This window comes from Cellulomonas sp. P22 (assembly GCF_044392165.1).
In genome coordinates, this window is sequence record NZ_JBISBW010000006.1 from 221,806 (window position 1) to 337,148 (window position 115,343).

General features: G+C 74.1%; 93 protein-coding genes, 2 tRNA genes and 1 pseudogene (2 of these 96 only partly in view). 57 read left to right on the forward strand and 39 right to left on the reverse strand.

The genetic code is table 11. From position 1 onward, the window contains the following. From ACGIF2_RS07680 to ACGIF2_RS07705, 6 genes are all read left to right on the forward strand, one after another. Positions 1-81, forward strand: partial view of an ABC transporter permease gene (locus ACGIF2_RS07680; RefSeq protein ID WP_396045186.1) — the 3' portion only. Its footprint begins 1,572 nt before the window's first position; 81 of the gene's 1,653 nt are visible here — the last part of the coding sequence; its start codon lies off the left edge, out of view; it ends in the stop codon at positions 79-81. A 502-nt stretch (positions 82-583) separates the two neighbouring features. Continuing rightward, on the forward strand, positions 584-721 hold the full coding sequence (locus tag ACGIF2_RS07685; protein ID WP_396045188.1) for a hypothetical protein: 138 nt from the start codon (positions 584-586) through the stop codon (positions 719-721). Next, positions 721-1,836: a peptidoglycan-binding protein gene (locus tag ACGIF2_RS07690; protein ID WP_396045190.1), complete on the forward strand. Its 1,116-nt coding sequence runs from the start codon at positions 721-723 to the stop codon at positions 1,834-1,836. The genes ACGIF2_RS07685 and ACGIF2_RS07690 overlap by 1 nt, the downstream gene beginning before the upstream one ends. Next, positions 1,833-3,068, forward strand: a complete 1,236-nt coding sequence (locus ACGIF2_RS07695; RefSeq protein WP_396045192.1) for an FtsX-like permease family protein — start codon at positions 1,833-1,835, stop codon at positions 3,066-3,068. Before ACGIF2_RS07690 ends, ACGIF2_RS07695 begins: the two co-directional genes overlap by 4 nt. A gap of 287 nt (positions 3,069-3,355) precedes the next feature. Further along, entirely contained in the window at positions 3,356-3,877 is a 522-nt protein-coding gene (locus ACGIF2_RS07700) for a PAS domain-containing protein (RefSeq protein WP_396045194.1), read from the forward strand. Continuing rightward, positions 3,874-4,788: a methyl-accepting chemotaxis protein gene (locus tag ACGIF2_RS07705; RefSeq protein WP_396045196.1), complete on the forward strand. Its 915-nt coding sequence runs from the start codon at positions 3,874-3,876 to the stop codon at positions 4,786-4,788. The genes ACGIF2_RS07700 and ACGIF2_RS07705 overlap by 4 nt, the downstream gene beginning before the upstream one ends. A 22-nt stretch (positions 4,789-4,810) precedes the next feature. Here the strand turns inward: ACGIF2_RS07705 and ACGIF2_RS07710 are convergent, their stop codons facing one another. Further along, positions 4,811-6,454, reverse strand: coding sequence for an aspartate:alanine exchanger family transporter (locus tag ACGIF2_RS07710; RefSeq protein ID WP_396045198.1), 1,644 nt, complete (start codon positions 6,452-6,454; stop codon positions 4,811-4,813). A gap of 518 nt (positions 6,455-6,972) precedes the next feature. On the opposite strand from ACGIF2_RS07710, the gene ACGIF2_RS07715 reads away from it, so the two are divergent. Beyond that, positions 6,973-11,580: a hypothetical protein gene (locus tag ACGIF2_RS07715; RefSeq protein WP_396045200.1), complete on the forward strand. Its 4,608-nt coding sequence runs from the start codon at positions 6,973-6,975 to the stop codon at positions 11,578-11,580. A gap of 46 nt (positions 11,581-11,626) precedes the next feature. Continuing rightward, a complete protein-coding gene (locus tag ACGIF2_RS07720; protein WP_396045202.1) occupies positions 11,627-11,869 on the forward strand; it encodes a hypothetical protein in 243 nt (80 codons plus the stop codon). Positions 11,870-11,917: 48 nt separating this feature from the next. Here the strand turns inward: ACGIF2_RS07720 and mscL are convergent, their stop codons facing one another. Together mscL and ACGIF2_RS07730 are read right to left on the reverse strand one after the other, a co-directional pair. After that, complete coding sequence (mscL, locus tag ACGIF2_RS07725) at positions 11,918-12,343, reverse strand: large conductance mechanosensitive channel protein MscL (RefSeq protein ID WP_396045204.1); 426 nt, start codon at positions 12,341-12,343, stop codon at positions 11,918-11,920. Between the two features lie 52 nt (positions 12,344-12,395). Beyond that, on the reverse strand, positions 12,396-13,070 hold the full coding sequence (locus tag ACGIF2_RS07730; protein ID WP_396045206.1) for an RcpC/CpaB family pilus assembly protein: 675 nt from the start codon (positions 13,068-13,070) through the stop codon (positions 12,396-12,398). 137 nt (positions 13,071-13,207) lie between these two features. On the opposite strand from ACGIF2_RS07730, the gene ACGIF2_RS07735 reads away from it, so the two are divergent. Beyond that, positions 13,208-13,441 (forward strand): hypothetical protein, encoded by a 234-nt coding sequence (locus ACGIF2_RS07735; protein ID WP_396045726.1) that lies wholly within the window; start codon positions 13,208-13,210, stop codon positions 13,439-13,441. A gap of 62 nt (positions 13,442-13,503) precedes the next feature. Here ACGIF2_RS07735 and ACGIF2_RS07740 read toward each other — a convergent pair. Next, a pseudogene (locus ACGIF2_RS07740) lies at positions 13,504-13,794 on the reverse strand (FmdB family zinc ribbon protein); the annotation flags it as partial. Here ACGIF2_RS07740 and ACGIF2_RS07745 point away from each other — a divergent pair. Continuing rightward, a complete protein-coding gene (locus ACGIF2_RS07745) occupies positions 13,721-16,300 on the forward strand; it encodes a penicillin acylase family protein (RefSeq protein ID WP_396045208.1) in 2,580 nt (859 codons plus the stop codon). The pseudogene ACGIF2_RS07740 and the gene ACGIF2_RS07745 overlap by 74 nt on opposite strands. Before the next feature lie 26 nt (positions 16,301-16,326). Here the strand turns inward: ACGIF2_RS07745 and ACGIF2_RS07750 are convergent, their stop codons facing one another. Beyond that, complete coding sequence (locus tag ACGIF2_RS07750) at positions 16,327-16,983, reverse strand: 5-formyltetrahydrofolate cyclo-ligase (protein WP_396045210.1); 657 nt, start codon at positions 16,981-16,983, stop codon at positions 16,327-16,329. Between the two features lie 134 nt (positions 16,984-17,117). On the opposite strand from ACGIF2_RS07750, the gene galU reads away from it, so the two are divergent. From galU to ACGIF2_RS07775, 5 genes are all read left to right on the forward strand, one after another. After that, positions 17,118-18,017, forward strand: coding sequence for a UTP--glucose-1-phosphate uridylyltransferase GalU (gene galU, locus ACGIF2_RS07755; RefSeq protein WP_396045212.1), 900 nt, complete (start codon positions 17,118-17,120; stop codon positions 18,015-18,017). Between the two features lie 59 nt (positions 18,018-18,076). After that, positions 18,077-19,306 carry a gephyrin-like molybdotransferase Glp gene (gene glp / locus ACGIF2_RS07760; protein WP_396045214.1) on the forward strand — a complete coding sequence of 410 codons (1,230 nt, stop codon included), beginning with the start codon at positions 18,077-18,079 and terminating at the stop codon, positions 19,304-19,306. Then, positions 19,307-19,903: a GNAT family N-acetyltransferase gene (locus tag ACGIF2_RS07765; RefSeq protein WP_396045216.1), complete on the forward strand. Its 597-nt coding sequence runs from the start codon at positions 19,307-19,309 to the stop codon at positions 19,901-19,903. It begins immediately after the preceding gene. 104 nt (positions 19,904-20,007) lie between these two features. Next, on the forward strand, positions 20,008-21,132 hold the full coding sequence (locus ACGIF2_RS07770) for a hypothetical protein (RefSeq protein WP_396045218.1): 1,125 nt from the start codon (positions 20,008-20,010) through the stop codon (positions 21,130-21,132). Between the two features lie 63 nt (positions 21,133-21,195). Continuing rightward, positions 21,196-21,268, forward strand: a tRNA-Ala gene (locus tag ACGIF2_RS07775). 245 nt (positions 21,269-21,513) lie between these two features. On the opposite strand, the gene ACGIF2_RS07780 is transcribed toward ACGIF2_RS07775, so the two are convergent. Both ACGIF2_RS07780 and ACGIF2_RS07785 read right to left on the reverse strand, forming a co-directional pair. Next, positions 21,514-23,160, reverse strand: coding sequence for a hypothetical protein (locus tag ACGIF2_RS07780; protein ID WP_396045220.1), 1,647 nt, complete (start codon positions 23,158-23,160; stop codon positions 21,514-21,516). A gap of 186 nt (positions 23,161-23,346) precedes the next feature. Continuing rightward, positions 23,347-23,583: a hypothetical protein gene (locus ACGIF2_RS07785; protein WP_396045222.1), complete on the reverse strand. Its 237-nt coding sequence runs from the start codon at positions 23,581-23,583 to the stop codon at positions 23,347-23,349. 471 nt (positions 23,584-24,054) lie between these two features. On the opposite strand from ACGIF2_RS07785, the gene ACGIF2_RS07790 reads away from it, so the two are divergent. From ACGIF2_RS07790 to ACGIF2_RS07800, 3 genes are all read left to right on the forward strand, one after another. After that, on the forward strand, positions 24,055-24,672 hold the full coding sequence (locus ACGIF2_RS07790) for a suppressor of fused domain protein (protein WP_396045224.1): 618 nt from the start codon (positions 24,055-24,057) through the stop codon (positions 24,670-24,672). 1 nt (position 24,673) lies between these two features. Beyond that, positions 24,674-25,372, forward strand: coding sequence for a hypothetical protein (locus ACGIF2_RS07795; protein ID WP_396045226.1), 699 nt, complete (start codon positions 24,674-24,676; stop codon positions 25,370-25,372). Positions 25,373-25,674: 302 nt separating this feature from the next. Then, positions 25,675-27,255, forward strand: a complete 1,581-nt coding sequence (locus tag ACGIF2_RS07800) for a family 20 glycosylhydrolase (RefSeq protein WP_396045228.1) — start codon at positions 25,675-25,677, stop codon at positions 27,253-27,255. Between the two features lie 4 nt (positions 27,256-27,259). On the opposite strand, the gene ACGIF2_RS07805 is transcribed toward ACGIF2_RS07800, so the two are convergent. After that, positions 27,260-28,984 carry a dolichyl-phosphate-mannose--protein mannosyltransferase gene (locus tag ACGIF2_RS07805; RefSeq protein WP_396045230.1) on the reverse strand — a complete coding sequence of 575 codons (1,725 nt, stop codon included), beginning with the start codon at positions 28,982-28,984 and terminating at the stop codon, positions 27,260-27,262. A 116-nt stretch (positions 28,985-29,100) separates the two neighbouring features. Here ACGIF2_RS07805 and rsmI point away from each other — a divergent pair, with 116 nt between their 5' ends. After that, positions 29,101-29,958 carry a 16S rRNA (cytidine(1402)-2'-O)-methyltransferase gene (rsmI, locus tag ACGIF2_RS07810; protein ID WP_396045232.1) on the forward strand — a complete coding sequence of 286 codons (858 nt, stop codon included), beginning with the start codon at positions 29,101-29,103 and terminating at the stop codon, positions 29,956-29,958. A 28-nt stretch (positions 29,959-29,986) separates the two neighbouring features. On the opposite strand, the gene ACGIF2_RS07815 is transcribed toward rsmI, so the two are convergent. Beyond that, complete coding sequence (locus ACGIF2_RS07815) at positions 29,987-30,586, reverse strand: isochorismatase family protein (RefSeq protein ID WP_396045234.1); 600 nt, start codon at positions 30,584-30,586, stop codon at positions 29,987-29,989. Positions 30,587-30,728: 142 nt separating this feature from the next. Between ACGIF2_RS07815 and ACGIF2_RS07820 the strand changes: the two genes are divergently transcribed. The 10 genes from ACGIF2_RS07820 to ACGIF2_RS07865 all read left to right on the forward strand — a co-directional run bounded on the left by ACGIF2_RS07820 (position 30,729) and on the right by ACGIF2_RS07865 (position 44,160). Continuing rightward, the gene (locus tag ACGIF2_RS07820) at positions 30,729-31,910 is read left to right on the forward strand and encodes an aminotransferase class I/II-fold pyridoxal phosphate-dependent enzyme (protein ID WP_396045236.1); all 1,182 of its coding nucleotides are present in this window, start codon (positions 30,729-30,731) and stop codon (positions 31,908-31,910) included. 89 nt (positions 31,911-31,999) lie between these two features. Then, on the forward strand, positions 32,000-33,172 hold the full coding sequence (locus ACGIF2_RS07825) for a PQQ-dependent sugar dehydrogenase (protein WP_396045238.1): 1,173 nt from the start codon (positions 32,000-32,002) through the stop codon (positions 33,170-33,172). Positions 33,173-33,233: 61 nt separating this feature from the next. Further along, a complete protein-coding gene (gene metG / locus ACGIF2_RS07830) occupies positions 33,234-34,862 on the forward strand; it encodes a methionine--tRNA ligase (protein WP_396045240.1) in 1,629 nt (542 codons plus the stop codon). Next, complete coding sequence (locus ACGIF2_RS07835; protein ID WP_396045242.1) at positions 34,859-35,788, forward strand: TatD family hydrolase; 930 nt, start codon at positions 34,859-34,861, stop codon at positions 35,786-35,788. The genes metG and ACGIF2_RS07835 overlap by 4 nt, the downstream gene beginning before the upstream one ends. A 173-nt stretch (positions 35,789-35,961) precedes the next feature. Beyond that, positions 35,962-37,200 (forward strand): ubiquitin-like domain-containing protein, encoded by a 1,239-nt coding sequence (locus tag ACGIF2_RS07840; RefSeq protein ID WP_396045244.1) that lies wholly within the window; start codon positions 35,962-35,964, stop codon positions 37,198-37,200. 246 nt (positions 37,201-37,446) lie between these two features. Then, a complete protein-coding gene (locus tag ACGIF2_RS07845) occupies positions 37,447-38,694 on the forward strand; it encodes a transglycosylase family protein (protein WP_396045246.1) in 1,248 nt (415 codons plus the stop codon). 127 nt (positions 38,695-38,821) lie between these two features. Further along, complete coding sequence (gene rsmA, locus ACGIF2_RS07850) at positions 38,822-39,733, forward strand: 16S rRNA (adenine(1518)-N(6)/adenine(1519)-N(6))-dimethyltransferase RsmA (RefSeq protein ID WP_396045248.1); 912 nt, start codon at positions 38,822-38,824, stop codon at positions 39,731-39,733. Beyond that, on the forward strand, positions 39,730-40,662 hold the full coding sequence (locus tag ACGIF2_RS07855) for a 4-(cytidine 5'-diphospho)-2-C-methyl-D-erythritol kinase (protein ID WP_396045250.1): 933 nt from the start codon (positions 39,730-39,732) through the stop codon (positions 40,660-40,662). Before rsmA ends, ACGIF2_RS07855 begins: the two co-directional genes overlap by 4 nt. A gap of 52 nt (positions 40,663-40,714) precedes the next feature. Beyond that, positions 40,715-42,556 (forward strand): ABC-F family ATP-binding cassette domain-containing protein, encoded by a 1,842-nt coding sequence (locus ACGIF2_RS07860; RefSeq protein ID WP_396045252.1) that lies wholly within the window; start codon positions 40,715-40,717, stop codon positions 42,554-42,556. Beyond that, positions 42,526-44,160 carry a hypothetical protein gene (locus ACGIF2_RS07865; protein ID WP_396045254.1) on the forward strand — a complete coding sequence of 545 codons (1,635 nt, stop codon included), beginning with the start codon at positions 42,526-42,528 and terminating at the stop codon, positions 44,158-44,160. Before ACGIF2_RS07860 ends, ACGIF2_RS07865 begins: the two co-directional genes overlap by 31 nt. Positions 44,161-44,180: 20 nt before the next feature. Here the strand turns inward: ACGIF2_RS07865 and ACGIF2_RS07870 are convergent, their stop codons facing one another. Further along, positions 44,181-44,792, reverse strand: coding sequence for a MarR family winged helix-turn-helix transcriptional regulator (locus ACGIF2_RS07870; RefSeq protein ID WP_396045256.1), 612 nt, complete (start codon positions 44,790-44,792; stop codon positions 44,181-44,183). A 41-nt stretch (positions 44,793-44,833) separates the two neighbouring features. After that, positions 44,834-45,439, reverse strand: coding sequence for a TetR family transcriptional regulator (locus tag ACGIF2_RS07875; RefSeq protein WP_396045257.1), 606 nt, complete (start codon positions 45,437-45,439; stop codon positions 44,834-44,836). A 118-nt stretch (positions 45,440-45,557) separates the two neighbouring features. Between ACGIF2_RS07875 and ACGIF2_RS07880 the strand changes: the two genes are divergently transcribed. Then, positions 45,558-45,629, forward strand: a tRNA-Gln gene (locus ACGIF2_RS07880). A gap of 67 nt (positions 45,630-45,696) precedes the next feature. Here the strand turns inward: ACGIF2_RS07880 and ACGIF2_RS07885 are convergent. Then, positions 45,697-49,074 (reverse strand): glycoside hydrolase family 3 protein, encoded by a 3,378-nt coding sequence (locus tag ACGIF2_RS07885; RefSeq protein ID WP_396045259.1) that lies wholly within the window; start codon positions 49,072-49,074, stop codon positions 45,697-45,699. Between the two features lie 391 nt (positions 49,075-49,465). Here ACGIF2_RS07885 and glmU point away from each other — a divergent pair, with 391 nt between their 5' ends. From glmU to ACGIF2_RS07925, 8 genes are all read left to right on the forward strand, one after another. Next, a complete protein-coding gene (gene glmU / locus ACGIF2_RS07890) occupies positions 49,466-51,115 on the forward strand; it encodes a bifunctional UDP-N-acetylglucosamine diphosphorylase/glucosamine-1-phosphate N-acetyltransferase GlmU (protein ID WP_396045261.1) in 1,650 nt (549 codons plus the stop codon). After that, the gene (locus tag ACGIF2_RS07895) at positions 51,112-52,095 is read left to right on the forward strand and encodes a ribose-phosphate diphosphokinase (RefSeq protein WP_396045263.1); all 984 of its coding nucleotides are present in this window, start codon (positions 51,112-51,114) and stop codon (positions 52,093-52,095) included. The genes glmU and ACGIF2_RS07895 overlap by 4 nt, the downstream gene beginning before the upstream one ends. 272 nt (positions 52,096-52,367) lie before the next feature. Continuing rightward, positions 52,368-52,988 (forward strand): 50S ribosomal protein L25/general stress protein Ctc, encoded by a 621-nt coding sequence (locus ACGIF2_RS07900; RefSeq protein ID WP_396045265.1) that lies wholly within the window; start codon positions 52,368-52,370, stop codon positions 52,986-52,988. A 130-nt stretch (positions 52,989-53,118) separates the two neighbouring features. Beyond that, positions 53,119-53,736, forward strand: coding sequence for an aminoacyl-tRNA hydrolase (gene pth, locus ACGIF2_RS07905; protein WP_396045267.1), 618 nt, complete (start codon positions 53,119-53,121; stop codon positions 53,734-53,736). 129 nt (positions 53,737-53,865) lie between these two features. Further along, complete coding sequence (locus tag ACGIF2_RS07910) at positions 53,866-55,407, forward strand: sugar transferase (protein ID WP_396045269.1); 1,542 nt, start codon at positions 53,866-53,868, stop codon at positions 55,405-55,407. Further along, a complete protein-coding gene (locus ACGIF2_RS07915; protein ID WP_396045271.1) occupies positions 55,397-56,524 on the forward strand; it encodes a glycosyltransferase in 1,128 nt (375 codons plus the stop codon). The genes ACGIF2_RS07910 and ACGIF2_RS07915 overlap by 11 nt, the downstream gene beginning before the upstream one ends. Before the next feature lie 37 nt (positions 56,525-56,561). Further along, on the forward strand, positions 56,562-58,142 hold the full coding sequence (locus ACGIF2_RS07920) for a hypothetical protein (protein WP_396045273.1): 1,581 nt from the start codon (positions 56,562-56,564) through the stop codon (positions 58,140-58,142). Continuing rightward, positions 58,139-59,323 carry a glycosyltransferase gene (locus tag ACGIF2_RS07925; RefSeq protein WP_396045275.1) on the forward strand — a complete coding sequence of 395 codons (1,185 nt, stop codon included), beginning with the start codon at positions 58,139-58,141 and terminating at the stop codon, positions 59,321-59,323. Before ACGIF2_RS07920 ends, ACGIF2_RS07925 begins: the two co-directional genes overlap by 4 nt. Here ACGIF2_RS07925 and ACGIF2_RS07930 read toward each other — a convergent pair. From ACGIF2_RS07930 to ACGIF2_RS08000, 15 genes are all read right to left on the reverse strand, one after another. Next, positions 59,280-60,461, reverse strand: a complete 1,182-nt coding sequence (locus tag ACGIF2_RS07930; RefSeq protein WP_396045277.1) for a glycosyltransferase — start codon at positions 60,459-60,461, stop codon at positions 59,280-59,282. The genes ACGIF2_RS07925 and ACGIF2_RS07930 overlap by 44 nt on opposite strands. Further along, positions 60,458-61,516, reverse strand: a complete 1,059-nt coding sequence (locus ACGIF2_RS07935) for a glycosyltransferase family 4 protein (RefSeq protein WP_396045279.1) — start codon at positions 61,514-61,516, stop codon at positions 60,458-60,460. The genes ACGIF2_RS07930 and ACGIF2_RS07935 overlap by 4 nt, the downstream gene beginning before the upstream one ends. Beyond that, complete coding sequence (locus ACGIF2_RS07940; RefSeq protein WP_396045281.1) at positions 61,513-62,895, reverse strand: O-antigen ligase family protein; 1,383 nt, start codon at positions 62,893-62,895, stop codon at positions 61,513-61,515. Before ACGIF2_RS07940 ends, ACGIF2_RS07935 begins: the two co-directional genes overlap by 4 nt. Continuing rightward, on the reverse strand, positions 62,892-64,988 hold the full coding sequence (locus tag ACGIF2_RS07945) for a glycosyltransferase (protein WP_396045283.1): 2,097 nt from the start codon (positions 64,986-64,988) through the stop codon (positions 62,892-62,894). Before ACGIF2_RS07945 ends, ACGIF2_RS07940 begins: the two co-directional genes overlap by 4 nt. Before the next feature lie 80 nt (positions 64,989-65,068). Continuing rightward, positions 65,069-66,250 carry a glycosyltransferase family 4 protein gene (locus tag ACGIF2_RS07950; RefSeq protein WP_396045285.1) on the reverse strand — a complete coding sequence of 394 codons (1,182 nt, stop codon included), beginning with the start codon at positions 66,248-66,250 and terminating at the stop codon, positions 65,069-65,071. Continuing rightward, complete coding sequence (locus tag ACGIF2_RS07955) at positions 66,247-67,146, reverse strand: glycosyltransferase family 2 protein (protein ID WP_396045287.1); 900 nt, start codon at positions 67,144-67,146, stop codon at positions 66,247-66,249. Before ACGIF2_RS07955 ends, ACGIF2_RS07950 begins: the two co-directional genes overlap by 4 nt. A gap of 46 nt (positions 67,147-67,192) precedes the next feature. Then, positions 67,193-70,507 (reverse strand): discoidin domain-containing protein, encoded by a 3,315-nt coding sequence (locus ACGIF2_RS07960; RefSeq protein ID WP_396045289.1) that lies wholly within the window; start codon positions 70,505-70,507, stop codon positions 67,193-67,195. Between the two features lies 1 nt (position 70,508). Continuing rightward, positions 70,509-71,330, reverse strand: coding sequence for an ABC transporter permease (locus ACGIF2_RS07965; protein ID WP_396045291.1), 822 nt, complete (start codon positions 71,328-71,330; stop codon positions 70,509-70,511). A gap of 4 nt (positions 71,331-71,334) precedes the next feature. After that, complete coding sequence (locus ACGIF2_RS07970; RefSeq protein WP_396045293.1) at positions 71,335-72,543, reverse strand: polysaccharide ABC transporter ATP-binding protein; 1,209 nt, start codon at positions 72,541-72,543, stop codon at positions 71,335-71,337. Next, entirely contained in the window at positions 72,540-73,622 is a 1,083-nt protein-coding gene (locus tag ACGIF2_RS07975) for a glycosyltransferase family 4 protein (RefSeq protein ID WP_396045295.1), read from the reverse strand. The genes ACGIF2_RS07970 and ACGIF2_RS07975 overlap by 4 nt, the downstream gene beginning before the upstream one ends. Then, entirely contained in the window at positions 73,615-74,727 is a 1,113-nt protein-coding gene (locus ACGIF2_RS07980; protein WP_396045297.1) for a glycoside hydrolase family 99-like domain-containing protein, read from the reverse strand. Before ACGIF2_RS07980 ends, ACGIF2_RS07975 begins: the two co-directional genes overlap by 8 nt. Beyond that, on the reverse strand, positions 74,724-76,019 hold the full coding sequence (locus ACGIF2_RS07985; RefSeq protein ID WP_396045299.1) for an NAD(P)H-dependent oxidoreductase: 1,296 nt from the start codon (positions 76,017-76,019) through the stop codon (positions 74,724-74,726). Before ACGIF2_RS07985 ends, ACGIF2_RS07980 begins: the two co-directional genes overlap by 4 nt. Continuing rightward, positions 76,016-76,558 carry a dTDP-4-dehydrorhamnose 3,5-epimerase gene (gene rfbC / locus ACGIF2_RS07990; RefSeq protein ID WP_396045301.1) on the reverse strand — a complete coding sequence of 181 codons (543 nt, stop codon included), beginning with the start codon at positions 76,556-76,558 and terminating at the stop codon, positions 76,016-76,018. Before rfbC ends, ACGIF2_RS07985 begins: the two co-directional genes overlap by 4 nt. Further along, positions 76,555-77,583 carry an NAD-dependent epimerase/dehydratase family protein gene (locus ACGIF2_RS07995; protein ID WP_396045303.1) on the reverse strand — a complete coding sequence of 343 codons (1,029 nt, stop codon included), beginning with the start codon at positions 77,581-77,583 and terminating at the stop codon, positions 76,555-76,557. Before ACGIF2_RS07995 ends, rfbC begins: the two co-directional genes overlap by 4 nt. Continuing rightward, a complete protein-coding gene (locus tag ACGIF2_RS08000; RefSeq protein WP_396045305.1) occupies positions 77,583-78,389 on the reverse strand; it encodes a glucose-1-phosphate cytidylyltransferase in 807 nt (268 codons plus the stop codon). Before ACGIF2_RS08000 ends, ACGIF2_RS07995 begins: the two co-directional genes overlap by 1 nt. A gap of 266 nt (positions 78,390-78,655) precedes the next feature. On the opposite strand from ACGIF2_RS08000, the gene ACGIF2_RS08005 reads away from it, so the two are divergent. After that, a complete protein-coding gene (locus tag ACGIF2_RS08005) occupies positions 78,656-79,618 on the forward strand; it encodes a glycosyltransferase (RefSeq protein ID WP_396045307.1) in 963 nt (320 codons plus the stop codon). Between the two features lie 53 nt (positions 79,619-79,671). Next, positions 79,672-80,529 carry a polysaccharide deacetylase family protein gene (locus tag ACGIF2_RS08010; RefSeq protein ID WP_396045309.1) on the forward strand — a complete coding sequence of 286 codons (858 nt, stop codon included), beginning with the start codon at positions 79,672-79,674 and terminating at the stop codon, positions 80,527-80,529. A 12-nt stretch (positions 80,530-80,541) separates the two neighbouring features. Here the strand turns inward: ACGIF2_RS08010 and lhgO are convergent, their stop codons facing one another. After that, complete coding sequence (lhgO, locus tag ACGIF2_RS08015) at positions 80,542-81,729, reverse strand: L-2-hydroxyglutarate oxidase (RefSeq protein ID WP_396045311.1); 1,188 nt, start codon at positions 81,727-81,729, stop codon at positions 80,542-80,544. 149 nt (positions 81,730-81,878) lie between these two features. On the opposite strand from lhgO, the gene ACGIF2_RS08020 reads away from it, so the two are divergent. The 3 genes from ACGIF2_RS08020 to ACGIF2_RS08030 are packed head-to-tail and all read left to right on the forward strand — an operon-like array spanning position 81,879 to position 84,450. Next, positions 81,879-82,736 (forward strand): glycosyltransferase, encoded by an 858-nt coding sequence (locus ACGIF2_RS08020; protein ID WP_396045313.1) that lies wholly within the window; start codon positions 81,879-81,881, stop codon positions 82,734-82,736. After that, positions 82,733-83,926 carry a glycosyltransferase gene (locus tag ACGIF2_RS08025; protein WP_396045314.1) on the forward strand — a complete coding sequence of 398 codons (1,194 nt, stop codon included), beginning with the start codon at positions 82,733-82,735 and terminating at the stop codon, positions 83,924-83,926. The genes ACGIF2_RS08020 and ACGIF2_RS08025 overlap by 4 nt, the downstream gene beginning before the upstream one ends. Positions 83,927-83,928: 2 nt before the next feature. Then, positions 83,929-84,450: an acyltransferase gene (locus ACGIF2_RS08030; RefSeq protein WP_396045316.1), complete on the forward strand. Its 522-nt coding sequence runs from the start codon at positions 83,929-83,931 to the stop codon at positions 84,448-84,450. Positions 84,451-84,601: 151 nt separating this feature from the next. Here ACGIF2_RS08030 and ACGIF2_RS08035 read toward each other — a convergent pair whose 3' ends face one another. Further along, positions 84,602-85,231, reverse strand: a complete 630-nt coding sequence (locus ACGIF2_RS08035; RefSeq protein ID WP_396045702.1) for an acyltransferase — start codon at positions 85,229-85,231, stop codon at positions 84,602-84,604. A gap of 194 nt (positions 85,232-85,425) precedes the next feature. Here ACGIF2_RS08035 and ACGIF2_RS08040 point away from each other — a divergent pair, with 194 nt between their 5' ends. The 8 genes from ACGIF2_RS08040 (at position 85,426) to ACGIF2_RS08075 (ending at position 97,946) form a co-directional block, all read left to right on the forward strand. Continuing rightward, a complete protein-coding gene (locus ACGIF2_RS08040) occupies positions 85,426-90,141 on the forward strand; it encodes a DUF4082 domain-containing protein (protein ID WP_396045318.1) in 4,716 nt (1,571 codons plus the stop codon). Positions 90,142-90,242: 101 nt separating this feature from the next. Further along, the gene (locus ACGIF2_RS08045; RefSeq protein ID WP_396045320.1) at positions 90,243-91,316 is read left to right on the forward strand and encodes a Gfo/Idh/MocA family protein; all 1,074 of its coding nucleotides are present in this window, start codon (positions 90,243-90,245) and stop codon (positions 91,314-91,316) included. Continuing rightward, complete coding sequence (locus tag ACGIF2_RS08050; protein WP_396045322.1) at positions 91,313-92,311, forward strand: NAD-dependent epimerase/dehydratase family protein; 999 nt, start codon at positions 91,313-91,315, stop codon at positions 92,309-92,311. The genes ACGIF2_RS08045 and ACGIF2_RS08050 overlap by 4 nt, the downstream gene beginning before the upstream one ends. 35 nt (positions 92,312-92,346) lie before the next feature. Further along, entirely contained in the window at positions 92,347-93,462 is a 1,116-nt protein-coding gene (locus tag ACGIF2_RS08055; RefSeq protein WP_396045704.1) for a DegT/DnrJ/EryC1/StrS family aminotransferase, read from the forward strand. Positions 93,463-93,466: 4 nt separating this feature from the next. Then, positions 93,467-94,183, forward strand: coding sequence for a NeuD/PglB/VioB family sugar acetyltransferase (locus ACGIF2_RS08060; protein WP_396045324.1), 717 nt, complete (start codon positions 93,467-93,469; stop codon positions 94,181-94,183). Beyond that, positions 94,180-95,301, forward strand: a complete 1,122-nt coding sequence (locus ACGIF2_RS08065; protein WP_396045326.1) for a DegT/DnrJ/EryC1/StrS family aminotransferase — start codon at positions 94,180-94,182, stop codon at positions 95,299-95,301. The genes ACGIF2_RS08060 and ACGIF2_RS08065 overlap by 4 nt, the downstream gene beginning before the upstream one ends. A gap of 45 nt (positions 95,302-95,346) precedes the next feature. Continuing rightward, positions 95,347-96,384: a glycosyltransferase gene (locus ACGIF2_RS08070; protein WP_396045328.1), complete on the forward strand. Its 1,038-nt coding sequence runs from the start codon at positions 95,347-95,349 to the stop codon at positions 96,382-96,384. Positions 96,385-96,398: 14 nt separating this feature from the next. Further along, positions 96,399-97,946 carry a lipopolysaccharide biosynthesis protein gene (locus ACGIF2_RS08075; RefSeq protein ID WP_396045330.1) on the forward strand — a complete coding sequence of 516 codons (1,548 nt, stop codon included), beginning with the start codon at positions 96,399-96,401 and terminating at the stop codon, positions 97,944-97,946. 48 nt (positions 97,947-97,994) lie between these two features. On the opposite strand, the gene ACGIF2_RS08080 is transcribed toward ACGIF2_RS08075, so the two are convergent. Together ACGIF2_RS08080 and ACGIF2_RS08085 are read right to left on the reverse strand one after the other, a co-directional pair. Next, positions 97,995-99,356 (reverse strand): glycosyltransferase family 4 protein, encoded by a 1,362-nt coding sequence (locus tag ACGIF2_RS08080; RefSeq protein ID WP_396045332.1) that lies wholly within the window; start codon positions 99,354-99,356, stop codon positions 97,995-97,997. An 83-nt stretch (positions 99,357-99,439) separates the two neighbouring features. Further along, the gene (locus ACGIF2_RS08085; protein WP_396045334.1) at positions 99,440-100,747 is read right to left on the reverse strand and encodes a glycosyltransferase; all 1,308 of its coding nucleotides are present in this window, start codon (positions 100,745-100,747) and stop codon (positions 99,440-99,442) included. Positions 100,748-100,853: 106 nt separating this feature from the next. On the opposite strand from ACGIF2_RS08085, the gene ACGIF2_RS08090 reads away from it, so the two are divergent. Then, complete coding sequence (locus ACGIF2_RS08090) at positions 100,854-101,816, forward strand: glycosyltransferase family 2 protein (RefSeq protein ID WP_396045336.1); 963 nt, start codon at positions 100,854-100,856, stop codon at positions 101,814-101,816. Here the strand turns inward: ACGIF2_RS08090 and ACGIF2_RS08095 are convergent. From ACGIF2_RS08095 to ACGIF2_RS08105, 3 genes are read right to left on the reverse strand one after another with little or no spacing between them, the layout of a single operon-like run. Beyond that, positions 101,800-102,468 carry a polysaccharide deacetylase family protein gene (locus ACGIF2_RS08095; RefSeq protein WP_396045338.1) on the reverse strand — a complete coding sequence of 223 codons (669 nt, stop codon included), beginning with the start codon at positions 102,466-102,468 and terminating at the stop codon, positions 101,800-101,802. The genes ACGIF2_RS08090 and ACGIF2_RS08095 overlap by 17 nt on opposite strands. Then, positions 102,468-103,334: a glycosyltransferase gene (locus ACGIF2_RS08100; protein ID WP_396045340.1), complete on the reverse strand. Its 867-nt coding sequence runs from the start codon at positions 103,332-103,334 to the stop codon at positions 102,468-102,470. Before ACGIF2_RS08100 ends, ACGIF2_RS08095 begins: the two co-directional genes overlap by 1 nt. A 54-nt stretch (positions 103,335-103,388) precedes the next feature. Continuing rightward, positions 103,389-105,017 carry a DUF4082 domain-containing protein gene (locus ACGIF2_RS08105; protein ID WP_396045342.1) on the reverse strand — a complete coding sequence of 543 codons (1,629 nt, stop codon included), beginning with the start codon at positions 105,015-105,017 and terminating at the stop codon, positions 103,389-103,391. A gap of 283 nt (positions 105,018-105,300) precedes the next feature. On the opposite strand from ACGIF2_RS08105, the gene ACGIF2_RS08110 reads away from it, so the two are divergent. From ACGIF2_RS08110 to ACGIF2_RS08125, 4 genes are all read left to right on the forward strand, one after another. After that, positions 105,301-106,161, forward strand: coding sequence for a GNAT family N-acetyltransferase (locus ACGIF2_RS08110; protein WP_396045344.1), 861 nt, complete (start codon positions 105,301-105,303; stop codon positions 106,159-106,161). A gap of 80 nt (positions 106,162-106,241) precedes the next feature. After that, the gene (locus ACGIF2_RS08115) at positions 106,242-107,807 is read left to right on the forward strand and encodes an acyl-CoA ligase (AMP-forming), exosortase A system-associated (protein ID WP_396045346.1); all 1,566 of its coding nucleotides are present in this window, start codon (positions 106,242-106,244) and stop codon (positions 107,805-107,807) included. Next, positions 107,804-109,030: a pyridoxal-dependent decarboxylase, exosortase A system-associated gene (locus tag ACGIF2_RS08120; RefSeq protein WP_396045348.1), complete on the forward strand. Its 1,227-nt coding sequence runs from the start codon at positions 107,804-107,806 to the stop codon at positions 109,028-109,030. The genes ACGIF2_RS08115 and ACGIF2_RS08120 overlap by 4 nt, the downstream gene beginning before the upstream one ends. Before the next feature lie 37 nt (positions 109,031-109,067). Further along, positions 109,068-109,340 (forward strand): acyl carrier protein, encoded by a 273-nt coding sequence (locus ACGIF2_RS08125; RefSeq protein ID WP_396045350.1) that lies wholly within the window; start codon positions 109,068-109,070, stop codon positions 109,338-109,340. A gap of 4 nt (positions 109,341-109,344) precedes the next feature. Here ACGIF2_RS08125 and ACGIF2_RS08130 read toward each other — a convergent pair whose 3' ends face one another. Both ACGIF2_RS08130 and ACGIF2_RS08135 read right to left on the reverse strand, forming a co-directional pair. Continuing rightward, entirely contained in the window at positions 109,345-110,715 is a 1,371-nt protein-coding gene (locus ACGIF2_RS08130) for an O-antigen ligase family protein (RefSeq protein WP_396045352.1), read from the reverse strand. A 10-nt stretch (positions 110,716-110,725) separates the two neighbouring features. Further along, positions 110,726-111,466, reverse strand: coding sequence for a hypothetical protein (locus tag ACGIF2_RS08135; RefSeq protein WP_396045354.1), 741 nt, complete (start codon positions 111,464-111,466; stop codon positions 110,726-110,728). Between the two features lie 195 nt (positions 111,467-111,661). Between ACGIF2_RS08135 and ACGIF2_RS08140 the strand changes: the two genes are divergently transcribed. Beyond that, positions 111,662-112,324: a hypothetical protein gene (locus tag ACGIF2_RS08140; protein WP_396045356.1), complete on the forward strand. Its 663-nt coding sequence runs from the start codon at positions 111,662-111,664 to the stop codon at positions 112,322-112,324. Positions 112,325-112,342: 18 nt separating this feature from the next. On the opposite strand, the gene ACGIF2_RS08145 is transcribed toward ACGIF2_RS08140, so the two are convergent. The 3 genes in view from ACGIF2_RS08145 to ACGIF2_RS08155 are tightly spaced (each overlapping or abutting the next) and all read right to left on the reverse strand, a layout consistent with a single transcriptional unit that may run on beyond the window. Continuing rightward, positions 112,343-113,515: a glycosyltransferase family 4 protein gene (locus ACGIF2_RS08145; protein ID WP_396045358.1), complete on the reverse strand. Its 1,173-nt coding sequence runs from the start codon at positions 113,513-113,515 to the stop codon at positions 112,343-112,345. After that, positions 113,512-114,537: a hypothetical protein gene (locus ACGIF2_RS08150; protein WP_396045360.1), complete on the reverse strand. Its 1,026-nt coding sequence runs from the start codon at positions 114,535-114,537 to the stop codon at positions 113,512-113,514. The genes ACGIF2_RS08145 and ACGIF2_RS08150 overlap by 4 nt, the downstream gene beginning before the upstream one ends. Further along, on the reverse strand, positions 114,534-115,343 hold the 3' portion of the coding sequence (locus tag ACGIF2_RS08155; RefSeq protein ID WP_396045362.1) for an MFS transporter. The gene runs 477 nt beyond the window's last position; 810 of the gene's 1,287 nt are visible here — the last part of the coding sequence; its start codon lies beyond the right edge, outside the window; it ends in the stop codon at positions 114,534-114,536. Before ACGIF2_RS08155 ends, ACGIF2_RS08150 begins: the two co-directional genes overlap by 4 nt.

Genomic DNA, 115,343 nt, shown 5'->3' on the forward strand with positions numbered 1-115,343 from the left:
GTCGCGATGACCGCCGTCGCGGGCCTGCTCACCTGGGCGGGTCTGGGCCGCTTCGCTCGGCGTGACATCCAGGTGGGGTGAACGGGCAGGGCGCGCGCAGCAGTCTCCCGTGTCGCGCCCATTCTGCGAATGAGCACGTCGAGGGCGCCGGGAGGTGCTCGGTCGATCGCCGCGGGAGATTCCACAAGAATGCCGAGAAATTGTGCAGGCGGCGCGTCTTCTCGGATTCGGGGAGTCGCACCAGCACTCCCGCCACCACCCTCGCTCGGGACTCGCTGACAGTCATCGGCCCGTGACGTGCCTGTGCGTCGACCCGTCCTCACCAGGGTGTGGACCCTCCGTAGGTCGCGCGTCGAGGCCGTTGCTCGTGGGGCCCGGACGCCGATCCGGGCGTGCGGCCCCGTGCGTTCCTCACGAATGTCTGGCGACCGGGCCATGCGCCTCGGAACCCGTTGACAGGGTTCGTCCCGGGTCGTTACGTTCTGGGTGCGCCGACAGGTGGAGAGCAAAGGGGCTTTCTCTCAGCGGCGCCGAGAATGAGGCGGGAATGACGCGAAGAAGAGACATCACCTCGCCTCTTGCGGTGGTGCGCGATTTCCCGTCGTCGCTGTCCCGCTGGCTTCACTCGCGGCCCCAGCGCACCGAGAGCGAGGCCACGGTGCGGCGCTCCGCGGGCGACGAGTCCGCCGAGGCCGCCTGCCCGCAGTACTGGATCCACTGATGCGCAGGTGGTCGGCGGTGGCGTGGGTCGTCGCGCTCGTCGTGGCGGGGGCTGCCGGCTGGACGGCAGGTCGGGCGACGTTCGTGCCGCCGCAGGCCGAGGAGGCCGTGGCTGCCGTGCAGCTGTTCACCGTGGCCGAGGACACCGTCGGGTCGTCGATCGGGCTGACGGCGGTGGCGCAGTGGGTCTCTGCCCCGCTCGTCGGCGGGGACGTCGCCGGCAAGGTCACGAGCCTGGTCGCGGCGCCCGGGGCCGTGGTCGACCAGGGTGACGTGCTGCTCACCGTCGACCTTCGCCCGGTGGTCGTCGCGGCGGGTGAGGTGCCCGCGTTCCGCTCGCTCGACCCGTCAATCGAGGGTCCCGACGTCGCGCAGCTGCAACAGATGCTCATCGCACGGGGGCACCTGACCGGCACCGCCGACGGCAGGTTCGGGTCGTCGACGACGCAGGCCGTGCGGGCGTGGCAGAAGGCGCTCGGGGTGCCGGTCACCGGTGTGGTCACGCTCGGCGACGTGGTCTTCGTGCCCGAGCTCCCGGTGCGGGTCACGTTCGAGGACGAGGTCGTGGTCGGTGCGACGCTCGCGCCGGGGGACGCCGTGCTCCGTGCCGTCGAGCCGACCCCCACGTTCACCCTCCGGGTGAGCCCCGACCAGCGATCGGTCGTCCCCGAGGTCGGGGCCCTGGTGCGGCTCATGCTGGGGGACGCGATGGTGGATGCCGTCATCGGCTCCGCGCGGACGGCTGACGACGGCTCGTTGGTGCTCACGCTGAGCGCCCCTGACGGTGGTCCGGTGTGCCCGGGGCCGTGCGACGCGATCCCGTTCGACGCGCAGGAGCACCGGGTGCCCGCGACGGTGCTGATCACACCCGAGGTCACCGGCCCCGCGGTGCCGCTGTCGGCGCTGGCCACCGCGGCCGGGGGAGCGGCGTACGTGACGCTGGCGGACGGTTCACGCACGGCCGTGACCGTGCGCGCGCAGGACGGCTCACGCGCTGTGGTCGACGGGATCGCGGCGGGCACCTCGGTGCGGCTCTTCTCCGAGGGGACGGGCGCTGACGTCGACGCGCCCTCGCCGGACGAGGCGGGTCCGGCCACGACCGAGCCGACGCCGTGACGGCTCTCGGCGCTCACCGCCTCACGTTCGGCTACCGCGCCGGGCAGCCCGTCTTCGAAAACCCCGACCTCGAGGTGCCGCCGGTCGTCCACGCCCCGCCACGCCGCCCCGGGCGACCCCGCCCGCACCTGGTCCTGCGCGACGGACTCCTCGGCGCGCTCGCGCAGCCGGTCGCGACCCTCACTGTCGCGCTGGTCGTCGCGTCGGTGTGCCTCGTCGTGCTGCTCACCACCGGCCGCTCGGCGGCGACCGAACGTGAGGTCGTCTCGTCGCTCGACTCGGTCGGCACCCGGCTCGTCACCGTGACCGACACCCGGGGCACCGCGGGCATCGAACCTTCCGCGGTGGCGGACGTCGCGGCGCTCGTCGGCGTCGAGTGGGCCTTCGGGCTGGGCCCCGCGACCGACACCCACAACGCCGACCTGCCCGTCGCCGGGGTCGGCACCCCCATGCGTGCCCTCGTCGGCGACCTCCCGCCCACCGTCGAGCTCCTGACCGGACGCGACGCGACGGGGCCGGGAGAGGCCGTCGTGGGGTCCGGGGCGTTCGCCCGGCTCCGCATGGGCGACTCGGTCGGCACGGCGACGGACGGCACCACCCGGGTGGGTGTCGTCGGGCAGGTGCACGCCGAGGGTGCCCTCGCGTTCCTCGACGACCTCGTCCTCTACCGTCCGATGGTCGATGTCGCCACCACCGCGCAGGACCTGCCCGTGCGCTACCTCTACGTGCTGGTCGAGGACGCCGCGGCCGCCTCCGGGGTCGCCGACGCGATCACCGCGGTGCTGCGCGCGCAGGACCCGGCCGGGGTCGAGGTCAGCACCTCCGACGGCGTGCTGCGGCTGCGCGAGGTCGTCGCCGGCAGCCTCGGCGCCGGGTCGCGCCAGCTCATGGCCGGGGTGCTGGGCGGCGGGCTCGTCCTCGTCACCACCACGGTGCTGGGGGCCGTCGCGGGGCGCCGCCGGGACTTCGGGCGGCGCCGGGCGCTCGGTGCGAGCCGGAGCGCCATCGTCGTGCTCGTCCTGGTGCAGACGGGCGTCGCGGCGAGCGTGGGGGCCGTCCTGGGGACCGGCGCGGGCCTGGTGGCCGTCGACGTGCTGACCGGGAGCCTGCCCGCCCCGGCCTTCACGGCAGGCGTCGCGGCGCTCGCGCTGCTCGTCGCGCTCGTCGGGTCGGTGCCGCCGGCGCTCGCGGCGGCCTCCCGCGACCCGGTGCGCATCCTCCGGGTGCCGTGAGCGTCCTGGTTCCCCCGCTGACGCTCGGGGGCGCAAACGCGGAAGGTATCTGACGCGGCGTCGTACGACAATTGTCCGAATGATCTGCCGGCCCGAACCCAGACAAGACGAATACCGGCGGCGAGCCGCGGGGAATGGGAACGTGGGACACCGCGGCGCGCGTATATGGTATGTCGAGACAAAGACGCATCGGGCGCATCCTCGTGAGGACATTCATGCCGGTCACACCCCAGTCCTCCTCGGGCGCAACGGCGCCACGCGGTCGTCCGCACGTGCGTCCTACGGGCGTGGAACGGCCGTACGGGCGCGAGGAGATCATCGTCTCCAAGACCGACACCAAGGGCGTCATCCGGTACGCCAACGACGTGTTCCTGCGAGTGGCGGGATACGACGAGTCCGACATCGTCGGAAAGCCCCACAACGTGATCCGCCACCCGGACATGCCCCGCGCGGTCTTCCAGGTCATGTGGGACACGATCGGTGCCGGCGACGAGCTGTTCGCGTACGTCCTGAACCTCGCCGCCGACGGCGGGCACTACTGGGTCCTCGCGCACGTCACCCCCACGTTCGGCCCGACCGGGGCGATCGTCGGGTACCACTCGAACCGCCGCTGGGTCGAGCCGGAGATCCGCGAGGAGGTCGCCGCGGTGTACGCGCGCATCCGCAAGGTCGAAACAGCGCACCAGCGCACCCCCGACGCGATCGCGGCCGGGGTCGAGGCGCTCACCGACGAGCTGACCGCCGCCGGTCACACCCTCGACACGTGGGTGTGGGCGCTGGCCGGACGAGAGATGGCAGGACCCCGATGAAGCGTCGTCCGCGGACCGAGCCCACGCCCGCGACCGAGCAGGTGCCCGTGGGCACCCTCGAGTCGCTCGCCACGATCGCCGCCTTCCTCGACGGGGTCGCCGAGGGCAACCTCGAGGACCGGCTGCCGGCCCTCACCGGCGCCCCGCAGGCCGTGGCGCTGCGCACGTCGATCAACCGCACGGTCGACGTCATGGACGCGTACGTGCGTGAGGCCACGGGTGTCCTGGCGGCGGCCGAGCAGCGGCGCTTCCACCGTCGGTTCCTCGTGCGCGGGATGCCCGGGCGGCTGCGTGGCGACGCCGGACGGATCGACGCCGCCCGGGAGGCGCTGGCGGCCTCTGCGGCGCGCGTCGCCCAGGAGCAGACCGCCCGCGAGTCGCTCGGGGACCGGATCACGGAGGTGGCGACGAACGTCGCGAGCGAGTCAGGCGGCCTCGCCGACGCCGCCGGTGCGCTCACTGCGGCGTCCCGCGAGACGGCGTCGGCCGCGCAGAGCTCCATGGAGATCGTCGCGTCGCTCGAACGCTCGTCGGTCGAGATCCAGCAGGCGGTCGAGGTCATCACGCGGATCGCGTCGCAGACCCGGCTGCTCGCGCTCAACGCGACGATCGAGGCGGCGCGCGCCGGTGCGGCCGGCAAGGGTTTCGGCGTCGTGGCGAACGAGGTCAAGACCCTCGCGGACGAGTCGGCGGCCAGCTCGGACCTCATCAGCGTCCAGGTCGAGGCCGTGCAGGCCGCCGCGGCGCAGTCCGTGGCCGCGCTCGAGCAGATCAGGGCGCGCACGTCGGACATGGACGAGCAGGTCGCCCGGATCTACGCGGCGGCCGGGGGGAACGGCATGCAGGACGGAGGGCTGGCCGCGCTCGCGGGTGAGCTCCGCCACGAGATCGAGGCGTTCGTACGCGTCTGAGCCCTGCCGGCCCGACCGGCGGCTATCCCAACCCGCCCAGCACGAGCAGCAGCACCTGCGCGAGCAGGATCTTGGTGATCATCGCGACGGGGTAGACCATCGCGTACCCGACGTTGGGGGCCTCGTCGCCCGAGTCCTCGAGCGCGTAGCCGAGCACAGCGGGCTGGGTCTGCTGGGCCGAGACCATCCCGGTGAGCTGGCCGAACGGGATGCGCAGCAGCCGGTAGCCGATCAGCAGCGTGAGCATCGGGACCACGATCGAGATGACCGCGCCGACCAGCAGCAGGGTCACCCCGGAGTTGGCCGCGAACATCGTGCGGAACGTGTAGCCCGAACCCAGACCCACGGCCGCCAGGAACAGCATCAGGCCGAGCTGGCGCAGCGTGAGGTTGGCGCTGTACGGGATGTTCCACACGATCGGTCCGGTGCGGCGCAACGCCCCGAGCACCAGGCCGACGATGAGCGGCCCCGCGGCCGAGCCCAGCTCGAACGTCAGGCCGCCGGGCAGCGGCACCTGGATCGACCCCAGCAGCAGGCCGAGCGACATGCCCACGCCGAACGTGAGCAGGTCGATCTCGGAGAGGTGCTTGTACGAGTCGCCGAGCCGGTCGGTCACGGCCTTCATGCGCGTGCGACCGGCGACGACGCGCACCCGGTCGCCCAGCTCGAGCACGGTGTCTCCCGTGGCGGTCACGTCGACGTCGCCACGCCGCACGCGGGTCACGATCGCGTCGAAGTCCTCGGGCAGGCGCAGGTCGCGCAGCCGGCGCCCGACGACGTCGGTGCGGGAGACGAAGATGCGGCGGAAGTCGTAGCGGCTGCGGTCGAGCTCGGGGTGGCGCGGGTCGCGCTCGCCGATCGCGGCGACGGCCGCCTCGACGTGAGCGGGTGCACCCACGACCGAGACGAGGTCGCCCTCGTGCAGCCGCACGTCGCCCTCGGCGAGCATCGTCTCGGTGCCGCGCTGGATGCGGCTCAGCACCACGGGGACCTGGAGGCTGCGCTGCAGCTCCCGCACCGACCGGCCGATCGCGGCGGGCACCGTCACCCGGGCCGTGGCCGAGGCGATCTCCTCCTGCACGAGGTGCAGCGACGCGAGGCGGCCGGCCTCCTTGCGGTAGTCGATCCGGAAGAGGCGACGCGCGAGCGCGATCGCGATGATCGGGCCGAGCACCCCCATGGGGTAGGCGATCGAGTAGCCGACGGTGGGTTCGTTCGCGGCGGCCTCGCCGGCCTCGCCCGCGCCGCGCACCGCCTCGATGACCCCTGCCAGCGCGGGCGTGTTGGTCGTCGCCCCGGCGAAGAACCCGGCCGCGACGGTGGGCTTGAGGTCGAAGATCCCCGCGGCGAGCAGGACGAGCAGCGCGGCGAACGAGAGGACCAGGATCACCAGCGCGTTGTCCCGCAGCCCCTTGCGGTTGAACGACGCGAAGAAGCTCGCGCCGCTGGAGAGCCCGATCGTGTACACGAAGATCGCCAGGCCGAGGGTGCGGGCGAACTCCGGGATCACCAGGTCGGGGTTCTGCGCCCCGATCACGAGCCCGACGAACAGCACGGCGGCCACGCCGAGGCTCGCGCCGCGCACGTGCACGCGGCCCACCGCGAAGCCGATCGCGGCGGTGACGAAGAGGAGGAGCACGGGGTTCTCAGCCAGGAGCGCGACCATGAGCAGGTCCTCTTTTCGCGAGTCGTCCCCACGACGCTGCGGGGAGGTGTTCCAGCCGGGGACCAGCGTGCCGTCCCGAGGGTCGCCCTGTCCCGGGCCTTGAGTCCTGTCGGGTGGGGGGAATGCGACGGGGATCACCCGTCCGGCGGGCACCGAGCATCTCGAAACCCTCGACGCGGAAGCTCGTCGGATTTCGTCGTGTCGGCCCGGTTCCTGCCCCATCTCGGGGGTCGCGTTCACCCGAATGCGTCGCCCTGGACATTTGACCAGGGGGCCAGGGACCCGGCACACTCGTCTTCGACAGTGCGCATCGCCTGCCCCCTGCGCGGTGCGCACTGTTCTCACGTCCGGGGTCGGGCGGGTGGCTGAGAAGCCCCCGCCCGACGACCCGCGACAGCTCCCCGGAACCCGGGTCGAGCACCACGAATCCCCTGTCGGACCACCCATCGCACCCCCATCCTGCGGGGTGTCGGCGCGCCAGTGGGCCATCGTCGCGCCCGGCCGTTAGCGTTCGACGGGTGAACGTCCCTGCGCGCACCCCCGGCTCGGGACCTGAGATGGATCCCGCCGTCGGCACCCCCACGACCAGCGGCCCGGCCGCGCCCCGCACCGACCCCGTGGTCGTCGAACCGCCGTCGCCGGCCGAGCTGCTCGCGGACGCCGTCGCGACCTGGCGCGCCTCGCTCGTCGAGGCGGCGGGGGGCTCGACCCTCGCCGACGTCGACCTCTTGGGGGACGCGGCGCTCGACCTCTCGGCGGCGCACCCGTCGGGCATCGCCCAGCTCTTCGCGGGCCGCGAGACGCGCCTGTCGAACCTCGTGCGCGAGGGCGGCGCGCTCGCGACCGCCAAGCGCCGCGCCCGCGCCGTGAGCGCCCGCGCGGAGCGCTACGCGCAGCGCTACGGCATCGCCCCGACCTACCTGGCCATCGGCGTCGCGACGTGGACCGAGCGCACCACGCCCGACGTCGCGGCCGACGACGTCGCGGCCCTCGCAGCCGTGACCCGGGCACGTGTCCCGCAGCCCCGCACCGGGGCCGGGACCGACGAGCGCGAGGGCGACGCGTCGAGCGTGCGCACGGTGCGCGCCCCCGTGCTGCTGCGCCCCGTCTCGCTGCGGGCCCGGGGCAGCGGCGAGAGCGACTACGAGCTGACCCTCGAACCGTCCCTCGAGGTCAACCCCGTCATCGCGCGCGCCCTGCGCAGCCGCGGTGCGCTGCTCGACCCGGGTGCGGTGGCCCGGGGTGCCTTCACCGGGACGGGCTTCGAGCCGCGACCCGCGCTGCAGCGGCTCATGGCGCTCGGGGAGGCCGTGCTCGAGGGGTTCCGGCTCGACGAGAACCTCGTGGTCGGCACCTTCGTGCACCCGGGCCAGGTGCTCGTGGACGACCTGGACAACCTGTCCGGCACGCTCGACCGGCACGAGGTCGTCGCGGCGCTCGCGGGGGTCCCCGAGGCACGCAGCCGCCTGGCCCGCCCGTTGCCCGAGCCGGTGCGCGGCGACCGCGACCCCGACCTGGAACGTGGCGTGGGCGACCTGGACCCCGCGCAGCAGCACGTGCTCGACGTGCTCGCGACCGGCGAGCACCTGTTCATCGACGCGCCGACCGGCTGCGACGTCACGGGCACCCTCGCGGCCGTCGTGGCCGACGCGGCCGCGTCGGGACGCACAGTCCTCTACGTGCCGGGTCACCGGCGGGCCGCTGTCGCCCTGAGCGACCGCCTCGACGCGCTGGGGCTGTCCGACCTGCTGCTCGACGTGGCCCCCGACGCGGGCTGGCGCACCGCCGCCGGCCGACGGCTGCTGGGCGCCATGACCCTCGAGGCCGAGCCCATCGACCAGAAGCGGCTCGCCGGGCTCCGCCGCGACCTCGTGTCCCGCCGCGAGCAGCTGCGTGCCTACGTCGACGCGCTGCACGCGACCCGGCTGCCGTGGGGGGCCTCGGCCTACGACGCGCAGCAGGCGCTCGCGCACCTGACCGCCACCCGGCCCGCCCCCCGGACCCGCGTGCGGCTGCCCGCCGAGGTCGCGCACCCGCTCGACGCCGCCCGCCGCGAGCAGCTCGCCGCGGACCTCGAACGGGTCGCGGTCCTGGGTGCGTTCGCCCTGCGCCCCACCGACACCCCCTGGTTCGGTGCGGACCTGCGCACCGCCGCCGACGCCGCGGACGTGCTCGCGCGGATCGAACGGCTGCTCGACGCGCGCCTGCAGGGGCTCGTGCTGCGGGTGAGCGACGTGGCCGCCGCCACCGGGCTCGTCGAGGCGACCACGCTCTCCGCGTGGGGCGAGCAGCTCGTCATGCTCGCGGGCATCCGCGGCGCGCTCGACGTGTTCCAGCCGATGGTCTTCGAGCGCTCGGCCGCCGACCTGGTCGCCGCGACCGCCACCAAGGAGTGGCGCGCGCAGCACGACATGCCCATGGGGTTCTGGCTCCGGCGTCGGCTGCGCAAGCAGGCCAAGGACATGCTGCGCCCCGGGCGGCCCGTCGCCGACCTGCACGGCGCCCTCCTCGAGGTGCAGGTGCAGCGCCAGATCTGGCAGGCGCACTGCCCCGCCGGAGGCTGGCCCCGGCTGCCCGAGGGTCTCGCCACGATCGAGGACGAGCTGCGCGCCGTGCTCGCCGACGTCGAGGTGCTCGAGGTGGTGCTCGCCCGCACCCCGGGTGGCGGCGGCCTCACCGACATGCCGTTCGCCGAGCTCATCGACCGCCTCGCGCGGCTGCGCGCCGACGCCGCGGCCCTCGAGACCCTGCCCGAACGGACCGCGATCCTCGCGCACCTCGCCGGCGCGGGGCTGGGTGACCTGCTCGACGACCTGCGGGCCCGACGCGTCGACGCGACCATGGTGGGCCCCGAGCTCGAGCTCGCGTGGTGGAGCACGGTCTTCGAGCACATCCTCACGGTCGACCCCGCGCTCGCGGGCTACGACGGCACGGCCCTCGGCGCGCTGAGCGCCGACTACGCGGCCCTCGACCGGGCGCACGTCGCGAGCCTGCCCGGACCCGTGCGCAGCGCCGCGATCGGGCACGTCGCCGCGGCCGTGCGGGTGCACCGGGACCAGGCCGAGGCGCTGTTCGCCGAGCTCGTGGGCGACCGCATGACGAGCCTGCGCGACACCGCGACCCGGTACCCCGATCTCGTGCGCCGGCTGCGGCCCGTGCTCGCGGCCTCGCCGATGCTCGTGCCGCAGGTCCTGCCCGCGACCCGCACCGTCGACGTCGTGGTCATCGACGCGGCGGCGCAGCTGCCGATCGAGGTGGCCCTCGCCGCGATCGCCCGTGGCCGCCAGGTCGTCGTGGTCGGCGACGCCCGCTGCGCGTCGGGCACCGCGGTGCGCGAGCTCGCGGACGTGCTGCCCGTGGTCGCGCTGCGGGCCGACGCCTCGCGCCGCGACCCGTACCTCACGCAGTTCCTCGCCGCGCACGGCTACGCGGGCGTGCTCAGCCCCACCCCGCTGCCCCACAGCGCCCCGCTCGTGCGGCTCGACGTGGTCGACGGCACCGGCATGCCCGACGCGACGACCGGCACCGTCGACAGCACGCGGGCCGAGGTCGAGCACGTCGTCGAGGTGGTCCTCACGCACGCGCTCATGCGGCCCGACGAGTCGCTCGCCGTCATCACCTCGTCCGTGCTGCACGCCGAGCAGGTGCGCGAGGCCATCCTCGCCGAGGTGCGGGACAACCCCGCGCTCGCCGTCTTCTTCGACGCGCGCCGTCCCGAGCCGTTCGTGGTCGCGGACCTGCGCGGCGTCGCCGGGCTGCGCCGTGACGCCGTGCTGCTCTCGGTCGGCTACGGCCGCACCCCGCACGGACGCGTGCTGCACCGCTTCGGGCCGATCAGCGGCCCGGGGGGCGACGCGCTGCTGCTCGACGCCCTGGGTGCCACGCGGCACCGCCTGCACGTCGTGTCGTGCTTCGCGGCCGACGACCTCGACCGTGACCGGCTGCGCGGTCCGGGGGCCCAGATGCTCGCGGCCGTCCTGGACTTCGCCGCGCGGCGCGGTGCGGGGGAGGCCGATCCCGTGCGTGCCTTCGTCGTCGACGGCACCGGGCCCGACGAGGTGACTTCCGACGTCGCGAGCGCCGATGGCGGCACGGCTCCTGACGGTGCGGTGCTCGACGGTGCTGTGCTCGACGGCGCGGCGTCCGGCAGCACGGCGTCCGGCAGCACGACGTCCGACGGCACGGCGCCCAGCAGCGAGCTCGGCGGCACGGCTGGCGAGAGCGGGTCCGACGGCGCCACCCCGGGCGACGAGCCGACCGGCTCCGACCGGCTCGTGCTCGACCTCGCCGAGCGGCTGTGGCGGCACGGGCTCGTGGTCGAGGTCGACCACGGGCTGCCCGGTGGCACCCGCATCCCGCTGGCGGTGGGTCACCCGGACCTGCCCGGTCAGCTGCTCGTCGCTGTGCTCACCGACGACGACGCGTACGTCGCGGAGGAGAGCGTGCGCGTGCGCGACCGGCAGACGGCCGAGCGCCTCGAACGGCTCGGGTGGAGCACGGTGCAGGTGTGGTCCGCCGCAGCGTTCCTCGACCCGCAGGCCGAGGTCGACCGGATCCGGCGGGTCGTCCACGCGCGCGTGGTCGCCGCCCGTCCCGCGCCGGCCGCGCCGCCCCGCATGCCGGTCGCCGCGCAGCCCGGTTCGGCGCTGCCGCAGCGCCTGCCGGTCGGTCGCGTCGTGGAGTACGCACCACAGACGGGTGCGCTGCCGTTCGTCCTCGAGACGCCCCTCACGGGTGCGATGCCCGTGGTCGACCCCGACGACGGCACCGCCGACGGGCAGCACGCGCCGGCCGACGCGGACGACGCGCCGCTCATCGACCGTGCGCCGGGTACGCCGCAGGTGCGGCACGTCCCGGTGACCGGTGCGGTGCCCGTCGTGGTCCCCGCACTGCAGCCGATGCTCGCGGTGCGGGTGCGCCCGCGGCCCGCGGTGCGTTCGGGGCTGCCGATCAGCGCGTACAGCGACGACGAGATCGACGACCTGGTCACGTGGCTCACGTCGGACGGCACGCACCGTTCGCGTGACGACCTGGCGGCCGAGGTGCGCGCCGAGCTCGGCATCACGCGCCGCAGCTCACGGGTCGATGCCGTGGTCGCCGCGGCGGTTCGCCGGGCCGTCCGCTGACGTCCGCCGCTGGGGGAGCCCAGGGCGCGGTGGGATCATGGGGTCCGTGAACGTGAACCACCCGCAGGACCCCCCGGCGCCGACGTCGCCCGGCCCCGGCCCCGGACCCGAACCCGCCGCGCGCCGCGAGCCGCGCGTCGTGGTGGTGCCGCCGCGCCGGGCGGTGGTCGGCGACGACAGCCCGCTGGTCCCCGGACGCAGCGCCGACGACTCCGACACCGGCTGGGGCGAGCGCACCGATTCGAACGACGACCGGCTGCTCCGGGACGTCCCCCCGCACTGGGCCTGACCCTCCGCACCTGGCCGGCCCCGCACGCGGCGCGATCCGGCGCTGGGCTCAGTTCTGGCGCTGCGTGACCTGGGCCTGGGCGCGGTGTGCGGCCTGGTCGGCGAGCAGGTCGCGGATCTCGCGCAGCAGGGCGGTGTCCTCGCTGACCGACGGGGCGTCCGGCGCCTCGGGGTCCTTGCGGCGCAGCTCGGCGAGCCGGTTGAGCGGCACGACGATGAGGAAGTACACGACGGCCGCGGTGACCAGGAACAGGATCAGTGCGTCGATCACTGCGCCGAACTCGAAGCCGCGGTACGTCCAATCTTTGGCGAGGGTCGTGCCGCCGAAGATCGCGGCGATGAGCGGGCTGATGAGCCCCTCGACGACCGCCTTCACGACCTGCGTGAACGCCGTGCCGATGACCACGGCGATCGCGAGCTCGATCACGTTGCCGCGCGAGATGAAGTCCTTGAAGCCGGACAGGATGTTCTTCACGGGTCTCCTCGGGATCGGGGGATCGGGGTGGATCGGGGCAGATCGTCGGGGATCATCCCACGATCACCGGACTGAGCGTCGCCCACGACCCTGCGCCGGCGAGGGCCTCGGCGTCGGCGGGCGAGACCGCGAGCAGCACGGGAGGCGCCTGCCCTGAGGTGTCGCCGAGCCCGCCGAGCCCCGTGGCGGTGGTGGCGTCGGCCGGGCCGGCCAGGACGAGCGCCGACCGCGCGAGGCTGCGTCCGCCCTGGTCGGCGCCGTCGCTCGCCGCGGCGAGCACGTCGACCCGGGTGCCCGGGGTCAGCAGCGCGGCCACGCCCTGGTCGGCGAAGCGTACGGGGGCCACGACCGTGCCGGGCGGGCCTTCGAGGACCGGGGCGGCCACCACGCCCTCGACGAGCGGCAGCCCGGCGGGGACGTCCACCGCGACGGTGCGGCCGAGCAGGTCGTTTGAGGTCGACGCGGCCCCGGACGGGGCGGCGTCGCGGGGGAGCCTGGCCGTGGCGAGGTCCCGCGCGCCGAGCACCGCGCCCGCGGCGAGGGACCGGGCGGCGACCACGACGAGGTCGGCAGGCGCGGGAGGTGGACGCAGCTCGGCGACCGTGACGGCGCACGCGCCCCCGACGAGCGTGGCGGCGATGAGCAGGCGAGCCCGCCACAGCAGCAGGCGCAGGGGGCGTCGGGCGGACCGGGACACGCCCGGTCTCGGACGTACTGGGCTGGGCATGCCGCGACGCTAGGTGGCGGTCGAGCGGGTGCCGACGAGCGCCCTGCCGCTCAGGGGGGCGAGCAGCAGAGGTCGGTGGCTGAGGGTGCGTCGCGGGGTGCGGCCGGGCCTCAGCCGATCCTCAGCCTGCGGCGGGCTTGGACGTGCTCGCGCTCGACGAGGTCGACGAGCCGGATGAAGACCCGCCCGACGACGAGCCGCCCGACGACGAGCCGGACGAGCCCGACGTCGACGACGAGCCCGACGACCCCGAGGAGCCGGACGACGAGGCCGCGGCGGACGAGCCCGAGGACGAGCCGGAGTCCTTGGACGACGAGCTCGGGACGGCGGGCGACGACGAGGTCTTCCCGTTGCGCGAGTCGGTGCGGTAGAAGCCGGAGCCCTTGAACACGACCCCGACGGTCGAGAAGACCTTGCGCAGGCGGCCCTCGCACTCCGGGCAGACTGTCAGCGAGTCGTCGCTGAAGGACTGCTGGATGTCGAAGGCGTGACCGCACTCCGTGCACGCGTAGGCGTAGGTGGGCACTGTGTCTCCCTGTCGCGCGACGTGCCGGCCGCCGGGACGCGGCTGGCACTCTCCAAGTTCGAGTGCCAATCTTACGCGGCACCGGGGCCAGCTCGGTGCGGGTGTCCACGGGTACCCTCGCAGCGTGCCTCGTCCCCGTGTCTCCCGGTTGGTCCTTTCTGTCGTCGCCCTGGCCCTCGTGGTCGTCCTGGTCGCCACCGTCGTGGTGGCCGCAGTGGTGGTGCGGCGCCCGCTCCCGCAGGTCTCCGGCGAGGTCGAGCTCAGCGGGCTCGACGCCGAGGTCAGCGTCGTGCGGGACGACCTGGGCGTGCCGCACATCACGGCCAAGACGGCCGACGACCTGTTCCGCGCCCAGGGCTACGTCCACGCGCAGGACCGGTTCTTCGAGATGGACTACCGCCGCCACGTGACAGCGGGCCGGCTGAGCGAGCTCGTCGGCGAGAACGAGGACGCGCTCGCGGCCGACAAGGTCGTGCGCACCCTCGGGTGGCGGCGCGTCGCCGAGCAGGAGCTGCCGCTGCTGGCCCCGAGCACCCAGGAGTACCTGCAGGCCTACGCCGACGGCGTGAACGCCTACCTCGAGGGCCGCGAGCCCGGCGAGATCGCGGTCGAGTACACGATCCTCGGGCTCCGGGTCGACGTCGCCGACCCCGAGCCGTGGACCCCCGCCGACTCGCTCGCGTGGCTCAAGGCCATGGCCTGGGACCTGCGCTCGAACTACGACGACGAGGTGTTCCGGGCGACCGCGTACGCGACCGTCGGCGACGTCGCCCGGGTCGAGGAGCTCTTCCCCGCCTACCCCGAGGACACCAACCTGCCGATCCTCACGGGCACCGACGCCCAGACGGTGTCCGCGCAGGTCGCCACCGACGGGCTCGACCTGGCCGACGCGGGTGTGCAGCGCGCGCTGACCTCGGTCGAGGAGGCCCTCGCGTCGGTGCCACGACTGATCGGCGAGGGGGAGGGGACCGGGTCGAACTCGTGGGTCGTGTCGGGCGAGCACACCGTCTCGGGCAACCCGGTGCTCGCGAACGACCCGCACCTGGGCATCTCGGCTCCTGGCATCTGGTCGCAGGTCTCGCTGCGCTGCGAGACCGTGGACGACGCGTGCCCGTTCGACGTCGCGGGCTTCTCGTTCGCGGGCTTCCCGGGTGTGGTGATCGGGCACAACGCGCACCTCGCGTGGGGCCTGACGAACATGGGGGCGGACGTCACCGACCTGTTCCTCGAGCGGGTCGTGGAGCGCACCACGCTCGTCGACGGCGAGCGGGTCCCGATGGACATCCGCAGGGAGACCATCAAGGTCAACGGCGGCGCGGACGTCGACCTGGTGGTGCGCGAGTCGGTGCACGGCCCGATCGTGTCCGACGTGCTCGACATGGACGGCGTGACGACCACCCCCGTCTCGGCCGAGACGCCGTGGGGCGCCTACGAGGTCGCGCTGCGCTGGACCGCCCTCGAGCCCTCGACCACGGCCGACGCGATCTTCGCGTTCGGCACCGCCCGGGACGCGGCCGACGTCGCGGAGGCCGCTGCGCTGTTCTCAGCGCCCGCGCAGAACATCGTGTACGCGACGGTCGACGGCCACATCGGCTACCAGGCGCCGGGCCTGGTGCCGGTGCGCAACGAGGTCCCGGGTGCGCTGCCGTCCGACGGCTCGTGGCCGCGGCCCGGCTGGGACAGCGCGTACGACTGGCAGGGCTGGATCTCCGCCGACGAGCTGCCCGCGGTGCAGGACCCCGCCGAGGGCTACGTCGTCACCGCGAACCAGGCCGTGACAGGTGTCGACGCCGGACCGTTCCTGTCGAACGACTTCGACTACGGCTACCGCTCGCAGCGCATCCGCGAGGTGCTCGAGCAGCAGATCGCCGCGGGCACCAAGATCGACGTGGCCTCGACCGAGGCGCTCCAGCTCGACGACCTCAACCCGTTCGCGCAGATGCTCGTGCCCGCGCTGCTCGACGTGCCCATCGCGGACGCCTTCGACGACGACGGCCAGGAGCTGCTGCGCGACTGGGACCTGCGCTCGGACGTCGACTCGCCCGCCGCGGCCTACTTCGCGGCGGTCTGGTCCACGCTGCTGCGCCTGACGTTCTGGGACGACGTGCCCGACGGCTACGAGCCCACGGGCGGCTCGCGCTGGCTCGAGGTCGTGCGCGCCATGATCGACGACCCGCAGTCGCCGTGGTGGGACGACCGCAGCACCGTCGGCGTGGTCGAGGGCCGCGACGAGATCCTCACCCGGGCGCTCGTCTCGGCGCGCAGCGAGCTCACGGTGTCGCTCGGCAAGGTCGCGCAGGACTGGACGTGGGGTCAGCTGCACACCGTGGCACCGACGCACGCCGTGCTGGGCGGGGAGGCGATGCCCGGCATCGTGCGCCGGCTCGTCAACCCGGGCGCGATCGGCGTCGCCGGCGGCTCGTCGATCGTCGACGCCACGTCGTGGGACGCCGGCTCGGGCTCGTTCACCGTCACGGCGGCGCCGTCGATGCGCATGGTCGTCGACCTGGGTGACCTGGACTCGAGCACGTGGGTCACGCTCACGGGCGCGTCGGGTCACCCGGCCAGCTCGCACTACGCCGACCAGCTCGGCGCGTGGGCCCGGGGCGAGACCTACCCGTGGCCGTTCACGCCGGACGCCGTGGGCGACGCTGCCCGGGACACTCTCACCCTGGTGCCCGCGGGATCCCGCATCGAGGGCTGAGCACCCGGCCGCGTCGGCCCTCGGCGTCAGGGGTGCGTGCTGTCGCCCGGTCGCAGGCTCTGCCAGCCGTCGGGCGTGGCCACGGCGTCGACCCGCTGGTCGTGCGGCTGGCGCGGCAGCGGCCGGGTGCCGGCGTCGTAGATCTCCTCGGGGAACACGAGGCCGATGACCCGCACCCCGGGACGGGCGTGCAGCAGCGCGCGGTCGTACCAGCCGCCGCCCTGACCGAGCCGGGTGCCCGCGGTGTCGACAGCGAGCGCTGGCGCGACGATCACGTCGGCGTCGGCGATCGCCTCGGCACCCAGCGCGGGGGTGCCGGGCTCGGGCGGGCGGCCGGGGGCACGCTGACGCAGGTCGTCGGGCCCGGCGTACTCGGCCCAGTCGCGCTGCAGGCCCGTGCCCAGCACCGGGAGCAGCACGCGGACCCCGCGCGCGGCGAGGCGCTCGAGCAGGGGACCGGTGTCGGGCTCGGTCGGGCGGGCGGCGTACACCGACACGCAGCGCGCCGCCGCGACCTCGGGGATCGTCTCCACCACGTCCGCCAGCGCGAGCCCCGCCTCGGCGCGCCGGCGCGTCGACCTGGCGACCCGGGAGGCCCGGATCGTGCTGCGCAGATGCTCCTTGAGGTCCTCGACATCCGGGCCGTCGGACGCGGACGGATGGGGCTGTGCTGCGCTGCGCATGTGGATCATTGTCTCAAACGTGACACCGAGCCCTGGGACGTGTGGCCCATGTCTCACGAACAATCGGTAAGTAGGGCACAAGTGGGACGAATCTTCCGAGCCGGTTCGGGGCATCAGCGCTAGCGTCGTCAGGCATGACAATCCACAAAGCGGTCATCCCCGCAGCCGGTCTCGGCACCCGGTTCCTGCCTGCGACGAAGTCCACGCCCAAGGAGATGCTCCCGGTCGTCGACAAGCCCGCGATCCAGTACGTGGTCGAGGAGGCTGCGGCCGCGGGCCTCGACGACGTGCTGATCGTCACGGGCCGCAACAAGGGCTCGATCGAGGACCACTTCGACTCGGCCCCCGAGGTCGAGCGGGCGCTCGAGGCCAAGGGCGACCAGGGTCGGCTCGACGCTGTGCGCCGCTCCTCCGAGCTCGCGCACGTGCACTTCGTGCGGCAGGGCCAGCCCAAGGGCCTCGGGCACGCTGTGCTGCAGGCCAAGGACCACGTGGGCGACGAGCCGTTCGCCGTGCTCCTGGGCGACGACCTGATCGACGAGCGCGACCCGCTGCTGCCCACCATGATCGCGCTGCAGCAGCGCACGGGTGGGTCGGTGATCGCCCTCCTCGAGGTCGAGCCCAGCCAGATCTCGCTGTACGGCGCGGCCGAGGTCGAGGCCCTGCCCGACGCCCCGGCCGACCAGGTGCGGGTGACCGGTCTCGTCGAGAAGCCCCCGGTCGAGGACGCGCCCAGCAACCTGGCCGTGATCGGCCGGTACGTGCTGAGCCCGGCGGTCTTCGAGGTGCTCGAGCGCACGGAGCCGGGCCGCGGTGGGGAGATCCAGCTGACCGACGCCCTCGCGACGCTCGCCGACCTGCCCGCCGAGCAGGGGGGCGGGGTCTACGGCGTGGTGTTCCGCGGGCGGCGCTACGACACCGGAGACCGCCTGGACTACCTCAAGGCCGTGGTGCAGCTCGCCGCGGACCGCGACGACCTGGGCCCCGACTTCCGCGAGTGGCTCGCCGGTTTCACCCCCACCCTCGGAGCCTGATCAGCCCCGACGGTGTCGGTGCGCGCGTCGGGCGTGCGGCGGCGGGGCAGAATGCGGGCATGAGATCCGTCCAGGACCACCTGGCGGGTGTGCTGTCCGCCGTCGGCCCCGTCGCCCCGCTCGACGTGGTGCTCGCCGATGCCGTCGGCTGCATCCTCGCCTCCGACGTGACAGTGGCCCAGGACGTGCCCGGGGTCCCTGTCGCCGCGCGTGACGGCTACGCGCTCGCGGCGTTCGACACCGCCGACGCGGGTCCCACGAGCACCCGCACCCTGCCCGTCGCGCACGACGTCCTCGTGGGGGCCCCTGCGGCGCTGCGTCTGGCCCCCGGGCAGGCCGTGCGGATCGCGTCGGGCGCCCCGCTGCCACAGGGGGCCGACGCCGTGGTCCCGGTCGAGGAGACCGACCGGGGCACGGCCCGGGTCGCGCTCCAGCGCCCGGCCACGGCGTGGCAGCACGTGCGGCTGCCCGGCACGGACGCCCGCGCGGGGCAGGTCGCGCTCGCGGCCGGGACACGCCTCGGCGCCCGGCAGCTCGCCCTGGCCGCGCTGCTCGGCCGTGGGCGGCTGCGCGTGCACCCGACCCCGCGCGTCGTGATCATCTCCGTGGGCGACGAGCTCGTCGAGCCGGGCACCGCGCTGCGCGACGGCGGGGTGTACGAGGCCGACGGCCACGCGCTCGAGACCGCGGTGCGTGACGCGGGGGCGTCCGCCCGGCGGGTGGGCATCGTGCCCGACGACCGCGCGACGCTGCGTGAGGCCCTCGAGGACCAGCTCGTGCGCGCCGACCTCATCCTCACCACCGGCGGGCTGAGCGAGTACGCGCTCGACACCGTGAAGGACGTGCTCGCACCGCTCGGCACCGTGCGCTTCGACCACGTAGCCATGACCCCGGGGCACCGGCAGGGCTTCGGGACGGTCACAGGGCTCGGCGGGGACGGCGCCGTGCCGATCTTCGCGCTCCAGGGGCACCCGGTCGCGGCCCAGGTCTCGTTCGAGGTGTTCGTCCGACCCGCGCTGCGGGCCATGGCCGGCCACGCCGACCTGTTCCGCCCGTCGGTCACAGCCGAAGCGAGCGTCGGCTGGTCCTCGCCCCCCGGGCTGCGGCAGTTCGTGCCCGCGTTCGTGGTGGGCTCGCCCGACGAGGGCTACCAGGTGGCGCCGGTGGGCGACCCGGGTCAGGTGTCCGTGACGTCGCTCGCGCGGGCCAACGCGCTCGCGGTCGTGGGCGAGCAGGACCTCGCGGTGCACCCCGGTCAGCGCGTGCACTGCCTGGTCCTGGAGGGTTGAATGGCCGTCGGCTGGCCCGCGGTCCTGACCGAGGGGGACGTGCGCCTGCGACCCCTGCGGCGGCGCGACCACCACCCGTGGATGACGTTGCGCGCGCAGAACGCCACCTGGCTCGAGCCGTGGGACGCGACCTCGCCGACGCCGCTGCACGGGTTGCGCCCCACGTTCGGGGAGTTCGTGCGGACCCTGGCCCGGCAGGGCCGCTCGGGCACCGCGCTGCCCTTCGCGGTCGAGCACGACGGGCAGCTCGTCGGGCAGCTCACAGTCTCCGGCATCACGTACGGCTCGCTGTGCTCCGGGTCGATCGGGTACTGGGTCTCGCGGCACGTCGCCGGGCAGGGCATCATCCCGACCGCCGTCGCGCTCGCGACCGACCACTGCTTCAAGGTGCTCGGGCTGCACCGTGTCGAGGTGAACATCCGCCCCGAGAACCGCCCGTCGCTGCGCGTCGTCGAGAAGCTGGGCTTCCGCGACGAAGGGCTGCGCGAGCGGTACCTGCACATCGGCGACGCGTGGTGCGACCACCGCACCTTCGCGCTCACGGCCGAGGAGCTGCCCGTCGGAGGGCTGCTGGGCCGGTGGCGCGAGGTGCGCTGAACGGTCGTCCACTACTCGCCGCCGTCGGCGTGTCGCCGGAGGGCGCGCGCGACACGCCGCGACCGGTCCCGGAGCGGCGACGGCGCTGCACCTACCGTCAGGACGTGGAAACTCCTGCAGGCCTCGTCACCCTCGCGGTGGTCGGCCTGTGGATCGTGTACCTGGTGCCGCACCACCTGCGACACCGTCAACAGCTGCTCGAGGCGCGCGTCGACGACCGCTTCTCGGGGGCGCTGCGGGTGCTCGCCGTCTCGGACCGGCCGCGAGGTCGTCGTCGTCGACGGAACGAGCGCTCGGCGCCGACCCTGCTCGCGACCACAGCCGACTGCAGGGCCGTGGCCGACCCGCGGATCGGTTTGCTCACCCCGGGCCGGGGGGTCCCGCTCGGGACGTCCGGCGGTGCGAACGGAGGCATGGCCGTGGATCGACCTCACGGGACGCAGGACAGGATCACGACCGACGCCGCACGGCGCTCGGCCCAGCAGCACGCCTCGCACGCGGCAGCCGTCGCCCGCCGCGGTGCGGCAGCCCGGCGCCGCGCGGTGCTGGCGCTGACGCTGCTCGTCGCGACCGGCGCAGGCTGGGCCGTGGCAGGCCTCACGGCCGTGTCCGTGCTCGCCGGCGTGGTGCCGACCGTGCTGCTCGGGTCGGTGCTCGTGCTCGGGCGCCGCGCCGTCGTCGCGGGTCACGCCGCGGACGCCGAGTGGGCGCGCCGCCGTCGGGAGGACGGGCTCGCCCCGGCCCGCCCGACCGCGCAGTCGCCCGCGGTGACCGGACGCGCTGTGCGCCCGTCGGACGCCCACACCGAGGTGTTCGCCCGCATCGTCGACGACGTCGCGGGCGTGGCCCCCGTCGCGGCGGTGCCCGGCGTCGCCACGCCCGTGGTGCGCCGCAGCACGCGGACCGGCTCGCAGCCGACGCTCGACGAGGCCGCTGACGACGACGCGTGGTCGCCCGTCCCGGTGCCGCGACCCACGTACACGCTCAAGGCGTCCGCGCCGCGCCGGGAGCCCGCACCGCTCGGTGACGTCGAGGGGTCCACGGCGGCCGCCCAGCACCCGGTCGCCACCGTCCGGACCACGACCCTCGAGGCCGACGGCGTGAGCGCGCAGGCGACCTCGACGCCCGAGCCGCCGGTCGAGCGGACCCCCATCGAGCCGCCCGCCACCACGACGGGCGCGATCAACCTGGACGAGATCCTCGCGCGCCGCCGGGCCGCAGGGGAGTAGGCCGGGGCAGGAGGCCCGGTTCGCAACCAGGGCCGAGCGGGTGCTAGTCTCTAGACCGCTCAAGGGGCTGTGGCGCAGTTGGTAGCGCGTCTCGTTCGCAATGAGAAGGTCAGGGGTTCGAATCCCCTCAGCTCCACCCCGAGGTCCTAACAGTTGGCCCGTCTCGGGCTGACGATTGGTACCGAAAGAGCACGACGAAGGACCCGGCACCGTTCCTGGTGCCGGGTCCTTCGCCCTTCATGGCCGTTCGGGCGTGCCATCACGCCGGGGCGCCCGGTCTTGCGCCAGCGCGGGCGTGTTCCAGGCGTGACTATGGCCCGCTGGGCGCTGGGCCGAGCGGGTTCGTGGTCTGTTCGGTTCGGTACTGCGAGCGGGCTCAGCTCACGTGAGCGCGGGTAGTCCTGCGCGTTGGTGTGCCGCGATGTCGGCCGCTCGGCGTTGGGCGCCCGCGATGGCGGCGCCGGCCTCCTGCCGCAGGAGCGTGCGCCGACGAGGGCGTCGCGTGCGCGGCTCGGGCGCCCCGGCGGCTGCGATGGCTTCGGCCGCCGCTTGGCGGGCTTGCCAGCGGTCGAGCAGGCGCAGGTTGGTGGCGATGACGGTCATCAGGGTCATCAGGGAGGTCTTCGCCAGGCCCATCACGCGGATGTTGCCGCGGCTGATGTCCTGGGTGGCGTCGTTCTTGAGGTTGCCGAAGATGCCCTCGATGCGGTTGCGGCGGCTGTAGGAGGTGTACCAGGCCGCGGACCCGTAGAGGTCGGGCTGCCAGAACGGGAGCTCCTCGCGGGCGACGCGGGCCTTCTCCTGCCCGCAGACCTTCGGCAGGCGGGCGGGGTTGGCGGGTTGGTAGACGCCCGGGTCGGTCGTCGTTCGGGTGTGCGGCAGGGCCATGGAGCGGGGCTTGAGGTCGCAGCGCAGCTGCCCGAGCAGCGCCATCGCGCGGCAGCCGAAGTCCCAGGACCCATCCGGGTTGCGGCCCCCGACGGCGTGCAGTGCGTACAGGCGACGCCGGGCGATGTCCTTCTGGTAGGTGTCGAGGACCACGCGCGGGGAGCCGACCGGCGGTGGGGTCAGGGACCGCAGGTGCGCGGGCAGGCGAGGGGAGTGCGGCTGCCCGTCGATGATGATGGCCCCGGTGGACGTGCTCCGGCGGTGCCCGAGCTGGTGCACGGTCAGCTCGTGGACCGAGGTGAACCCCATCGCCCACAGCGGCCAAATCCAGTCGTCGGCGCGCCGCGTCTCGGCCGTGTAGGCGCGGTCGGCGAGCACGTCCCGGCGTGGCCGGTCAGGCACCGCAGCGTCGGCGTCAGCGGCCTCGTGGTCGGCGACCATCCGGGTCAGCACCTCCACGCCGGCGACACGGCTGTCGGCGTTCGCGGGAGTCAGCTCGATGCGTTCGACGAGGCATGGCGCGTCAGCGCCACCGACCTCCCCGACGCGGACGAGCCCGTGCAGCCAGTACCCGAACCATCCGGTGGTGTGTCCGTGCTGGCCCCAGGACGGCTTGCCGTTCCATGCCGCGTCCGGGTCGGGGTGCAGCCACGGGCGTCGTGGTGTCGCACGGTTCTGCCGAGCCCAGGTGCTCAGGGCTGACCCGTCGATGGCGTAGGACCCGGTGTGTTGCTGGTCGGCAGGCAGCGTGGCGTCCAGGCCGCGGTCCAGGACCCAGCGCAGTCGGGCGTGCTTGGCGTCCAGCCATGCCCGGTGTTCGGTACGTGCCCGTTCGACGGCTGCGCTCATCGCGGCTTGGAGGACGTCCTGTTCGGCGGTCTCGCCGAGCTCGAGCCGGACCTGGTCGCGGGCGGTGTCGCGCAGGTGCTCGTACCGGTCGCGGTTGGCTGCGGAGTGCGGGGATGGGTCGAGCAAGGCGGTGATGCGTCCAAACAGGTAGGACACGTGCCGTTCGGTCACGCCGCCCTCCAGGCGGGTGGGCACACCGAGGCGGTGCTTGTCCGAGGGGTGCAAAGCGTTGAGGACGTCGCGCACGGTGCGCAGGATGATGGGCTGACCAGCCCAGGTCGTCGCGAGCATCGCCTCGCGAAGCCGCGTACGTGAATCCGCGCCGACGCACCCCCGCCGCAGGTCAGAGCAAACGTCAGCACCCCACCCGCAGGTCGTCTCGATTGGCCCGTCTTGGGTTGACGAGGGGGACCGACAGAGCACGACGAAGGCCTCGGTACCGCTCCTGGCGCCGGGTCCCTCGTCCGTCCTGGTGGATCACTGGCCGGAGAGCTCGCTCGCATCTGCCGCGTCCCGGCGCAGGCGTGCCCGCCAGCTCACCACGTTGCCGATCGCCAGGACCGGCCACGCGAAAACGGCCAGCCACGGCCCCGGCCCGCGGCCGCCCTGCGCGAGCTCCCACACCGCGTAGCCCGTCATGAGGACGAACAAGACCGCCGCAGCCAGGTACACCGACGGTGCCCAGCGAGGATCTTGCGATGCGATGAGTCTCATGCGCGCGACAGTACGCGCACCACCCCGGACGCACGTGCGTGGTGGTACGACCACGGAATCTCGGGGTGGGGCCACGGTCCGATGTGCGCGCAGCGGTCGTGGCGATCTTCTCTGCGCGGGCATCTGAGTAGTCGGTCGAGCGCATGCCGCGGAGTACGGTGTAAGTCCCTTCGCGAAGTCGCGTAAGTGGGTCCGCGCCAGCGCACCCCGCCGCAGGTCACAGCAATCGTTGGCACCCCGCCCACTCGGGCTGACGATTGGGACCGAAAGAGCACGGCGAAGGACCCGACACCGTTCCTGGTGTCGGGCCCTTCGCCCTTCATGTGTGGACGAGCCCACGGCAGCCCACGTCATCGAAGCCATCCTCCACAACAGCCCACGCATCGCTGCGAACGTCGATACCCTCCGGCGCAAGCGGTCACGCCCCGGACTGTGAGGCCCGGCAAGGGCATCGGACAGGAGACGTGACGAATGACGGACGAGACCGAACCCACCGCGGCCGGCTGGGACGCGATCGACTCCGAGTGCAAGCGCCTGTACGGCGAGCAGGTCCCCCGGCACGTGGGGTACGCACCAGGTCGAGCGTTCGGGTCGGTCCTGCAGGGATGCAGCGCCTTCCGGGCGCAGGACCACTGGCACTACGTGACGTACGGGCTGAGCAACATCTTCGACGACGACGAAGGTGAGAACGACGGCTTCAGCGGTTGGGGCTACGAACTGACGTGGCGCGTCCGTGATCTGGCCGGCGGCGAGGAGCCGCCGAGCTGGCCGTTCGCCATCCTCCAGCGCCTCGCGAAGTGGGCGGCGGAAGCGCCGGTCCTGCTCGAGGAGGGCACACGGCTGCACATCGGCGGACCTGTCACCGGCTTCCCGCACACCGACGGACCAGACACGGACCTCACTGGCATCCTGCTGGCCAACGATCCGCTGCTTGGTGAGATCTCTACGGTCAACGGGCGTGTCACATTCCTGCAGTTCGTCGCTGTTGATGCCGGCGACATTGCGCTCGCCAAGGAGAACGGGTCTGCTGCAGTGCTTGAGCGACTGGTCCAAGACGACCCCCTCCTCGTGACCGTGGTCGGGCAGTAAGGTGCTGACGCACTTCGTGAGTCAGCGCCACGGCGACGTCCGCGAGATCGAGTTCGTGGCACGCCCGGGCATGAGCCCAACCGCCGCGCGCGAGCTCTCCACGGCACTGGAGTCCATCCCCTGGAACCAGCTTCAGCACGCCTACGGACCTGCGGGCGAGGTACCGGCGCTCCTGTACGCCGTCAGCCTTGGCACTGACCCCGTCAGGCTCGAGGCGTGGTGGGAGCTTTGGGGCAACATCCACCATCAGGGCACGGTCTATGAGGCCACACCTGCGTCCATCCCGTTCCTCGCCCGGATCGCAGCCGACCTGGACCACCCCGACCGTGTCAACGCGCTGTCGTTCCTACGTCAGGTCGCCGTCGGTGGCGGCACGTTCGCTGCACAGACCCGCGCGGCCGTCGAACGAGACCTGTCGCCCGTCCTCCAGTCCTGGCAGCAGCAGTCTGAACTCGTCCAGCGAGCTCTGCTCCTACTCACTTCGGCGTTCCCCGACCGCCTCACCCAGTACCCAGAGCTCATCGAGCAACTCCCGTCGCACCTTCAGCCCGCGTGGGACGAACTGGTCGACGCGGGAGGCAGCCCGACCACCTTGGCCGGGGACGAGGAAGACGTCGGCGAGAACGACGAGTTGTGGGACCGGCAGGGCGAGCTCGAGCAGTGGGCGCTGGCCGGTTGGAACGAGCCAAGCGGCACCTGACCTGCCGGCGTAAGTCCCAACCCGGAGCCGTGTAAGCGCCGCCATCGAGCCGCCGTCACGCTCCAGGTCAGAACAACCGTTAGGACCCCACCCCAGAGTCACCAGCAAGAACCCCGGACGCGTCGGACGCGACCGGGGTTCTCGCATTTTTCACGGCTCGTCCGTGTCTTCCCGAGCATCGACTCGCCGCGGTGGCATGATGACGCGGAGTCGCATGAGGACCCTCGTCGTCAGGTCGGGTGCACGCCCCCGACCAGCGCGTTCACGGTCGTCGTGCCCTGGATCCCACCGTGGAGAGTGCCGTGCCGCAGCCCCTCTCGCTCGTCCCGCAGCCGCTGCGGTGCACGCAGCTCGACGACGCCCCGTTCGTGCTCGGCCCAGGTCTCGCGGTCCTCGTGGGCGAGAGCCCCGACGAGGTCGCCGTGGGGGTCCGGGTGGCCGACGTGCTGGGCCGGATCACGCGGCACGCCGTCGAGCTGCGGCCCGGCGCGAGCGACGAGACCGCTGCCTGTGTGGTCGTGCTGCGCCTCGACCCGCGGGCCGCGGTGCCGGCCCACGCCAGCACGCCGCTCGCCGACGCCGACGCGACCACGGCCGAGAGCTACCGGCTCACCGTGCGTCCCGGTCGGGTCGAGGTCGTGGCGCCCACCCCCGCGGGGCTGCTCGGCGGCTTCGTGACGTTCCGGCAGCTGCTGCGGTACAGCGACGACGGTGCGCTGGTGGCGCCCGCGGTGCACGTCGAGGACGTGCCGCGCTACCGCTGGCGCGGCCTGTCGGTCGACGTGGCGCGCAGCTTCTTCGGTCTCGAAGACCTCAAGGTCGTGGTGTCGCTCATGACGCACCACAAGCTCAACGTGCTGCACCTGCACCTGACCGACGACCAGGGCTGGCGGGTCGACCTGCCGTCGCGTCCTCGGCTCGCCCGCACGTCGGGCAGCACGGCGGTCCAGGGCGGACGCCCCGGGTACCTGTGCGCCGAGGCGCTCACCGAGCTCACGGCCTACGCCCGGGCCCGCAACGTGACTGTGGTGCCCGAGATCGACGTCCCGGGCCACGTCAACGCGGCCCTGCACGCCTACCCCGAGCTCACGCCCACGGGCGAGGACCCGGGTGGGTACACCGGGGTCGAGGTGGGGTTCAGCCGCCTGCACGCCGACCTGCCCGCGACGCACGCGTTCCTGCGCGACGTGTTCACCGACCTCGCGGCCCTCACCCCCGGCGAGTACGTGCACCTGGGCGGCGACGAGGTGCTCACGATGGACGCCCCCGAGTACGCGCGCCTGGTCGGCGCCGCGGCCGAGGTGCTGCGGACCGCGGGCAAGACCGTGGTCGGCTGGCAGGAGGTCGCGACCGTCCCGCTGCCGTCCGGCTCGGTGGTCCAGCTCTGGGACCTGCGTGAGGACCTGCAGCACGTCGTCGCCGCGACGCGGGCGGGCGCCCGGCTGCTGGTGTCGCCGGGATCGCGCACCTACCTCGACATGAAGTACGACGCGACGACGGTCGCCGGTCTCGAGTGGGCCGGGCACATCGAGCTGCGTGACGCGTACGACTGGGAGCCCGCGACCCTCGCCGAGGGGGTCGACCCGCAGGCCGTCATCGGGGTCGAGGCCGCCGTGTGGACCGAGACGCTGCACGACCTGGACGGTCTGATGCGGATGCTGCTGCCCCGGCTCGCGGCCGTGGCCGAGGTCGCCTGGACCGTGCCCGAGAGGCGCTCGTGGGAGGACTTCCGCACGCGGGTGGCCGGGCAGGGGCCGATGTGGGACGCCGCAGGGCTGGCCTGGCACCCGTCGCCGCAGGTCGACTGGCCGGCCCGGCCGTCACGGTTCGGGTTCGCGCCCTCGCCCGCACCGGCCGCCGACCCCGCCGTCGCCGGGTCCTGACAGGTCAGATCCAGCTGGGCAGCCACATGTGGATGTGCCAGAAGTCGTACGGCACCACCCACGCCGTCCAGATCGGGTAGAAGAAGGCGCTCACCACCACGAGCAGCCCGACGAACGCCCCGACCCAGATCACGGCGAGCCGCCGCTCGCGCGGGTCCTCGTCGGGTGGTCCGACGATCAGACCCAGCACGTACGTGAGCGTGAGCACGATCCACGGCACGAACGCGACCGAGTAGAACGTGAAGATCGTGCGCTCGGCGTACATGAACCACGGCAGCCAGCCGGCTGCGATGCCCGAGAGCACAGCGCCCGCGCGCCAGTCGCGGCGCCACACGAGCCACACGAGGGCCACCACGATCGAGGCGGCACCGGCCCACCACAGCAGCGGGTTGCCGAGCGAGGTGATCGCCTGCGCGCAGTGGTTCGCGCCGCACGCCGCGCGGGCAGCGTCGCCCGTGAGGTCCGAGACCTCGGGCGGGAAGAAGTACGACGTGGGCCGCCACTGCACGATCCAGCCGAGCGGGTGGGCCGAGTACGGGTGCTCCGAGGTCAGGCCCCGGTGGAAGCTGTACATGTCCTGGTGGTACCGCCACAGCGAGCGCAGCGCCTCGGGCAGCCACTGGACGCCCTCGTCGGGGTTCTGCGCGGCCCACTGACGCAGGTACGCGTCGGGCGAGCGGAACCACGAGAACCACGACGCCAGGTAGGTGACCGCCGCGAGGGGCACCATGACCAGCCCGGCCGGGATCGCGTCCCGCAGGAGCGTCGCGACCGGCCACGACCGCACCCCCACCGAGCGGCGCGCTGTCGCGTCCCACAGCACGCTCAGGACCCCGAACACCGCCAGGAAGTACAGGCCCGACCACTTGGTCCCGATGCACAGGCCCAGCAGCACGGCGGCCGCGATGCGCCACCAGCGCACACCCAGCCCCGGGCCCCGGCCGAGCGGCAGGCCCGCGTCGACCAGCGCGGCCGTCCGGACCGCGAGCCGGCGTCTGGCCTGCTCGCGGTCGAGGATCAGCGCCCCGAACGCCGCGAGGGCGAAGAACATCACGAACCCGTCGAGCAGCGAGATGCGCGAGTGCACGATCGCCACGCCGTCGATCGCGAGCAGCAGGCCCGCGAGCGTGCCGAGCGCGGTCGAGGCGAACAGACGGCGCGCGATGCGGGTCAGCAGCAGCACGCTCAGCGTGCCCACCACGGCCGCCGCCAGCCGCCAGGAGGCCGGGTTGCCGGGCCCGCCGCCGAGCTCGATGCCCCACGCGATGAGCCACTTGCCCACGGGCGGGTGCACCACGTACGACGGGTCGAACCCCAGCAGGCTCGTGTCGCCCGACTCGAACGCCGGGTTCGCGTTCTCGCCCCACTGCGCCTCGTAGCCGCGCCGGAGCAGCGAGTACGCGTCCTTGACGTAGTACGTCTCGTCGAACACGAGCGTCCCGGGGGTGCCCAGCCGGACGAAGCGCAGCAGCCCGGCGAACGCCGTGACGGCCAGCGCCCACAGCCAGCCGGTCAGCCGGTCGCCCGGCGCGGCGTCGAGCAGCATCGTCCGGGTGCCGATCAGGCGGCGCAGCAGCCGCGTCTCGGTGGGCACCGCGGGCGCCTCGTCCTGCGGGGCGCCGTCGCCGGTGACGTCGACATCCACGGCGGAGAGGGTGCTGGTGTCCGAGGGCGTGGGCGACAGGGGGTCGACCGGGCGCTCGTCGGCGTCGTCGAGGGAGGGCGGCACGCCGTCATGGTAGGCGCGGACCGCACACCCGGGACAGTGCGGATGCCCGACTCGTCACCGGCGAACGGCGCAGGGTGCGCGCGGGCCGCACCGACGGAGGTGGCAGGCTTGCCGGTGTGACCACACCCCAGACCCCGACCGGCCGGCTCGTGCTCGCGGCGACCCCGATCGGTGACGTCGAGGACGCCTCGCCGCGGCTGCGCCGGCTGCTCGCCGAGGCGGACGTCGTCGCTGCCGAGGACACCCGGCGGCTGCGGGCGCTCGCGGCGCGCATGGGCGTGAGCATCGGCGGACGCGTCATCAGCTACCACGAGCACAACGAGGCGGGGCGCGCGGGCGACCTGCTCGAGGTCGTCGCGGGCGGTGGCACCGTCGTGGTCGTGACCGACGCGGGCATGCCCTCGGTGTCCGACCCCGGCTTCCGGGTCGTGGCCGCGGCGGTCGAGGCCGGCCTGCCCGTCACGGCGGCCCCCGGCCCCAGCGCGGTGCTCACGGCCCTGGCGCTCTCCGGGCTCCCCAGCGACCGTTTCTGCTTCGAGGGGTTCCCGCCGCGCAAGCCCGGCGAGCGTGCGCGGGCCCTGGCCGAGCTGGCCACCGAGCGGCGCACCCTCATCTTCTTCGAGGCCCCGCACCGGCTCGCCGACACCCTCGCCGCGATGGCCGAGGCGTTCGGCCCGCAGCGGCCCGCCGCGGTGTGCCGTGAGCTCACCAAGACCTACGAGGAGGTGCGGCGCGGCCCGCTCGCCGAGCTCGCCGCGTGGGCCTCGGCCGGCGAGGTGCGCGGCGAGATCGCTGTGGTCGTGGGCGGGGACGTCGACCGGGCACCCACCTCGACCCGGGACCTCGTCGCCGAGGTGCTGGCCCGGGCGGACGCGGGGGAGCGGCTCAAGGACGCCGTGTCCGACGTCGCCGAGACGGCCCAGGTGCCCAAGCGCGAGCTGTACGCCGCGGCGCTCGCGGCCCGCTCGCGCTGACCGGACGCGCTGACCGGACCCCGAGTCCTCAGGCGTCCTCGGACGCGACCAGCTCGGCCCCCGCCACGACCATCGCCACCCGCGCCTCGGCGCCCTGCTCCGGGGTCACCGGCACCGTGAGGTCCGTGAGCACCCGAGCCCGCAGACCCTGCGTGAGCGCGTCGAGCGTCGTGGCCTTGACGCAGTGCGACTCGGCGATGCCCACGACGTCGACGTCCGTCACCCGCGCGGCCGCGAGCAGCGTGGCGAGCGAGCGGCCGTCGGGGTCGACCGCCTCGAAGCCCGAGTAGGCAGCGGCGTACTCGCCCTTCTTGAGGCTCGCGTCGGGGAACAGCCGGGCGAGAGCCGGGTGCAGCTCCGCCTCGGCGGTGCCCGCGACGCCGTGCGGCGGCCACGTGTCCACGAAGTCCGGGGTGTCGCTGAAGTGGTGGCCGGGGTCGACGTGCCAGTCCTGCGTGGTCACGACCAGGTCGTAGCGGTCGCGGTGCTTCGCGGCGTACCCGGCGATGGCCTCGGCCACCGCGTGACCACCCTCGACCCCCAGCGCGCCGCCCTCGCAGAACGTGGGCTGCACGTCGACGACCACGAGCGCGCGGCGGGTCGTGGGGCGGGTTCCGGTGCTGGTCATGGGGGCTCTCCCGTGATGGTGCGGACTCTCGGCACCAGCCTCGCAGGTCCGGCGGGGCACGTCAGCCCCCGGTCGCAGCGAGCGCCGTCCCGTCCAGCGAAAGGCCTGTCCGTGGCAGCGTGGGCGCCGCTAGCGTGCGCGCATGGAGTTCCGTCGCATCCCCGGCCTGCCGCCCTACGTGTTCACGATCATCGACTCGCTCAAGCTCGAGGCCCGCCGCGAGGGCCGCGACGTGATCGACCTGGGCTTCGGCAACCCCGACCTGCCCAGCCCGCAGATCGCCGTGGACAAGCTCGCCGAGGCCGCGCAGAACACCCGCAACCACCGGTACTCGTCCTCGCGCGGGCTGCCGAAGCTGCGGCAGGCCGCGGCCGACCACTACCTGCGCCGCTTCGGCGTGAGCCTCGACCCCGACACCGAGGTGATCTCGACCATCGGGGCCAAGGAGGGGTTCAGCCACCTCATGTGGGTGCTGCTGCAGCCCGGCGACGCGGCCATCGTGCCGACCCCGAGCTACCCCATCCACATCTGGGGCCCGTACTTCGCGGGGGCCGACGCGCGCCAGGTGCCGATCGGCGACGGCACGGACGGCGCGGGGTACATCGACCGCGTGATGGAGGCGTGGGAGCTCGGCTGGCCCAAGCCGCGCGTCGTGGTCCTGTCCTTCCCGCACAACCCCACGACGACCACCATCGAGCTCGCCGACCTGCAGCGCCTGGTCGACTGGGCCCGGGAGCGCGACGTCGTGCTCGTGCACGACCTGGCCTACGGCGACATGTGCTTCGACGGCTGGAGCCCGCCGTCGATCATGCAGTGCGTGGGCGCCAAGGAGGTCGCCGTCGAGCTGTACTCGATGACCAAGTCCTTCTCGATGGCCGGCTGGCGCGTCGCGTTCCTCGTCGGGCGCCGTGACGTCGTCGACGCCCTCGCCAAGCTCAAGAGCTACCTCGACTACGGCACGTTCCAGCCGATCCAGATCGCCGCGACCGTGACCCTCAACGAGGCGTCCGACTACCCGAGCGAGCTCAACAAGGTCTACGAGTCGCGGCGTGACGCCCTCGTCGACGGTCTCGCGCGCATCGGCTGGGACATCCTGCGGCCGAAGGGCACGATGTTCGCCTGGGCCAAGATCCCCGAGCCGTACGCCGACATGGGGTCGATCGAGTTCGCCCAGCACCTGGTGCGCGAGTGCGACGTGGCGGTCTCGCCCGGCGTCGGCTTCGGCCCCGGTGGCGACGGGCACGTGCGGTTCGCGCTCATCGAGAACGAGCAGCGCATCGCTCAGGCCGTCCGCGGGCTGCGGCGCGGCCTGACGCGCCTGTGACCTGTGCCGCGCGGCGACCCGGGCGGTGACCCGTGCGGCGACCCGGCCGCCGCGTGGCGTGGCGACAGGGTGCGTGGTGGGCTGTCGGGGTGAGCCGCAGACCCCGCCGCCGCGTGCTGCCCCGGGTGGGTGCAGCGTGCGTGGCCGTGGTGCTCGCGGGGTGCACGGCCGCGGGCGACGGTGCCCCGACCTCGTCCGTATCCGCTCCGACGAGCGGCACCACGGGCACGGCCGTGCCCGGCCCCGCGACGCCCGACCCGGCTACGCCGGTCGAGGTGACCGACGTGACAGAGGTCGCCTCGGGCCTGGACGTGCCGTGGGGCATGGGCCTGCTGCCCGACGGCCGGCTCGTCGTCACGCAGCGTGACGCGGGGACGCTCGTGCTGGTGGGGCCGGACGGCCAGGTCACGGAGGTGACCGGCACCGGCGCCGAGGAGCTGCGGGACCTGACGCACGCGCAGGGCGAGGGCGGCCTGCTCGGGGTGGCCGTCGGGCCGACGGGCGAGGACCTGTTCCTGTACGCGACGACGGGTCAGGACAACCGCGTCGTGCGGGCGGCCCTCGACGGGACGGTGCTCGGCCCCCTCGACGGGGTCCTGGACGGGATCCCCGCGGCCCGCAACCACGACGGCGGGCGGCTGGCGTTCGGCCCGGACGGCTTCCTCTACGTGACGACGGGCGACGCGGGGCAGCGCCAGGACGCGCCGGACCCGGGGTCGCTCGCGGGCAAGATCCTGCGGGTCACGACCGGCGGTGACCCGGCTCCCGGCAACCCCGACCCGGGCTCGCCGGTGTGGAGCTCGGGGCACCGCAACGTCGAAGGGCTGGGCTGGGCGCCCGACGGGCGGATGTTCGCGAGCGAGTTCGGCCAGGACGCGTGGGACGAGCTCAACGTGATCGTGCCGGGCGGTGACTACGGGTGGCCCACCCACGAGGGCGACCCGGGGACAGACGACGGCACGGTGGCCCCGGTGGTGACGTGGGCCACGCGCGAGGCGTCACCGTCGGGGCTCGCGGTGACCGACGAGGCGGTGTACGTGGCGGCGCTGCGCGGCGAGCGGCTGTGGCGGGTGCCCCTGACCGCCGGCGGCGTGGGGGAGCCGCAGGCGCTGCTCGTGGGCGAGCACGGCCGCCTCCGCGCGGTCGAGGTCGCCCCCGACGGCACGCTGTGGGTGCTCACGGGCAACACCGACGGGCGCGGCGAGATCCGTGCGGGCGACGACCGGCTGCTGCGCGTGACGCTCGCCCCGGTGGTCGGCTGAGGGCGCGCCCACCGGCGGAATGGTCTGCGTCCGGCACCGGGCGCCGTCCTACGATGAACCCATGCCCGACGCGAGCTCGACCTTCTACCTGACGACGCCGATCTACTACGTCAACGACGCCCCCCACATCGGGCACGCGTACACGACGGTCGCGGCGGACGTCATCACCCGCTGGCACCGCCAGCGTCAGGAGCCCGTGTGGTTCCTGACCGGGACGGACGAGCACGGCCAGAAGGTCATGCGCACCGCCGACGCGAACGGCGTCACGCCCCAGCAGTGGGCCGACCGCCTGGTCGAGGGCTCGTGGAAGCCGGTGCTCGAGACGCTCGACGTGCGCAACGACGACTTCATCCGCACCACGCAGCCGCGGCACACCGAGCGCGTCCAGGCGTTCATCCAGGAGCTCAAGGACAAGGGCGAGATCTACGCCGGGTCGTACGAGGGCCCGTACTGCGTGGGCTGCGAGGAGTTCAAGCTCCCCGGCGACCTGGTCGACGGCACGGGGGAGTACGAGGGCCAGAAGGTGTGCGCGATCCACAGCACGCCCGTCGAGATGCTCTCGGAGCAGAACTACTTCTTCCGGATGAGCGCGTACACCCAGCGGCTGCTGGACTTCTACGAGCAGAACCCGACGTTCGTGCAGCCCGCCAGCGCGCGCAACGAGGTGATCTCGTTCGTGAAGCAGGGTCTGCAGGACCTGTCGATCTCCCGCAACACGTTCGACTGGGGCATCCCGATCCCGTGGGACACCTCGCACGTGCTGTACGTGTGGTTCGACGCGCTGCTGAACTACGCCACGGCCGTGGGCGTCGACTCGGACGACCCCGAGGAGAAGGCCCGGTTCGAGCGGACCTGGCCCGCGAACGTGCACCTGGTCGGCAAGGACATCCTGCGCTTCCACGCGGTCATCTGGCCGGCCATGCTCATGGCGGCGGGGCTGCCGCTGCCCGGGCAGGTCTTCGCGCACGGCTGGCTGCTCGTCGGCGGCGAGAAGATGAGCAAGTCGAAGCTCACGGGCATCGCCCCGAGCCAGATCATCGACACGTTCGGTTCGGACGCGTTCCGCTACTACTTCCTGCGCTCGATCGCGTTCGGGCAGGACGGGTCGTTCTCGTGGGAGGACCTGGCTGCGCGCTACCAGGCCGAGCTCGCGAACGGCTTCGGCAACCTGGCCTCGCGCGTCGCGGCGATGATCGGCAAGTACTACGGCGGCGTGCTGCCGCAGACGGGCCCGCAGGCGGAGGCCGAGGAGGCGCTCGCGGCCGTCGCGGCCCGCGCGGTGACCGACGCCGAGGACGCGATGGACCGGCTCGCGCTGCACGAGGCGATCGCCGCCGTGTGGACGGTGGTCGAGGCGACCAACGGGTACATCACCGAGCAGGAGCCGTGGAAGGTCGCGAAGGACCCGGCCGAGGTCGGGCCCGACGGCGCCGCGGTGCAGGGTGGACGGCTCGCGACGATCCTCGTCACGGCCGCCGAGTCGCTGCGCGCGCTCGCGGTGCTGCTCAACCCGGTGACCCCGAAGGCCGCCGCGGCGCTGTGGGAGTCGCTGGGTGCCGAGGCCGCGCTGGGTGCCCTCGACCTGCAGCCCGTCGACGCCGCGGCCCGCTGGGGCCAGCTGCGTCCCGGCTCGGTCGTCACGAAGGGCGCGTCGCTGTTCCCGCGGATCGAGGAGCCGGCCGCGTCGTGAGCCGTCGTCCCCGGGAGCGCGGCTGGCCGGCCGACCCCGAGCCGCTGCCCGCGCCCGTCGTCGACAACCACACGCACCTCGAGAGCGTGCTGGGCTTCGACGTGCCCGACGAGCCGGCGCGCACCCTCGACGACCACCTCGCGCGCGCCGCGTCGGTCGGGGTGACGCGCCTGGTGCAGGTCGGCTGCGACCTCGACGCGGCCGCGTGGACGGACACCCTGCTGCGCGAGCGCGCCGCGGCGGGGGACACGTCGCTGCTCGGCGCCGTCGCGGTCCACCCGAACGAGGCTGTGCTGCACGCGGGGGTCCGTGAGGTCGCGCCGGACGGTCTCGAGCCGTCGCCCGAGGCCCGGCACGACGTGGACCTCGCGGCGGCGATGTCCCGGATCGCGGACCTCGCGCGCGGCAACCCGCGGATCCGGGCGATCGGCGAGACCGGCCTGGACCACTTCCGGGCCGGACCCCAGGGTCGTGCGGTGCAGGTCGAGGCGTTCCGGTCGCACGTCGCCCTCGCCAAGGAGCTGGGCCTCGCGCTGCAGATCCACGACCGCGACGCGCACCAGGAGGTCCTGGACGTGCTGCGGCGCGACGGGGCCCCCGAGCGCACCGTCTTCCACTGCTTCTCGGGCGATGCGGAGATGGCCCGCACGTGCGCCGAGCAGGGCTGGTTCCTGTCGTTCGCCGGGCCGGTGACGTTCGGCGCGAACGCGGGCCTGCGCGAGGCGCTGCACGCGGTGCCGCTCGGTCACGTGCTCGTCGAGACCGACGCGCCGTACCTCACGCCGCACCCCTACCGGGGTCGGCCGAACGCGCCGTACCTGCTGCCGCACACCGTCCGGCGGGTCGCCGACGAGCTCGACCGGGACGTGGCGGAGGTCTGCGCGAGCCTGGCCGCGACGTCCGAGGCGGTCTACGGGCCCTGGTGACGACCCGCCCGCCACGACCGGCGGCCGCTGCCGCCGGTCGAGTGAGAAGCGGGTGAGAACCCGGTCGGTCGTCCGGCTCCGGCTACCGGTCCTGGTCACGGATCGGTTACGGTCGGACCGCCCCCCGGGCAGCGCCGCTGCTGCCGTCGTCCTCCGATCCCCAGGAGCACCCTGTGCCCACGCCCGACGCACCGCCGCAGACGCGGCGTGAACGCGCGGCGCTGCGGGAGGCCCAGGAGCGCGCTCAGCAGCAGCAGACGCCCAGCCTGTCACGATTCGCCCGGCTCGGTGCGCAGGCCGTCGTCCTCGCGCTCGTCGCGGGCGGGACGAGCGCCTTCGCTGTGCTCCACAAGTCGGTCACGGTCGACGTGGACGGCGTCGACGTCGAGGTCAGCGCGTTCGGTCGCACCGTGGGTGACGTGCTCGCGGGTGGCGGCATCGAGGTGGGTGAGCGTGACCTCGTCGCGCCGGCCCTCGGTGAGCACGTGGCGAACAACTCCCAGGTCGTCGTGCGGCACGGGCGTGAGCTCGACGTCGTCGTCGACGGTGCCGAGCAGCGGGTGTGGACCACGGCGCTCACGGTCGGCGAGGCCGTCGACGGGCTCGGCCTGCGAGGTGGCGACACGATGCTGTCGGCCGCGCGCTCGGCCTCGCTCGGGCGTGAACCGCTGCGGGTCTCGACCCAGAAGACGATCCACCTGGTGGTCGACGGCCAGGTCATCGACGGCGTGAGCAGCGCCCCCACGGTCCGTGAGGCGCTCCGCGAGATCGGCCTGGTGCTCGAGGAGGGCGACGCGCTCTCGGTGCCGCTCGACGCGACGGCCGTCGACGGGCTCGTGGTGCTGGTCACGCGCGCGAGCCAGAGCGGGGAGACCGAGACCGAGGCGCTGCCGTTCGACGTCGAGGAGACCGAGGACCCGACGCTCACGAAGGGCACCACGAAGGTCGAGACCCGTGGTCGGGCGGGCGTGCGCACCACCACGTACTCGCTGTCGGTCGTGGGCGGCGTGGTCGTGGACCGCGCGGTCGTCGCGACGGCCGTCACTGTCGAGCCCGTCACCCAGGTGGTGCGGATCGGCACCAAGGAGCTCGCGTCCGCGGCGGTCGAGCCCGGCACGTCGCAGGCCATCGGCAAGGAGCTCGCGGCTGCGCGCGGCTGGGGCGACGACCAGTTCTCGTGCCTGCTCGAGCTGTGGGACCACGAGAGCGGCTGGCGGATCGACGCCGAGAACAAGTCCTCCGGGGCGTACGGCATCCCGCAGGCGCTGCCCGGGTCGAAGATGGCGAGCGTGGCCGACGACTGGCGCACGAACCCTGCCACGCAGATCACGTGGGGTCTCAACTACGTCGCGGGCCGCTACAGCACCCCGTGCGGGGCCTGGAGCTCGTTCCAGTCGAAGGGCTGGTACTGACCCCTCCGGGACGTGCGCGCTTGGCGAAACTGTCACGCACCAGTTACGTTCTCATGTCGCCGTACGGTCCGGGCGCGTCCCTGACGCTCCCGTCGCCGGGCGACGACGGCCCTCCCTGAGTGGGGATCTGGGCCGTGACAGCCGGATCGGGGATCCGGACCAGCGGGTGCGACCTCCTGAGGGTGCACGACGACGTGAGCCTGTGCCCACGCGCGCTGGGTGCCGTCAGCGGCGCACCGCACCCCCGTGCCCGGGCCCGATGACGTCTGGAACCGTGTGACCCACTCGACCCGTACCGCCGGCATAGCCGCGCGCGTCGCCCACCCCCTGTCCCAGCTCCGCGAGCGTCCGGCCGACTCCAGGTCCGGCTCGATCCGCACCCGCATCCTCCTGACCGCCGCAGCGGTCGCCCTCGTCGGGACCGGCACCGCCGTCGCGGCTGAGGCGCACAAGACCGTCACGCTCGACGTCGACGGCACCACCACCACGGTCAGCACCTGGTCCGGCAGCGTCGAGGGCCTCCTCGACGAGAAGTCCGTGAGCACCTCCGAGCGTGACCTGGTCGCCCCCGAGGGCAAGCTCACCGACGGCTCCGAGGTCGTGGTGCGCCACGCCCACGAGATCGACGTGCAGACCGACGGCACCGCCGAGACCGTGTGGACCACCGCCCTGACCGCCGACGAGGCCCTCGAGGCCCTCGAGGCCCGCGGCGCCGACGTCCGGCTCGTCGCCTCGCGCTCGCTCGACGGCGGACGCCCCGAGCTCGCGCTCGCCCTCACGCTCGACGGCCCGGCCGACGTGCTCGTGGACGGCCAGACCCTCACGGTCGACGACGGCTCGACCACTGTCGCCGAGGCGCTCGACCACCTCGGCGTCACGCTCGGCGAGCTCGACACCGTCACCGTCGCCAAGGCCGACGGTGGCCGCGTGCAGGTCGTCGTGAGCCGCATCGCGGTCCAGGACGTCACGAGCACGGTCGACGTCGCCTACGCGAGCACCTCGGTCGACGACGCGACCCGCTACGTCGGGCAGAAGAGCGTCGTGACGGCCGGGGTGACCGGTCAGCGGACCGTCGTCGAGCGCGTCACCACCGTGGACGGCGTCGAGACCACCCGCGAGGTGCTCTCCGACGACCTGACCCGTGCGGCGGTCGACGAGGTCGTCAAGGTCGGCACCAAGAAGCGCACCTCGACGGGTACGTCGTCGGCGGGTTCGTCGTCGACCGGCGGCGCGATCACGGCGGGCGGCGCGGCCGACTCGCTCAACTGGGCCGCGCTCGCGCGCTGCGAGTCGGGCGGCAATGCCTCGGTCGTGTCGGCGAGCGGCAGGTACCACGGCCTCTACCAGTTCTCGGTCGCCACGTGGCAGGCCGTGGGCGGGTCGGGGCTGCCGTCGCAGGCCTCGGCCGACGAGCAGACCGCGCGCGCCAAGATGCTCTACAACCGTGCGGGCGCCGGTCAGTGGCCCGTGTGCGGCAAGAACCTGTTCGGCTGACGCTGCTCGGCCGACCACCACGAGCGTGCTGCCCCCCGGGGTCGCACGCTCGTGGTGCGTCACGGGTCAGGCCCGCGCGTGCACGCCCGACGCGGGGGCCCGGTCCGTCGGCCGTTAGGCTTCGGGCATGACCTCCACCGCCGGACCCCTGCTCGGTCCCGCGGAGATCCGGGAGCTGGCCGCCCGCGCGGGCATCCGCCCCACCAAGACCCTCGGGCAGAACTTCGTGCTCGACGGCGGCACGGTGCGCAAGATCGTCCGCCAGGCCGAGGTGACCGCCGGCGAGCGTGTCGTCGAGGTGGGGCCCGGGCTGGGTTCGCTCACCCTGGGCCTGCTCGAGGCGGGCGCGAGCGTCGTCGCGGTCGAGATCGACCCCGTGCTCGCGGGCCTGCTGCCGGGCACCGTGGCCGCGCACGCGCCGGGCGCCGACCTGACGGTCGTGGGCGCCGACGCGCTCGACGTGCACGAGCTGCCCGGACCGCCGCCCACCGCGCTCGTGGCCAACCTCCCGTACAACGTCTCCGTCCCGGTCCTGCTCACGTTCCTCGAACGCTTCCCGACGCTCGAGCGCGTGCTCGTCATGGTGCAGGCCGAGGTCGCCGACCGGCTCGCCGCACCGCCGGGCAGCCGGGTGTACGGCGTGCCGTCCGCCAAGGTCGCCTGGTACGCGTCCGCGCGGCGCACCGCGACGGTGGGACGCAGCGTGTTCTGGCCCGTGCCCAACGTCGACTCCGCGCTCGTGCGGCTCGACCGTCGCGAGCCGCCCGTGACCGCTGTGAGCCGCCGCGAGGTGTTCGCCGTGGTCGACGCCGCGTTCGCGCAGCGCCGCAAGATGCTCCGCTCGGCGCTCGCGACCCTCGCCGGGTCGCCCGACGCCGCCGTCGCGGCCCTCGAGGCCGCCGGGGTCGACCCGCAGGCCCGCGGCGAACGCGTCGACATCGACGGTTTCGCCCGGGTCGCAGCAGCGCTCGCCGCCCGCTCCGGGGGCACGGACCCGTCTGTGCCGTCCGCAGGTGGACCTGGCACAGTGGAGCCGTGACGCTGCCCCGCACCGACCTCGGACCCGAGCGCGAGACGCGTGTGCGCGCGCCCGGGAAGGTCAACCTCGGGTTGCGCGTCGGCGCTCGGGAGCCCGACGGCTACCACCCGCTCGTCACCGTCTTCCAGGCGGTCTCGGTGTACGAGGACGTGGTCGCGACGCCCGCCGAGGGCTTCTCGCTGACGGTCTCCGGGCCGCAGGCCGACCTGGTCCCGACCGACGGGTCGAACCTCGCGCTGCGCGCCGCACGCGCCCTCGCCGAGTACGCCGGGATCGACGACGGCGTGCACCTGCACATCGACAAGGCCGTGCCCGTCGCGGGCGGCATGGCGGGCGGCTCGGCCGACGCCGCCGCGGCGCTCCTCGCGTGCGACGCGTTCTGGGGTGCCGGGCTGACCCGCGAGCAGCTGCACGACCTCGCCGCCGAGCTGGGGTCGGACGTGCCGTTCGGGCTCATGGGCCACACAGCGGTCGGCACGGGTCGCGGTGACGTGCTGACCCCCGCGCTCAGCCGGGGCGAGTACCACTGGGCCTTCGCGGTGCGCGATGCGGGGCTCTCGACCGCGCGCGTGTACACCGCGTTCGACGAGCTCGCTGGCGCCGGGTCACCCGGCCCCGACAGCGACCTCGAGCTGCTGCACGCACTGAGCGCGGGTGACGCGCACGCGCTCGGCCGCGCGCTGCGCAACGACCTGCAGCTGGCCGCGCTCGAGCTCGCCCCCGACCTGGCCGAGACCCTCGCTGTCGCGCAGGACGCGGGTGCGCTCGGGGTGGTCGTCTCCGGCTCGGGTCCCACCGTCGCCGCGCTCGGCCGCAGCCGGCAGCACGCCCACGCGATAGCCGCGGCTCTGACCGCTGCCGGGGTCGCCGACACGGTGCTCACCGCCACCGGCCCGGTGCCGGGAGCACGCGTGCTCACCTCGTCCTAGGCCCCGCCGGGCAGCCGCCCGGCACCGCCCCTCCTCGTACGGAAAGAGCTCGATGGCCCACCTGCTCGGAGCGGACTCCGTGTCCCTCACGCTCGGTACCCGCACGCTGCTCGACCACGTGAGCCTCGGCATCGACGACGGCATGCGCGTCGGTGTCGTCGGACCCAACGGCGCCGGGAAGTCGACGCTGCTGCGCGTCCTCGCGGGCCTGCAGGGTCCCGACGACGGCCGGGTGACCCGCGCGGGCGGCGTGCGCGTGGCGGTGCTCGACCAGCGCGACGAGCTGCCCCCGGGCAAGACCGTGCGCGACCTGGTGCACGGCGACGCCGACGAGCACACCTGGGCGACCGACTCCCGCATCCGCTCGGTGCACGCGGGGCTGCTGGGCGACCTCTCGCTCGACGACGACGTGGCGACCCTCTCGGGCGGCCAGCGCCGACGCGTGGCGCTCGCAGCGCTGCTCGTGCGCGACGACGAGGTGCTGGCCCTCGACGAGCCCACCAACCACCTCGACGTCGAGGGGGTCGCGTGGCTCGCCGAGCACCTGGTCGAGCGGTACGCCCGCTCGAACGGCGCGCTCGTGGTCGTCACGCACGACCGGTGGTTCCTCGACGCGGTGTGCACGCGCATGTGGGAGGTCAACGACGGCTCGGTCGAGGCCTACGAGGGCGGCTACGCGGCGTACGTGCTGGCCCGCGCCGAACGCGCCCGCACCGCGTCGGTGACCGAGGAGAAGCGGCAGAACCTGCTCCGCAAGGAGCTCGCCTGGCTGCGCCGCGGCGCCCCCGCCCGCACGTCCAAGCCCAAGTTCCGCATCGACGCGGCGACCGAGCTCATCGCGGACGAGCCGCCGCCGCGCGACCGCCTCGAGCTCACCCGGATGGCCACGAGCCGGCTCGGCAAGGACGTGCTCGACCTCGAGGGCGTGACCGTCCGCTTCGACGAGCCGGCGACGGCGGAGACCCCGGCGGTGCGCGGCCGCACGCTGCTCGACGACGTCACGTGGCGGCTCGGCCCGGGTGACCGCTACGGGGTGGTGGGCGTCAACGGAGCGGGCAAGACGACGCTGCTGCGCCTGCTCTCGGGGCGGCTCGAGCCCACCTCGGGCCGGGTCAAGCGCGGCAAGACCGTCCAGGTGGCCGAGCTCACCCAGGACGTCGAGGACATCGACGAGCTCGCCGACCTGCGGGTCGTCGAGGTCATCGAGCGCGAGAAGCGCACGGTCGTGGCCGGTGGCAAGGAGCTCACCGCCGCGCAGCTCGTCGAACGGCTCGGCTTCACCAAGGACCGTGCGCGCACCCCCGTGCGCGACCTTTCGGGCGGCGAGCGCCGCCGCCTGCAGCTGCTGCGCCTGCTCGTGGGCGAGCCCAACGTGCTGCTGCTCGACGAGCCCACCAACGACCTCGACACCGACACGCTCGCGGCGCTCGAGGACCTGCTCGACGGCTGGCCGGGGACGCTCATCGTCGTCTCGCACGACCGCTACCTGCTCGAACGTGTCTGCGACCGGCAGGTGGCGCTGCTCGGTGACGCCACGATCCGCGACCTGCCCGGCGGGGTCGAGCAGTACCTCGAGCTGCGCCGTGCCGCCTCCGCCGCGCCCCGCTCGGCGGCCGCCACCTCCGGGTCCGCTCCGGCGAGCCCCGCGCCGGCGAGCGACGCGGCGCCCGTGCTCAGCGCCGCGGACCAGCGCGCCGCCCGCAAGGAGGTGCAGCGCATCGAACGACGGCTCAGCAAGATCGCCGAGCTCGAGGCGCGCCTGCACGAGAAGATGGCCGCCCAGGCCACCGACCACCAGGCGGTCCAGCAGCTCGACACCGAGCTGCGCGCCCTCGCCGAGGAGCGCGACGCGCTCGAGGAGCTGTGGCTGACCGCGGCGGAGACGGCCGGGTAGCCCCGACGCGCCTGCGGGCCCAGAACCGCAGGTTCGTCGCGCTGGCTGTGTCTCTCGCGCTGCTCGCGGTCGTCGTGCGCCTGGGCCCGGTGCTGTACCGCCGATCGCTGCGGGGGGTCATCGGGTACGACGACGGGGTGCACCTCGCGGCCGCGCAGCACCTGCTCGCCGGGGACCTGCCGTACACGGACTTCACGTTCCTGCAGCCCGGCGGGGTGGTCGTCGCGCTCACCCCCTTCGCTGCCGTCGCGGGGCTCGTGGGGGACAGCTGGGCGCTCGCCGCGGCCCGGGTCGCCGTCGTGCTCGTCGCGGCCGTCAACGCCGTGCTCGTCGCGGCGATCCTGCGCCCGCGGGGTCTGGTGGCCGCCGCCGTGGGCGGGGTGCTGTACGCGGGGTGGGCCACGATCGTCATCGCCGAGCGCACCGTCTACCTCGAGCCCCTCCTCAACGTGTGCCTGCTCGTGGCCCTGCTCGCCCTGCGCCGACGGCCTGACCCGGCGTCGGCAGGGCCGCCCGGGTCGCCCGGGCCGCCCGGGCCGTCCGCATCGTCGGCGCGCGCGGTCGCGGTCGCCGGCGTGGCACTCGGGCTCGGGGTCGGTTTCAAGCTGTGGGGCGTGGCCGCCGTCGTGGTGCTGGGCGCGCTCGTGCTCGCGCGCGGCGGCGTCCGCTCGGCCGTGCGGGGTGCGGCGTGGTGCGTGGTCGGGCTGCTCCCGGCGCTCGTGCTCGCCGCGGCGGACCCCGCCGCGGCGTGGCGTGACGTCGTGGTGGTGCAGCGGGAGCGGGCCCCGAGCGAGATCGGCGCGCTGGACCGGATCGGGACGCTCGTCGGGCCCGCGTTGTTCACCGGGCCCACGATCGGGCGCGGCCTCGCGGTGGCCGGGGGAGCACTGCTCGTCGCGATGTGCCTCGTGCCGGTCGGGCGTGCGCTCGTCCGGCGTGTCCCGCCACGTGCCTGGTCCGACCCGGTGTGGTGGGGGCTGCTGGCGCTCGTGCAGCTCGCGCTGCTGCTCGTCGCGCCGAGCTGGGGCACGCACTACCCCGCGTACCTCGGGCCCGCGCTGTGCCTGCTGCTGGGCGCCGGGGCCGGACGCCTGGCCGCGCGCGCGGCCCCGCGCGTGGGCCGGGTGGGTCGACCGGTCGCGGGCGTCGTGGCCGGGGTCGTCGCGGTGCCGCTCGTGCTCGCGGGCGTCGCCGCGCCCGGCTGGGGACGGCCCGTCGACAACGCCCCGCTCGCGGCCTTCGCCGGAGAGCAGCCGTGCACGTGGAGCGCGACACCGTCGCTGCTCGCGGCGGCCGACGCGAGCCGGCGGCAGATCCGGGCCGGCTGCCCCGACGTGGTCGACATCTTCGGCATCCGGCTCGCGCTCGCCGCCGGGTACCCGGTGCCCGAGGTGGAGGCGCTCGACCTGGGCACCTCGCCGGGGCGCGGGCTCGAGCCCGACGAGGAGCTGCTGCAGGCGCAGATGGCGGCCTCGCAGGCGGCGCTGCTCACGAACGTCTTCACGGCCAACGACATGAGCGAGCAGCTCGCGGGCTGGGTGCGCGCGGAGTTCACCCAGGTCGGGACGAACCACTACGTGGGGCTGTGGGTGCGCCGACCGTGACGTGCCCCGCCGTCAGCGGGTCAGGGGGCGTCGAACGGGGCCACGACGCTGCGCAGCAGGTCAGCGAGCCGCGCACGGTCCTCGTCGGGCAGGCCCGCCAGCAGCGTGCGCTCCTCGTCCAGCAGGTCCGCGAGGGCGCCGTCCACCTGCTCGCGGCCCAGGCCGGTGAGCTCGACGAGCACGCCGCGCCGGTCGTCGGGGGAGGGCAGCCGGGCGACCAGGCCGCGCTGCGCGAGCCGGTCGATGCGGTTGGTCATCGTCCCGCTCGTCACGAGCGTCTGCGTCAGGAGCGCGCCCGGGGACAGCCGGTAGGGCGACCCCTCGCGGCGCAGCGCGGAGAGCACGTCGAACTCCCACGTCTCGAGCCCGTGCCGGGCGAACACGCCGCGCCGCGCGAGGTCGAGGTGACGGGCGAGGCGGCTGACCCGGGAGAGCACCGTGAGCGGGGTCACGTCCAGGTCGGGTCGCTCGCGCTCCCACGCGGCCACGATCCGGTCGACCTCGTCGTGGACCGGGGCGTCGTGCACCTCGTCCGCGCTCCCGGGGCGGTCGTCCGCGGGGTGGCCGGCGGGATGGCCGGATGGGTGGCCGGCGGGGCGTCCGTCGGGTGCAGGGGTACGGGGGCGGCCCATGGCCCCCAGGTTAGTCGACGTCGAGATACCTGTTCGTGCGCTCACGACTCGTCACGCGTCGTCAGCTGAGGCCGCCGCTCCAGGCCCGCGAGACCGTTCCACGCGAGGTTCACCAGGTGGGCCGCGACCTCGGACTTCTCGGGGCTGCGGGCGTCGAGCCAGTACTGGCCCGTGAGCGCGACCATCCCGACCAGCATCTGGGCGTAGATCGGGGCGGTCTTCGGGTCGAGCTCCTGCTTCGTGAACTGCTCGGCCAGCAGGTGCTCGACCTGCGAGGCGACGTCCCCGATGAGGCTCGAGAACGTGCCCGTCGCCTGCGCCACGGGCGAGTCCCGCACCAGGATCTGGAAGCCGTCGGTCGAGTTCTCGATGTACTCGAGGAGGGCCAGCGCTGTGCGCTCGACCATCACCTTGGGGTGCCCGCCCTGGGCGAGCGCGTCGGTGAGGGCACCCGTGAGCGCCCGGATCTCGCGGTCGACCACCACCGCGTAGACGCCTTCCTTGCCCCCGAAGTGCTCGTAGACGACCGGCTTGGACACCTGGGCGCGCGACGCGATCTCCTCGACGCTCGTCCCGTCGAACCCCTTCTCCGCGAAGAGGCGCCGGCTCACGTCGAGCAGCTGCTCGCGTCGTTGGGTGCCGGTCATCCTGGAGCGGGTCGGTCGTCTCGCCTCGGTAGCCACCGGCCCATCATGCCGTGCGGGGCCTGGCAGACTGGTCCGCCGGGGTGCACCTCATCCCCTCGTCGGGGTGCAGCATCCCCGATCCGCCCTGGTGTAACGGCAGCACGCAGGCCTTTGGTGCCTTGCGGTCCGGGTTCGAATCCTGGGGGCGGAGCCGCACGACGCGACGGCGCCGTGCCGGGGACGGCACCTCGGTGCTGTCCCCGGCACGGCAGATCACGTCACTCGCGGAGCAGGTCCGCCTCGTCGCTGGGCTGGACGGCCAGGCCGTCCAGCTCCGCCCGGGCTGCTGCCCCACCGCCCGGCGGCGTGCCGCCGAGCTCGACGATGATGGCGTCGATGCTGCGCAGCAGCGCCGCCTCGGCGTCCTCGTCCAGGTCGAGGCTCAGCACCTGGTTCCGCATGCCGCGGAGCAGGATCACCGCCCCCGAGTCGTCGCCCCGCGCCTCGAGCGCGCGGACCTGGAAGAGCGTGTTCCGCAGGGCGACGACGTCCACCGGGTCGACGACCCCGGAGGCCTCGAAGTTCTGCAGCATGATGTCGAGGTCCCGCAACGAGGTCTTCAGGTAGAACCTGAAGGTCTCCGTCGTGGAGTTGCCCGACTCGTCGGTGGCTGTCACGACCACGACGTGCTGACCGAGGTCGAGCCGCCACAGCTCGAGCGGCACGCTCAGGTCGAGCGGTGCCCCGTCGATCGTCGCGTCGACGGTGGCCGTCGGCGGGTCGACCGTCAGGCCCCAGTCGATCGTCCCGCCCACGCCGTACAGCCCGCCGTCCGTGAAGCCGGTCAGCTCGAAGGTCGGCGGGGTGGTGTCGGGCTCGAGCGGCTCGCGCACCTCGAGGGTCGAGGCCAGCCGGACGTCCTGCGAGGACGAGCCCACGTAGAGGTCGGTGGTCCCCGTCGGGGTGATCCAGTAGCCGAACTCGGTGTCCCAGTACGCCAGGACGTGCTGCGGCGTGTAGAGCTCGATGGGCACCTCGACCGTGGACGTCTCTCCGGGGGCCAGGGTCACTCGACCCCAGCCGAGCAGTGCCTTGGGCGGGGTCACCGCCCGATCGGTGGGCAGCCTGCCGTTGTAGACCTGGACCACCTCGGTCGAGGTGACGGCGCCGGTGTTGGTCACGTCGACGCTCACCAGCCCCGGCTCCGAGGTGTCGGGCCCCTCGTTCTGCCGGGCCCGCGGCCCGACCACCTCCAGGTTGTCGTACGCGAACGACGAGTACGACAGGCCGTACCCGAACGGGAAGAGCGGCTGGATGCCGAGCTCGTCGTACGCCCGGTAGCCGACGAAGATGCCGTCCGTGTAGTCGAGCGTGATGTCCGGGACGTTGACGTCGTAGTACGGGTTCGCCAGGCCGAGCCCGTCGACGACCTGCTCCTCCGAGGCAGGCCAGCTGATCGGGAGCCGACCCGAGAAGTTCTCGTCGCCGAACAGCAGCGCGGCGATGGCGCTCCCTTGCTGCTGACCGGGATACCAGGACTCGAACACGGCTGGCACGTTCTCCAGCCAGGGCATCTCCACCGGCGCCCCCGTGGCGAGCACGACGACGACGTTGGGGTTGACAGCTGCGACGGACTCGATCAGCAGGCTCATGTCCTGGAACAGGCCGAGGTTGCCGCGGTCGAGCGACTCACCCATGTAGTCGTTGGCCACGATCACAGCGACGTCGGACGTCGCGGCGGCGCCGACCGCCTCCGCGATCTGCGGTGACGCGTTGCCGCTCGGCGGGACCCACGAGAACCGGATCGTGGGCCCGATCTCGGAGGTCGTCGCCGGGCAGCACTGGTTCGGTGCGTCGGCGACGTACTCGATCTCGATGTCGTAGCTCTGCCCGGCGTTGAGCGTGATGTCGGTGGACAGGGTCCGGATGACGTCGGCGTCGGCGGAGAGGACCTCCTGGCCGTCGACCGTCAGCCTGACCTGGCCCAGCACCGTCAGCCCGAGCTGGTAGGAGCCGGTCTCGGTCGGGTTGAGGCTCCCGGACCAGCGGACCGAGGGGTTCGGTGTGGCGAGGAACGCCTCGGGCAGCTTCGGCGCCGGCGTCGGGTTGTACCCGTACTGGCCGAACACCGCTGCGAGGCCTTCGGCCCAGTTGACCTGGTCCTCGACCCGGCTGGTGTTGGGTGTGCCGCTGAAGTCCGAGTTCGTGTACCACTCGGCCCACAGCCCGTCGCCGGTGCCGGAGGACGGCTGCAGCACCCCGGAGGGCACGGGCGCGTCGCCGGGCATCAGGTCGCCCGGACGCACCGGGTCGGCGCCGTCGACGTGCGTGACCTCCACGCCGCTCCCGGCCCGGGCGGAGATCCCGTCCAGGATGGTGGTCACCTGCGTGGGGTCGACCACGATGTCGCTGCCGAACCCGGTGAGGTACCGGTCCGCGGCCTCACCGATCACGGCGATCGAGTCGAGCTCGTCGGCGTCCAGCGGCAGCGCCTCGGCCTCGTTGCGCAGCAGCACCGACCCGTCGACCGCGATGCGGTACGCCGTCTCGTTGCTCTGCGCCGCGACCTCGTCCGAGAGCGGCGGCGTGGACGGCTTCGGGTTCACGAGGCCGCCGACGGGCGGGTTGTCGATGAGCCCGTCCTTGAAGTACGAGCGCAGGATGCGGTGCACCATGTTCTCGAACCGCTCCGGGGCGATCGTCCCGTCCTCGACCGCCGCGGTGAACGTCGCGAAGTCGGGGAAGCTCGGGCCGCACACGTCGGCGCCCAGGTCGTACGCCTCGATGGTGGTGCAGGCGTTGAAGTCGGAGGACACCCAGCCGGGGTACCCGAGCTCGCCCTTGAGGATGTCGAACAGCAGGTTCGGGTTCTCGCACGCGTGCGTCCCGTTCACGCGGGGGAACGCGCACATGATCGCGCCGGGATCAGCCTCGACCAGGGACTCCCAGGTGCGGACGTAGGTCTCCCGCAGGGTGCGTTCGTCCAGCACGGCGTCCAGCGTGTTGCGCTGGGTCTCCTGGTTGTTCGCGATGTAGTGCTTCGGCAGCGCGTAGACCCCGTTGGTGTCGTTCGTCTGGTTGACGCCGGTGATCACGTTGCCGGGCATCAGCCCCGCCAGGAGCGGGTCTTCGCCGTAGGTGGCCCACTGGCGGCCGTTGAACGGGGAGCGCACGAGGTCGCTCGACGGGCCGGCCCAGCCGGAGAATCCCGTCAGGTGGGCCTCGAGCCCGGCCTGCCGGCCGAACTCCTGCGCGAGCTCGGTGTTCCAGGTGGAGGCGAGCGCGGCACCGGCCGGGAAGGCCGTCGTCGGCACGTCCGCCACGATCACGCCGGTCGCGCCGTCGATCTCCCGCCGGGCGGGGATGCCCAGCTCGGGGATCGCGACGGCGCCGGTGCCGCTGCCGTCGAACAGCGTGAGCTTCTGGTCGAGGGTCATCGCGTCGGCGAGCAGGTCGGCGCGCTCGTCGGGCGACAGGTCGGTGTTCATCCAGGGTTCGTCCTGGGCGGCGGCCGACGTGGCCATCGTCGTCACGCCCGTCACCATCACCGCCACGCCGAGGGTCGCGGCGACCACCCTGCGTGCGGTGGTGCGCAGCCGCTGTCGACGTGGCGGCCCGTGGAAGAGCGCCGTGGTGGGGGAAGTGCGTGGCTCCATCGTCAGACCTCCAGCGCGCCGCTGACGGCGCATCGCGGCCGTGGCCGCCGGCTTCGCCGGGTCGGCCGCGCAGGGCACGGTCGACCCGGTGCTGAGAGGGGGGAGTGGGTGCGAGCCCTCGGGCGTCACACCTGACGGGCGCCGACCGTCGTGCGTCCGGCCCTGGACGGCCCCGCCGCGGCGGGTGCCGTGATCGCGCCGCTCGTGAGGGGCCGGCAGGCGCGCTGGGGACCAACGTAACCAAACCCCAGAACCCTCGCAATTGGGTCACCCGTCCGGGAGCCGGCCCGACCCGTCCGCTGAACGAGCCGCCGCCCCAGCGGCGGTAGAGTGCTGCTGCGCAAGATCCGCCGCCCGACCGCTCGGGCAGATCCGACGGGAGCACCTACAGGTGACCACCCCCCGCCCCGCAGCCGTCATCGTCCTCGCCGCCGGCGAGGGCACACGGATGCGTTCGGCCACACCCAAGGTCCTGCACACCCTCGCAGGCCGCAGCATGCTCGGTCACGCCCTGACGGCAGCGCGCGAGCTCGACCCCGGCCGCGTCGCGGTCGTCGTGCGGCACGAGCGGGAGCAGGTCGCGGCGCACGCCCGTCAGCTCGACCCGCAGGTGCTCCTCGCCGACCAGGACGACATCCCCGGCACGGGCCGTGCTGTGCAGTGCGCGCTGTCGGTGCTCGACGCCGCCGCGCAGGCCGACGCCGCCGACACCGGCGAGGGTCCCGCGGCCCCCGGCGGAGCAGCCGACGTCCGCATCGAAGGCCCCGTCGTGGTGCTCGCCGGCGACATCCCGCTGCTCGACGGCAGCACGCTCGCCGAGCTCCTCTCCGCGCACACCGCCGACGGCAACGCCGTGACGGTGCTCACGACCGAGGTCGACGACCCCACGGGCTACGGCCGGATCCTGCGTGACCCCGACGGCGCCGACGTGGTGGGCATCGTCGAGGAGAAGGACGCGGACGCGGCGCAGCGCGCCGTCCGCGAGATCAACTCCTCGGTCTACGTCTTCGACTCCGCGGTGCTGCGCGGCGCGCTGGGCCGCCTGGGCCGCGACAACGCGCAGGGCGAGGTCTACCTCACCGACGTGCTCGCGATCGCCCGCCAGGACGGTGGCCGGGTGCGCGCGCTGCGCACCGACGACCCCCTGCTGGTCGAGGGCGTCAACGACCGCGTGCAGCTCGCGTCCCTGCGCGCCGAGATGAACCGCCGGATCCTCGACGACTGGATGCGTGCCGGGGTCACCGTCGTCGACCCGGCCACCACATGGGTCGACGTCGACGTGGACCTGGCCCGTGACGTGACGCTGCTGCCCGGCACCCAGCTGCACGGCGCGACGTCGGTCGGCGAGGCCGCGACCGTGGGCCCCGACACCACGCTCACCGACGTCGAGGTGGGGGAGCGTGCCACGATCGTGCGCACCCACGGCTCGCTCGCGGTGATCGGTGCGGGCGCGACGGTCGGTCCGTTCGCCTACCTGCGCCCGGGCACGGTGCTGGGCGACGCGGGCAAGATCGGCACGTTCGTCGAGACGAAGAACGCGCAGATCGGCGCCGGCTCGAAGGTGCCGCACCTGTCCTACGTGGGCGACGCGACGATCGGCGAGCAGACGAACATCGGCGCCGCGTCGGTGTTCGTGAACTACGACGGCGTGAACAAGCACCACACGACGATCGGCTCGTACGCCCGCACCGGTTCCGACAACATGTTCGTCGCCCCCGTCACGGTGGGCGACGGCGCGTACACCGGTGCCGGCTCGGTCATCCGCCGCGACGTCCCTGCCGGGGCGCTCGGCGTGAGCGGCGGCCCGCAGCGCAACATCGAGGGCTGGGTGCTGCGCGCCCGCGCCGGCACGCCCGCCGCCGACGCCGCCGCGCGCGCGCTCGGCGGTCGCCCGGACGACCTCTCCCCGCAGGCCCGCGCCGAGCGCGACCGTGCGCAGGACGCCGCGACCGGCCCTGTCCCGACCCCACCCCCCGCGCTGCCGGACCAACCCGCAGAGCTGCCCGACGTACCCCCGAACACGAAGGACTCCGCACGATGACCGGGATCGTCTCCCCCGACGGCGAGCGCAGGCTCGTCCTCATCTCCGGTCGGGCCCACACCGACCTCGCCGTGAACGTCGCCGAGCAGCTGGGCAGCGAGCTCGTGCCGACCACGGCCTACGACTTCGCGAACGGTGAGATCTACGTCCGCTTCGGCGAGTCGATCCGTGGCTCCGACGCGTTCGTGCTGCAGAGCCACGCGGCGCCGATCAACCAGTGGATCATGGAGCAGCTGCTCATGGTCGACGCGCTCAAGCGGGCCTCCGCCAAGACCATCACCGTCGTCGCCCCGTTCTACGGCTACGCCCGGCAGGACAAGAAGCACCGCGGTCGCGAACCGATCTCGGCCCGCCTCATGGCCGACCTGTTCAAGACGGCCGGCGCCGACCGGCTCATGAGCGTCGACCTGCACGCGGCCCAGATCCAGGGCTTCTTCGACGGCCCGGTCGACCACCTGTGGGCCATGCCGATCCTCACCGAGTACGTCCGTTCGCGCGTCGACACCTCCAACGTGACGGTCGTCTCGCCCGACGCCGGCCGGATCCGGGTGGCCGAGCAGTGGGCCGCGAAGCTCGGCGGGGGACCGCTGGCCTTCGTCCACAAGACGCGTGACATCTCGCGCCCCAACCGCACGGTCGCGAACCGCGTCGTGGGTGACGTCGAGGGCCGCAGCTGCGTGCTCGTCGACGACCTCATCGACACCGCAGGCACCATCTCGGGCGCCGTGCGCGTGCTGCTCGAGGCCGGCGCGAAGGACGTCATCGTGGCGGCGACGCACGGTGTGCTGTCCGACCCGGCCGTGGACCGCCTGCAGCAGTGCGGTGCGCGTGAGGTCATCGTGACCGACACGCTCCCGATCCCCGAGGACCGCCGCTTCGACAAGCTCACCGTCCTGTCGATCGCGCCGCTCCTGGCGCGGGCGATCCGCGAGGTCTTCGACGACGGTTCGGTCACCTCGCTCTTCGACGGCCAGGCCTGATCAGCCCGGGTGCCGCCGCGTGCGGCACCGCCCGGCTTGGGGAGACGCCCCGAGCCGGGTAGGATCATCCGGTTGCCTCGGCGAGGGACGTCGGACGGTCAGGTTCCACGGGGCCCGTGGGTGCGCAAGCACCTCACAGGCGCCGCAGAGACCGGCTGTCGGGTCCGTGATCGACTGGGCGGAAGCTCCCGCCTCCGCGTGCCCGTCCAGCGTCCCGCGTCGAGGCCACCACACAGCTTCGCCCCACTCATTCGTCTTTTCTGGGAGTCATCGTGTCCGAGGTCAAGCTCGTCGCCACCGCCCGTTCCGAGTTCGGCAAGGGCGCAGCGCGTCGCCTGCGTCGCGCCCACCAGATCCCGGCCGTCCTGTACGGGCACGGCACCGACCCCGTCCACGTCGCCCTCCCGGGCCACGAGACGATGCTCGCGCTCAAGCACGCGAACGCGCTGTTCGCGATCGAGCTCGACGGCGAGAAGACCCTCGCGATCGCCAAGGACGTCCAGCGCGAGCCGGTCCGCAACGTCATCGAGCACGTCGACCTGCTCATCGTGACGAAGGGCGAGAAGGTCTCCGTCGAGGTGCCCGTCGTCATCGTCGGCGAGTCGGCCCCCGGCACGATCCACATCGTCGACCTGCAGACGCTGGCCCTCGAGGCCGAGGCGACGCACCTGCCCCAGGAGATCGAGGTCTCGATCGAGGGTGTCCAGGCCGGCCACACGGTCCAGGCGCGCGACATCCCGCTGCCCGCCGGCGCGGTCCTCGTGACCGACCCCGACGCGATCATCGTCTCGATCACCTCGCCGCACGCCACGGCCGCGGACATCGCCGCCGACGCGGCCGTCGCGGAGCTCGCCGCCGAGCAGTCGGCAGAGTCGGCCGCCGAGAAGGAGTGATCTGACCGGACGGTCGGGTCACCCGACCGCACGCGCGACGACGCCCGGTACCGTGCGAACGGTGCCGGGCGTCGTCGTGCCGCGCCCCGGACGGTCGCCGGTGCGCCGCACGGAGAACCGAAGGAGTCGTATGTCGGAGGGACCCTGGCTCGTCGTCGGGCTCGGCAACCCGGGCGCGCAGTACGCGGGCAACAGGCACAACGTGGGCCACATGGTGCTCGACGAGCTGGCCCGGCGCACAGGCGCGAGCTTCGGCTCGCGCGGCGGGCTGCTCTCGCGCCGCCCGCAGGCCGTGGTCGCCGAGACCCGGCTGGGCACGCTGCCGGGCGGGGCCCCCGGGCCGCGCGTGGTGCTGGCCAAGCCCACGACGTACATGAACGTCTCGGGCGGGCCGGTCAAGGCGCTGGCCCAGTACTTCGACGTGCCGCCCGAGCGGGTGGTCATGGTGCACGACGAGCTCGACATCCCGTACGCCGAGATCAGGCTAAAGATCGGCGGTGGCGAGGGCGGCCACAACGGGCTGCGCGACACGACGAAGGCGCTCGGCACGAAGGACTACGTGCGGGTGCGCGTTGGTGTCGGGCGGCCGCCCGGGCGGATGGACGCGGCGGACTACGTGCTGCGCGACTTCTCGGCGGCCGAGCGCAAGGACCTGCCGTGGCTCGTCGACGCCGCCGCGGACGCGGTGGAGCTCGTGGTCACGGAAGGGCTCGAGCGTGCACAGCTGAAGTACCACACGCGCACCTGACGCCTGACGAAAGCGCGACACGCCGAGCGACTCGCCGGACAAGAGGGGTGAATTCGGGCAACTAGCAGTTACCAGAACCAATCCCCCCATATACCCTCAAGGCACACCATCTGCCGCGGGGGGCCGTGCATGAGCCTGATCGACGACCGGAACGCGTCCCGTGCCACCGAAGCAGTCGAGATCGAGGTCGAAGAACGCCGTCGCGAGTCCACCGGACCCCGGTTGTCGTGGGCCTCGAGCCAGCCGTTCGTCCGCCGCTCGCGGGTCCGGGTCCAACCTGCCGGCCTGAGCTGGCGCGACCAGCAGGGCGCGTACCAGTGGGCCACGCTCGCGCGCGACCTGCTGCTGTGCACCTTCGTGCCCACGATCCTGCTGTTCGTCATGCACGGGGTGACGCTCCTCCAGCTCAGCTGGGGCGCGCTCATCGGGCTGACGTTCGTGATCATGGTCGGCGTCGAGCGGGGCTACGAGCGCGCGGGCCTGGGTGACGGGCCGCTCGAGTTCCAGGCCGTGCTGCGCGGCGGGGTCCTGACCGCGGCGACGCTCGCGCTCTTCGCTGTCGGGTTCGACGTCGAGGTGCCCCGCACCGTCGTGTTCGGCGCCCTGCCGCTGATGATGTGCCTGCTCGCGGGAGCCCGGCACCTCAACCGGCGTGGCCTGCACCGACGCCGCGGCGCGGGCGAGGCGATGCGGCGCACGCTCGTCGTGGGTGACGTCGCCTCGATCGACGGGGTGGTCGCCGACCTGCGGGCCGCACCGCGGCACGGGTACCAGATCGAGGGGCTGTGCCTGCCCGCCCTGCACACGCGGCGCACCACCACGGGGGTCCCGGTGCTCGGGACGCTCTCCGACATCCCTCAGGTGGTCGTCGACGGGGACTTCGACGTGGTCATCGTCGCCGGCTCCGAGCTGACCGGGCAGGCGCTGCGTCGCCTGTCGTGGGCGCTCGAACGGACCGACGCCGAGCTGGTCGTCGCCCCGGGGCTGGTCGAGGTCTTCGGGCCGCGCGTGACGTTCGAGCCGACCGCCGGGCTCTCGCTCATCCACGTGCGGCACACCGAGTCGCGCGGCCCGCGCCTGACGATCAAGCGGATGTTCGACATCGGGGCGGCCGGCGCTGCGCTCGTGCTGCTCAGCCCCGTGCTGCTCGTCGTCGCGCTCGTCGTCCGGCTCACGAGCCGCGGGCCCGTGCTGTTCCGCCAGGCGCGCGTCGGGCGGGAGGGCCGCGAGTTCCAGATGCTCAAGTTCCGCAGCATGGTCGCCGACGCGGAGGCCCGGCTCGAGGTGCTCGCCGCGCAGAACCAGGCCGACGGCCCGCTGTTCAAGCTCGCCGACGACCCCCGGATCACCCGGGTGGGCAGGTTCCTGCGCAAGCACTCGATCGACGAGCTGCCCCAGCTGTTCAACGTGCTGCGCGGCGAGATGGCCATCGTCGGTCCGCGCCCCCCGCTGCCCCGTGAGGTCGCCCAGTACGGCGACTCGGTGGGGCGGCGGCTGCTCGTGAAGCCAGGCCTGACCGGGCTGTGGCAGATCAGTGGCCGGGCGGACCTGGCGTGGGACGAGGCGGTCAAGCTCGACCTGCGCTACGTCGAGAACTGGTCGATGGCCCTCGACCTGATGATCATGTGGAAGACCGTCAACGTAGTCCTGAGCGGGCACGGTGGGCGCTGATCGGGTCGCGCTCGCGCACGACTACGCGACCCAGCGTGGTGGTGCCGAGCGCGTGGCGCTCGTGATGGCCCGCGGGTTCCCCGGTGCACCGATGTACGCGTCCCTGTACGACCCGGGGGCCACGTTCCCCGAGTTCGGCGCGATGGACCTGCGCACGAGCCCGCTCGACCGGGTCGGCTTCGTACGGCGGCACCACCGTTTCGCGCTGCCGCTGCTCGCGCCCGCGGTGTCCGCGACCCGACCGATCGAGTCGCAGGTGCTGCTCGCGAGCTCGACGGGCTGGGCGCACGGCTTCCGCTCGACGGGCCGCAAGGTCGTCTACTGCCACGCCCCCGCCCGCTGGCTGTACCAGAGCGAGCGCTACCTCGGTGCGGCGCACACGGGTCGTGGCATGAGCCGATGGGTCGCGGCCCGGGCGCTCGACGTCATGTCGCCGTCGTTGCGCTCGTGGGACCGGCGTGCGGCCGCGAGCGCTGACCGGTACGTCGCGAACTCGACTGTCACCGCGGCCGCGGTGCGTGAGGTGTACGGCATCGAGGCCGAGGTGCTCGCGCCGCCCCCTGCGATGCTCCCGGGCGGTCCGTCCGCCCGGGTGCGGGGCGTCGAGCCCGGCTTCGTGCTGTGCGTCGCGCGGCTGCTGCCGTACAAGAACGTCGACGTCGTGATGCGGGCCGTCGAGCGGGTCGGGGGGCTGCGGCTTCTTGTGGTGGGCGACGGTCCGGACCGTCCGCGGCTCGAGGCGCTCGCGCGCGGTGTGCCCGGGGTCCGTCTCCTGGGCCGCATCGGCGACGCCGAGCTGCGCTGGGCGTACGCGAGCTGCTCGGCGCTCGTCGCGGCCTCCTACGAGGACTACGGGTTGTCGCCGCTCGAGGCGGCCGCGTTCGGCCGGCCGTCGGTCGTGCTGCGCGCGGGCGGCTACCTCGACACCGTGGTCGAGCACGTCACCGGCGAGCTCTTCGACAGCCCCGACCCCGAGCTCGCAGCCCAGGCCGTCGAACGCGCCCTCGCCCGCACGTGGGACGAGGACGCGCTGCGGTCCCACGCCGCCCGGTTCGCTGCCCCTCGTTTCGTCGCACGGCTCCAGGAGATCGTCGACGAGGAGCTGGCCCTGCTGTGATCCCGCGCTCGAGCGTGCCGTCGGAGAAAGGTGCCCCATGACACTTCAAGAGCTCTTCAGGACCGTCTGGTTCAGCCGGTGGCTCGTGCTCGTCTCGGTCGCCGCGGCGCTCGCGGGGGCGTGGTGGTACCTGTCCCGGCAGGTGCCGGAGCATGTGGCCACCGCCGTCGTGCAGCTCGTCGACGCCGAGACGATCTCGGCGGCCGGGGTGCGGATCGACAGCGACCCCAGCCTCGTCACGAGCCCCGCGGTCACCTCCGCCGCGGCGGCCGCCCTCGGGTACACGCCGCGCGCGTCCGTCATCGCCGAGACCGTGACGGGCGAGTACCTGCCCGACGTCACCGACCGGATCGGCGTCGAGGCCTCGAGCAGCGACCCGTCGCAGGCCATCGAGGTCGCCAACGCCTCGGCCGGCGCGTACGTGGCCACGCTGCAGACGCAGTACGACGCCGGGGTCGCGGCCATGCAGGCCCGGCTCGACGCCCTCGGTGAGTCGATCGCGCAGCGCCAGGGTGCGATCAACGCCACGCGGGCGGCGGAAACCGCCGACGGGCTGCTCGAGGCGCAGTACGCCGCGGCCATGGACCAGTACGAGACGCTCTCCGCGCAGCTCGTGCAGGCCCAGCTGCTCGCGTCGCCCGCCGCTGTGCGGCAGAACGCCACGGCGGCGAAGCTCACGAGCACACCCCCCTCGCTCGTCTACGTCCTCGCCCTGCTCGGTGGCCTGCTGCTCGGCATCGGTCTCGCGGTCGCCCGGCGGGCGCTCGACACCAAGGTGCGCACCACGACCGCGGCGCGCCGTGCCGCCGGTGCGCCCGTGCTGGCCCGGCTGAGCGGCACCGCCGCGGCGCACCGCACGCATGCCCACACGGGTGACCTCCCGGTCGCGATCCGTGCCGCGACGCCGTACACGCAGTCGGTGCGCGAGCTGCGGACCGCGGTCCAGGCCGCGGTCGACGGCAGCCGGGGCGCCGTCATCGTGGTGACCGCCGCAGGGCTCGAGGCGCCGCGCAGCTTCATCGCGGCGAACCTCGCGGCCTCGTGGGCGCTGAGCGGCCGACGTGTCATCGCGCTCTCGGGCGACCTGCGCCAGCCGCGCCTCAACGCGCTGCTGCCCGCCACCCCGGGCGTGCTCGACCCCGACGCACTCTCCGGTGACGGCGCCGAGCTGCACCACCCGGTGCCCACGCACATCCCGTACCTCAGCGTGCTCCCGGCGCTGCGGACCGAGCTCGACCCTGCGGACTACCTCGCGAGCGACGCCGTGCGCCTGCTCGTCGAGCGGCTGCGCGGCGAGGCCGACGTGGTCATCATCGACGCGCCTCCGATGCTGGTCGCCGCCGACGCGACGATCGTCGGCGCCTACGCGGACGGGGTGCTGCTCGCTGTCACCGCGGGGCAGACCGAGATCGGCGCCCTCGAGGAGTCGGCCGACCGGCTGCGGGCCGCGAACGCCCGGCTGCTCGGGGTGGTGCTCGAGGCCGGCGGCCGCGGCCGCAGGTCGGCGTACGCCGCGACGTACCGCTTCACGGGCGACTCGCCGCGACCCTCCGCGCCGGCCGCCACCGGCGAGGCCGCGGGGCAGACCCGGGACACGGTGCTGCTGGACACCCCGTGAACCGACCCGTCCGGGTCGTGGTGCTGGACCACACCGCCCAGCTCGGCGGTGCGGAGCTCGCGCTCGTCCGGCTCTGCGCGGCGCTCGACCCCGAGCGCGTGCAGGTCGTCGTGGTGCTGTTCGCCGAAGGGCCGCTCGTGGCCCGGCTGCGGGCGACGGGCGTCGACGTGCGCGTGCTGCCGCTCGCACGCTCGATCGCCACGACCGACCGGCACGCCGCGGGCCGCTCGGCCCTGCGCGCCGTGGGGTCGGCGGTCGCGACCCTGCCCTTCGTGGTCCGGCTCGCGCGGCTCCTGCGTGAGGTCGACGCGGACGTGGTCCACGCGACGTCGCTCAAGGCCGACCTGCTCGCCCTGCCCGCGGCCCGCTGGGCCCGCCGGCCCCTGGTGTGGCACGTGCACGACAGGATCAGCTCGGACTACCTGCCCGCGGGGCTCGCCCGCGCGCTGCGCTGGACCGCCCGGCACGGGCCCGCGCACGTGGTCGTCAACTCGCGGGCGACGGCCTCGACGCTGCTGCCGCTGCGGCAGGGCTGGACCCTGGCGCACCCCGGGCTGGCCCCGGACCAGCTCGTGGCCGACCCGGACGCGCGCCCCGACCCCGAGCCGGCCGTGGTGGGGCTCGTCGGCCGGGTGAGCCCCACCAAGGGTCAGCTCGAGTTCGTGCGGGCCTGCGCGGCGCTCGCGGCCCGGCACCCCACTGTGCGTTTCCGGGTGGTGGGGGAGGCGCTGTTCGACGAGGTCGGCTACGAGCGGCAGGTGCGTGCGCTCGCGCAGCGGCTCGACCTGGGCGACCGGCTCGAGCTCGCCGGGTGGAGCGGGGACCCGGCGCGCGAGATGGACGGGCTCAGCGTGCTCGTGCACGCCTCGCCCGTGCCCGAGCCGTTCGGTCAGGTCGTCGCCGAGGGCCTGGCCCGGGGTGTGCCCGTCGTCGCGACCCGTGGCGGCGGCATCGAGGAGATCGCCTACGCGCGCGACGGGACGGCGTGGTGCACGCTGGTGGAGCCCCGTGACGTGGACGGGCTGACGCACGCCGTCGACCAGATCCTGCTCGACCCGGTGACGGCCCGCGACCGGTCGCGGGCCGCCTGGGCGGACGTCGGCGAGCGCTTCGGCATCGGGCGCACAGCCGAGCAGGTCACACGGGTGTGGGAGCTGCTCGGCTCGCGGCGACGCGGCTGAGCACGAGGCCCATCGCGACCGCCCGCTCGTCCCAGCCCGGCACCTCGGGTCGGTCGGTGCCGGCGCCGGGGGCGTCGCCGCGCAGCACCTCGACCACCGCGGCGGGCAGCGCAGCAGCGTCGGCCACGCGGACCAGGCCGGGTGGCTGGTCACGGAACCCCGCGACGGGGGTGCTCACGACCGGGCGACCTGCGGCGAGGTACTCGTAGAGCTTGAGCGGGTCGAGCGACCCCGTGAAGTCGTCCACGACGTGCGGGACCACGAGCACGTCGGCGTGCTGCAGGTAGCCCGGCACCTGGGCCGCGGGTCGGGGCCCGGTCAGGTAGACCCCGGCCCGGGTGAGCCGGGCGAGATCGGCCGCGGGCAGCAGCGCCGGCCCCACGAGCACGAGCGTGCCGGCGCCGTCGCGCTCGAGCCGCTCGGCCAGCCGCGCGCACAGCCCCACGTCGGTGCGGTCGGGGTGCAGCGTGCCCACGTACACCACGCACGGGCCGGGAGGCAGGTCGGCCGGTCGCGGGTTCGGCGCACTGTAGGCAGCCACGTCGACCCCGTTGGGCACGAGCGTGACCGGCCGGGTGGCGCCCTTGGTGGCGGCCAGGGCCGGCGAGCACACGACCACCTCGGCGCAGCGCTCCAGCAGCAGCTGCTCGTGGGCCAGCAGGGCCGCGCGTTCGCGGGGGCTGCGGGCCGCGTGCAGCCAGTCGTCCGTCACGTCGTACAGCGCGGGCCAGCCCGTGGTGCGCAGCACGGTGGCGCCCGCGGGGTCGTTGACCCAGAGCGCGGGCGCGTGCATGCCGAGGCCCGCGGCGACGGCCCGCACCGCCCGGGCCCGTCGCACGTCGCCCCGGGGGTCGAGCCGGCGCGGCAGCCACTTCGTCGGGCGCAGCGCCCACAGCCTGCCCGGCGAGCCGCCCTCGTCGGTGCCGACCGGACGGACCCGACGGCCCCGACCGGGGCGCACGCCCCGCCGGACGTCGTGCACCGGGTCGGCGGGCGGCTCGACGAACAGCACCCGCAGCGTGGGGTCGGCCGCGAGCAGACCGGCGAGCAGGTGCTGGTTGCGTCGCCACACCTCGTCCCACGCCTCGAGCGACACCACGACGAGGTCGAGACCGGAGGGTGCCGGGGGCGCCGTCATCGGGCGCCGTCCGGGACGGGTGCCGCGCCGCGGCCCCGCGCGACGACCCCGCGGTACACCTCCTCGAGCCGCGACGCGTGCGCCTCGACCGTGAACAGGCGACGCTGCAGCTCGCGCAGCGCCGCCCCGTACCCCGCCCGGCGCGTGGCGTCGGCGGCGAGGGCGGCGAGCTGCCCGCCGGCCTCGGCGACCGCCTCGGCGCGCACCAGCACCGCGTCCGGGCAGAGCCCGACGGTCTCGACGTGCCCGCCCCCGTCCGACGCGACCACGGGCGTCGCGTGCGCCATCGCTTCGACGACCGAGAGCCCGTACGGCTCGTCGGGGCGCGGGGCGAGGAAGATCGCCGCGTGCGCCATGAGTCGCCCGACGTCCGTCCGTGCACCCAGGAAGTCGCAGGACGCGGAGACGTCGAGGGCCTCGGCGAGGTCGCGCAGCTCGGCCAGCCGGGCCCCCGAGCCGGCGACCTGCAGCCGCCAACCCCGCCCGGCCAGGCCCGAGGCCGCCCAGATGCGCAGGGCGAGGTCGGTCCGCTTCTCGGCCTCGAGGCGCTGGGCGACGAGCACCACGGGGCGTCGTCCGCTCGAGGTGACGGCCTGGTCCGGCACCCCCGGGTGGATCACGGTCGACGCTCCCTCCACGCGCGCCGCCACGTAGGCGCTGATCGCGACCTGGCCCGCGATGCGCGCGCTCACGAGCCGCCCGACGGCCCGGGCCGGGGTGCTCGAGCCGCGCGTGCTCGCGAAGTGCCGGGTGGCCACCACGGGGGCACGGGCGGCGAGCACAGCGGCGGTCTCGGCCGCCGTCATGTGCGCGTGCACGACCCGCACGTCGCGCAGCCTCGTCAGGGCGTGAGCCGCCTGCCACGGGGTGCCCGCGGGCGACCAGTGCACGCCCGACCCGGCCAGCTCGGCGCGCATGCGCGGGCCGTCGCCGCCCAGCACCCGCACCCGGGAGCCCTGCGCGTCCTGGACCCGCGCCAGCGTCGCCACGTACCGCTCGACCCCCGCGAACGCCTCGGTGCACACGACGTGCACCACCTCGGTGCCCGGGCTCATCGGCCCCGGACCTGCTCGGGCTCGGGGAGCGCGAGACCGTGCGACCGGGGCGGGTGCTGCGCGGCGAAGGCCTGCGCGCCGAGGCACACCCCCGCGACGGCGAACGGGATCGAGACCTGGGCGGCGACCCAGAACAGGTCGAACTGGCCCTGCACGACCCGCATGAGCACGATCGCGAAGGCCAGCGTGCCGAACTGCGGGTCGACCCGCCACAGCACCACGAGCGCGACCACCACCAGCAGCACGAAGCCGACGAGCCCCACGACGCCCGCGGACGAGAGCACCTCGAACTCGGCGTTGGGCGGTTGGAAGCGCTCGGGGAACCGGTCGGTGTACCACCACCGCAGCCCCGCGCCGAAGAGCGGGTCGTGCTGCCAGATCGCGATCGACTGCTCGAACCAGGCGAGCCGCTGGTTGGCCGAGTTGTGCACGTCACCCGAGGCGATCTGGTCGCGGACGAGCGAGAGGACGGCCACGGTGGCGGCCACGACCGCGACCAGCACCACGCGTGACCTGCGTCGGTGGGGGTCGGGACGCAGCGCGACGACTGTCACCGCCACGGCCAGCCCGAGCATCGCCTGACGCGACTGCGAGGCGAGGATGCCGAGCACGAACAGCGCGAACAGCGCGAGGCAGACCGCGTCGTCCCAGCGCAACCACGTCGGTCGTACGTAGACGACCACCGCGGCGAACGCGAGCAGGCCGCCCAGGTAGTTCTTGTGCATGAGCAGCGGCTCTTCGAGGTACACCGGACCGAACCGGCCCTGGACGGCCTCGCCCACCCATACGACGCACGCGAGCACCGCCACGCACGCGGCGACCCCCACGAGCAGCCCCAGGCCGAGGCGCGCGTGCCCACCGGCACCGACGGCCCAGCCGACCACGAGCGCGCCGGAGACGAGCAGCCACGCGTGGAACCACTCGACGGTGTTCGCGGCGTAGGGGTTCACGATCACGGTGAAGAGCGTCAGCGCCTGGTAGACCGCCGAGGCCCACAGCAGCGAGCGCAGCGCCGGGCTGAACGGCCGCGCACCGAGGAGCAACGCCGGCCAGAAGGCCAGGAACAGCACGAGGTCGGAGATCGACAGGACGCCGTCGCCCCCGACGACCCGGTTGACGAGGACCATCGCGGGCATCGCGAGCGCCGGGACCAGCGCGGGCTGCCGCAGCGTGAGCCCCACGGTCAGCGCGACGCCGCCGACCACGAGCACCAGGGCAGGCCGGGCCGAGGTGAGGACCGTGACCCCGAGCCCGAGGACCAGGACCGCCACCACGGCCAGCACGTGCCTCCCGATCCGGGCGCCGTGCCCCGCGAACGACGGTTCGGCCGTGCGGGCCTCGGGCTCGAGGCGCTGGTCGGAGCTCGTGCTGGTGCTCATGCGTCGGCCGTCCCGTCGGTGAGATCGCGTGGTTCCGTGGCATCGGGCCGGACCGGGCGGTCGCGGGGCTCCGGGAGCGTGGCCTCGGCGCGCAGGGGCCCGCGCACGTAGAGCCGCACGCGGCGACGGGCCTCGCGCCCGCGGGCGCCCGGCAGCACCACGCCCCGGGCCACGCCGCCCAGCACGACGGCGGTGCGCGCAGCCGTCCACCCGTGGGCGCCGAAGTGCTTGCGCAGGTAGCGCTCCTGCGACGCGTGGAAGTGCGTCTCGCGGCGCAGCGGGTCGGTGCTCGTGCCGCCGCCGACATGGGTCGCGACGACGGCGGGGACCGCCTCCGCACGCCAGCCCGCGTGGTGCGCGCGGTACTGCCAGTCGGTCTCCTCGCTGTACAGGAAGAAGTCCTCGTCGAGCGCGCCGACGTCGGTGAGGGCCGCGCCCCGCAGCAGCAGCACCGAGCCGATCGCGAACGGGGCACCGCGGTGCAGCCGCGCGAGCCCCACGGCCTGCAGCCAGGCCCCGCGCGGGGACGGGAACGGCCACATCACCTGGGCGTCGGTGCCCGTGTCGTCGCGCTGCGCGGGGGCGACCGCGGCGACGTCGGGCTCGGCGTGCAGCGCGTGCTGGAGCTCGCGGATCCCCGCGGCGTCGATGGCCGCGTCGGGGTTGAGCAGCAGCACGTCGGTGTCGGTCCGGTCGCGCCGCGCGACCGCCAGGTTCACGGCCCGCGCGAACCCGAGGTTGCGGCCGGGGTCGACGTAGTCCGCGCCCGCGCGGTCCACGACCTCCCGGACGTCGGGGTCGCTCGAGTTGTCGACCACCACCACCGGCAGCGTCGGGCCCAGCCGTTCGAGGCAGCGGGCCAGCAGGTCCGGGGCACCGTACGCCACGACCACGACGTCGGGCACCGGCACCGAAACCTGCGGGCTCGTGCGGGCCGGGGATGGGGCGGAGGCCGGGGGTGCGGAGGCCGAGGCGTGACCCGCTGCCACCTCGCGGTACAGCTCGACGTACTGCTCGCCGATCCGCTCCCACGAGAAGGCGCGGGCACGTGCGAGGCCCCGTGCGCGCAGCTCGTCCCGGCGGGCCGGGTCGCCGTGCAGCGCACCGAGGGCGGCCCCGAGCGCCGCGACGTCGCGCGGGGGCACGAGCACGCCCGCGTCGCCCACCACGTCGGGCAGGGCCCCCGTGTCCGAGGCGACGACGACGCAGCCGCTCGCCATGGCCTCGACCGCGACCCGGCAGAACTGCTCGCGCCAGCCGGCGGTGGGCACCGACGGCACGGCCAGCACGTCGAGCTCGCGGTAGAACGCGGTGAGCGCCTCCTGGTCGAGGGGCCCGAGGAGCTGGACGCGTCCCGCGAGGTCGGGCTGCTCCGCGCGGGTCCGCAGGGCCGCGGCGTCGGGGCCACCACCGGCTACCCGGACGTGCAGGCGGGGGTCGCGGGCCGCGGCCTCGAGCAGCACGTCGACACCCTTGTGGGCCGCGAGACGCCCGACGTAGCCGACGCGCAGCACGTCGACGCCCTCGCCCGCGGGGTCGGGTGCGAGCCCGTCCGTCGGAGCCGGGGCGAACCGGCCCAGGTCCACCCCCAGCCCGATGAGGCGCGCAGGCCCGGTCAGCCCCCGGGCCCGCACGATGCGTCCGGCCTCGGCGTTGCACACCGCGACGGCCGCGGCACGGCGCAGGGCCCGCCGTTCGAGCCACCCGAACGGCGGGGGGAACCGTTTGGCGATGTTCTGCGCGGAGTACAGCACCACGGGGGTGCGTCGCGCGCGCCGCAGGGCCAGCAGCGCGAGCACCTCGGCTGTGGCGAGCGAGTACGGCTCCTCGTGGACGTCGACCACGTCCCATCCCTCGCCGAGGGCGCGCCACAGCGCGACCGGGTCGTACACGAACAGGTTGGGGTGGGTGCCGACCGTGCGGACGCCCTGCACGTGCTCGCCCGGTGCCGGGTCGAGGCTCACCCGCTGCCCGCCCTCGTCCCACCGGCGGGCCGTGAGCAGGCGGACGTCCACACCGTGGGAACGGATCGCGCGCTCGCGGCGACGCCACTCGCCGACCACGGAGCTGTGGGAGATCCGTAGCACGCGCATGCGGACATACTGCCCCAGATCGGGCACGGCGAGCGAGGTCGGGTCGACCCGTCGTCCCGGGAGCCCCGCCGTCGCGCGGATCATCCGAGCCCCGCGAGCACGGCGTCGAGCCGCGTCCGGGCCCACCGCCAGTCGTGGCCCTGCGCCCACGCCCGCGCCTCGGCACCGAGCCGCCGCCGCAGCGCCTCGTCCGACGCGAGCGCGTCGAGCGCGTCGGCCAGGTCCTGCGGGTCGTCGGGCCGCACCTGCACGCCTGCCGATCCCATGACCTCGGGGATGCCACCCACCGCGCTCGCGACCACCGGCACGCCGCTCGCCATGCCCTCCATCACGGTCAGCGCGAACGGCTCGGCCCACCGCGAGGGGACCACCACCACGTCGGACTCCCGGTAGACCTGGGCTACCTGGGCGCGCGGCACGAACGGCTCGAGGCTCACCCGGTCGCCGAGCGCCGCCGCTCGCGCGTGCAGCTCGCGCACGTACGGCGACGGGGCAGCCCCCGCGTCGAAGTTCTGGCTGCCGACCACCCGCACGCACACGTCCGACCGGCCCAGCAGCGCGACGGCGTCGAGCAGCACGTCCGCGCCCTTGTCGCGGATCAGCCGGCCCACGAACGTGACGCGCAGCCGATCACCCCGGGCCGGGTCGCCCCGCGGATGGAACTGCTCGACGTCGACCCCGTTGCGCACCACGCGCAGCCGGGCCGCGAGTCCCGGCGGCAGGTACGGGCGGGTCTGCTCGGCGAGCGACTCGCTCACGCACACGATCGCCGCGACCCGGGACAGCACCCGCGCGACCTCGCGCCGGGAGTACGTGCGCAGCAGCAGGTTGTGGGCGTAGAGCACAGCGCGGTGCCGATCGGCCACGAGGGGCACGAGCTGCGGGGCGTTGTGGGCCAGCACGACCGCAGGGGGCCACGCCGCCTGGTCGGTGAGCGTGGGACGCAGCGTGCGGCGGGCGCCGGGACGGGGCAGGGCGGTGCGGGCCAGGGCCAGGTCGACGTAGCGGTCCCACGAGCGGGCCGCGGCCGGCCGGTAGGTCAGCACCTCGGCGCTCGCGTACCGCTCGGGGTAGGTGCCGAGGGCGACGACGGCGCGGGGCCGCGGCGCGTCCGGCGGCGCGGCCCGGCACAGCCCGTCGACCACCGTGGGGATCGCCGAGCCCGTGCGCGGCGAGAAGTGGTCGCCCGGGGTCAGCACGTGCACGTCGCCGCGCGCACCGGACGCCGCACCCGGTGCCGCACCCCGCGCCGCGGGCGTCATCGGGCACCGCCACGCGGCCGGACCCCCAGGGCCGTCCGGACGTCGGACGCCGGCCCTCGCCAGCGCGGGATCGTCCACGCGACCGGAACTGTCGCGAGGCAGCGGGCCTTCTCGGCGCGGGGGATGGGCGACGACGTCACGGCGGTGCACAGCTCCCAGCTCACCTGGGTGTGCGGGAACGCGAAGCGCACCGACGCGGACGGCGCGTGCCAGGCCACCTGCCCCGCGCGCCGCACCGAGAACTGCTCGCTGTGCCGGCGCTGCCAGAACAGCTGCTCGGGGACCAGGGCGAACGGTCCGCGGCACGCGAGCTCGGTCAGCACGACCATGTCGTTGCCGACCGTGGGGCGGATCCCGCGGGTGCTGCGCAGCACCTCGGTGCGGTGCAGCCCGTAGAAGATGTGCGCGGCCTGCGCGCGCAGGAAGTGCGCCATGCGCTCGTGCGGGGTCGGTTCGTCGCACGCGAGGTCGGTGTCGTTGAGGTCCTCGGTGAGTGCGCCCTGGCCGTCGATGATCTGGGTGCGGGGGTACACCAGCACCGTGGCCGGGTCCGCGTCGGCGAACACCTCGAGGCAGCGGCGCACGAACGCGGGGCGGCGCACGTCGTCGGCCGCTGCCCACGTGAAGTACGGCGCCCGCGCGAGCGCGAGGACGTGGTTGAAGTTCCACGCCCCACCGCGGTTGGTGGGGTGCCGGACGTAGCGCACCCGCGGGTCGGCGCGGGCCGCCGCGCGGCAGATCTCCTCGGTGGCGTCGGTCGAGCCGTTGTCCGAGATCACGATGTCGAGGTCGGCCTCGTCCTGCGTGCGCACAGCGTCGAGCGCCTGCGCGAGGTAGCGCTCGCCGTTGTACACGGGCACCCCGACCGTCGCCCGTGGGCTTGCCGTCGCTGCCATCGTTCGTCCTGTCGCCGTCGGGAGAGAGGTCGGGAACCGGGGTGGGTCAGGGACCGAGGGCGGTCGGTCCGGGGGCGTAGGCCGCGAGCGACACGAGCGAGGCCGGCCAGCTGGTGTCGGGCACCACGGGAGACCACGCGGGGTGCAGCCCCGCGGTCTGCCCCGAGTAGTTCAGGCGGGGCACCTGCACCCCGCGCTCGCGGGTCGAGGGCACCTGGACCTGCACCGCGAGCACCTCGACGGGGTCGAAGCGCACCTCGGACGTGCGCTCGTAGAACAGGTCGGTGCGGGTGCCGACGTCGTGCCAGGCGCCGTCGGTGGTCTGCACGCGCACGGTGTAGTCCCGCAGCGCCGACGTGCAGCAGCGCAGGCCCGCGCTCTCGACCACGACCCGGTCGATCGTGGTCGGTGCGGCGAGGTCCACCTGGAGCCAGGGCGTGAGGTCGAGCGTGCCGTCGCTGCGACGCACGTCCGCGCGCCACGGGTTCGTCCCGGCGCCCCCCGACAGCAGCACGTCGGCAGGGTCGGTGCCCTCCCACGTCGAGCTCGCGCTCGCGCGTCCGCCGACCAGCACGTCGGGGCCCGTCGGCTCGTCCGGCGCGAGGTCCAGACGCACGCCCGTGGGGGCGGCGAGGAAGACCGGGGCGCCGCTGACCGGCAGCGCGACGGGCTCTCCGGCGACCGCCTCGAGGTCACGCGTCGCGCCGTACACGTCGGTGACGCGCACGGTCGTGTCCGCGTCGGCCGTGAGAGCGAGCGAGGTGACGAGGTCGTCGGTCCACACCGCGGTGAGCTCGTCGTCCCCGTCCGCGCGGGACCCCATGTGCATGACGTGCGTGGCCGGCGCGGTGGTCTCGACGACCTCGGGCGGCGGGCGGCCCTCGAGCAGCGCCGAGACCGTCGACATCGCGAGCGCCGCCGGCTTGACGAAGCTGTCGATCTGCAGGAGCGACCAGCTGAACCCGCCCTCGCCCCAGCCGCCCTCGCTGAAGAAGTACGTCCACTGGGGGACGCCGAGCGCCCGCGTCCACAGCAGCGTGCGGGCCACGTCGTACCCCTGGGCCCAGTGGTTGCCCGGGCCGTCCGACCACCAGCCCGACTCGGTGTCCCACACGGGTGGCGGGTCCTCCCCGCAGTCGGCCAGCACGTCGGCGAGCTCGGTGAGCTGCCCGATCGGGCCGTCCGCGCCCTCCTCGTCCCACGAGCGGTTGTAGCCCGTGTACGGGTGGATGCCCACGACGTCGAGGGACTCGCAGCCGCCGGCCTCGACGACCTGGCGGTACCAGGGCACCACGAGGTTGAGCGCGTTGCCGCCGATCACCTTCGCCTGGTCGTCGACGCCACGCACGGCCCGCGCGAACGGGGCCAGCACGTCGCGCGCGTAGTCGCCGCCGTCCCCGAAGCCGGTGTTGTTGGGCTCGTTCCACGGGGCCCACAGGTGCACGTCCGGGGCACCTGTCGCGAACGCGGCGGCGATCGCGCCCACCCACGCGCCCCACGTGCCGTCCTCGACCGCCTGGTGCTCGGCGTCGCCGCCCTGCCCGACCTGCACGTAGAGCTGCACGTCGCGCGTCGCGGCGAGCCGGGCGGCGGCGCCGATCCCGGCGAACGGGTCACCGTCGTCGGCCCCCGGCAGGGCGTCGAGGTCGAGGTGCGCGACCGACGGCTCGGCGTCCACGTCGGGCACCACGTCGCCGAAGCTGAGCTGCACGCGGGCCGACCCGATGCCGAGCTGGTCGGCGATCTGCACGCTGCGCAACGGACCAGCACCGCCCCAGTCCGCGCCGTCGGCGAGCGAGGCGGGGTCGAACGTCGATCCCGGGGCGCCGACCGCGTACCGCAGGCACGTCGCGCTCCGCGCCGCGCCGCTCGTGCGGTCGACCACCTCGACGTGCACGTCGTACGGCCCGGGTCGCGTCTCGGGCAGCGTGAGGGGCAGCCGCCCGCCGTCCTCGGGGATCGAGAGCGTGCCCGACGTCGCCGCCACGGGCGGCTCGGCCCACGGGTCGCCGCTCACCCGGTAGCGCAGCTCGTACCGTTCGGCGGCCGCGGCACCCCACCACGGCTCGAGCTCGACGAACACCTCGGGGGTGCTGCCCTCGGCGAAGTAGTCGTACGGCGCGTCGGTGACGACCCCCGCCCCGATGCCGAGCCGGTCGATCGTCGAGGCGTGGTTGATGTCCCAGGTCACCGGCGCGTCGAGCAGCTGCTCCATGCCCGCCACGTCGACCTGTTCGAGCGCGACCTCGCCGTCCTCGGACGAGAACCACGAGTACGTGTCGCCGTGGCGCACGAACGGGCTGAGGTCGGCCAGGTGCAGGACGGGGCCCGACGACGCCTCGCCCGCGAGCGCGATCCGCCCCCGGACGCCCGTGTCGTCGACCTCGACCAGGCGCCACGTGGGTCCGGCCAGCAGGAACCCGCCGTCGGGCCCGGGGGCGATGCCGCGCGGGTGGTCGAGCGACTGGACGCGACCGTTCGAGGACGTCTCGCGCAGCGTGCCCTCGAACCGGGTGAGCAGCACGCCGTCGGTCCCGTACCGGCGCAGGCTGATCGCGTCCGTGTCGGAGTCGCTCAGCACGAACAGCGTGCCGTCCTCCTGCGGGAAGAACGCGGGGTACTCGTCCCGCTCGAGCGTGGGTCCGCCCGGGTCGACGGTGCCGTCGGCCCCGAGCAGCGCGAGCTGGTCGGAGCCGTCGAACGCGACGGTGGCGACGGTGTCCCGGTCGCCCGCGGTCCAGCCGACCACCGCCACGACCGTGCCCCGGTCGATCCCCGCGAGGTCGTACGTGCGCTCGACGTCGCCCGCGGCGGAGTACCGGCGCACGCTCGTGCCGTCACGCGTCCCCGCCGTGGTGAGCACGTCGCCGTCCGGGGTCAGCGCGAACGTGTCCGACCCGTCAGCCGCGGCGGCTGTGAACTCGTCCCGGACGTCGCCGTCCGGGCCCCACGACGTGAACGTCGCCTCGTCGTCCGTGCCGAGCGTGAGGGCCACGAGCGCGTCGTCCTGGGCGACGAGCGCGCGCGGCACCGTGCCCGTGCCTCCCGAGACGTCGTCCGTCAGGGTCTGCACCACGGGTGCCGCCTCGGCCTCGGCGAGCGCCGAGTAGCGCGCGACGTCCGCGACCCCGCAGATCGAGGTGGCCGCGGAGCCCGCGGTGCTGCGCGACGAGCCGGGGCCCGGTGCCTTGCCCCCGCCCTCGCCCCCGCCCGCGTCGGGCACCGATCCGCCCACCTGCCAGCCCACGACGCCCGCGACCGCCACGCCCGCGACCAGCACGACCGCGAGGCCGCCCGCGAGCAGCAGGCGTCGCCGTCGCGTGGCGCGCACGCGCCGCGGGGGAGCCGGCTCGTCCGTCATGTCAGATCACGTCCGCGAAGCCGCGTTCCATCTTCGAGAACACCAGCAGCCCCGCGACGAAGGCGCCGACGCACGTGACCACCGCCGCGGCGATCTGCCACGGTGCCGGTTGGGCCAGCCCGAGCAGCGACCACCGGAACCCCTCGAGCAGCCAGGTGAGCGGGTTGAGGTCGAAGAGCCAGCGGATGCTGGGGTCCACGGCCGAGAGCGAGTACGCGAGCGGGCTCGCGTACAGCAGCGTCTGGAGCGCGAACGGCACCACGTACTGGATGTCGCGGTAGCTGACCATGAGCGCGGACGCGGCGAGGCCCACCCCGGCGGCGAGCAGCGTCACGAGCACGATCCACAGAGGGAGCAGCAGCAGCGGCCAACCGGGCCAGATGCCCGTGACCGCGAGCATCACGACCATGATGCTGCCCGCCACCAGCACGTCGACGGCGACCGAGATCACCGAGGACAGCGGCACGAGCACGCGCGGGAAGAAGACCTTCGACACGAGGGCCTGGTTGTTCACGAGCGAGGGCGCGGCGCGCGTGACGATCCCGCTGAACAGCGTCCAGCACAGCATCCCCGCGAAGCTGAACACGAAGTACGGCACCCCGTCGCTCGGCAGGTCGGCGATGCGCCCGAAGACGACCGAGAAGATGCCCGCGCTGAGCAGCGGCTGCAGCACGACCCACACGACACCGAGCGCGGTCTGGCGATAGCGCAGGCGCAGGTCACGGACCCCGAAGGCCCACAGCACCTCGCGGGCCTCCCACAGCTCGCGGGGGCTGGGCAGCGGGAGGCGGCCGGGCGGGTTGACGACGATCGTGCGGGGCATCCGGTCAGCGCCTCTCGTAGCCGAAGTCGGCGAGCACGAGACCGTTCTCGAGCCCTTCGTCTGACACCGCGTTCGGGTAGGGCAGCACCGGGTGGATCTCGAAGCGGGCGGCGTTCTCGAACGCGTCGAGCACCCCCGAGCTGCACACGAACAGGTCCACCGAGTACTCCCCGGGCTTGAGCCACGGCGAGCCGATCGTCAGGGCGACCTTCTGGTCGGTCGCGGCGTCGAGCCACAGGCCGTCCACCCGCGAGTCGCACTGCAGGATCGTGGTGCCGTGCCGGTCGTTGACGTGGCACGAGACGAAGTAGCGGCCCACGAACTCGGGGTTCGCGCCGACCACGAGCTCGAGGGTCTTCGCCTCGGTCGTGCGGTACAGCGGGCTCGAGATCGCGGCCGACGTGATGCGCACCTCGCCGGTGCCGGGGCGACGCTCGATGTCGGTCGCGGCGAGCTGGGCCCGGTCGCGGCTCGTCTGGTACAGCTCGATCGCCTCGTCGACGGGGCCCTGCAGCACCAGCCGCCCGTTCTCGAGGTACAGCGCCGAGCTGCACAGCGCCGTGACGGTCTGCACCTGGTGGCTCACGTACAGCACGGTGCGGCCGTCGGCCGCGGCCCGCCGCATCCGGTCGATGCACTTGGCCTGGAACTCCGCGTCGCCCACCGCGAGCACCTCGTCGATCGCGAGGATCTCGGTGTCGAGGTGGGCCGCGACCGCGAACGCCAGCCGCACGTACATGCCCGACGAGTACCGCTTGACGGGCGTGTCGAGGAACTTCTCGACACCTGAGAAGTCGACGATCTCGTCGAAGCGCCGCTGGATCTCCGAGCGCCGCATGCCCAGCAGCGTGCCGTTGAGGAAGACGTTCTCGCGGCCCGTCAGCTCGGGGTGGAAGCCGGTGCCGACCTCGAGCAGGCTCCCGACCCGCCCGTGCAGGCGGATCTGCCCCTCGGACGGCGCCGCGACCCGCGTGAGCAGCTTGAGCAGGGTGCTCTTGCCCGCGCCGTTGCGACCCAGGATGCCCACGGCCGAGCCCGCCGCGATGTCGAAGTCGAGGTGGTCGAGCGCTGTGAACCGCTCGTGGCCCTGCCGGGTGAGCGGGTGCCGCAGGCGGCGCAGCACAGCCTCGCTCGCCGTGGCCGGACGGTCCTCGTCGTGCGAGATCCGGTAGTGCTTGGACAGGCCACGGACCTGGATCGCGGCGGTCGTCATCGGTGGTCCCCCTGGTGGGCCGGGCGGTGGTGGGCCGGGTGGGCGGGCTCGCGGAACAGGTCCTCGTAGCGGTCCACGACGTGGTCGAGGGTGAACGCGCTCGCGCGGTCGAGCCCCGCGGTGGCCAGCGCGTCCCGGCGCGGGGCGTCGTCGAGCAGGTCTGCGAGGGCCGGGCCCAGGTCGTCCAGGTCGGTCAGCAGTCCCGCGCGGCCCTCGTCGGTCACGTAGCGCGCCCCGACGTTGGGCGTGGCGACCACGGGCAGGCCCGACGCCATGGCCTCGGCGTAGGGGATGCCGAAGCCCTCGTAGGACGACGGCAGGCAGAACACCCACGCGGCGCGGTACACGTCCGCGAGCTCGTCGTCGGTCAGCGCGCCCAGCACCCGCACCCCCGGTCCGGGCTCGGCAGGGGCGTCGCGGGTGACCATCCACAGCTCGGCGTCGGGGTGCCGGGGCAGCACGTGCTCGGTGAAGGCGGCCGCGAGCGCGGCACCTCGCTTGCGGCCGCCCCAGGTGCCCACGAACAGCACCACGGGATGCGCGGTGCGCGCTCCGGAGCCGGGGTGGAAGCGGCGCGCGTCGACCCCGTTCGGGATGACGGCGTCGGTGCGCGGCACCCAGTGCCGGGTGCGGGGCGAGACCACGACCGTCCGGTCGGCGACCAGGGCGGCCAGCACCTCGCTGCAGCCGAGCATGACCATGCGCAGCCGCTCCTTGGCGCCGCGGATCCGGCGCGCCTCCTCGAAGCACGAGCCGTGCACGGTGCGCACGTGCAGCCCCACCCGGCGGCGCCACAGCCAGTAGTCGTCGCCGTGCGCGTGCAGCACGTCGTAGGACGTGAGGTCGAGGCGCCGGACCGCGAACGCGAAGCGGAACGTGCGCAGCGCGCCGTGCAGCTCGACGTGCCGGTGCCCGTACGTGGCCCCCGGCACCGGGGGGCACTCGCTGACCATGTCGACGTGGTGCCCGCGGCGCACCAGCTCGGTCGCGAGCTCGTGCGCCTGGAAGCCCACCCCGATCTTGCTGCCCGAGGGCAGGTAGTAGCTGACGACCGCGATGCGCAGGGGTGGTTCAGTCATCGCGACCCCCACGAACCGGGGCGGGCGCCGGGTCAACGGGCGTCAGGCCGTCGCGCAGCGCCTCGAGCCAGCCCCGACCGTGGCGCAGGTCGGGCTCGAGGTGGTTGCCCTCGGCCCACTCGTTCCAGGACTTGACCCACAGGAAGCGCTCCTGCGCAGGCCGGTCCGCGAGCGGGGCCACGGCCTGGCGCACGTGCGCCGCGAACAGCTCGGGGCTCGACCCGGTGATCGCGAGGCCGCGACGCCCCGAGCGGGGGGTGTTGTCCCAGTTGGGGAACACGCTCGGCTGGATCCGGGGCGAGGTCAGCGCGGGCTGCGGGTGCTGCGCGGCGTGCGGGTAGATCTCGGGCCAGCGCAGCAGCTTGCGCCCGGCCCGCATGCGCAGCCGCGACACGCGGGTCACCTGGACGGGCATGCGGATGTACGCCCCCGCGTCGAAGCCCGCCGCGTCGACGTCAACGAAGCGCGGTCCGCCGCCCAGCAGGTCGGCGATCTCGGCCACGAGGTACAGGCCGGGCAGCCCCGCCCGGCGGGCCATGTCCTGCCAGCGGTCCACGAACGCGGCCGGGTCGGGCAGGTCCTCGGGGCGGAACACGTAGAACACCGGACGGTCGTCGACCCGCAGGTAGCGCTCGTCGCAGAACGCGGGCAGCACCGCCTCGAAGTGGGCCCGTTCGTCCTCGGGCCCCGGGTAGGTCTGCTCCTTGAGCACCCGGTCGGACGCGCCGTGCCAGATCCCGCTCCAGGTCTGGTTCGCCCACGCGAGGCAGAACGAGATGTCGGGCTCCCCGGTCTTGAGCACCTCCGCGAACGGGCGCTCGAGCATGCGTGAGCCGTTCCCGAACCAGTAGTGCCAGTACACGAACGCCTCGATGCCGTACTCCTGGGCGAGCGCGCTCTGCGCGGCGCGCGACTCGGGCAGCCGCAGGTCGTAGAACCCCAGGTCGGCGGGCAGCGTGGGCTGGCGGTGTCCGGGGAACAGGGGACGGGCGCGGGCGGTGTTGGTCCACTCCGTGAAGCCCGCGCCCCACCACTCGTCGTTCTCCGGCACCGGGTGGTACTGCGGCAGGTAGAACGCGACGGCCCGTGCCGCGAGCCCGGTCATCGGGGCAACGTCCGCAGCGAGGCCTGCTCGGTCCGCAGCAGGTCCACCAGCCGCCCTGCGGGCAGGTCCACGTCGTCGTACGTGAGGGTGGCGTCCCGTGGTACCGGTCGGCGAAGCACGCAGCCCTCCGCGACGCCGACCGGCAGCAGGCGCTCGCGGCGGGTGATCACGGCCGTCTCGGCCTGGCCGTAGTAGTCGTACCCGCCGAGCCCGTCGAGCACCTCACCGGCCGCGAGGTCCCGCTTCGCGGTCGTGACCACCTCGACGCTCGGGGCGCCCGACGGCCGGATCGTGGCGTCGCCCAGCAGCGCGGCCCGGGCCACCGTGGTCGGCACCTCGAAGTGGCACAGGTGGTACGGCGCGTAGAAGCTGTACAACGGCCCGGGACCCAGCTTGTACAGGTCGAGGTAGTGCCGCTGACGGGGGTCGTCGTGCGTCGCGAGCACGTAGACCCCGGGCCCCGGCTGCGCGCCGACCACGTAGTCGACAGCGCCGCCCATCGCGCGCAGCTCGTCCACGTCGTAGCGCGTCGTCAGCTCGTCCACGTGCCCCGTGTGGTCACGCCCGAGCATGCCCCGGCGGTGCACCGACATGCCCGTCGCGTTGGCCACGACGGCCTGCTCGATGCTGATCTTGGTGCCGTCCGCGAAGCTCGTGACCATGTGCGGGTCCTGACCCCAGCGCTGCGCGAACGCGCGCTGCGTGGTCGGGGTGCGGTACGGGTCCTGCAGGCCCTTGACGTTGCCCGCGACGAGCGGCGTCAGCCCGATGCCGCGCACGAACCGGTAGAGGTTGAGCTGCACGCCCGGCTGGTCGCCGTCGCAGCCCGTGTACACGACGCCGGCGGCCTCGGCGCGCCGGGCGAGCACGGCGCCCACCGTGGCGTCCACCTCGGCGTTCATCAGCACGAGGTGCTTGCCCTGGGCGAAGCACTCGAGCGCGACGCGCGCGCCGAACTCGACGGCACCCGTCACGTCGACCACCACGTCGACCGAGTGCGAACGGGTCGCCACGGTGTGGTCCGCGGTCACGGCCGGGACGCCCGCCGCCGCGGCACGGTCGAGCGCGGCAGGGCTCTCGACGTCGCGCACCTCCTCGACGCCTGCCTCGTGGAACGCGCGCAGCCCCTGCGCCGTGCGCCGGGCCACGACGACGGTGACGAGCATCCCGGGCACCGAGTTGACGATCTGGTTGACCAGGCCGCGGCCCATGAACCCCGCGCCGACTATCGCGACCCGCACGGGCCGCCCGTCGGTCTGCCTCTCCTGCAGCAGGGTGTCGACGACGATCACAGCGCCACCTGCTCGGTGACGAGCGGCCAGGCCGCGTCCTTGTCCGAGATCATGCTCACGGGCAGCGGCCACGGGATGGCGAACGCCTCGTCGTCGTACCGGAAGCCCTGCTCCGCGCCGGGCACGTACGGGCCGCTGACCTGGTAGACCACCTCGGTCGCGTCCTCGAGGGTCTGGTACCCGTGCGCGACGTACGCGGGCACGAACAGCGCGGTGCGGTTGCGTGCGCTGAGCTCGACCATGACGTGGCGTCCGTGGGTGGGGGAGCCGGGGCGGACGTCGACCGCGACGTCGACGACCGCCCCGGCCGTGCAGCGCACGAGCTTCCCCTCGGCGTGCGGCGGCACCTGGCGGTGCAGCCCGCGCAGGGTGCCCGCACGGTGGTTGAACGAGACGTTGGCCTGCACGACGGGCACGTCGAGCCCGTGCGCGGTGAACTCGGTCGCGTCGAACGTGCGCGCGAACAGGCCGCGGGCGTCGCTGTGCGGCTCGAGGTCGACCACGAGCACCCCGTCGACGGCGGTCGGCGTGTACCTCATGCCGCGTCCGTCCAGAACAGCCCGGCGTCGACCTGGCCCGTCTTGAGGAGGTGCTCGACCTGCGCCAGGCGCGTGTGCCCGCGACCCCGGAACGTCTCCTCGTCGAGGGCCACGGCCTCGAAGACGCGGTGCAGCTGCGCGGCCCCGGCGGCGACGTCCCAGTCGGTGTCGAAGCCGGGCAGGACGGTGCGGATCCGGTCGAACGCGACCCGGTAGCTGCGGTTGTCGGCCCCGGGTGCCCCGAACGTCACCGCGCAGCCCGGGAACTCGGCCGCGACGGTCTCGGCGATGTCGCGCACCGTGCGGTTCTCGCGCTCGCTCCCCACGTTGAGGACCTGCCCGTGCACGGCCTCGCGCGGGGCGTCGAGGACCGCGCGGATCGCCTTGGCGATGTCGAGGCCGTGCACGAGCGGGCGCCACGGCGTCCCGTCGCTCGTCATCGCTATCCGGTGGGTCGTCCAGGCGAGGCCCGCGAGGTTGTTGAGCACGATGTCGAAGCGCATCCGCGGCGAGGCGCCGAACGCCGTCGCGTTGCGCAGGAACGTCGGGCTGAAGCCGTCGTCGGCGAGCGCTCCCACGTCGCGCTCGACGAGCGCCTTGCACCGGGCGTACGCCGTCTGCGGGTCGATCGGGCTCGTCTCGTCGACGGTGCCCTCGGCGACGCCGTACACGCTGCACGACGACATGTGCACGAACCGCTCGACCCCGGCGGCCCGGGCCGTGCGGGCGAGGTGCACCGAGCCGTGGTGGTTGATGTCGGCCGTGACGTCGCCGATCAGGTCGCCGATCGGGTCGTTCGACAGCTCGGCCATGTGGACCACGGCGTCGTGGCCGGCCAGGTCCTCGACCGTGACGTCCCGGACGTCCTTGACGAGCGTGCGGGGCAGCTCGCCGCCCGCGTGGTACAGCCAGCCGTTGCGGTAGTAGCCCGTGTCGAGGCCCGTGACCTCGTCGCCGCGGGCCAGCAGGGTGGGGGTGAGCAGGCTGCCGAGGTAGCCCTCGTTGCCGGTGACCAGGATGCGCATCAGTCCTCCCACGTCTTCCACGGCGCACGGCCGCTGTCCCACAGGCTGTTGAGCTCGGTCCAGTCGCGGAACGTGTCCATGCCCATCCAGAACCCCTCGTGCTCGTACACGCTCAGCTCGCGGTCGCGGGCGAGCTGCTGCAGCGGCGTGCTCTCGAGCATCACGCCGGGGTCGTCGTCGACGTACTTGTCGATGAACTCGCGCTCGAAGACGAAGAAGCCGCCGTTGACCCAGCCGTCCGCGAGGGTCGGCTTCTCGTTGAACTCCAGGACCGTCGCGTCCTCGACGCGCATCTCCCCGTAGCGGCTCGACGGGTGCACGCCGGTCAGGGTCCCGAGGCGTCCCTGGGCCAGGTGGTGCGCGAGGCCCGCGGTGAGGTCGACGTCGCCGATGCCGTCGCCGTACGTCAGGGCGAAGCGCTCGGCGTCCAGGTGCGGGGTGAGGCGTCGCAGCCGGGCGGCGGTGGCGGTGGTCAGCCCCGTCTCCACGAACGTGATCTCCCAGTCCTCGTTGCCCGACGTGGTGTGGAACACGGGGGCGTCGGGTCGGGCGAGCCGGAGGGTGAAGTCCGAGGTGAGGTGGTGGTAGCCGAGGAAGTACTGCTTGATCAGGTCGCTCTTGTAGCCCAGGGCGAGCACGAAGCGCCGGAAGCCGTGCTCGCCGTAGGTCTTCATGATGTGCCAGAGGATCGGGCGCCCTCCGATGTCGACCAGAGGCTTCGGCAGCTTCTCGCTCGCCTCACGGAGCCGGGTGCCCATGCCGCCGCACAGGATGACCACGGGGATGTCGGACGGGTCGGCGCTCATGGTGCCTCCAAGGACGCGGGGGGCGGTGGGTGGCGCAACGGGTCGGGTCGAGCGTATCGGGTGGATTACTATCAAATCATGCCTGACGGGACAAAAGTGGACATCGGCCCGACGAGTGCGAGGCGGGGTCTGCGACACGCCGCGCGGGTGATTTGTCCAGTTCGTGGTGCCTGAGCGGGGTCCGGCTGTGCACAATGGCGGAGCGGGCGTGCACCTGCTCCGGTCCGGGGTCGGTGACCACCCCGAGGACTGCAGGGGGCGCTGGGATGGAGATGTCGGGCGACGCCGTGGACCTTTCGGTGGTGATCGCCGCGTACGACGCGGCCGACACCCTGCCTGACCAGCTCGAGGCCCTCGCCGCGCAGCGCACCACGTGCCGCTGGGAGGTGGTGCTGGCCGACAACGGCTCGCACGACGGCACCGTCGCGGCCGCGCTCGCGTTCTCCGACCGGCTCCCGGTGCTGCGGGTCGTGGACGCCTCGTCCCGGCGAGGCGCAGGGGCCGCGCGCAACGCGGGCGCCCGGGTCGCCCGCGGTCGCAGCCTCGTGCTCTGCGACGCCGACGACGTGGTCGCGGACGGGTGGCTCGAGGCCATGCACCAGGCGCTCCTGCGGAGCCCGTTCGTCGCGGGCAGGCTCGACGCCGAGCGGCTCAACCCGCCCGCCGTGGTGGCCTCGCGCGTGCTGCCGCAGACGACCGGGCTCCAGCCGTCGAAGCTGCTGCCCGGCCTGTGGCACGCCGGCGCCGGGAACATGGGCATCCGCGCTGACGTGTTCCGCCAGGTGGGCGGCTTCGACGAGGTCGCCCCGAGCCTCGAGGACACCGACCTGTGCTGGCGTGTCGGTCTGCACGGCATGCCGCTCGAGTTCGTGCCCGACGCGCTGGTGCACGTGCGCCTGCGGTCGGGGCTGCGCGCCACCGTGCGTCAGGGGTACCAGTACGGCATCGGCGAGCGGTGGCTGATGCAGCGGTTCGCCGACGTCGCCGCCGCCCGCGCGACGCCGAGCGACGCGGGGACCGACGCCCCGGCGGCGGCGGGGCGTGCCGGTCGGATCGCGCACCGCGGGGCACGGCTGGTCGCGCTCGGGGCCGAGGTGGTGCGTGTGCGGGACCGCGGCCGGCTGAACGCCCTGTGCTGGTCGACCGCCTGGCGGGCTGGCTTCTCGCTCGGGCTCTCGCCCGCCCCCGTGTCGATGCTCTCCGTGCCGGGCGGCCCGCACGGCCACTGACTGACGCGTCGCGCACCCTCGGGGCCGGCGCCGGACGGAAAGGGAGGTGGGCCGTGGCGGGCACGCAGCAGGCCGGGTCGCTCGGAGCGTCGCAGGGCGCGCCCGCGGCGCCGACGGGGGCGGCGCGGTCGAGGCGTCGGCCCGACCGGATCGTGCTGCGCCGCGACCTCGGGAGCTTCGCGGCGCCCCTGGTGCCCCCGCGCCGCCGCGCGCTGCAGCCGCTCGCGCGGCTCGTGCGCCCGCTCACGTGCACGGTCGCCGTCGCGACCGAGCAGCGCGTGGCCGCCCTCACGTTCGACGACGGACCCGACCCGGTCGGCACCCCCGCGGTCCTCGACCTGCTCGCGGCACGCGGGGTTCGCGCCACGTTCTTCGTGCTCACCGAGGCCGCCGAGGCTCGTCCGGACCTCGTGCGCCGCATGGTCGACGAGGGCCACGAGCTCGCGCTCCACGGGCTCGACCACCGCAGGCTGTCGGTGCTGCCGACCGCCGAGGCCGTCGCGCTCGTGGCTGACGCGCGCGCACGCCTCGAACGGCTCGCCGGGCGGCAGGTCGTGCTGTTCCGGCCGCCGTACGGTGCGCACACCCCGGGTCAGCTGCGCGGCTGGGCGCGGCTCGGGCTCGACGTCGTGCTGTGGTCGGGCTGGGCCGAGGACTGGCGGCACGACGTCGAGGAGGTGGTCGCCCGACGTGCGCTGACGGCGCTGACCCCCGGCGGGATCCTGCTGCTGCACGTGGTGCGCGCCGATCCCGAGACGGCCGCCGAGGGCGAGGAGCTGCCCCGCTTCGACCGCGCCGAGGTGCTGCGGCGCGTGCTCGACGGTGCGGCGGACTACGAGTTCCGCACCGCGGGCGACCTCGTCGCGGCGTACCCGCGGGTCCGCACGGTGCTGCGCGACCTCATGGCGTAGGTGCGCCGGGCGTCAGGCCAGCACCGTGTCGAGGTGCCGCACGACGTGCCGCGCGATCTCGAACGCCGCTGTCGCCGCGGGCGAGGGCGCGTTGAGCACGTGCACCTGGCGCGGGGCGGACTGCACCAGGAAGTCGTCGACGAGCGTCCCGTCGCGCCGGATCGCCTGGGCGCGGACGCCCGCGGGCGCAGGGCGCAGGTCGTCGACCGTGAGCGCCGGGACCAGCCGGGCCAGGCTGCGCGCGAACGCCCGGGCCGAGAGCGAGCGGAGCACCTCGGCGGCGCCGGGCACCACGTTGTGCCGCGCGAGGTGCCACAGGCCGGGCCAGGTCACGGCGTCGGCCAGGTCGCGCGTCGAGACGGTCGACCACGTGTAGCCCTCGCGCGCGAGGGCGAGCACGGCGTTGGGGCCTGCGTGCACGGTGCCGTCGACCATGCGGGTCAGGTGCACCCCCAGGAACGGGAAGCGAGGGTCGGGCACCGGGTAGACGAGGCCCCTGACGAGGTCGGCCGCGTGCGGGGCGAGCTCGAAGTACTCGCCCCGGAACGGCAGGATCCGCGCCTCGGGCTCGATGCCCGAGGCGTGCGCGAGCCGGTCCGCGTGCAGGCCCGCGCACGCCACGACGGCATCGGCCTCGAGGTCGGCGCGTGCGGTGCGCACGTGCGCGCGGGAGCCCGCGGTGCGGATCGCGACGACCGGCTCGCCGAGCCTGACCTCGCCCCCCGCGGACTCGATGTCCGCCACGAGCGCCCGGCACACCCCGGGGTAGTCGACGATGCCTGTGCCCTCGACCCGCAGCGCGCCGACCGTGCGCACGTGGGGCTCGTAGCGTCGGGCCTCGGCGGGGCTCACGAGCCGGGCGTCGATGCCGTTGGCCCGCGCGCGGTCCGCGAGGCGGTGCAGCCCGGGCAGCTCGCGATCATCGGTCGCGACGACGAGCTTGCCGCAGGTCTCGACCGGGATGCCGCGCGAGCGTGCGTAGGCCGTCATCGACCGCGAGCCCGCCGCGCTCATGGTCGCCTTGAGGCTGCCGGGCGGGTAGTACAGGCCCGAGTGGATGACCCCCGAGTTGCGTCCGGTCTGGTGCCGGGCGACGCCCGTCTCCTTGTCGACCAGGGTCACGCGGTCGCCCCGCGCGGCGAGGTGCGCCCCGACCGCGAGCCCGACGATGCCCGCACCGACGACCACGACATGGTTCATGCTGTGCGCTCCGAGGGTCGATCCGGCCGGGCCGGGAGGTCAGGAGGATGCGACGACCCTATCGGCGTGGACGCCGAACCTGGTGGGTTTCGCGGTCTTTCACCCATCTTGTGGCGTTGTGGACCAGTCTGCCCGCATACTCTCGTCCCATGGCCGCGACCATCAGCGCTGTCGTCTACTCGCGCGACGAGGCGCACCTCCTCACGCAGTGCCTGCCCCGGCTCGTCGACTTCGACGAGGTCGTCGTGTGCGACATGGCGTCGAGCGACGGGACGGCGGCGGTCGCCGCCCGGTGGGGCGCGCGCGTGGTCGCTGTGCCCGACGCGCCGGTCGTCGAGGAGGTGCGGCAGCTCGGCCTCGAAGCCGCCACGAGCGACTGGGTGCTGTTCGTCGACGCGGACGAGCACCTGCCCACGGGGTTCCGCGCCGCGCTCGGGGTGGTGCTCGACCAGGCCCCCGACGCCGCTGCGGTGCGGCTGCGCTACGACAACGAGGCGTTCGGGCGGCGGCTCGCGCACACGCTGCAGGGCAGCGCCAAGCTCGCGCTGCTGCGACGCGGCGCCGTGCACTACACGGTCCCCGCCCGCGCCCACGTGCCCCCGCGCGTCGACGGCGTGGCGATCGACGCCCCGGCCTGGGTGCCGGCGATCGCACACCTGAACTTCCGGGGGGTCGAGCAGACCACCGAGAAGATCCTGCGGTACGCGGCGAACGACCCGGCGCGCGGCGTGCGGCTGGGCGACCCGGTCGCGCTCGTGCGCGAGCTCCTGCGGGCCACGGTGTTCAACGGTGCGTGGCGCGACGGCAGGGCCGGGTTCGCGGTCGGCGCCCTGCACGTCTTCGGCCAGCTCTACGCGACCCTCCTGCAGGCCGAGCGGGACGGCACGCTCGACGCGCGGTTCACCGCCGCGACCGAGCGGCGCCTGGCCCGGCTGACCGCGGCCCACGGCTCGGCCGTCACGGCGCGCGACCAGGTCGCACGGGTCGCCCGGCCGGGTCGCCGATGAGCAGCGGGGCCGGGACGCGCTTCCTGTACGTGACCCGTCTGCCACCGAGCCCGAGCGGCGTGGCGGCCTACGCCGAGACGTTCGCCGACGTGCTGCGAGCGCTCGGCGACGTCGAGCTCGTGCGGCTGCCTGCCGAGCCTGCCCGGTCGCAGTCGTCGGTGCGTGCGCTGCGCCTGGCCGTCGCGCTCGACCGCGCCGTCGCGCGAGACCCTGGCCGCGTGGTGCACGTCGAGCTCGCCGGCCGGGGGGTCGCGGAGTTCTGGGCCGCCTGGGCGCTGGCGAGGCTGCGCGGCCGACGGGTGTGGCTCACCGTGCACGACGTGCCCGAGCTCTCGGGCGGAGCGTTCTTCACGTCGCTGCTCGACCGCCGGGGTGGACGGCGCGTCGCGGCGACGCTCTCGCGCACGGTCGGGGCGGCCGCCGAGCGTTCGCTCCTGTCGCGGGCGGAGCAGGTGCTGTGCCTGTCGGCGGCGGGGGCGCGCGCGCTCGAGCACCGGCACGGCGCCGGGGTGCGGGCCCGCGCGGTGCCGCACGTCGCGCGGCTCGGTGACGCGCCGGCGCGCGGGCGCAGGGAGGTCTTCGTCCCGGGCTACGTGGCCTCGGCGGACGACGTGCTGCCGCTGGTGCGCGCGGTCGGCGACCTGCCCGTGGGCTGGACGCTCACGGTCGGGGCGTGCGCCCCCGACGAGCACGAGCGGCTGGCCCGCGAGGCGCGCCGGATCGGCGTCGACGACCGCGTGCTGCTGCTGGGGTACTCGTCCGAGCGCGAGCTGACCAGGGCGTTCGACCGGGCCGCCGTCGTGGTGCGCTGGCGTCGGGGTGGGTGGGCGCGTGCGGATGAGGCCGGGGCCCACGCGGTGAGCGGCCCGCTCGTCGCGGCCCTCGCGCGGGGCTGCGCGGTCGTGACGAACGACTCGCGGGGGCTGGTCGAGGTGTTCGACGAGGCGGGCGTGCTGGCCGTCGGCGACGGTCGGACGGGAGCGGGCGACCTGGTCCGCGACGTGCTCCGGCTCGTCGGCGACGAGGACGAGAGGGTCGCACGCGCCGAGGCGGGCCGCGCGCTCGCCCGGCGGGCGCACACGGTGGCCGCGGTGGCCGCGGCGGTCGGCGGCGGGTCGGTGCCCGTGCCCGGGTGCGCACCGGCGGTGCCGGGTCAGATCGGGGTGCCGGGTCAGGTCGGAGGGGGCTGAGCGTGGGCAGCAGGAGCGGCGAGCTCGTCTTCAACCGGGTGCTGACGCACGTCCCGAGCAACGCGCTGCGGCTGCGGGCGTTGCGGGCCCTGGGCGCGCAGCTCGGCGAGCACGTCTACCTGTTCGGCGGGTCGGAGTTCCTCGAGCCGGGGAACCTGACGATCGCGGGCCGCTGCCACCTGGGCCGGTTGAGCCAGGTCGACGCGCGCGGCGGCATCGACATCGGGTGGGACGTGGTGATCGCGAGCCACACGCTGCTCGTGACCGCCGACCACGACCTGCACGACCCGGACTTCTCGGGGCGGCTCGCCCCGATCGTGATCGGCGACCGGGCGTGGCTCGCGAGCCGCTCGACGGTGGTGCGCGGCGTCACGATCGGCGAGGGGGCGGTCGTCGCGGCCGGCGCGGTGGTCACGGCAGACGTGGAGCCGTGGACGGTCGTCGGCGGCGTGCCGGCACGGCCGATCGGCACGCGGTCGTCGGCCCAGCGCTACCGCATCGACTACGGCCCGCAGTGGTACTGACGCTGCCCGGTTCACCCGGCAGCGGATGTCCACTTCATCCACTTTTCGTATACTCTGGCGCCGTTCCCGCCGCGACGCCTCGTGCCGTCCTCCGGCACCGGCGCTCGGCGACAGGGGGGCCATGCGCGGCACCGCATCCCGGATACCGTCCTCACGCGGGGCGCGGCGCGTCCTGCAGCGTGAGCCGACCGTCGCGCTCGAGGTAGAGGTCACCCGAGGCCGGGCAGCGCCACGTCGTGCCGTCCAGCCGCAGCAGCGCCTCGCCCGTGCGACCGATCCAGCGCACCCATCGGGCGGGGACCCCCGCGACGAGCGCGTGGTCGGGCACGTCGCGCGTGACCACGGCGCCGGCCGCGACCATGGCCCAACGGCCGATCGTCACGGGCGCGACGCACACAGCTCGCGCGCCCACCGCGGCGCCCTCGCACACCCGCACGCCGACCGCGTGCCAGTCGTCGCCGGACTTGAGCGAGCCGTCGGGGTTGACGGCGCGGGGCAGGTGGTCGTTCGTGAAGACGACCCCCGGGCCCACGAACGAGCCCTGCTCGAGCACAGCGGGCTCGTAGACGAGCGCGTGGTTCTGGATCTTGCACCGGTCGCCGACCCGCACGCCCGGGCCCAGGTAGGCCCCGCGCCCCACGATGCACTCCGCACCGAGCACGACGTCCTCGCGCACCTGGGCCAGGTGCCAGACGCGGGTCCCCGGGCCCAGCGTGGCGCTCTCGTCGACGTCGGCGCTCGGCGCGACGTGCGCGGGGGCGGGTGCCTGGGCGTCCAGCATCGTCGCCGATCGGCCCTGGTCGTGCGCTGGCGGGTGCAGCTCTGTCACGGGGTGCTCCTCGAGGGGTGTGTCGACGGGTACGGCGCCTACCGAACCACCCCGGCGCCTCCGCGTCGATCCCCGCAGCCCAGCTTCGCCCGCCGTCGCCCCGCGCCCCGCACACCCGCCGCAGTCCTCGCCCCGGAGCCCACATCATGAGTCGTGCCTCTGCCCGGACGGGGCGCCCGCGCCTCCGCCGGCTCGCCGCCGTCACCGCCGTCGCGCTCGCCGCAGGGGGGCTGCTGGTCGCCACGCCCACCGTCGCGACCGCCGCCGACCCCTGCGCGGCCGGGGCCAACCCGATCGTGTGCGAGAACTCGAAGCCCGGCACCGACCCCGAGGTCTGGGACATCAACGGTGCGGGCGACGACTCGATCCAGGGCTACGCCACCGACATCTCGGTCAACGTGGGCAGCCGGATCGACTTCAAGGTCGACACCGACGCCGCGGAGTACACCGTCGACATCTACCGCACGGGCTGGTACGGCGGGAAGGGCGCGCGGTTCATCACGTCGGTGCCGGTCACCGCCTCGCACCAGGTGCAGCCCGAGTGCCGTCCCGACGACGCGACCGAGCTCTACGACTGCGGCGACTGGGCGGTCTCGGCCTCGTGGAACGTGCCGACGACGGCGGTCTCCGGCGTGTACGTCGCGCTCCTGCACCGCGACGACCTCGACGAGTCGAGCCACATCACGTTCGTGGTGCGCAACGAGTCGAGCCACTCCCAGGTGCTCTTCCAGACGTCCGACCCGACGTGGCAGGCGTACAACACGTACGGAGGCTCGGACTTCTACCAGGGCGCCGACAACGGCCGGGCCTACAAGGTCAGCTACAACCGTCCGTTCGCGACCCGCGGGCACGAGAACGGGCGCGACTTCTACTTCAGCTCCGAGTACGCGATGGTGCGCTTCCTCGAGCGCAACGGCTACGACGTGAGCTACTTCGCGGGCGTCGACACGGACCGGCGCGGCGCGCTGCTGACCAACCACGAGGTGTTCCTCTCGGTGGGGCACGACGAGTACTGGTCGGGCGCGCAGCGCGCGAACGTCGAGGCGGCTCGCGACGCGGGCGTCGACCTCGCCTTCTTCAGCGGCAACGAGGTGTACTGGCGCACGCGCTACGAGCCCGCCGCGGCCGGCGCCCCGACGCCCTACCGCACGCTGGTCTCGTACAAGGAGACGTGGGGCAACGCGAAGATCGACCCCGCGTCCGAGTGGACCGGGACGTGGCGCGACCCGCGCTTCGCCGCGCGCTCGGCCGGTGCCGGGCGTGCCGAGAACGGGCTCACGGGCACGATGTACATGTCGAACGACTCGGACCTGCCGCTCACGGTCTCGGCCGAGGAGGGCAGGTACCGCCTGTGGCGCGGCACCACGCTCACGGCGCTCGCCGCGGGCACGAGCGCCGAGCTCGCGCCGCACACCGTGGGCTACGAGTCGGACGAAGACCTCGACAACGGTGACCGGCCCGCGGGACTCGTCCGGCTGTCCACCACGACCGGCGAGGTCCCCGCGTACCTGCAGGACTACGGCAACGTGACGGCCCCCGGGGTCACGACGCACCACACGACGCTGTACCGGGCGTCGAGCGGTGCGCTCGTGTTCTCCGCGGGCAGCATCCAGTGGGCGTGGGGGCTCGACCAGGAGCACGACGGGCAGGGTGCGCCGGCCGACGCGCGCATGCAGCAGGCCACCGTGAACCTGCTCGCGGACATGGGTGCCCAGCCGGGCACCCTCATGACCGGGCTCGCGGCCGCCACGCGCTCGACCGACACCCAGGCCCCGACGGTCGCGATCACCTCGCCCGCGCAGGGGACGGCGATCGCGAACGGCACGTCGGTCACGCTCACGGGCACCGCGACCGACGTCGGGGGCGGCCAGGTCGCGGGGGTCGAGGTCTCGACCGACGCGGGCGCGACGTGGCACCCCGCGACCGGCACCCGGACCTGGACCTACACCTACGTCCAGCCGGGCCGGGGGACCGTGCCGGTCCGGGTGCGCGCGGTCGACGACAGCGCGAACATCGCCGCTGCGCCCGCCGCCCGCTCGTTCGCGGTGACGTGCCCGTGCAGCGTCTTCGGCGCGCAGGTGCCCGCCGTGCCGGCCACCGACGACGCGGACGCGGTCGAGCTCGGGCTGCGGTTCAGCGCGGACGTCGACGGGTTCGCCATGGGCGTGCGGTTCTACAAGGGCGCGGGCAACACCGGGACGCACACCGGGTCGCTGTGGACCACGACCGGGACGCGCCTGGCGACCGTGACGTTCGCGGACGAGACCGCCACCGGCTGGCAGACCGCTGACTTCCGTACCCCGGTCGAGCTCACCGCCGGGACCAGCTACGTCGTGTCCTACACGGCACCGAACGGCCGCTACGCGGTCGAGCCCGACGCGTTCACCGCGCGCGGGAGGGCCGCGGCGCCGCTGCGCGTCGAGGGCGGGTTCGGCACCGAGCCGACGGGCGTGTTCCGGGCCGGGGCGGGTTTCCCCACGTCGACCTTCCGCGACTCGAACTACTTCGTCGACGTGGTGTTCGACACCGTGGACACGTCACCGCTGACCGTGAGCCAGCAGCAGCCGCTCGACGGCTCGACCAGCGTGGTGCCGGGTGCGCCCGTGTCGGTGGTGCTCTCGAAGTCGGTGACGCAGGCGCCCGTGATCACCCTGACCGCGGCGGGCGGCGGTGCGGTCGCGGGGACCACCACCTGGAGCCGGCCCACCCGGACCGCGAGCTTCGTGCCCGCGACGCCGCTCGGGCCCTCGACCAGGTACACGGCGGCCGTGTCGGCGCTCGACGGGCAGGGGCGCCCGTTCGCCGGGGTCACGACGTGGTCGTTCACCACGGCGGCGGCCGACCGCGACCCGGCGGCCTGCCCGTGCTCGCTGCTCGACGAGTCGACGACCCCGGCGCTGGCCGAGGCCGACGACACGCAGGCGGTCACGCTCGGCGTCCGCTTCGCGAGCAGCGTCGCGGGCACCGTCAGCTCGATCCGCTTCTTCAAGGCACCGGGCAACGTCGGCACGCACACCGGCACGCTCTGGTCCGCGGACGGCACCGCCCTCGCCACCGCGACGTTCGGGTCCGAGAGCGTGACGGGCTGGCAGACCGCGACGTTCGACGAGCCCGTGGTGCTCGCTGCGGACACCGAGTACGTCGCGTCCTACCGGACGACCGTCGGCCGCTACTCCGTCACGCCGGCGGGCTTCGGTGACCGCGGGCTGCGGCGGGGGGTGCTGCGCACCTCGGCCGACGCCGGCGTGTACGGCTACGGCACGGGCTTCCCGGGGTCGCGCACGGCGACGAGCTACCTGGTCGACGTCGAGTTCACCCCCGAGCCGGGCGCGCTCGCGGTCGTGGCCCAGCAGCCGGCCCCGGACGACCCGGGCGCCGCCACCACGACCGGGGTCTCGGTGACCTTCAGCGTGCCGCTCGCGGCGGGGGCCAGGCTGACGCTCGCCGCTGGGGGGACTGCGGTGCCGGGGAGCACCTCGACCTCGTCCGACGGTCGAACGGTCTCGTTCACGCCGTCGGCGCCGCTCGCCCCCGACACCGTGCACACCGCGCAGGTCACGGGCGCCGTGTCGGTCGAGGGGGTCGTCTCGCCGCCCGTGACCTGGACGTTCCGCACCTCCTCGGCGGACGGCTGCCCCTGCACGATCTTCGCGTCCGACGTCCCGGCGAGCACCTCGACCGACGACGGGGCCGCGGTCGAGCTCGGGGTGGCGCTCACCCCGACCGAGGACGGCCGCGTCACGGCGGTGCGGTTCTTCAAGGGGCCCGGGAACGACGGCACCCACACGGGGTCGCTGTGGTCGGCGACCGGGACCCGGCTCGCGACCGCGACGTTCACGGACGAGACCGCGACGGGGTGGCAGACGGCGACGTTCGACGAGCCCGTCGACGTCACGGCCGGCACCACGTACGTCGCGTCCTACCTCGCGCCGCTCGGGCACTACGCCGCGACGTCCGGCTCCTTCGTCGCCGACCGCCAGGTGGGTCCGATCTCCGTCCCCGCGGCGGGCAACGGGCGCTACGCGTACGGGGGCGGGTTCCCGACCCGGACGTGGCAGGCCACGAACTACTTCGTCGACGTGGTCTTCGAGCGCACCGCGCCGACGGCCCCGCTCGTGACCGCCACGACCCCGGCCACCGGCGCGAGTGACGTGCCGACCGGCCTACGGGTCTCCGCCGTGCTCTCCCGGGCGCCGGCGCAGGGCACGCCCGCGATCGCCCTGGCAGGACCGTCCGGCGCCGTCGCGGGCACGAGCGCGTTCGACGCGGCCAGTCGCACCGTCACGTTCACCCCTGGTCAGCCGCTGACCGCCGGGACCGCGCACACCGCCACGGTGAGCCTCGTGGGCCAGGTGCTCTCGGGTGGCACGTGGGGCTTCACCACGGCCGCGGCCGGGTCGTGCCCGTGCTCGCTGTGGACGGACTCCGAGGTGCCGCAGGTCGCGAGCTTCACCGACGGTGCGCCCGTGCAGGTCGGCACCCGGTTCCGGGCCGAGGTCGCGGGCACGGTGACGGCGGTCCGGTTCTACAAGGGAGCGGAGAACACCAGCGCGCACACCGTGAACCTCTGGGCGGGGGACGGGACGCCGCTGGCCACGGTGGCGCCGGGGGAGGAGTCGGCGTCCGGCTGGCAGACCGTCCCGCTGGTCGCACCGGTCGCGGTCGCCGCCGGGCAGGTGCTCGTCGCGGCGTACCACTCCGCCCCGGGTCGTTACGCCTACCAGGCGGGCGGTCTGGCCGCAGAACGCACCCGGGGGCCGCTCACCGCGGTCTCGGGGGCCTACGTGTACGGCACCGGGTTCCCGGGGAGCACGTCCACGACCTGGTACGGCGTCGACGTGGTGTTCGTGCCGACGGGCTGAGTGACGTTCGACACCCCCGACATCCGGGTGAAAGATGCCCGAATTGCGTAGACCTGCCACCATTCGCGACCACAATGACGACCACCCGACCAAGGAGCACGATGTCCGTCCACGAACCGCTGCGCGCTGCCGTGATCGGCGCCGGCTACTGGGGTCCCAACCTGGCCCGCAACTTCCGCAGCAGCCCCGACTGGGACCTCGTGGCCGTGTGCGACCTCGACGTCGACCGCGCCCGCAAGGTCGTCGGTCCGCGCAGCACCGTCGACGTCATGACGTCGACAGCCGAGCTGCTCGCCCGGGACGACGTCGACGCGGTCGCCATCGCGACCCCGGCCCGCACGCACGCACCGCTCGCGCTCGCGGCGCTCGACGCGGGCAAGCACGTCCTCGTGGAGAAGCCCGTCGCCGACCGCAGCGGCGCCGCCCGCCAGATGGTCGCGCTCGCGGCCGAGCGCGACCTGGTCCTCATGGTCGACCACACGTTCTGCTACACCCCGCCCGTGCTCAAGATGCGCGAGCTGATCGCCGAGGGCGCGCTCGGCGACATCCACTTCGTCGACTCGGTGCGCATCAACCTCGGCATCGTCCAGCCCGACGTCGACGTGTTCTGGGACCTGGCGCCGCACGACCTGTCGATCCTCGACTTCATCCTGCCCGGCGGCCTGGTGCCGAGCAGCGTCGGCGCCCAGGGGGCCGACCCGCTCGGCGCGGGCCAGACGTGCGTCGGCTACCTCACGCTCCCGCTGCCCGACGGCGCGATCGCGCACGTGCACGTCAACTGGCTCAGCCCCACCAAGATCCGCCAGATGGTCGTGGGCGGCTCGCGTCGCACCCTCGTGTGGGACGACCTGAGCCCCCAGCAGCGGCTCACGGTCTACGACCGTGGCGTCGACCTGGGTCAGCCGTTGCCCGATCGCACGACCGCGAACGTCTCCTACCGGCTCGGCGACGCCTGGGCTCCGGCCCTGCCCGAGCGTGAGGCGCTCGGCGCCATGGTCGCCGAGCTCGCCGCGAGCATCCGCGAGGGTCGCGCGCCGCGCACCGACGGCAACGCGGGTCTGCGGGTGCTCGACGTCCTCGAGACCGCGGCCCGCAGCCTGGGCGACGGCGGTCGCCTGACACCGCTGGGCGCCACCACCACCCGTCCCGAACCTGAGCTGGAGACCGTCGTATGAGCACGTTGCAGGGAGCGAACATCCTCGTCACCGGGGGCGCCGGCACGATCGGCTCGACGATCGTCGACCAGCTGCTCGTCGCAGGGGCGAGCCGCGTCGTGGTCCTCGACAACCTGGTGCGCGGGCGCCGGGCGAACCTCGACGCGGCGCTCGCGTCGGGCCGGGTCGACCTCGTCGTGGGCGACGTGCGCGACCGCGACCTGGTGCACGACGTGACCCGCGGCCAGGACCTCGTCCTGCACCAGGCGGCGATCCGCATCACGCAGTGCGCCGAGGAGCCGCGGCTCGCGCTCGAGGTGCTCGTCGACGGCACCTTCACCGTGCTCGAGGCCGCCGTGGAGCACCGCGTGCAGAAGGTCGTCGCGGCGTCGAGCGCGTCGGTGTACGGGCTCGCCGAGCACTTCCCGACGGGCGAGCGGCACCACCACCACAACAACGACACGTTCTACGGCGCCGCGAAGTCGTTCAACGAGGGCATGGTCCGCAGCTTCCGGGCGATGTACGGGCTCGACTACGTGCTGCTGCGCTACTTCAACGTGTACGGGCCCCGCATGGACGTGCACGGCCTGTACACCGAGGTGCTGGTGCGGTGGATGGAGCGCATCGCGGACGGCCTCCCGCCGGTGATCTTCGGCGACGGTCGGCAGACGATGGACTTCGCCTTCACGCGCGACATCGCCCGGGCGAACCTGCTGGCCGCCCAGAGCGACGTCGTCGACGGCGTCTACAACATCGCGAGCGGCACCGAGACGTCCCTGCTGGGGCTCGCCGAGGCGCTGCTGCGGGCCATGGACTCCGACCTCGCGGTCGAGCACGGGCCCGAGCGGGCCGTCAACGGTGTCGCCCGACGGCTCGCCGACACCACGGCCGCGCGCGTCGACCTCGGGTTCGTGACCGAGGTCGGGCTCGAGGAGGGGCTGCGCGAGCTCGTGGCCTGGTGGCGCCCCCAGCGCGAGGAGATCGCGGCCGGTCGGCACCTGGTGGACGCGCCGTGAGCGGCACCGGCGCGCCCCTGGGCCGGATCGACGTGATGCGCCCGTGGCTCGGTGCCGAGGAGGTCGCCGCGGTGACCGAGGTCATCGCCTCGGGATGGGTCGCGCAGGGACCCAGGGTCGCGCGCTTCGAGGAGGAGTTCGCCGACGCCCAGCAGGCGGGCTTCGCCGTCGCGACGTCGTCGTGCACCACGGCGCTGCACCTCGCGCTCGTGGTCGCGGGAGTCGGGCCGGGGGACGACGTGGTCGTGCCGTCGTTCTCGTTCATCGCGACCGCGAACGTCGTGGTGCACGCGGGCGCGCGCCCGGTCTTCGCCGACGTCGACCGGGTGACGGGCAACGTCACGGGGGCGAGCGTCGCCGCTGTGCTCACGCCCCGCACGCGGGCCGTCGTCGTGGTGGACCAGGGCGGGGTCCCGGTCGACCTCGACGACGTGCGCTCGGTGTGCGACCCGCTCGGGATCGTCGTGGTCGAGGACGCGGCGTGCGGCGCGGGCTCGACGTACCAGGGGCGTCCCGTCGGCGCGGGCGCGGAGGTCGCCGCCTGGTCCTTCCACCCCCGCAAGCTGCTCACCACGGGCGAGGGCGGCATGATCACCACGTCCCGACCCGAGTGGGCCGAGCGGGCGCGCCGGCTGCGCGAGCACGCCATGAGCGTCTCGGCCGCCGACCGGCACACGAGCGTGCTCGCCCCGGCCGAGCAGTACCTCGAGGTCGGGTTCAACTACCGGATGACGGACCTGCAGGCCGCCGTCGGCATCGTCCAGCTCGGTCGGCTCCGCGCGGTCGTCGCCCGACGACGGGAGATCGCGGCGGCGTACACCAAGCAGCTCGCCGACATCCCGGGGCTGCGCCCGGTCGCGGACCCCGCGTGGGGGACCGGGAACGTCCAGTCCTTCTGGGTCGAGGTCGAGCCCGGCTTCGCGCTCGACCGTGACGGGCTGCTGGCCCACCTCGCGGCCGCCGACGTCTCCGCGCGTCGCGGCATCATGGCGGCGCACCGGCAGCCGGCCTACGCGGGCACGGCCCACGCCCCGCTGCCCGTGACCGAGCACCTCACCGACTCGACGCTGATCCTGCCGGTGTTCCACCAGATGTCCGAGTCGGACCAGGCGCGCGTCGTGGACGCCCTGCGCAGCGCAGCGGGCCGGTAGCGCGATGCCCCGTACACAGCTGCTGCTCGTCGCGGCGGGCGGCCTGGCTCGTGAGGTGCTCGCTCTGGTGCGCACGCACGACCTGTTCGACGTCGTGGGGCTGCTCGACGACTCGGCCGCGCTCGCGGGCACCGACGTCGACGGCGTGCCGGTGCTCGGCGGCGTCGAGGACGTGGTGGCGCACCCGGGGGCGGCGCTGCTCGTGTGCGCGGGCCGGGGGAGCGCGCGCGAGGCGCTGGTCAAGCGTCTCGCGGGGGCCGGCGCGGGCCGCGAACGGTTCGCGACCGTGGTCCACCCGGCGGTCGAGGTGCCCGACGGGTCGCACGTCGGGCCCGGGTCGGTCGTGCTCGCGGGTGTCGTGCTCACGACGGCCGTCACGCTCGGCGAGCACGTCGTCGTGATGCCGAACGTCACGCTCACGCACGACGACACGGTCGAGGACTTCGCGACCCTGTGCGCGGGTGTCTCGCTCGGCGGCTCGGTCACGGTCGGCGCGGGCGCCTACCTCGGCATGAACGCGAGCGTGCGCGAACGGGTGCACGTCGGGGCCGGCGCCACGCTCGGGATGGGCGCTGCCCTGGTGGCCGATCTGCCCGACGGCGAGACCTGGGCCGGTGTGCCGGCGAGCCGGCTCGGCGACGCCGGGCCGGGGCGTCACCGGGCCACGACCCCGGAGGCCGCTCGGGCCGCGGGAGACGACGGAAGGAAGACAGCATCATGACGATCCCCCTGGTCGACCTGGCGGCCCAGCAGGCCGAGGTCGACGACGAGGTCCGCGCGGGGCTGGACGAGGTGTTCGCCCGGACGGCGTTCGTCGGCGGCCCCGCCGTCGGTCGGTTCGAGGCGGCCTACGGTGCCGCGACGGGCGTCGCGCACGTGGTCGGCGTCGCGAACGGCACGGACGCGCTCGAGCTCGCGCTGCGGGCGGTCGGGGTCGCACCCGGGGGCGAGGTCGTCCTCCCGGCGAACACGTTCATCGCGACGGCCGAGGCGGTCTCGCGCATCGGCGCGGTCCCCGTGCTCGTCGACGTGGACCCCGTGCACCTGCTCATCGACCCCGACGCCGTGCGCGCCGCGCTGACGCCGCGCACCCAGGCCGTGGTCCCTGTGCACCTGTTCGGCCAGGTCGCCCCCGTCGAGGTGCTGCTCAAGATCGCGGCGGACGCCGGGGTGCCGCTCGTCGAGGACGCCGCGCAGTCGCAGGGCGCCACGCGCCACGGCCGGTACGCAGGCAGCTTCGGGCTCGCGGCCGGGACCAGCTTCTACCCGGGCAAGAACCTCGGCGCGGCCGGCGACGCCGGTGCGGTCACGACCGACGACGCCGACGTCGCCCGTACCGTCCGCGTGCTCGCGGCCCACGGCAGCGCGCACAAGTACGACCACGAGGTCATCGGCATGAACTCGCGCCTCGACACGGTGCAGGCCGTGGTGCTCGAGGCCAAGCTCGCGCGCCTCGCGGGCTGGAACGAGCGCCGCCGTGCCGCCGCCGCGCACTACGGCGAGCTGCTCGCCGGGGTGGACGGCGTGCGCGTGCCGGTGACCGCGAAGGGCAACGCGGACGTGTGGCACCTGTACGTGGTGCAGGTCGACGAGCGTGACCGGGTGCTCCAGGGCCTCCACGACGCCGGCATCGGCGCGGGCATCCACTACCCGACCCCGGTGCACCTGACCGGCGCCTACGCGCACCTGGGCCATGGCGTCGGGGCGTTCCCCGTCACAGAGGCCGCCGCGGGGCGCATCCTCTCGCTGCCGATGTACCCGCACCTCTCGGCCGAGCAGCGCGAGCGCGTGGTCGACACGCTCGCAGGGCTCGTCGCGGGTGCCGCACGACATGGGTGACCCGTCCCGCGCACCCCACGCCGGGCCCGGTGCACGATGAGCCGGGTGCGTCCCACGCCCCTGAGCGGGCGGCCCACCGTCTCGGTGGTCGTGCCCTGCTACAACTACGGGCACTTCCTCCCCGCGGCGGTCGCGAGCGCGCTCGAGCAGCCGGGCGTCGACGTCGAGGTCGTCGTGGTCGACGACGCCTCGACCGACGACAGCGCCGACGTCGCACGCGCCCTGGCGGCGGCCGACGACCGCGTGACGGTCGTGGTGCACGAGCGCAACGCCCGACACATCGCGACGTACAACGACGGGCTCGCGCATGTGACGGGCGACTACGTGGTGCTGCTGTCCGCCGACGACCTGCTCGCCCCCGGCTCGCTGTCCCGCGCGACGGCGCTCCTCGAGGCGCACCCCGGCGTCGGGCTCGTGTACGGCTACGCACCGGACTTCACCGACTCGCCGCCGCCCACCGACGAACGGGTGCGCAGCTGGTCGGTGTGGCCGGGCGAGACGTGGCTCCGACGCACCTGCCGGCGAGGCGCGAACGTGATCGTCAACCCCGAGGTCGTGATGCGGACGAGCGTGCTGCGCGAGCTCGGCGGCTACGACCCGGCCCTGCCGCACACAGCGGACATGGACCTGTGGATGCGGGCCGCCGTGGTCGCGGACGTCGGGCGCGTCAACGGTCCCGTGCAGGCCTACTACCGCGTGCACGGCGGCAACATGCACCTCAACGACTACTCGGGCCTGCTCGCGGACATGCGCGAACGGGCCACCGGGTTCACGTCGTTCTTCGCCGGAGCGGGGGCACAGCTCCGAGACGCCGAGCGGTGGCACGCCGCGGCACGCCGGGCCATCGCCTACGAGGCCGTCCGCATCGCGCGGCTCTCGCGCGGGGTCGACGACCCGTCGAGCGAGGCGCTGGCCCGGTTCGCGATCGAGTGCAGCCCCGAGATCACGAGCCGCCCGGTGTGGCGCGCGTACGAGCTGCGCACGCGCGGGGTGGCGACCGAGCTCCGGCGCCGGGGTGCCGCGCTCTCGATGGACCTGCGGTGGCGGCTGCGGTGGCGGCGGCTGCGGCGGTTCGGGGTGTGAGGGGGCAGGACGGCGTGAGCGCCGACGTCCCTGCTGCCGGTGCGGCGCCCACCGCCGCCGGGCCGCCCGCCGGTCCACCCCCCGAGCCCGACCAGGGCGTGGGGCGCCGGGCCGCGTCCGGCGTGCTGTGGATGACGGCGCAGAAGTGGCTGACGCGGATCGGCGGCCTGGCGACCGTGGCGATCCTCACGCGGCTGCTCAGCCCCGAGGAGTTCGGCCTCGTCGCCGCCGCGTCCGTCGTCGCCCCGATCGTCTACCTGATCTCCGACCTGGGCTTCTCGGCGTACATCGTGCAGGCCGACGAGGTCGACGAACGGCGGCTCAGCACCGGGTTCTGGTTCTCGACGCTGGCCGGCGGGGCGATGTGCGGCAGCCTGGTGCTGATCGCGCCCGTCCTCGCGGACCTGTTCGGGCTCCCCGAGCTCGTCGACGTGCTGCGCGTCATGACGGTGTCCATCGCGTTCGTGGTCGTCACGTCGGTCCCGTATGCGTTGCTGCGCCGTCGCATGCAGTTCCGCACCCTCGCCTGGCAGGGGGCCGTCGCCGCGGTGCTCGCGCAGGTCGTCGCCGTGGTCGCCGCCCTGTCCGGGTGGGGGGTGTGGGCGCTCGTGCTGCAGCTCGTCGTCGCCCAGGGCGTGGCGGCGGTGGCCGCGTGGGCCTCGGCCCGGTGGTGGCCCCGGCTGCTGTTCTCACGGCAGGACCTCGTCGCCATGGCGCGGTTCGGGCTCCAGGTGGTGGCCGTGGACGTGGTCGCGCTGATCCGCTCCTGGGCGGAGACGGCGATCGTCGTGACGTCGCTCGGGGCGACCGGGCTGGGGTACCTGAGCATCGCCCAGCGACTGGTCCAGGTCACCCAGGACATGAGCGCCGCAGCTCTGCTGCCGGTGTCGACGGTCATGTTCGCTCAGGTCAGGTCCTCGGCGGAGCGGCTGCGCAGCTCGTACCTCAAGGCCCTGGGCATGTCGTACGCCGCGGTCGCGCCCGTGATGATCGTCGTCGCCGTGACCGGGCCCACGCTCGTCCCGCTCCTGTTCGGCGACGGCTGGGAACGCAGCGTCCCGGTCGCCCAGGCGCTCGCGCTCGCGGCCGTGCTGACGCTCGGCGCGATGCTCGACCACGGCCTGTTCTACGGGGTCGGCAGGCCCGGGCGCTGGTTGGCGTACGCGTTCGCTGTCGACGCCCTGACCGTGGCCACGACCGCCTGGGCCGTCCGCTGGGGGCTGGCCGGGCTCGCCGTGGGGTTCGTCGGGGTGGCCGTCGCGGCCACCGCGGTGCGCTGGCAGCTCACCGGTCGTCTGCTCGGGATCCCCGCCCGCACGGTCGCTCGCCCGTTCGCCGGTGTCGCGGTGTGCGTGGCGCTGTCCGCCCTGGCCGGCCTGCTCGTGAGCCGGCTCGTGGACGACCTGCCGCCGCTGGTCGTGGTCGGTCTGACCGGCCTGGTCGTCGCGGTGGTGCACGTGGTCGCCGTCAGGTTCCTGATGCCGAGCACGGCCCGCGCCGTCGTCGACCTGCTGCCGGGCAGGGTCCGGGGCCCGCTGCAGCGGGCGACGTCCCGGGTCTGACCACCCGGGGCCTGATCGGCCGGACCCGGGCAGGCGCCGCCCGGTCGGTCAGGAGCCTGCGGTCCGCGCCGCGGTGGCGGTGTCGTCGCTGCCGCCTGCCGGGCGAGCGGATTCCTGGACGGCGGCCCGGACGAGGCTCGCATGCCCGGCGACCATGGCGTCGAAGCTGTCGTCGACGGGCTGCTCGCCGCGCCCAGCGCCCCGGACCTCCCGCGCGACGGCGGTGACGGCCGCGGCGACCTCCCGGGCGTTCGGCTGGTGCGTGGCCCGGCGACGTGCGGCCCGCGCGCGTGCGTCGGTCACCGCGGCGGCCGGGCCGCTCGCGTTGCTGACCAGCACCGATCCGGCGCGGGCCCGCTCGACGAGCTCAGCCGCACCCCCCGCCTCGCTGATCACCAGGGGCAGGCCCGCGGCGACGGCCTCGGTGGCGGCGAGCGGCCAGCCCTCGAAGAACGAGTCGAGCAGGAACGCGTCGGCCGCCGACAGCAGCGTCGCGGCGTCCGAGCTGCCGAGCAGGTGCACACGGTGCCCGTCGGGGTGGCTGCGGCGGATCGCGTCGGCACGGCGGTGCTCGAGCCAGTCGGAGGGGTCGCCCGCGACGACGAGCCGCACCCGCAGGTCGCCCGCACCGGCGGTGAGGAACGAGGCGACGGTCCCCGCGACGTTCTTCTGCGAGTCGTAGCGCGCCAGGCAGGCGAACACGACCTCGTCGTCGAGGGGTGCGCCGAGCGTGCGGGCCAGAGCGGCGCGAGCACGGGTCCGGACCTCGGTGGTGACAGCGGGCAACGGCATCGACCCGTTGGCCACGACGACGACCTTCTCGGCCGTGCCGGGGAGCCGTTCGACGTGGAACTGCCGGACGAGCGCGCTGACGGCGATCACCCGGTGCGCCCGGGCGAAGAGCGCGGCGGTGCTGCGCCACCGCTCGGGCGAGTAGTGGATCTCGGTGTTGTGCAGCACGGGCAGCAGGGGGGCGCCCGTCGCGCGCGCCGCGTCGGCGAGGTGGTCGGGTGCGCTGTGCAGCTGGACGGCGTCGAGCCGCGCACCGGTGAGGGCCTCGGAGGCCGTGCGGGCGTCGGGGGCGACGATCACCTCGATGCCGAGGGCACGCAGCCGCGCCGTCCGCGCCCCCTCGGCGGGGCAGACGACGACCGGGTCGATCCCGGTGGGACGGAGCCCCTCGGCGAGCATCTCGACGACGCGCCCGACGCCGCCCACGTCGAGCGCGTCGGCCAGGAGGCCGCAGCGGAGGTCGCTGGGCGGCGTGGGGTGGCTTGTCGCGGACGGCGCGAACGCGGCGCCCTCGACCGGGGCGAGGACCGCGAGCGGACGCTGCAGGAGCACCCGGGCGAGCGGGTGCACGTACCCGTACCTGAGCCCCGGCGGGGTGAGGTCCGTGAGCGAGACCACGGCGCCCAGCGTCCGCGCCGCGACGTGGGCCGCGGCGCGCGCGGCCGGCCCGGCCGGCGACGAGGGTGCTGTGCGTGCGGTCGTCACTGTGCGCGGTGCGACGGGGCGAGCCCGGGCGACCGGGCAGGCGCGCTGGGGCCCGCCGCGGTGCGGGGTCGCAGCCCGAACGGTGCGTTGCGGCGGGCCGGCCACGTCGCCCGCACGTCCGGCGGCGTGGGGCAGCACAGGATCCATGCACCGGTGTCCCGCGCGACACCGACGAGGTGCGGGGCGCCGCGCATCGCGGGGGCGAGTGCTGCGATCGCCGCCTCGTCGACACCCGTGACCAGCAGCGCCCGACCGTGCTCGCGTCTCCGGAAGGCGCCCGCGAGGTCGGCGACGGTGGCCGCGGTCGCCGACACGTCGCGGCCGCGGCGGGTCAACGACGTCACGTCCCAGGCCTCGGGCTCGGCGGCCGTGGCGGGGAGGTCGAGGTTGACGACGTCGAGACCCGTCGCGTCGACCCTGTCGAGGACGTCGTCGATCGTGAGCCGGATGTCCCCGAGCACCACGTCGTGCACCCGCAGGTCGTCGCGTCGCGCGAGCCGCACGGCCGTGAACGACTCGCGCAGCCACGTCATCGCACCGCGTCGCCGGCGCGCCACCGTGCGCCACCGGCTGCGGTCGTGCGGGGCGCGGACCACGCCGCACGTGGTCTGCACCGGGAGCAGGGCCGGGTAGAGGTCCGCCACGTGGTGGTGGGCCTCGGCGAGCAGGTCGAGGTTGGTGGTCATGGAGTTGTGCGTGAGCGGGAGGTCGTGCGTCACGACGCGGCGGCCCTGGTCGCGCACCCGCGCCCCGTACTCGACCGCGTAGGCGTGCCACGCCAGCTCGGGGTGCTCGCTCAGGGGCTCGGCGAGCACCTGAGAGCGCTCGATCAGGAACAGCACCTCGTCGACGCTGTCGATCGACGCGGTGGGTGTCGAGGGTTCGCCGATGCGCACGACGCGATCGCGCACGATGCCCGCGACGGAGCCGGTGGCCGTGATGCCGACCGCTCCGACGAGCCCGGTCCCGGGGTCGTCCTGGAGCGCAGCGGCGGCCTGCTCGAGCGCGGCCAGCGAGTGCAGGTACACGTCCTGGTGGACGAACACGACGACGTCGTGCCGGGCCAGCCGGGCCCCGTGGTTGAGCGCGGCCCCGGCGGACCGGAAGCGCCCGTCGCGGTTGTCGACCGGGAGGTACTCGGTCGCGGGGGCCGAGCGCAGGCCCGCGGCGATCGACCGGTCGAGGCACGTCGTACGGACCTCGAGGTCGTTGAAGACGCACACGATCGACACGGGGGTGCGCCGTCGTCCGTCGCCCGCCATCGCGTCCTCCTCGGTGCCAAGGGCGCCACCGCGGCGCCGCATCGACGATAGGGTACGAAAGGTGCAAATGTGCACAGGTGTGGCGAGGTTCACCCCGTGCGACGTTCCCGCAGCACCGTCCGACATCGACCGATCTGAGGAAGTCCCGGTGCCTGCTGACAGGGAAGGCGAGCGCGACCGCGAGCGGGTGACCGTCGTCGTCGTGACGTACGACAGCGCCGACGTGGTGGCGGGGCTCCTCGCCTCGCTGCCCGCGGGGATGGGATCGACCGGCTGGACCCTCGTGGTCGTCGACAACGGGTCGCGCGACGGCACCGTCGAGCTCGTGGAGCGGCTCGCGCCCGACGCGGTGGTGGTGCGCTCGGCCCGCAACGGGGGCTATGCGGCGGGCATCAACCTGGGCGTCGCGCAGGTCCCGGACGCCGGGGCGGTGCTCGTGCTCAACCCGGACGTCCGGCTCGAACCCGGCTGCGTCCCGGAGCTCCTCGCGGCGCTCGGGCGCACCGGGGCCGGCATCGTCGTGCCCCGGCTCGACGACGCCCACGGCGAGCTCATCGCGTCGCGGCGCCGCGAGCCGACCCTGCGCCGCGCGTTCGCGGACGCAGTGCTCGGCGCCGAGCGGGCCGGCCGCGTCGCCGACCTCGGCGAGGTCATCACCGACCCGGCCGACTACGAGCACGAGCTGCCGACCGACTGGGCCGAGGGTTCGACCCAGCTGGTCTCGGCAGGCTGCTGGGCCGCGGTGGGCCCGTGGGACGAGTCGTACTTCCTGTACTCCGAGGAGACGGACTTCGCGCTGCGCGCCCGTGACGCCGGGTACCCGACGTACTTCGTGCCGACCGCCCGGGCTGTCCACCTCGAGGGCGGCTCGGCGGGGAACCCGGCGCTGTGGCGGCTGCTCGTGGTCAACCGGCTCCGGCTGTACGGCCGACGGCACGGCACCGCGGCGACGGCGTGCTTCTGGGCTGTGCTCGTGGCCCGTGAGGCGAGCCGGGCCGCGCTCGGGAAGCAGACGAGCAGGGCAGCCCTCGGCGCGCTGCTCAGCCCCCGCTTCCTGACGCACGAACCGGGTCCGCACAGCATCGCCGCGCCCGTCAGCGCAGGCGCTTGACCAGCCCCTTGAGCTCGAGGGTCGCCCGTTCGAACGTCGGTCGGGGGGTGAGCGCCGCCTGCACGAGCGTCGCGGGCGTGTCGTGGCACGTCACGCTGAACCGCGGCTGCAGCCACGCGCCCGGCGTCGCGGGTCTGCGGTCGGACGTGTGGACCGCCTGGTACCCGAGGCGCCGGAGCCAGGTCAGGGTCGTGCGGTCGTACTGACCTCGTGGCAGGGCGGCCTCGGTGACCTCCCCGACGACCCCGGCGATGACCTCCCGCGCGTCCACGAGCTCACGCCGACGCACAGCGGGAGCCATCGACCGCCACGAGACGTGGTCCATGCCGTGCGACCCGACGCGCATCCCGGCCCCGTGGAGCGCGGCCACGTCGTCGGTGGTGAGGCTCCCGGGGGTGTCGAGACGCCCCGCGAGCACGAAGAACGTGGCGGTCAGACCGCGCTCGACGAGGGCCGGCAGGCCGATCTCGATGTCGGAGACGTTCCCGTCGTCGAACGAGACCGTCGTCGCGGGCCACGTCGCGATCTCGTCGAGGACCCGCAGGTAGGTGTCGCGCTCGATCCAGTAGTGCGACTCGTCCGTGTCGTCGATCGCCCGTCCGGGGGTCCCGATCCCGTGGAAGCAGATGTTGCGCACGTCGGGCTGTCGCATCAGGACCCCTGTCCGGCGCTCGTGAGCCGCGTGGAGGTGTCGACTCCCCAGCTGTCGTCGGGTCGGCGCGAGCGGATCTCGGCGACGACGGTGAGGACGGCGTACACGACCCCGGCGGGGGCGAGCCACGGCCGCCGCAGCACGACGTCGCGCAGCCAGCTCGTGCGGCTCGAGCCGCGGACCTGGGCGATCCCGTCCGTCCCGGCTCGCGCGTGGAGCGCCGCGTTGCCGCGCCGGACGCGGGTCAGACGGCGGACGAGGTCGCGCGTGCGTCGCGGGGTCTCGACCTCGGTGCTGACCGACGTCACGACCACGCGTTCGGACGCGGTGAACAAAGAGTCGAGGAACAGGTCGTCGGCCAGCACGTCCGGGAAGTGCGTGAACCGTGCCCGACCGGCCTCGGACAGCGCGATCATGCCGCGCCCGTACAGGCCGGTCCGGGCGGCCGGCAGGCGGGACTGCACCGCGTAGTAGCAGCGGACCGCGAGCGGGCGGCCGCGCAGGACGAGGTGGCGGTCCGGCACGGCGGCGAGCGGCGGGGGTCCGCCGTCCGGGCCCGGCTGCGACAGCGCGTCGGTCAGGGCGCGCACCGCGGCTGCCGTCGCGGCGACGTCGGCGTCCAGGTACACGCGCGAGGGGCCGGTGGCGATCGCGTCGCCCGCGTCGAGGGCCGCCGCCTTCCCGGGGGTCGGGAGGTCGAGCACCCGGACCCCGCGCGAGCGGGCCACGTCGGCTGTCGCGTCGACGCACCCGTTCGCCACGACGACCACGTCCAGCTCGCCGTCCGCCGCCCCGGACAGGAGCAGGTCGAGGTTGCGACCGAGGACGGCGGCCTCGTTGTACGCCGCGATGATCACGCTCGTCATCGTGCGGCTCGGCTCGTCGGCCGTGGCATGCGTGCTCCTCGTGGTCGGGGCGGGTCAGAGCGGGCGGCCCGCGTTCGGGCCGTCGTGCCACACGTTGCCCCGCAGGGTCACCGCGGGCTTGTCGACCGACGCGAGCGGCCCGTACACCCCGCCCTTCGGGGACACGACGGTGGTGACCCGGTTGTCCGCGATCACCACGCCCGAGACCCGCGACAGCACGTCGAGCCCGCTCTGGTACCCGCCGTACACCGTGTAGGCACCTCCGCCGAGCAGGTTGCCCTCGATGAGGATGTTCTTCATCGAGGTCGCCGACCCGGTCGACAGGATGATCGCGGACGTCGACCCGGCGGGCACGATCACTGTGTTGCGCGCGATCGTGACGTTGTCGGAGCCGAGCGACTGCATGCCGTCGTTGTGGGACGAGCCGGTCATGACGAGGTCGTGGATGTACGAGTCCTGCACGGTGACGTCGTCGCCGAGCTTGAGCCCGTCGACGGTGCCGTGGATGTCGACCCGTGTGAGCGTGTAGTTCTCACCCGCGACGGCCGCGTCACCGGAGGTGTTGCCCGCGCCGTCGAGCTCGGTGTCCACGATCTGCAGGTTGGTGGCGCCCTCGTCGTTCAGCACGAGCCAGTGCCCGTCCGCCCGGATCAGGCTGTTGCGGATCGTGACGTCGTGCGCGCCCGCCGTGATGACCAGCGGGGTGGTGATGAGCTGGGAGTCGATGACGGTGCCCGGTTGCGTGATCCGCGACGGCCCCGTGTAGGGGGTCAGGGTCACACCCGCCGGCACGCCCGTGGTCGACGCGTCGGGGAACCCGGCGGCCGGTGCCGGTGCCGGGGCCGTGGGCGACGTGGTCGTGCGCGTGGGGGTCGGCGCGGGTGCGACGGTCGGTGCCGTGGTGGGCGGGCCGGTCGTCGTCGCGGTCGTGGGGGAGGCGGTCGGCGTGGGTGCCGCGGTGCGGGACGGCGTCGTGGTGGGCACCGGGGTGGCTGTGGTCCTCGTCGGGCGCGGGGTCGAGCTCGGCGAGGCGGTCCCGGTGGCCGAGGGGGACCCGCTCGGGTGGAAGAGGACGTCGACCCAGTACTGGCTCTCGTTCCACGTCTTCGTCGGGAACGAGGACTTCGCGCCGTAGGAGTAGACGCCGCTGCGCCGGTCCGCGACCGACAGCACGTCGGAGGTGCTCGCGCCGTCGAAGTTCTGCATCTGCGCGTAGCGCCCCACAGGGGCGTGGTACGAGACGACGTAGCGTTCGCCGGCCGTGACGCGTACGGGCTCCGCGAAGGTGACGACCTGCCACCCGCGCGAGGTCTCGTCGGTGAACGTCGCCGTGGCGAGTCGCGACCCGTTGCTCGACCAGAGCGTCCCGGTGTGCTTGCCGGTGTTCTGCGGGGTCTTCCAGAACTTGACCCCGACGACCTCGCCGCTCACCGAGGGGGTGAAGGCGGTGCCGAGCTCGACCGCCTCGAGGTCGGCGTCGACCGTCGCGGCGCGAGGTGTCGCGGTGCCCCACAGGGACTGTGCGCTCGTGGCCCAGGCCGGTGGGCTGGGCGTGGCGGACGCGCCGACGCCGCAGAGGGTCAGGAGCGTGGCCCCGACGACGAGGGCCACGGCGAGGTGGCTGCGGCGGCGTGCGGTGCTGCGGTCCGGTACGGATGGGGGGGTGTCGCGGTGCTGGCTCATCGCTCGGGTCTCTCCTGGAGGGGTGAGGGGCTCGGCTGCTGAAGTCCGCCTGTCTGGGTCCCGTTTCGGATGGATAACGGTGGATCTGCGCCTCATGGTGGCACGGACGGGTAGGTGGGCGGGCTCTCGCGCGCGCCAGGCGTCCCGATCGGCCATGTCGCGGCGGGATCGCGGCGCTCTCACCGGGGCAGACGCAGGGCGTCTCACATCGTGAGAAGTTTGCGAGAAGCCGGACAGGTGCCCGATATGTCTAGATGGCCAGGTGTGCGCGATACTCGGCCCGATGCCCTCGACCCCGACCGTGACCCTCGGTCCCCTGCGCACCGCCGACCTGCCCGACGTCGGCCGGTTCCTGCACGCCCATCTCAACTCGCGGCTGTCCGCCCGGCAGTGGGCCGAGAGCCTGCTGCCCACGTGGGAGACCGACGAGGAGGATCACGGCTTCCTGCTCCGAGCAGACGGTGACGTCGTGGGCGTCTACGGCGCCTTCTACTCCCAGCGGCGGGTCGACGGGCGCACCGAGCGCTACTGCAACCTCGCCGCCTGGTGCGTCCTCGAGGGGCACCGCGCGCACGGCCTGCGGCTCCTGCGGGCGATGCTCGCCCAGCCGGGCTACACCTTCACCGACCTGTCGCCCAGCGGCAGCGTCGTGCCGGTCAACGAGCGGCTCGGCTTCGTGCGGCTCGACACGAGCGGCTCGCTCGTCGTCCACCTGCCGTGGTCGGCCGGCGGCCGGGTGCTGACCGACCCGGCGCGCATCCAGGTCACGCTCGGGGAGCGCGACCGGCAGATCCACCGCGACCACGCCCGGGCCGCCGCCGCTCGGCACGTGGTGGTCGTGGCGGGAGGCAGCTCCTGCTACGTCGTCTTCCGGCGCGTGCGGCGCAAGGGGTTGCCGCTGTTCGCGCGGGTGCTCTACGTCAGCGACCCGGCGGCGTTCGGCGCGGTCGCGGGGCGGTTCCGCCGGCACCTGCTGTGGCGGCACGGGATCGTCTTCTCGATCGACGAGCGGCGGCTGACCGGGGATCCGCCGTGGCACGCCGTGGCCCTGCGATCGCCGCGGCCGGCCATGGTGCGTGGCGCGGGCGCGGGCGCCGCCGAGGTCGACTACCTCTACAGCGAGCTGACCTGCGTGCCGTGGTGACCGGGTGAGTTCGTCCGACGATCGACCGTTTGGTCCCGTTTTTCCTGAATCAACCCGTACGTCCCCACTACAGTGCCCGCATGAGGGTATCCGTGCACCAGGTCGTCGAAGACGGCGCCGGCCGGGACGGCGACCGTCCCGCACTGACGTACAAGAACGACACGCTCACGTACGCGCAGCTCTGGGCGTCGGTGCTCGGTACCGCGCGCGGGCTGCGCGGGCTCGGGCTCACCCGGGGTGACCGGGTGGTCGTCTTCCTCGAGAAGCGGCTCGAGACCGTGCAGGCGCTGTTCGGCACGTCGGCCGCGGGCGGGGCGTTCGTCCCGGTGAACCCGCTGCTGCGGCCTCAGCAGGTGGGGCACGTGCTGCGCGACTGCGGCGGTCGGGTGCTCGTCACCTCGGCCGACCGGCTCGACCTGCTGGGTGACGAGCTCGCAGGCTGCGAGGACGTCGAGCACGTGGTCGTCGTCGACGCCAAGGGTGAGGTGCACGCCCCGGCCGGTGCGCGCTACGCCGTGCACCGCTGGGAGGACCTGCCCGCGGGTGACGCGCCCGCCATCGGGATCGACCTGGACCTCGCGGCCGTGCTCTACACCTCGGGCTCCACGGGCAGCCCCAAGGGTGTCGTGCTCAGCCACCGCAACCTCGTCGTCGGCGCCGAGAGCGTGAGCCAGTACCTGCGCCTCACCGCCGACGACGTGATCCTCTCGGTGCTCCCGCTGAGCTTCGACGCGGGGCTCAGCCAGCTGACCACCGGGTTCGCCGTCGGCGCGCACGTGGTGCTGATGAACTACCTGCTGCCCGCCGACGTCCCACGCATCTGCGCGCGGCACGGCGTCACGGCGCTCACGTGCGTCCCGCCGCTGTGGATCCAGATCGCCGACCTCGACTGGCCCGAGGAGTCGACACGCTCCATGCGCTGCTTCGCCAACACCGGCGGCCGCATGCCCAAGACGGTGCTCGACCGGCTCCGCGGCCTGTTCCCGCAGGCCGCGCCGTTCCTCATGTACGGGCTGACCGAGGCGTTCCGCTCGACCTACCTCGACCCTGCCGAGATCGACCGACGCCCCGACTCGATCGGCCGCGCGATCCCCAACGCGGAGATCCTCGTGCTGCGCCCGGACGGCACCCCGTGCGACCCGGGCGAGGAGGGTGAGCTGGTGCACCGCGGCGCGCTGGTCGCGCTCGGCTACTGGGGTGATGCGGAACGCACCGCCGAGCGGTTCCGTCCGCTGCCGGACCCGCTCGGGGCGTGGCGCGTGCCCGAGACGGTCGTCTGGTCGGGGGACACGGTGGTGGCCGACGAGGAGGGCTTCCTGTACTTCGTCGGTCGCACCGACGAGATGATCAAGACCTCGGGCTACCGGGTGAGCCCCGTCGAGGTCGAGGAGGTCGCGTACGCCACCGGGCTCGTGCGGGACGCGGTCGCGATCGGGATGCCCGATGCGCGGCTCGGCCAGCACATCCTGCTCGTGGCGAGCGCCCCGGGCGGTGCGACGCTCGACGCCGACGAGGTCCTCGCGGCGATGCGCCGCCGGCTGCCGGCCTACATGGTCCCGAGGTCGGTCGTCGTGCGTGAGCACATCCCGCGCTCGCCCAACGGCAAGTTCGACCGGGCGCTGCTGCGGGCGGAGCTCGCGTCGTGACCGCGCTCGCCACCGCCGAGACGTTCGCGACCGTCGACGGGCAGCTCTGCGTGGGCGGTGTGCCGCTCGAGCGGCTCGCGGCCCGCGTCGGGAGCACCCCGTTCTTCGCGTACGACCGGGACCTCGTCACCGCCCGGGTGCAGCGCCTGCGCGCGGCGCTGACCCCGCGGATCAGCCTCGGCTACGCCGTGAAGGCCAACCCGATGCCCGCCGTCGTGCACCATCTCGCGGGGCTCGTCGACGCGCTCGACGTGGCCTCGTCGGGCGAGATGCGCGTCGCGCTCGACACCCCGATCGGCGGTGACAGCGTGAGCTTCGCGGGCCCCGGCAAGACGGACGCCGAGCTCAGCCAGGCGATCGCGGCCGGCGTGACCATCGAGCTCGAGTCGGCCGGCGAGGCCGCACGGGTCGTCGCGGCCGGTGGGCGGCTCGGCATCCGGCCGCGCGTCGCTGTGCGCGTCAACCCGGACTTCCAGGTCAAGGGATCGGGCATGCGGATGGGCGGCGGCCCGCAGCAGTTCGGGATCGACGCCGAGCAGGTGCCCGCGTTGCTGGCCCGGCTGGGCGGGCAGGACGTCGACGTGCTCGGCTTCCACGTGTTCGCCGGCTCGCAGAACCTCAACGCCGAGATCCTCATGGAGGCGCAGGGCCGCACCGTCGACCTCGTGCTGCAGCTCGCCGAGCACGCGCCCGACCCGGTGCGCTACCTCAACCTCGGCGGCGGTTTCGGTGTCCCGTACTTCGCGCAGGACCGGCCGCTCGACCTCGAGCAGGTCGGTGCGCACCTCGCCGGTCTCGTGGCCGACCGCATCGACCCGGTCCTGCCCGAGGCGAAGGTGGTCATCGAGCTCGGCCGGTACCTGGTGGCCGAGAGCGGGGTGTACGTCACCCGCGTCGTCGACCGCAAGGAGTCACGAGGCCGCACCTACCTGGTCGTCGACGGGGGCATGCACCACCAGCTCGCCGCGTCGGGGAACCTCGGGCAGGTCATCCGGCGCAACTACCCGATCGTCGTCGGCACGCGCGCCGACGCACCCGCCGACGAGACGGTGACGGTCGTCGGCTGCCTGTGCACACCGCTCGACCTGCTCGGTGACGGTGTCACGCTCCCGCGCGCCGACGTGGGCGACCTCGTCGTGCTGTTCCAGGCGGGCGCCTACGGCCTGACCGCGAGTCCCACCGCGTTCCTCGGCCACCCGGCCCCCGTCGAAGTCCTCGTCTGACCCTCCCGCGGTCCGACCCACCCGAAAGGCCCGTCCCATGGCAACCGATCCCACCGTCCTCGACCAGGTGACCGACGTCGTCGTGCGCACCCTCGGCATCCAGGACCGTGCCGCGACGCTCGACGCGTCGACCGCTCTGTTCGGCAGCATGCCCGAGCTCGACTCGCTCGCTGTGCTCGACCTCGTGACCGCCCTTGAGGGCCGCTTCGGCCTGTCGATCGACGACGGCGACATCACCGGTGAGGTGTTCGAGAGCATCGGGTCGCTGGTCGAGTTCGTCGAGGGCGCGACCGCTTCCGGGGCCAGCTGACGCCTCAGGCGAGGACGTCCGACCCCAGCTCGCGACCGGCCGGCGCGCGGACCGAGGTGGTGGTGCCCGCGTCGGCGGCCGACATCGGTGGCGGGTCGGGCGGGTCCTCGCGGTGCAGCCGCGCGAGAGCACCCGCGATGCCGAGCGTCAGGAAGAACGTCCCCATCGTCATGGGGAACGCGAACCCGTCGAAGAATGCGAGGGCGACGGTGCCGGCCGCGATGCCCGCCGTGAGCGACAGCGCGAGGTCGCTCGCCTGCGGGTCGGCCCACCGGTGACGCAGGCGCAGCAGGACGACCATCGCGGTCAGGGGGATCGCGACGAACGCGACGGTCCCCACGAGGCCGCCGCTCACGAGCTGTCCCAGGAACGTGTTGTCGAAGATCCGGTACTTGGGCAGGAACGTGCCCATGCCGCGGCCGAACACCGGGGCGTCCTGGATGAACTGGAGCGCCACGGCGTAGCTGTCGGTCCGCGACGTGATGCTGGGGTCCTCCTTCGCGGTGACGAACATGCTGCGCACCGAGCGGAACAGGGGAGGGATCGCCAGGCACAGCGCCGCACCGCCGATCCCGACCGCGGCGCCGACGCTCCACCGCAGCCGTGGCGGCCAGCCGCACAGCAGCACGAGGAGCGCGACGGCGAGCCCGACGTACGCCGAGCGGGACATCGACAGCGCGAGAGCGAGCCCGATCGTGACCGGGGGGAACCACCGGCGCACCATCCCCAGGCCGGCGGGGTGGAGGGCGCCGTGCAGGGCGAGCGGGAGCAGGATCGTCAGCAGCGCCCCGAACTCGATCGGGTGGGTCGCCGTGCCGGAGATGCGGACCTGACCCGCCCGGAAGAACGCGTCGACACCGCTCACGGCGGTCAGGCCGGGCACGCTGATGCGGTCGACGAGCGGCTGGCGCGTGACGTACTGAGCCAGCCCGACGAGCGCCATCAGCCCCCCCATGAGGGCGAACCGCCGGACCACGACGTCGACGTCGCGCCGGGACGCGAGCCCGTCGTGCGCGGTCAGCACGATGCCGGCCCAGGAGACGACCACGAGCAGCGCGACGTCGGCCGGGCTGATCTCGTCGTGGTCGATGGGGCGGAGCATGGCCACGACGTAGCTGATGCCCGTGCTCACGAGGAAGATCGCGAGCGCCAACCGGATCGGGCGGCGTGACGGCCGCTCGCCGACGGGGCGCCAGAGCTGTGTCAGGAACCACACCAGCGCGCTCGCCAGCCCGAAGAGCATCGACGGCGCGCCCGCGCTCCCCAGGGCGTTGATGACCAGGCGCGACGGGATCGCGAACAGGAGCACGACGTACACGGTCAGCCAGGTGAGGACTCCCGTGCGGTGCACCGCAGCTGGGGGTGGTGTGGGCATCGCTGTGCGGCTACCCGCGCCGACCGACGAACGGTGCGTCGTCTCGTGCCTGCGGGGTCAGCTCGGGTCCGGGGGCGACCGTGCGGGCGACGGTCGGCTCGGGCCGCGGCGGCTGCCCGGTCGGTGCGGTCCGCCGGCCGGTCCCCGACCGGCGCTGCCGTCGCAGCATCAGGCTGTCGAGCCCGACCGCCCCGACGAGCGTGAGCGCGAGACCCACGCCCACCGCGGCGATGAGGGCACGCAGCGTCGCCTTGGTCACGGTGGTGGGCTCGTTGTCCACGGCCAGCGGCATCGACAGGAAGCGTGACGCGGGCGGTGCGGCGACCTGGTCCTGCAGGCTGACGAGCGCCGACGGCACCGTCGCGAGCGCACCGTCCAGGGCCTCCATGACCCTGTCCGCCGTGGGGGCCTCGACCGTCATCATGATGAGGGGCCCGCGCGAGAGGGGGTCCAGCACGACGTCGTACGTCGCGTCCGGGTACTCCTCGGCGAACAGCTCGCGGACGTCGTCGCCCGCGACGTACGCGACCACGAGCGACGCGGGCTGCTCGAGCCCGCCGAGCTGCAGGAGCTGGTTGGAGCCGGGGGTGACCGCGGCGCTCGGCGGCAGGAGCAGCACGCTCCCCGCCGCGCTGTACGTCGGGGGGGCGGCCGTGAACGCGGCGAACCCCAGGCCGGCCGTGACGAGCAGGCCGAGCACCACGACGTACCAGCGTCGCAGCAGGGCCGCGACGAGGGCGGTGATTTCCATGTGCGACCCCGTTCGAGGTTCCTGGTGACCAGCCGCTCGGGTCGGCAGCGGTGGTTCGAGGTTAGTGCCCGGTTGGGGAGTAGATGCCTACGTGTACGGCCTTTCGCCCGCTCCGTCACCATATCTTCACTCTGGTGGTCGAGTCCCGGGCGGGGGTGGCGTGCCAGACTCGGGCGACCACGAAAGGTGCACCGTGTGACGATCTGGGACCTGCTGCAGGCGTGCGTGCGCCGCTGGTACGTGGTGCTCGTCGCGGGTGCCGTCGGTCTCGGCGCGAGCTACGCCGCCATGGGTGTCACCGGGGTGTACTGGTCGCATGCCGAGGTGACCTTCCTCGTGCCGACGAGCGCGATCAACCCCAACGTGCTCAAGACGACCACGAGCGATCTCATCATCACCGCTGGCGTCGTGGCCAAGCGGGTCAACGGCAACATCACGTGGAACCAGATGGCGGACCCGGCCGCGACGATCGTGGGCCAGGGGGTGCGTGACGGCTGGTCCGTCCAGCTTCCCGACCACGGCGGGCAGTGGTCGACCGTGTACTCCCGGCAGGTGCTCGAGGTGCAGGTGAGCGGCCCGACGGCCGAGATCGTGCGCGAGCGGCAGCGCGAGCTCCTCGAGCGCATCGACGCCGAGCTCGCCGAGCTGCAGCAGGGGGTCTACGACTCCGACAAGATCACGACCGCTGTGGTCCCCGCCCGGGCCGCCGTGTACTACATCCACGGCAGCACGGTCCGCGCCCTCGCGATGATCTGGCTGCTGTGCGGGGCGGGTGCCGTCGCGGTGGTGCACGCGACCGAGATCCGGGCCCTGCGCAGGGCCGGGCTGCCCGGGGGCGCCGCGGTGTCAGACGGGTGAGCGTCGGACGGGTGAGTCTCAGACGGGTGAGCGGTGCGCGGACAGCGCCCCGCGGAGCAGCTCCGCGCGGGCGGCACCGACCCGCTCGTACGTGAACCGCGCCGCGGCGGCCCGGGCGGCGGCCGCGTAGGCGTGGCGCGTCGCGACGTCGTCGGCGAGCCGGCGGACGGCAGCGGCGATCTGGTCGGGCGAGCCCGGGTCGACGACGAGCCCGGTGCGCTCGTGCTCGACGAGACGGGCCGCCCCCATCGGTGTCGTGATGACCGGCAGGCCGCACCCGGCGGCCTCGTAGGTGACCTGCGGGCCGCCCTCCTCCCAGGTGGGGAAGACGAACAGGTCTGAGCCGGCGAAGACCGCGCCCGGGTTGTCGGCGTACCCCCACAGCCGGACCCGACCGGACCGGGTGTGCTGCTCGACGAGCCCCGCGACCTCCGCGTCGACCGACCCGACGAGCAGCAGCTCACCGTCGACGTCCGCCGCGGCCCACCCCTCGAGCAGCTCGGGCACCCCCTTGCGCACCCCGATGCGTCCGACGAAGACCGCCCGCACGCCGCTCCCGCGCGCGATGGGGCTCTGCCCCGCGAACCGGTCCGGTCGCCAGCCGAACGTGGTCGGCAGGATCTGGCCCTCCGCGACGCCCAGTGCCAGCAGCGAGCGCTCCACCTCGGGGTTCGACGCGAAGAACCGGTCGTAGAGCCGCAGCTCCTCGGTCTCGCCCTGGATCACCGCGGCGGTGACAGCGTGGGCCGGGGCGAGCCCGAGCCGGGCGTACGCGCCGTCGAGGATCGGTCCGGAGGTGGCGCACGCCGAGTTGATCATCTCCCGGACGGTGAGGATGCCGCGGTCGCGGGCCTCGGCGACGAGCCGCGACGGGGTGCCCGGCCAGAAGTGCGCGACGGTGGTGCGGGGGTCCGCGTCGGCGAGGACGGCCCGGAAGCGGGTCTCGAGGCGGCGCAGGGCCGCGTCCTCGACGGCGCGCCAGGGCAGACGGCCGCCGATGAGGGGGAACGGTTCGCGCACCCGGACGCCCTGCGGGAGCGCCGAGCGGCGCCGTCCGGCGTGGACCTCGGTGCGCACGCCCGCGGCGGCCATGCCCCCGGCGATCTGCGCGCAGCTCTCGGCGGGACCCCGGCCGCTGAACGAGTAGGGGGCGTAGACGAGGCAGCGGACCGCGTCGGTCGCGGCGCTCATCGCACGACCGCCGGCGACCAGGCCTGCGGGATGAAGAGCGTCGGCTGCGCGTCGGCCTGCGCGGCCACGGACCAGACGTCGCTCACCCCGATCTCCCCGTCGCCCTCACGTGCCATGCCGTAGAGGAGCGTCCGGTCGTCGAGCCACTCGATCTGGTCGTCGACGTCGCGCTGCTCGCCCACCACGACCTCGGTGCCGCTCGCCAGGTCGAGCACGCCGATGGACCAGTAGGGGGTGGCGCCCGTGCTGACGTCCTTCTTGAAGGCGATGCGGGTGCCGTCGGGCGACAGCGACGGGCACTCGACGTTCTCCCGGAGCGCGACCAGCGTGCGGTCGGCGAGGCTGCCCCGGACGAGCCACGTCGTGCCCGCCGAGGCCGAGGCGGCGGTCGCGTAGAACGTCGTGTCGTCGACGAACGTGACCCCCCAGATGTTGCGGTCCGCGTTCGTGAAGGGGTTCCCGTCGACGGTCAGCGCGAAGTCCTCGAGGTTGCCCGACGTCGTCCCGTCGGCGTGGTGGACGACGGTCTGGGTCGAGAACCCGATGCTGGCGTAGTCGTGCCCGGTCACGAACGACGTGGTCGCGAGCATCGACCCGTCGGACGACAGGCGGGTGCGGCTCGGGATGCCCGGCAGGGGCCAGGTCTGCACGGGCTGCCAGTCCGCGTCGAGCAGCTGCGCCTCGAACCGGGTCGCGATGCCGCGCACTGTGCGCAGGCACGAGCGGGCGGTCGGTACGGCGTCGACCCGGTCGCACGCGACGGACGTGAAGGCGCGCGGCCCTGCCGGGTCGTCGAGCGCGACCATCGCGACGTGCCCGTACTCGGCGCCGGGCGCGGTGCTGCGAAAGACGACGTGCGCGCCGGCCTCGACCTCGGTGAGGTCGGACTGCGCGACGGGCGCGGCCGAGGCGACCTGGGCCCGCTGCGCACGGAACGCCCTCGTGCCGTACGCGCCCACGCCCACCACGACCAGGAGCACGACGAGCGCGAGGACGCCGACCCGCGGGCTGGGACGCCTCACGGGAGCACCTGGGCGGGAGCGGTGGACCCGGCGGGTTCGGGGTCGGCGGTCTGCGGTGCGTCGAGCCCGCGCACCAGGACCCAGCAGGCCACGACGGCGACCGTCAGCACGCAGGCGGCGACGAGCATCGCATCGCTGCGTCCGACCGCGTACCAGAGCAGCCCGAACCCTGCGGCGGCGAGCATCCGGGCGAGCGCGACGACGGTCTGGGCGGTGCCGATCGCGGTGCCCCGCGCGGACGGGTCCGCGACCTGCCCGACGACCGCGGCCAGCACCCCGTCTGTCGCGGCGTAGAACACCCCGAGGAGCGCCAGCGCGACGAACGTGAGCGCAGCACCGTCCGACGACACCCCCGCGCACAGGTAGGCGGCGACCAGTGCCACGTGCCCGGCGATGAACACGCGCGCCCGCCCGAACCGGTCCGCGAACCGGCCGAGCGGGGTCGCCAGGCACATGTAGGCGACGTTCGTGCCGACGTACAGCAGCGGGAACCACTGGGTCGCGAAGCCGGAGCGGTCCTGCAGCGCGAGGTAGACGAAGCCGTCGCCGACCGTGAGCAGGCCGAGCACGCCGGCGGCGACCATGAGGCGACGCAACGAGGGGGTGACGACAGCCCGCCAGCTGAACGGACGGGCTGCCGGGGCGATCTCGACCGGGCACGTGCAGCCCTTGCAGCTCGGCAGCCCGCGCTGCTCGCGCGTCCGGTGCTTCTCGAGCCAGGCCGCGCGGCGCGGCGGGACGTCGGGCACGAGCAGGCCGAGCACCGCCAGCCCGATCACGGCGCACCCGAACGAGAGCACGAACAC

What these genes read in the sequence shown, in the direction of transcription:
- ACGIF2_RS07690 (WP_396045190.1), top strand. Translation starts at nt 721, where the DNA reads ATGCGCAGGTGGTCGGCGGTGGCGTGGGTCGTCGCGCTCGTCGTGGCG.
- ACGIF2_RS07705 (WP_396045196.1), top strand. Translation starts at nt 3,874, where the DNA reads ATGAAGCGTCGTCCGCGGACCGAGCCCACGCCCGCGACCGAGCAGGTG.
- ACGIF2_RS07710 (WP_396045198.1), bottom strand. Translation starts at nt 6,454, where the DNA reads ATGGTCGCGCTCCTGGCTGAGAACCCCGTGCTCCTCCTCTTCGTCACC.
- ACGIF2_RS07730 (WP_396045206.1), bottom strand. Translation starts at nt 13,070, where the DNA reads ATGCCCAGCCCAGTACGTCCGAGACCGGGCGTGTCCCGGTCCGCCCGA.
- ACGIF2_RS07750 (WP_396045210.1), bottom strand. Translation starts at nt 16,983, where the DNA reads ATGCGCAGCGCAGCACAGCCCCATCCGTCCGCGTCCGACGGCCCGGAT.
- galU (WP_396045212.1), top strand. Translation starts at nt 17,118, where the DNA reads ATGACAATCCACAAAGCGGTCATCCCCGCAGCCGGTCTCGGCACCCGG.
- glp (WP_396045214.1), top strand. Translation starts at nt 18,077, where the DNA reads ATGAGATCCGTCCAGGACCACCTGGCGGGTGTGCTGTCCGCCGTCGGC.
- ACGIF2_RS07765 (WP_396045216.1), top strand. Translation starts at nt 19,307, where the DNA reads ATGGCCGTCGGCTGGCCCGCGGTCCTGACCGAGGGGGACGTGCGCCTG.
- ACGIF2_RS07780 (WP_396045220.1), bottom strand. Translation starts at nt 23,160, where the DNA reads ATGCTCGCGACGACCTGGGCTGGTCAGCCCATCATCCTGCGCACCGTG.
- ACGIF2_RS07785 (WP_396045222.1), bottom strand. Translation starts at nt 23,583, where the DNA reads ATGAGACTCATCGCATCGCAAGATCCTCGCTGGGCACCGTCGGTGTAC.
- ACGIF2_RS07790 (WP_396045224.1), top strand. Translation starts at nt 24,055, where the DNA reads ATGACGGACGAGACCGAACCCACCGCGGCCGGCTGGGACGCGATCGAC.
- ACGIF2_RS07815 (WP_396045234.1), bottom strand. Translation starts at nt 30,586, where the DNA reads ATGACCAGCACCGGAACCCGCCCCACGACCCGCCGCGCGCTCGTGGTC.
- ACGIF2_RS07820 (WP_396045236.1), top strand. Translation starts at nt 30,729, where the DNA reads ATGGAGTTCCGTCGCATCCCCGGCCTGCCGCCCTACGTGTTCACGATC.
- metG (WP_396045240.1), top strand. Translation starts at nt 33,234, where the DNA reads ATGCCCGACGCGAGCTCGACCTTCTACCTGACGACGCCGATCTACTAC.
- rsmA (WP_396045248.1), top strand. Translation starts at nt 38,822, where the DNA reads ATGACCTCCACCGCCGGACCCCTGCTCGGTCCCGCGGAGATCCGGGAG.
- ACGIF2_RS07860 (WP_396045252.1), top strand. Translation starts at nt 40,715, where the DNA reads ATGGCCCACCTGCTCGGAGCGGACTCCGTGTCCCTCACGCTCGGTACC.
- ACGIF2_RS07870 (WP_396045256.1), bottom strand. Translation starts at nt 44,792, where the DNA reads ATGGGCCGCCCCCGTACCCCTGCACCCGACGGACGCCCCGCCGGCCAC.
- ACGIF2_RS07875 (WP_396045257.1), bottom strand. Translation starts at nt 45,439, where the DNA reads ATGACCGGCACCCAACGACGCGAGCAGCTGCTCGACGTGAGCCGGCGC.
- ACGIF2_RS07885 (WP_396045259.1), bottom strand. Translation starts at nt 49,074, where the DNA reads ATGGAGCCACGCACTTCCCCCACCACGGCGCTCTTCCACGGGCCGCCA.
- ACGIF2_RS07895 (WP_396045263.1), top strand. Translation starts at nt 51,112, where the DNA reads ATGACCGGGATCGTCTCCCCCGACGGCGAGCGCAGGCTCGTCCTCATC.
- pth (WP_396045267.1), top strand. Translation starts at nt 53,119, where the DNA reads ATGTCGGAGGGACCCTGGCTCGTCGTCGGGCTCGGCAACCCGGGCGCG.
- ACGIF2_RS07910 (WP_396045269.1), top strand. Translation starts at nt 53,866, where the DNA reads ATGAGCCTGATCGACGACCGGAACGCGTCCCGTGCCACCGAAGCAGTC.
- ACGIF2_RS07920 (WP_396045273.1), top strand. Translation starts at nt 56,562, where the DNA reads ATGACACTTCAAGAGCTCTTCAGGACCGTCTGGTTCAGCCGGTGGCTC.
- ACGIF2_RS07930 (WP_396045277.1), bottom strand. Translation starts at nt 60,461, where the DNA reads ATGACGGCGCCCCCGGCACCCTCCGGTCTCGACCTCGTCGTGGTGTCG.
- ACGIF2_RS07935 (WP_396045279.1), bottom strand. Translation starts at nt 61,516, where the DNA reads ATGAGCCCGGGCACCGAGGTGGTGCACGTCGTGTGCACCGAGGCGTTC.
- ACGIF2_RS07940 (WP_396045281.1), bottom strand. Translation starts at nt 62,895, where the DNA reads ATGAGCACCAGCACGAGCTCCGACCAGCGCCTCGAGCCCGAGGCCCGC.
- ACGIF2_RS07945 (WP_396045283.1), bottom strand. Translation starts at nt 64,988, where the DNA reads ATGCGCGTGCTACGGATCTCCCACAGCTCCGTGGTCGGCGAGTGGCGT.
- ACGIF2_RS07950 (WP_396045285.1), bottom strand. Translation starts at nt 66,250, where the DNA reads ATGACGCCCGCGGCGCGGGGTGCGGCACCGGGTGCGGCGTCCGGTGCG.
- ACGIF2_RS07955 (WP_396045287.1), bottom strand. Translation starts at nt 67,146, where the DNA reads ATGGCAGCGACGGCAAGCCCACGGGCGACGGTCGGGGTGCCCGTGTAC.
- ACGIF2_RS07960 (WP_396045289.1), bottom strand. Translation starts at nt 70,507, where the DNA reads ATGACGGACGAGCCGGCTCCCCCGCGGCGCGTGCGCGCCACGCGACGG.
- ACGIF2_RS07965 (WP_396045291.1), bottom strand. Translation starts at nt 71,330, where the DNA reads ATGCCCCGCACGATCGTCGTCAACCCGCCCGGCCGCCTCCCGCTGCCC.
- ACGIF2_RS07970 (WP_396045293.1), bottom strand. Translation starts at nt 72,543, where the DNA reads ATGACGACCGCCGCGATCCAGGTCCGTGGCCTGTCCAAGCACTACCGG.
- ACGIF2_RS07975 (WP_396045295.1), bottom strand. Translation starts at nt 73,622, where the DNA reads ATGACTGAACCACCCCTGCGCATCGCGGTCGTCAGCTACTACCTGCCC.
- ACGIF2_RS07980 (WP_396045297.1), bottom strand. Translation starts at nt 74,727, where the DNA reads ATGACCGGGCTCGCGGCACGGGCCGTCGCGTTCTACCTGCCGCAGTAC.
- rfbC (WP_396045301.1), bottom strand. Translation starts at nt 76,558, where the DNA reads ATGAGGTACACGCCGACCGCCGTCGACGGGGTGCTCGTGGTCGACCTC.
- ACGIF2_RS07995 (WP_396045303.1), bottom strand. Translation starts at nt 77,583, where the DNA reads ATGCGCATCCTGGTCACCGGCAACGAGGGCTACCTCGGCAGCCTGCTC.
- ACGIF2_RS08000 (WP_396045305.1), bottom strand. Translation starts at nt 78,389, where the DNA reads ATGAGCGCCGACCCGTCCGACATCCCCGTGGTCATCCTGTGCGGCGGC.
- ACGIF2_RS08005 (WP_396045307.1), top strand. Translation starts at nt 78,656, where the DNA reads ATGGAGATGTCGGGCGACGCCGTGGACCTTTCGGTGGTGATCGCCGCG.
- lhgO (WP_396045311.1), bottom strand. Translation starts at nt 81,729, where the DNA reads ATGAACCATGTCGTGGTCGTCGGTGCGGGCATCGTCGGGCTCGCGGTC.
- ACGIF2_RS08020 (WP_396045313.1), top strand. Translation starts at nt 81,879, where the DNA reads ATGGCCGCGACCATCAGCGCTGTCGTCTACTCGCGCGACGAGGCGCAC.
- ACGIF2_RS08025 (WP_396045314.1), top strand. Translation starts at nt 82,733, where the DNA reads ATGAGCAGCGGGGCCGGGACGCGCTTCCTGTACGTGACCCGTCTGCCA.
- ACGIF2_RS08035 (WP_396045702.1), bottom strand. Translation starts at nt 85,231, where the DNA reads ATGCTGGACGCCCAGGCACCCGCCCCCGCGCACGTCGCGCCGAGCGCC.
- ACGIF2_RS08040 (WP_396045318.1), top strand. Translation starts at nt 85,426, where the DNA reads ATGAGTCGTGCCTCTGCCCGGACGGGGCGCCCGCGCCTCCGCCGGCTC.
- ACGIF2_RS08045 (WP_396045320.1), top strand. Translation starts at nt 90,243, where the DNA reads ATGTCCGTCCACGAACCGCTGCGCGCTGCCGTGATCGGCGCCGGCTAC.
- ACGIF2_RS08050 (WP_396045322.1), top strand. Translation starts at nt 91,313, where the DNA reads ATGAGCACGTTGCAGGGAGCGAACATCCTCGTCACCGGGGGCGCCGGC.
- ACGIF2_RS08055 (WP_396045704.1), top strand. Translation starts at nt 92,347, where the DNA reads ATGCGCCCGTGGCTCGGTGCCGAGGAGGTCGCCGCGGTGACCGAGGTC.
- ACGIF2_RS08060 (WP_396045324.1), top strand. Translation starts at nt 93,467, where the DNA reads ATGCCCCGTACACAGCTGCTGCTCGTCGCGGCGGGCGGCCTGGCTCGT.
- ACGIF2_RS08065 (WP_396045326.1), top strand. Translation starts at nt 94,180, where the DNA reads ATGACGATCCCCCTGGTCGACCTGGCGGCCCAGCAGGCCGAGGTCGAC.
- ACGIF2_RS08085 (WP_396045334.1), bottom strand. Translation starts at nt 100,747, where the DNA reads ATGCGGCGCCGCGGTGGCGCCCTTGGCACCGAGGAGGACGCGATGGCG.
- ACGIF2_RS08095 (WP_396045338.1), bottom strand. Translation starts at nt 102,468, where the DNA reads ATGCGACAGCCCGACGTGCGCAACATCTGCTTCCACGGGATCGGGACC.
- ACGIF2_RS08100 (WP_396045340.1), bottom strand. Translation starts at nt 103,334, where the DNA reads ATGACGAGCGTGATCATCGCGGCGTACAACGAGGCCGCCGTCCTCGGT.
- ACGIF2_RS08105 (WP_396045342.1), bottom strand. Translation starts at nt 105,017, where the DNA reads ATGAGCCAGCACCGCGACACCCCCCCATCCGTACCGGACCGCAGCACC.
- ACGIF2_RS08110 (WP_396045344.1), top strand. Translation starts at nt 105,301, where the DNA reads ATGCCCTCGACCCCGACCGTGACCCTCGGTCCCCTGCGCACCGCCGAC.
- ACGIF2_RS08115 (WP_396045346.1), top strand. Translation starts at nt 106,242, where the DNA reads ATGAGGGTATCCGTGCACCAGGTCGTCGAAGACGGCGCCGGCCGGGAC.
- ACGIF2_RS08125 (WP_396045350.1), top strand. Translation starts at nt 109,068, where the DNA reads ATGGCAACCGATCCCACCGTCCTCGACCAGGTGACCGACGTCGTCGTG.
- ACGIF2_RS08130 (WP_396045352.1), bottom strand. Translation starts at nt 110,715, where the DNA reads ATGCCCACACCACCCCCAGCTGCGGTGCACCGCACGGGAGTCCTCACC.
- ACGIF2_RS08135 (WP_396045354.1), bottom strand. Translation starts at nt 111,466, where the DNA reads ATGGAAATCACCGCCCTCGTCGCGGCCCTGCTGCGACGCTGGTACGTC.
- ACGIF2_RS08145 (WP_396045358.1), bottom strand. Translation starts at nt 113,515, where the DNA reads ATGAGCGCCGCGACCGACGCGGTCCGCTGCCTCGTCTACGCCCCCTAC.